Annotated in this window: 103 protein-coding genes, 3 tRNA genes and 1 riboswitch (1 of these 107 running past the window's edge); of the genes, 44 read left to right on the forward strand and 62 right to left on the reverse strand. The window is 56.9% G+C overall.

All coding sequences use genetic code 11. The features are described 5' to 3' along the window. The 3 genes from ABD815_RS02800 to ABD815_RS02810 form a co-directional block, all read left to right on the forward strand. The coding region (locus tag ABD815_RS02800) for an SDR family NAD(P)-dependent oxidoreductase (RefSeq protein ID WP_344843167.1) at positions 1-671 on the forward strand (671 nt) is incomplete at its 5' end. A 12-nt stretch (positions 672-683) separates the two neighbouring features. Continuing rightward, positions 684-1,607, forward strand: a complete 924-nt coding sequence (locus ABD815_RS02805) for a sugar kinase (RefSeq protein ID WP_344843169.1) — start codon at positions 684-686, stop codon at positions 1,605-1,607. An 11-nt stretch (positions 1,608-1,618) separates the two neighbouring features. Continuing rightward, positions 1,619-2,362, forward strand: a complete 744-nt coding sequence (locus ABD815_RS02810) for a ribonuclease activity regulator RraA (RefSeq protein ID WP_344843171.1) — start codon at positions 1,619-1,621, stop codon at positions 2,360-2,362. A 122-nt stretch (positions 2,363-2,484) separates the two neighbouring features. Here ABD815_RS02810 and ABD815_RS02815 read toward each other — a convergent pair whose 3' ends face one another. Then, the gene (locus tag ABD815_RS02815; protein ID WP_344843173.1) at positions 2,485-3,579 is read right to left on the reverse strand and encodes a tyrosine-type recombinase/integrase; all 1,095 of its coding nucleotides are present in this window, start codon (positions 3,577-3,579) and stop codon (positions 2,485-2,487) included. Positions 3,580-3,944: 365 nt separating this feature from the next. On the opposite strand from ABD815_RS02815, the gene ABD815_RS02820 reads away from it, so the two are divergent. The 3 genes from ABD815_RS02820 (at position 3,945) to ABD815_RS02825 (ending at position 7,699) form a co-directional block, all read left to right on the forward strand. After that, positions 3,945-4,367: a helix-turn-helix domain-containing protein gene (locus ABD815_RS02820; RefSeq protein WP_344843176.1), complete on the forward strand. Its 423-nt coding sequence runs from the start codon at positions 3,945-3,947 to the stop codon at positions 4,365-4,367. Between the two features lie 729 nt (positions 4,368-5,096). Next, positions 5,097-5,786 (forward strand): SH3 domain-containing protein, encoded by a 690-nt coding sequence (locus ABD815_RS15105; protein WP_425549840.1) that lies wholly within the window; start codon positions 5,097-5,099, stop codon positions 5,784-5,786. A 710-nt stretch (positions 5,787-6,496) separates the two neighbouring features. Beyond that, on the forward strand, positions 6,497-7,699 hold the full coding sequence (locus ABD815_RS02825; protein WP_344843178.1) for an SIR2 family protein: 1,203 nt from the start codon (positions 6,497-6,499) through the stop codon (positions 7,697-7,699). Between the two features lie 280 nt (positions 7,700-7,979). Here ABD815_RS02825 and ABD815_RS02830 read toward each other — a convergent pair whose 3' ends face one another. The 3 genes from ABD815_RS02830 to ABD815_RS02840 form a co-directional block, all read right to left on the reverse strand. Further along, entirely contained in the window at positions 7,980-9,362 is a 1,383-nt protein-coding gene (locus ABD815_RS02830) for a hypothetical protein (RefSeq protein ID WP_344843180.1), read from the reverse strand. Positions 9,363-9,599: 237 nt separating this feature from the next. Then, complete coding sequence (locus tag ABD815_RS02835) at positions 9,600-10,784, reverse strand: hypothetical protein (protein WP_344843182.1); 1,185 nt, start codon at positions 10,782-10,784, stop codon at positions 9,600-9,602. Positions 10,785-10,804: 20 nt separating this feature from the next. Continuing rightward, entirely contained in the window at positions 10,805-14,602 is a 3,798-nt protein-coding gene (locus ABD815_RS02840) for a hypothetical protein (protein WP_344843185.1), read from the reverse strand. A gap of 282 nt (positions 14,603-14,884) precedes the next feature. Here ABD815_RS02840 and ABD815_RS02845 point away from each other — a divergent pair, with 282 nt between their 5' ends. Beyond that, the gene (locus ABD815_RS02845) at positions 14,885-16,858 is read left to right on the forward strand and encodes a DUF2075 domain-containing protein (RefSeq protein ID WP_344843188.1); all 1,974 of its coding nucleotides are present in this window, start codon (positions 14,885-14,887) and stop codon (positions 16,856-16,858) included. Here ABD815_RS02845 and ABD815_RS02850 read toward each other — a convergent pair. The 5 genes from ABD815_RS02850 to ABD815_RS02870 form a co-directional block, all read right to left on the reverse strand. After that, entirely contained in the window at positions 16,851-17,186 is a 336-nt protein-coding gene (locus ABD815_RS02850; RefSeq protein WP_344843191.1) for a hypothetical protein, read from the reverse strand. The genes ABD815_RS02845 and ABD815_RS02850 overlap by 8 nt on opposite strands. Next, positions 17,183-18,751 (reverse strand): relaxase family protein, encoded by a 1,569-nt coding sequence (locus ABD815_RS02855; protein WP_344843194.1) that lies wholly within the window; start codon positions 18,749-18,751, stop codon positions 17,183-17,185. Before ABD815_RS02855 ends, ABD815_RS02850 begins: the two co-directional genes overlap by 4 nt. Next, on the reverse strand, positions 18,748-19,218 hold the full coding sequence (locus ABD815_RS02860; RefSeq protein WP_344843196.1) for a plasmid mobilization protein: 471 nt from the start codon (positions 19,216-19,218) through the stop codon (positions 18,748-18,750). Before ABD815_RS02860 ends, ABD815_RS02855 begins: the two co-directional genes overlap by 4 nt. Continuing rightward, positions 19,215-20,072 (reverse strand): hypothetical protein, encoded by an 858-nt coding sequence (locus ABD815_RS02865; protein ID WP_344843199.1) that lies wholly within the window; start codon positions 20,070-20,072, stop codon positions 19,215-19,217. Before ABD815_RS02865 ends, ABD815_RS02860 begins: the two co-directional genes overlap by 4 nt. A 155-nt stretch (positions 20,073-20,227) precedes the next feature. Continuing rightward, a tRNA-Arg gene (locus ABD815_RS02870) sits at positions 20,228-20,304 on the reverse strand. Between the two features lie 291 nt (positions 20,305-20,595). Between ABD815_RS02870 and ABD815_RS02875 the strand changes: the two genes are divergently transcribed. Then, positions 20,596-21,651: a LacI family DNA-binding transcriptional regulator gene (locus ABD815_RS02875; RefSeq protein ID WP_344843203.1), complete on the forward strand. Its 1,056-nt coding sequence runs from the start codon at positions 20,596-20,598 to the stop codon at positions 21,649-21,651. A gap of 103 nt (positions 21,652-21,754) precedes the next feature. After that, a complete protein-coding gene (gene ilvD, locus ABD815_RS02880; protein WP_344843206.1) occupies positions 21,755-23,593 on the forward strand; it encodes a dihydroxy-acid dehydratase in 1,839 nt (612 codons plus the stop codon). A 147-nt stretch (positions 23,594-23,740) separates the two neighbouring features. On the opposite strand, the gene ABD815_RS02885 is transcribed toward ilvD, so the two are convergent. Then, positions 23,741-23,816 (reverse strand) — tRNA-Lys (locus tag ABD815_RS02885). A gap of 103 nt (positions 23,817-23,919) precedes the next feature. On the opposite strand from ABD815_RS02885, the gene dapF reads away from it, so the two are divergent. From dapF to ABD815_RS02910, 5 genes are all read left to right on the forward strand, one after another. Continuing rightward, positions 23,920-24,753, forward strand: a complete 834-nt coding sequence (gene dapF, locus ABD815_RS02890) for a diaminopimelate epimerase (RefSeq protein ID WP_344843209.1) — start codon at positions 23,920-23,922, stop codon at positions 24,751-24,753. Then, the gene (gene mtaB / locus ABD815_RS02895; protein WP_344843211.1) at positions 24,753-26,012 is read left to right on the forward strand and encodes a tRNA (N(6)-L-threonylcarbamoyladenosine(37)-C(2))-methylthiotransferase MtaB; all 1,260 of its coding nucleotides are present in this window, start codon (positions 24,753-24,755) and stop codon (positions 26,010-26,012) included. The genes dapF and mtaB overlap by 1 nt, the downstream gene beginning before the upstream one ends. Before the next feature lie 185 nt (positions 26,013-26,197). Further along, positions 26,198-26,761 (forward strand): ubiquinol-cytochrome c reductase iron-sulfur subunit, encoded by a 564-nt coding sequence (gene petA, locus ABD815_RS02900; RefSeq protein ID WP_344843214.1) that lies wholly within the window; start codon positions 26,198-26,200, stop codon positions 26,759-26,761. A gap of 10 nt (positions 26,762-26,771) precedes the next feature. Next, on the forward strand, positions 26,772-28,097 hold the full coding sequence (gene petB, locus ABD815_RS02905) for a cytochrome b (protein ID WP_344843217.1): 1,326 nt from the start codon (positions 26,772-26,774) through the stop codon (positions 28,095-28,097). 17 nt (positions 28,098-28,114) lie between these two features. Next, positions 28,115-28,933 (forward strand): cytochrome c1, encoded by an 819-nt coding sequence (locus tag ABD815_RS02910; protein ID WP_344843219.1) that lies wholly within the window; start codon positions 28,115-28,117, stop codon positions 28,931-28,933. 60 nt (positions 28,934-28,993) lie between these two features. Here the strand turns inward: ABD815_RS02910 and ABD815_RS02915 are convergent, their stop codons facing one another. From ABD815_RS02915 to ABD815_RS02925, 3 genes are read right to left on the reverse strand one after another with little or no spacing between them, the layout of a single operon-like run. Beyond that, on the reverse strand, positions 28,994-29,695 hold the full coding sequence (locus tag ABD815_RS02915; RefSeq protein ID WP_344843221.1) for a thiamine ABC transporter ATP-binding protein: 702 nt from the start codon (positions 29,693-29,695) through the stop codon (positions 28,994-28,996). Further along, a complete protein-coding gene (locus ABD815_RS02920; RefSeq protein WP_344843223.1) occupies positions 29,688-31,232 on the reverse strand; it encodes a thiamine/thiamine pyrophosphate ABC transporter permease ThiP in 1,545 nt (514 codons plus the stop codon). Before ABD815_RS02920 ends, ABD815_RS02915 begins: the two co-directional genes overlap by 8 nt. Continuing rightward, entirely contained in the window at positions 31,208-32,182 is a 975-nt protein-coding gene (locus ABD815_RS02925; RefSeq protein WP_344843226.1) for a thiamine ABC transporter substrate-binding protein, read from the reverse strand. The genes ABD815_RS02920 and ABD815_RS02925 overlap by 25 nt, the downstream gene beginning before the upstream one ends. A 40-nt stretch (positions 32,183-32,222) precedes the next feature. After that, positions 32,223-32,324, reverse strand: a riboswitch (TPP riboswitch). A 112-nt stretch (positions 32,325-32,436) separates the two neighbouring features. Between ABD815_RS02925 and aroC the strand changes: the two genes are divergently transcribed. Then, positions 32,437-33,537 carry a chorismate synthase gene (aroC, locus tag ABD815_RS02930; RefSeq protein ID WP_344843229.1) on the forward strand — a complete coding sequence of 367 codons (1,101 nt, stop codon included), beginning with the start codon at positions 32,437-32,439 and terminating at the stop codon, positions 33,535-33,537. Here the strand turns inward: aroC and ABD815_RS02935 are convergent. From ABD815_RS02935 to ABD815_RS02945, 3 genes are all read right to left on the reverse strand, one after another. After that, positions 33,534-34,394: a DMT family transporter gene (locus ABD815_RS02935; RefSeq protein WP_344843232.1), complete on the reverse strand. Its 861-nt coding sequence runs from the start codon at positions 34,392-34,394 to the stop codon at positions 33,534-33,536. The two genes, aroC and ABD815_RS02935, sit on opposite strands and share 4 nt — an antisense overlap. A gap of 78 nt (positions 34,395-34,472) precedes the next feature. Then, the gene (locus tag ABD815_RS02940; protein ID WP_344843235.1) at positions 34,473-34,760 is read right to left on the reverse strand and encodes an HU family DNA-binding protein; all 288 of its coding nucleotides are present in this window, start codon (positions 34,758-34,760) and stop codon (positions 34,473-34,475) included. Between the two features lie 129 nt (positions 34,761-34,889). Continuing rightward, positions 34,890-36,353 (reverse strand): AMP nucleosidase, encoded by a 1,464-nt coding sequence (locus ABD815_RS02945; RefSeq protein ID WP_425549841.1) that lies wholly within the window; start codon positions 36,351-36,353, stop codon positions 34,890-34,892. Between the two features lie 146 nt (positions 36,354-36,499). Between ABD815_RS02945 and ABD815_RS02950 the strand changes: the two genes are divergently transcribed. Both ABD815_RS02950 and ABD815_RS02955 read left to right on the forward strand, forming a co-directional pair. Beyond that, the gene (locus ABD815_RS02950; protein ID WP_344843239.1) at positions 36,500-37,363 is read left to right on the forward strand and encodes an SDR family oxidoreductase; all 864 of its coding nucleotides are present in this window, start codon (positions 36,500-36,502) and stop codon (positions 37,361-37,363) included. Between the two features lie 50 nt (positions 37,364-37,413). Then, positions 37,414-38,004, forward strand: a complete 591-nt coding sequence (locus tag ABD815_RS02955; RefSeq protein WP_344843241.1) for an exopolysaccharide biosynthesis protein — start codon at positions 37,414-37,416, stop codon at positions 38,002-38,004. Here ABD815_RS02955 and dxs read toward each other — a convergent pair. The 5 genes from dxs to ABD815_RS02980 all read right to left on the reverse strand — a co-directional run bounded on the left by dxs (position 38,001) and on the right by ABD815_RS02980 (position 42,332). Further along, positions 38,001-39,929, reverse strand: a complete 1,929-nt coding sequence (gene dxs / locus ABD815_RS02960; protein WP_344843243.1) for a 1-deoxy-D-xylulose-5-phosphate synthase — start codon at positions 39,927-39,929, stop codon at positions 38,001-38,003. The genes ABD815_RS02955 and dxs overlap by 4 nt on opposite strands. A gap of 14 nt (positions 39,930-39,943) precedes the next feature. Further along, positions 39,944-40,810, reverse strand: coding sequence for a polyprenyl synthetase family protein (locus tag ABD815_RS02965; RefSeq protein ID WP_344843245.1), 867 nt, complete (start codon positions 40,808-40,810; stop codon positions 39,944-39,946). Further along, positions 40,810-41,052: an exodeoxyribonuclease VII small subunit gene (locus tag ABD815_RS02970; RefSeq protein WP_344843247.1), complete on the reverse strand. Its 243-nt coding sequence runs from the start codon at positions 41,050-41,052 to the stop codon at positions 40,810-40,812. The genes ABD815_RS02965 and ABD815_RS02970 overlap by 1 nt, the downstream gene beginning before the upstream one ends. A gap of 72 nt (positions 41,053-41,124) precedes the next feature. After that, the gene (locus ABD815_RS02975; protein WP_344843250.1) at positions 41,125-41,823 is read right to left on the reverse strand and encodes a response regulator; all 699 of its coding nucleotides are present in this window, start codon (positions 41,821-41,823) and stop codon (positions 41,125-41,127) included. After that, complete coding sequence (locus tag ABD815_RS02980; RefSeq protein ID WP_344844242.1) at positions 41,820-42,332, reverse strand: MarR family winged helix-turn-helix transcriptional regulator; 513 nt, start codon at positions 42,330-42,332, stop codon at positions 41,820-41,822. Before ABD815_RS02980 ends, ABD815_RS02975 begins: the two co-directional genes overlap by 4 nt. Positions 42,333-42,485: 153 nt before the next feature. Here ABD815_RS02980 and ABD815_RS02985 point away from each other — a divergent pair, with 153 nt between their 5' ends. Both ABD815_RS02985 and ABD815_RS02990 read left to right on the forward strand, forming a co-directional pair. Further along, positions 42,486-43,355, forward strand: coding sequence for a branched-chain amino acid aminotransferase (locus ABD815_RS02985; protein WP_344843253.1), 870 nt, complete (start codon positions 42,486-42,488; stop codon positions 43,353-43,355). Positions 43,356-43,417: 62 nt separating this feature from the next. Then, positions 43,418-43,909, forward strand: coding sequence for a hypothetical protein (locus ABD815_RS02990; protein ID WP_344843256.1), 492 nt, complete (start codon positions 43,418-43,420; stop codon positions 43,907-43,909). On the opposite strand, the gene ABD815_RS02995 is transcribed toward ABD815_RS02990, so the two are convergent. The 6 genes from ABD815_RS02995 to ABD815_RS03020 all read right to left on the reverse strand — a co-directional run bounded on the left by ABD815_RS02995 (position 43,910) and on the right by ABD815_RS03020 (position 53,565). Then, complete coding sequence (locus ABD815_RS02995) at positions 43,910-44,821, reverse strand: DMT family transporter (RefSeq protein ID WP_344843258.1); 912 nt, start codon at positions 44,819-44,821, stop codon at positions 43,910-43,912. Between the two features lie 14 nt (positions 44,822-44,835). Further along, positions 44,836-45,885, reverse strand: coding sequence for a tRNA epoxyqueuosine(34) reductase QueG (gene queG, locus ABD815_RS03000; protein WP_344843261.1), 1,050 nt, complete (start codon positions 45,883-45,885; stop codon positions 44,836-44,838). 63 nt (positions 45,886-45,948) lie between these two features. After that, positions 45,949-46,614 carry an FtsZ-binding protein FzlA gene (gene fzlA / locus ABD815_RS03005; RefSeq protein ID WP_344843264.1) on the reverse strand — a complete coding sequence of 222 codons (666 nt, stop codon included), beginning with the start codon at positions 46,612-46,614 and terminating at the stop codon, positions 45,949-45,951. Between the two features lie 44 nt (positions 46,615-46,658). Further along, entirely contained in the window at positions 46,659-47,384 is a 726-nt protein-coding gene (gene mtgA / locus ABD815_RS03010; protein WP_344843266.1) for a monofunctional biosynthetic peptidoglycan transglycosylase, read from the reverse strand. A 102-nt stretch (positions 47,385-47,486) separates the two neighbouring features. Next, complete coding sequence (gene gltB, locus ABD815_RS03015; RefSeq protein ID WP_344843269.1) at positions 47,487-52,022, reverse strand: glutamate synthase large subunit; 4,536 nt, start codon at positions 52,020-52,022, stop codon at positions 47,487-47,489. A gap of 109 nt (positions 52,023-52,131) precedes the next feature. Continuing rightward, positions 52,132-53,565: an NAD(P)-dependent oxidoreductase gene (locus tag ABD815_RS03020; RefSeq protein ID WP_344843271.1), complete on the reverse strand. Its 1,434-nt coding sequence runs from the start codon at positions 53,563-53,565 to the stop codon at positions 52,132-52,134. Between the two features lie 234 nt (positions 53,566-53,799). Between ABD815_RS03020 and ABD815_RS03025 the strand changes: the two genes are divergently transcribed. Then, complete coding sequence (locus tag ABD815_RS03025) at positions 53,800-54,606, forward strand: undecaprenyl-diphosphate phosphatase (protein WP_344843274.1); 807 nt, start codon at positions 53,800-53,802, stop codon at positions 54,604-54,606. A gap of 45 nt (positions 54,607-54,651) precedes the next feature. Here ABD815_RS03025 and ABD815_RS03030 read toward each other — a convergent pair whose 3' ends face one another. Beyond that, complete coding sequence (locus ABD815_RS03030) at positions 54,652-55,638, reverse strand: complex I NDUFA9 subunit family protein (RefSeq protein ID WP_344843276.1); 987 nt, start codon at positions 55,636-55,638, stop codon at positions 54,652-54,654. A gap of 142 nt (positions 55,639-55,780) precedes the next feature. Here ABD815_RS03030 and ABD815_RS03035 point away from each other — a divergent pair. The 8 genes from ABD815_RS03035 to ABD815_RS03070 all read left to right on the forward strand — a co-directional run bounded on the left by ABD815_RS03035 (position 55,781) and on the right by ABD815_RS03070 (position 60,729). Further along, positions 55,781-55,867, forward strand: a tRNA-Leu gene (locus tag ABD815_RS03035). Positions 55,868-55,958: 91 nt separating this feature from the next. Further along, positions 55,959-56,570, forward strand: coding sequence for a ribonuclease D (locus ABD815_RS03040; RefSeq protein ID WP_344843278.1), 612 nt, complete (start codon positions 55,959-55,961; stop codon positions 56,568-56,570). A 7-nt stretch (positions 56,571-56,577) separates the two neighbouring features. Next, a complete protein-coding gene (locus ABD815_RS03045) occupies positions 56,578-57,540 on the forward strand; it encodes a KpsF/GutQ family sugar-phosphate isomerase (protein ID WP_344843281.1) in 963 nt (320 codons plus the stop codon). Positions 57,541-57,549: 9 nt separating this feature from the next. Then, a complete protein-coding gene (gene lptC, locus ABD815_RS03050; RefSeq protein ID WP_344843282.1) occupies positions 57,550-58,149 on the forward strand; it encodes an LPS export ABC transporter periplasmic protein LptC in 600 nt (199 codons plus the stop codon). A 17-nt stretch (positions 58,150-58,166) separates the two neighbouring features. Then, positions 58,167-58,667 (forward strand): lipopolysaccharide transport periplasmic protein LptA, encoded by a 501-nt coding sequence (lptA, locus tag ABD815_RS03055; RefSeq protein ID WP_344843284.1) that lies wholly within the window; start codon positions 58,167-58,169, stop codon positions 58,665-58,667. Then, positions 58,658-59,398, forward strand: a complete 741-nt coding sequence (lptB, locus tag ABD815_RS03060) for an LPS export ABC transporter ATP-binding protein (protein ID WP_425549842.1) — start codon at positions 58,658-58,660, stop codon at positions 59,396-59,398. The genes lptA and lptB overlap by 10 nt, the downstream gene beginning before the upstream one ends. A gap of 242 nt (positions 59,399-59,640) precedes the next feature. Further along, positions 59,641-60,216 carry a ribosome hibernation-promoting factor, HPF/YfiA family gene (hpf, locus tag ABD815_RS03065; protein ID WP_344843289.1) on the forward strand — a complete coding sequence of 192 codons (576 nt, stop codon included), beginning with the start codon at positions 59,641-59,643 and terminating at the stop codon, positions 60,214-60,216. A gap of 48 nt (positions 60,217-60,264) precedes the next feature. After that, positions 60,265-60,729: a PTS sugar transporter subunit IIA gene (locus tag ABD815_RS03070; protein WP_344843292.1), complete on the forward strand. Its 465-nt coding sequence runs from the start codon at positions 60,265-60,267 to the stop codon at positions 60,727-60,729. 10 nt (positions 60,730-60,739) lie between these two features. On the opposite strand, the gene ABD815_RS03075 is transcribed toward ABD815_RS03070, so the two are convergent. The 8 genes from ABD815_RS03075 to cysQ form a co-directional block, all read right to left on the reverse strand. Continuing rightward, positions 60,740-62,164, reverse strand: coding sequence for a nodulation protein NodH (locus ABD815_RS03075; RefSeq protein ID WP_344843295.1), 1,425 nt, complete (start codon positions 62,162-62,164; stop codon positions 60,740-60,742). A 3-nt stretch (positions 62,165-62,167) separates the two neighbouring features. Continuing rightward, positions 62,168-63,865, reverse strand: a complete 1,698-nt coding sequence (locus ABD815_RS03080; RefSeq protein WP_344843297.1) for a DUF5927 domain-containing protein — start codon at positions 63,863-63,865, stop codon at positions 62,168-62,170. Then, positions 63,862-64,893 carry a glycosyltransferase family 2 protein gene (locus ABD815_RS03085; RefSeq protein WP_425549833.1) on the reverse strand — a complete coding sequence of 344 codons (1,032 nt, stop codon included), beginning with the start codon at positions 64,891-64,893 and terminating at the stop codon, positions 63,862-63,864. Before ABD815_RS03085 ends, ABD815_RS03080 begins: the two co-directional genes overlap by 4 nt. A 119-nt stretch (positions 64,894-65,012) precedes the next feature. After that, positions 65,013-65,933: a glycosyltransferase family 2 protein gene (locus ABD815_RS03090; RefSeq protein ID WP_344843303.1), complete on the reverse strand. Its 921-nt coding sequence runs from the start codon at positions 65,931-65,933 to the stop codon at positions 65,013-65,015. 117 nt (positions 65,934-66,050) lie between these two features. Then, complete coding sequence (gene galE / locus ABD815_RS03095; protein ID WP_344843305.1) at positions 66,051-67,037, reverse strand: UDP-glucose 4-epimerase GalE; 987 nt, start codon at positions 67,035-67,037, stop codon at positions 66,051-66,053. Between the two features lie 6 nt (positions 67,038-67,043). Then, positions 67,044-67,943 carry a UTP--glucose-1-phosphate uridylyltransferase gene (locus ABD815_RS03100; RefSeq protein WP_344843306.1) on the reverse strand — a complete coding sequence of 300 codons (900 nt, stop codon included), beginning with the start codon at positions 67,941-67,943 and terminating at the stop codon, positions 67,044-67,046. Between the two features lie 182 nt (positions 67,944-68,125). Next, entirely contained in the window at positions 68,126-68,926 is an 801-nt protein-coding gene (locus ABD815_RS03105; protein ID WP_344843309.1) for a 3-deoxy-manno-octulosonate cytidylyltransferase, read from the reverse strand. Further along, positions 68,926-69,723, reverse strand: a complete 798-nt coding sequence (gene cysQ / locus ABD815_RS03110; protein ID WP_344843312.1) for a 3'(2'),5'-bisphosphate nucleotidase CysQ — start codon at positions 69,721-69,723, stop codon at positions 68,926-68,928. The genes ABD815_RS03105 and cysQ overlap by 1 nt, the downstream gene beginning before the upstream one ends. Before the next feature lie 129 nt (positions 69,724-69,852). Here cysQ and ABD815_RS03115 point away from each other — a divergent pair, with 129 nt between their 5' ends. Next, a complete protein-coding gene (locus tag ABD815_RS03115) occupies positions 69,853-70,671 on the forward strand; it encodes an ABC transporter permease (protein WP_344843315.1) in 819 nt (272 codons plus the stop codon). Between the two features lie 3 nt (positions 70,672-70,674). Here ABD815_RS03115 and ABD815_RS03120 read toward each other — a convergent pair whose 3' ends face one another. After that, complete coding sequence (locus ABD815_RS03120) at positions 70,675-71,253, reverse strand: alpha-ketoglutarate-dependent dioxygenase AlkB family protein (RefSeq protein WP_344844245.1); 579 nt, start codon at positions 71,251-71,253, stop codon at positions 70,675-70,677. A 240-nt stretch (positions 71,254-71,493) separates the two neighbouring features. Between ABD815_RS03120 and dnaK the strand changes: the two genes are divergently transcribed. The 3 genes from dnaK to radC all read left to right on the forward strand — a co-directional run bounded on the left by dnaK (position 71,494) and on the right by radC (position 75,464). Next, positions 71,494-73,413, forward strand: a complete 1,920-nt coding sequence (gene dnaK / locus ABD815_RS03125; protein ID WP_344843316.1) for a molecular chaperone DnaK — start codon at positions 71,494-71,496, stop codon at positions 73,411-73,413. Between the two features lie 73 nt (positions 73,414-73,486). Continuing rightward, complete coding sequence (gene dnaJ, locus ABD815_RS03130; protein WP_344843318.1) at positions 73,487-74,632, forward strand: molecular chaperone DnaJ; 1,146 nt, start codon at positions 73,487-73,489, stop codon at positions 74,630-74,632. Positions 74,633-74,696: 64 nt separating this feature from the next. Beyond that, the gene (gene radC, locus ABD815_RS03135; protein WP_344843321.1) at positions 74,697-75,464 is read left to right on the forward strand and encodes a RadC family protein; all 768 of its coding nucleotides are present in this window, start codon (positions 74,697-74,699) and stop codon (positions 75,462-75,464) included. On the opposite strand, the gene ABD815_RS03140 is transcribed toward radC, so the two are convergent. The 3 genes from ABD815_RS03140 to secA form a co-directional block, all read right to left on the reverse strand. Then, the gene (locus ABD815_RS03140) at positions 75,461-77,014 is read right to left on the reverse strand and encodes a phosphate ABC transporter substrate-binding/OmpA family protein (RefSeq protein ID WP_344843324.1); all 1,554 of its coding nucleotides are present in this window, start codon (positions 77,012-77,014) and stop codon (positions 75,461-75,463) included. The two genes, radC and ABD815_RS03140, sit on opposite strands and share 4 nt — an antisense overlap. A gap of 33 nt (positions 77,015-77,047) precedes the next feature. Further along, positions 77,048-78,013 (reverse strand): hypothetical protein, encoded by a 966-nt coding sequence (locus ABD815_RS03145; protein WP_344843326.1) that lies wholly within the window; start codon positions 78,011-78,013, stop codon positions 77,048-77,050. A gap of 138 nt (positions 78,014-78,151) precedes the next feature. Further along, on the reverse strand, positions 78,152-80,845 hold the full coding sequence (gene secA, locus ABD815_RS03150) for a preprotein translocase subunit SecA (protein ID WP_344843329.1): 2,694 nt from the start codon (positions 80,843-80,845) through the stop codon (positions 78,152-78,154). Positions 80,846-81,024: 179 nt separating this feature from the next. Here secA and ABD815_RS03155 point away from each other — a divergent pair, with 179 nt between their 5' ends. From ABD815_RS03155 to mutT, 3 genes are read left to right on the forward strand one after another with little or no spacing between them, the layout of a single operon-like run. Further along, on the forward strand, positions 81,025-81,876 hold the full coding sequence (locus tag ABD815_RS03155) for a peptidylprolyl isomerase (RefSeq protein ID WP_344843332.1): 852 nt from the start codon (positions 81,025-81,027) through the stop codon (positions 81,874-81,876). Between the two features lie 17 nt (positions 81,877-81,893). Beyond that, positions 81,894-83,138 (forward strand): bifunctional glutamate N-acetyltransferase/amino-acid acetyltransferase ArgJ, encoded by a 1,245-nt coding sequence (gene argJ, locus ABD815_RS03160; RefSeq protein ID WP_344843335.1) that lies wholly within the window; start codon positions 81,894-81,896, stop codon positions 83,136-83,138. Beyond that, positions 83,135-83,533: an 8-oxo-dGTP diphosphatase MutT gene (gene mutT, locus ABD815_RS03165; RefSeq protein ID WP_344843338.1), complete on the forward strand. Its 399-nt coding sequence runs from the start codon at positions 83,135-83,137 to the stop codon at positions 83,531-83,533. Before argJ ends, mutT begins: the two co-directional genes overlap by 4 nt. A 377-nt stretch (positions 83,534-83,910) precedes the next feature. Here mutT and infB read toward each other — a convergent pair whose 3' ends face one another. From infB to pip, 5 genes are all read right to left on the reverse strand, one after another. After that, positions 83,911-86,427 carry a translation initiation factor IF-2 gene (infB, locus tag ABD815_RS03170; protein WP_344843340.1) on the reverse strand — a complete coding sequence of 839 codons (2,517 nt, stop codon included), beginning with the start codon at positions 86,425-86,427 and terminating at the stop codon, positions 83,911-83,913. Further along, positions 86,424-87,056 (reverse strand): RNA-binding protein, encoded by a 633-nt coding sequence (locus ABD815_RS03175; RefSeq protein WP_344843344.1) that lies wholly within the window; start codon positions 87,054-87,056, stop codon positions 86,424-86,426. Before ABD815_RS03175 ends, infB begins: the two co-directional genes overlap by 4 nt. Positions 87,057-87,082: 26 nt before the next feature. Beyond that, on the reverse strand, positions 87,083-88,696 hold the full coding sequence (gene nusA / locus ABD815_RS03180) for a transcription termination factor NusA (protein ID WP_344843347.1): 1,614 nt from the start codon (positions 88,694-88,696) through the stop codon (positions 87,083-87,085). A gap of 13 nt (positions 88,697-88,709) precedes the next feature. After that, positions 88,710-89,297, reverse strand: a complete 588-nt coding sequence (rimP, locus tag ABD815_RS03185; RefSeq protein ID WP_344843350.1) for a ribosome maturation factor RimP — start codon at positions 89,295-89,297, stop codon at positions 88,710-88,712. 126 nt (positions 89,298-89,423) lie between these two features. Next, entirely contained in the window at positions 89,424-90,401 is a 978-nt protein-coding gene (pip, locus tag ABD815_RS03190; RefSeq protein WP_344843353.1) for a prolyl aminopeptidase, read from the reverse strand. A gap of 70 nt (positions 90,402-90,471) precedes the next feature. On the opposite strand from pip, the gene ubiG reads away from it, so the two are divergent. Then, positions 90,472-91,218: a bifunctional 2-polyprenyl-6-hydroxyphenol methylase/3-demethylubiquinol 3-O-methyltransferase UbiG gene (gene ubiG / locus ABD815_RS03195; RefSeq protein WP_344843355.1), complete on the forward strand. Its 747-nt coding sequence runs from the start codon at positions 90,472-90,474 to the stop codon at positions 91,216-91,218. 2 nt (positions 91,219-91,220) lie between these two features. On the opposite strand, the gene ABD815_RS03200 is transcribed toward ubiG, so the two are convergent. The 4 genes from ABD815_RS03200 to ABD815_RS03215 are packed head-to-tail and all read right to left on the reverse strand — an operon-like array spanning position 91,221 to position 93,515. Then, positions 91,221-91,670: a MarR family winged helix-turn-helix transcriptional regulator gene (locus ABD815_RS03200; protein WP_344843358.1), complete on the reverse strand. Its 450-nt coding sequence runs from the start codon at positions 91,668-91,670 to the stop codon at positions 91,221-91,223. Next, on the reverse strand, positions 91,663-92,505 hold the full coding sequence (locus ABD815_RS03205) for a carbon-nitrogen hydrolase family protein (RefSeq protein WP_344843361.1): 843 nt from the start codon (positions 92,503-92,505) through the stop codon (positions 91,663-91,665). Before ABD815_RS03205 ends, ABD815_RS03200 begins: the two co-directional genes overlap by 8 nt. Before the next feature lie 3 nt (positions 92,506-92,508). After that, positions 92,509-92,766 carry a glutaredoxin 3 gene (gene grxC / locus ABD815_RS03210; RefSeq protein ID WP_344843362.1) on the reverse strand — a complete coding sequence of 86 codons (258 nt, stop codon included), beginning with the start codon at positions 92,764-92,766 and terminating at the stop codon, positions 92,509-92,511. Between the two features lie 35 nt (positions 92,767-92,801). After that, complete coding sequence (locus tag ABD815_RS03215; RefSeq protein ID WP_344843365.1) at positions 92,802-93,515, reverse strand: ComF family protein; 714 nt, start codon at positions 93,513-93,515, stop codon at positions 92,802-92,804. Between the two features lie 47 nt (positions 93,516-93,562). Here ABD815_RS03215 and ABD815_RS03220 point away from each other — a divergent pair, with 47 nt between their 5' ends. Together ABD815_RS03220 and hemH are read left to right on the forward strand one after the other, a co-directional pair. Continuing rightward, complete coding sequence (locus ABD815_RS03220; RefSeq protein ID WP_344843368.1) at positions 93,563-94,387, forward strand: class I SAM-dependent methyltransferase; 825 nt, start codon at positions 93,563-93,565, stop codon at positions 94,385-94,387. 73 nt (positions 94,388-94,460) lie between these two features. Then, a complete protein-coding gene (gene hemH / locus ABD815_RS03225; RefSeq protein ID WP_344843371.1) occupies positions 94,461-95,537 on the forward strand; it encodes a ferrochelatase in 1,077 nt (358 codons plus the stop codon). Between the two features lie 53 nt (positions 95,538-95,590). Here the strand turns inward: hemH and ABD815_RS03230 are convergent, their stop codons facing one another. Beyond that, positions 95,591-96,184: a L,D-transpeptidase gene (locus ABD815_RS03230; protein WP_344843374.1), complete on the reverse strand. Its 594-nt coding sequence runs from the start codon at positions 96,182-96,184 to the stop codon at positions 95,591-95,593. A 164-nt stretch (positions 96,185-96,348) separates the two neighbouring features. Between ABD815_RS03230 and dalA the strand changes: the two genes are divergently transcribed. Further along, a complete protein-coding gene (gene dalA / locus ABD815_RS03235; protein ID WP_344843376.1) occupies positions 96,349-96,885 on the forward strand; it encodes a divisome-associated lipoprotein DalA in 537 nt (178 codons plus the stop codon). A 16-nt stretch (positions 96,886-96,901) separates the two neighbouring features. On the opposite strand, the gene ABD815_RS03240 is transcribed toward dalA, so the two are convergent. From ABD815_RS03240 to hslO, 5 genes are all read right to left on the reverse strand, one after another. Next, positions 96,902-97,402, reverse strand: a complete 501-nt coding sequence (locus tag ABD815_RS03240) for a L,D-transpeptidase family protein (RefSeq protein WP_344843379.1) — start codon at positions 97,400-97,402, stop codon at positions 96,902-96,904. Positions 97,403-97,479: 77 nt separating this feature from the next. Then, positions 97,480-98,694: a class I SAM-dependent RNA methyltransferase gene (locus tag ABD815_RS03245; RefSeq protein WP_344843382.1), complete on the reverse strand. Its 1,215-nt coding sequence runs from the start codon at positions 98,692-98,694 to the stop codon at positions 97,480-97,482. Then, positions 98,691-99,857 carry a CCA tRNA nucleotidyltransferase gene (locus ABD815_RS03250; RefSeq protein WP_344843385.1) on the reverse strand — a complete coding sequence of 389 codons (1,167 nt, stop codon included), beginning with the start codon at positions 99,855-99,857 and terminating at the stop codon, positions 98,691-98,693. The genes ABD815_RS03245 and ABD815_RS03250 overlap by 4 nt, the downstream gene beginning before the upstream one ends. After that, on the reverse strand, positions 99,854-100,462 hold the full coding sequence (locus tag ABD815_RS03255) for a CoA pyrophosphatase (protein ID WP_344843387.1): 609 nt from the start codon (positions 100,460-100,462) through the stop codon (positions 99,854-99,856). Before ABD815_RS03255 ends, ABD815_RS03250 begins: the two co-directional genes overlap by 4 nt. Beyond that, positions 100,446-101,441 carry an Hsp33 family molecular chaperone HslO gene (gene hslO / locus ABD815_RS03260; RefSeq protein WP_425549834.1) on the reverse strand — a complete coding sequence of 332 codons (996 nt, stop codon included), beginning with the start codon at positions 101,439-101,441 and terminating at the stop codon, positions 100,446-100,448. The genes ABD815_RS03255 and hslO overlap by 17 nt, the downstream gene beginning before the upstream one ends. A gap of 79 nt (positions 101,442-101,520) precedes the next feature. Between hslO and ABD815_RS03265 the strand changes: the two genes are divergently transcribed. Further along, positions 101,521-102,000 carry an NUDIX domain-containing protein gene (locus ABD815_RS03265; RefSeq protein ID WP_344843394.1) on the forward strand — a complete coding sequence of 160 codons (480 nt, stop codon included), beginning with the start codon at positions 101,521-101,523 and terminating at the stop codon, positions 101,998-102,000. On the opposite strand, the gene ABD815_RS03270 is transcribed toward ABD815_RS03265, so the two are convergent. After that, positions 101,937-103,253 carry a PP2C family protein-serine/threonine phosphatase gene (locus ABD815_RS03270; protein WP_344843397.1) on the reverse strand — a complete coding sequence of 439 codons (1,317 nt, stop codon included), beginning with the start codon at positions 103,251-103,253 and terminating at the stop codon, positions 101,937-101,939. The genes ABD815_RS03265 and ABD815_RS03270 overlap by 64 nt on opposite strands. A gap of 111 nt (positions 103,254-103,364) precedes the next feature. Here ABD815_RS03270 and ABD815_RS03275 point away from each other — a divergent pair, with 111 nt between their 5' ends. Further along, the gene (locus ABD815_RS03275; protein ID WP_344843399.1) at positions 103,365-103,691 is read left to right on the forward strand and encodes an Hpt domain-containing protein; all 327 of its coding nucleotides are present in this window, start codon (positions 103,365-103,367) and stop codon (positions 103,689-103,691) included. On the opposite strand, the gene ilvA is transcribed toward ABD815_RS03275, so the two are convergent. Together ilvA and ABD815_RS03285 are read right to left on the reverse strand one after the other, a co-directional pair. Next, a complete protein-coding gene (ilvA, locus tag ABD815_RS03280) occupies positions 103,692-104,942 on the reverse strand; it encodes a threonine ammonia-lyase IlvA (protein WP_344843403.1) in 1,251 nt (416 codons plus the stop codon). Beyond that, positions 104,942-105,685 (reverse strand): hypothetical protein, encoded by a 744-nt coding sequence (locus ABD815_RS03285; RefSeq protein ID WP_344843407.1) that lies wholly within the window; start codon positions 105,683-105,685, stop codon positions 104,942-104,944. Before ABD815_RS03285 ends, ilvA begins: the two co-directional genes overlap by 1 nt. 131 nt (positions 105,686-105,816) lie before the next feature. Between ABD815_RS03285 and ABD815_RS03290 the strand changes: the two genes are divergently transcribed. Continuing rightward, positions 105,817-107,040 carry an argininosuccinate synthase gene (locus ABD815_RS03290; RefSeq protein ID WP_344843410.1) on the forward strand — a complete coding sequence of 408 codons (1,224 nt, stop codon included), beginning with the start codon at positions 105,817-105,819 and terminating at the stop codon, positions 107,038-107,040. 43 nt (positions 107,041-107,083) lie between these two features. On the opposite strand, the gene ABD815_RS03295 is transcribed toward ABD815_RS03290, so the two are convergent. Together ABD815_RS03295 and ABD815_RS03300 are read right to left on the reverse strand one after the other, a co-directional pair. Further along, positions 107,084-107,959 (reverse strand): ribokinase, encoded by an 876-nt coding sequence (locus ABD815_RS03295; protein ID WP_344843413.1) that lies wholly within the window; start codon positions 107,957-107,959, stop codon positions 107,084-107,086. A gap of 12 nt (positions 107,960-107,971) precedes the next feature. Further along, a complete protein-coding gene (locus ABD815_RS03300; protein ID WP_344843416.1) occupies positions 107,972-110,236 on the reverse strand; it encodes an NADP-dependent malic enzyme in 2,265 nt (754 codons plus the stop codon). 168 nt (positions 110,237-110,404) lie between these two features. Here ABD815_RS03300 and mutS point away from each other — a divergent pair, with 168 nt between their 5' ends. Continuing rightward, the gene (gene mutS / locus ABD815_RS03305) at positions 110,405-113,029 is read left to right on the forward strand and encodes a DNA mismatch repair protein MutS (RefSeq protein WP_344844247.1); all 2,625 of its coding nucleotides are present in this window, start codon (positions 110,405-110,407) and stop codon (positions 113,027-113,029) included. A 3-nt stretch (positions 113,030-113,032) separates the two neighbouring features. On the opposite strand, the gene ABD815_RS03310 is transcribed toward mutS, so the two are convergent. Both ABD815_RS03310 and hrcA read right to left on the reverse strand, forming a co-directional pair. Continuing rightward, a complete protein-coding gene (locus tag ABD815_RS03310; protein WP_425549843.1) occupies positions 113,033-113,542 on the reverse strand; it encodes a nucleotide exchange factor GrpE in 510 nt (169 codons plus the stop codon). 61 nt (positions 113,543-113,603) lie between these two features. Next, on the reverse strand, positions 113,604-114,668 hold the full coding sequence (gene hrcA, locus ABD815_RS03315) for a heat-inducible transcriptional repressor HrcA (protein ID WP_344843421.1): 1,065 nt from the start codon (positions 114,666-114,668) through the stop codon (positions 113,604-113,606). A gap of 121 nt (positions 114,669-114,789) precedes the next feature. On the opposite strand from hrcA, the gene rph reads away from it, so the two are divergent. Further along, positions 114,790-115,343: the 5' portion of a ribonuclease PH gene (gene rph / locus ABD815_RS03320; RefSeq protein WP_344843423.1), read on the forward strand. It continues 160 nt past the right edge of the window; the window shows 554 of its 714 coding nt (coding positions 1-554); its start codon is at positions 114,790-114,792; the stop codon falls past the right edge of the window.

Here is a 115,343-nt window from a genome sequence, read left to right on the forward strand (position 1 = left end):
TCGCGTCCGAGGGGGCGAGTGTCGCCATCAGCTACTTTGAAAGCTCGAAAGGTGCCGACGCGGTCGTGGCCGAAATCGAAAGCGCAGGCGGCAAAGCCATTGCGGTGCAGGCTGACCTCAACACCCAGGCGGGTGTGGACAAACTGGTAGGCGCTGCGGTCGATACCTTTGGTGGTGTGGATGTTCTCGTGAACAATGCAGGCGGTCTGATCGCGCGAAAAACTATCGCCGAGATGGAGCTGTCCCACTGGGAAGCCGTCATGACCCTGAATGTCACGTCGACTTTCATGATGACCAAGGCCTGCCTTGCCCACATGAAAAGCGGAACAATCGTGAACCTCGCAAGCCAGGCAGGACGTGATGGTGGCGGTGCCGGTGCCGTGGCCTACGCGACCTCCAAAGGGGCCGTGATGACCATGACGCGCGGTCTGGCCAAGGAAGTCGGTCCTGACATCCGTGTGAATGCCCTCTGCCCCGGTATGATCGATACGGATTTCCACAACATCCACACACCTGATGCGGGCCGTAGAGGTTATGAAGCGAGCGCTCCCCTGAAACGTCAGGGCCACGTCGACGACGTCGCGAACCTTGTGCTGTTCCTCGCCTGTGACGACAGCGCGTTTCTGACGGGCACCAATATCGACATCAACGGCGGCATGCTGTTCTCATAGAAAGCCGATACTATGCGCGTTCTTGCGATTGGTGAGTGTATGGCCGAAATGGCCCCCACCGACACTGATGGTGATTACCGGTTGGGGTTTGCGGGCGATACGTTCAACACGGCGTGGTATCTGGCCCGCTGTGCGCCCGGGGTCGGTGTTTCCTACCTGACCGCCGTGGGTGACGACGCGATTTCGCAGAAGTTGACGACCTTCATACGCGAAAGCGGGATCGACGGTTCCCATGTTCGGGTCGCACCGAACAAGACCGTCGGTCTTTACCTCATCTCTCTTGATCAGGGCGAGCGGAGCTTTTCGTACTGGCGAGGCCAATCAGCAGCGCGCGCATTGGCCGACGATCCGGCTTTGCTCGACGCAGCGATGGCCGATGTCGATCTCATCTATTTCTCGGGAATCACACTCGCGATCCTGCCTCCCGAAGGTCGCACACGCCTGTTGAACGCTTTACGAAAGGCCCGAGCCGCCGGAAAGGCAATCGCCTTTGATCCAAACCTGCGGCCCAGGCTATGGGAATCTACCGAGACAATGAAGAAAGTCATCATGGCCGGCGCCGCTGTTAGCGATCTGGCATTGCCCTCTTTCGAAGACGAAGCGGATTGGTTCAAAGACGCGAACCCGACCGCCACGGCAGAGCGCTATCTGGGCGCGGGCGCTTACACGGTTATCGTAAAAAACGGGGCCGATCCTGTGCTCTATGCCGATGGTAACTCGCGCGGCGAAGTGGCTGTGATCCCTCTGGACACCCTCGTCGATACGACCGCAGCGGGTGACAGTTTTAACGCAGGCGTGATTGCGCGCCATGCCGCTGGTGACACCATCACGAACGGCATCGCCTACGCGTGTGCCCTATCAAGAGCCGTGGTGCAGAAACGCGGGGCGCTCGTCCCGATTGATCCGGCCACCCTGCCCACACCGGACGCAAATTAGAGAGGCACCATATGCCCAACCCTCAACCTGCCGACACCATCGAGCTGTCTCCAGATACCTTGGACCAACTGTCACGGGCCAGCACGGCGAGCGTGGCAACCCTGCTGTTCAAACGCGGCTACCACAACGCCTATGTCCAAGGCGCGATGCCATTGAGCGCCGATGTCATCACCATGGTCGGGCCCGCCTACACCCTCCGCTACATCCCGACCCGCCCCGATACTGATCCGTTGGACGCGTTCCGCGAACCCGACCACCCCCAACGCGTTGCGGTCGAGGAATGTCCCTCAGGCGCAGTGTTGGTCATGGACTGTCGGCAGGACGCCTCGGCTGCTTCTGCGGGATCCATCCTGCTGACCCGTTGCCAGATGCGCGGGGTTGCGGGTGTGGTCAGTGACGGCGGCATTCGTGACGCGAAAGGTGCCGCGGAATTGGACATGCCGGTTTTTGCGGCAAAACCATCGGCTCCGACGAACCTGACCAAACACCACGCTGTGGACATTGGCCTACCAATCGCCTGCGGCGGCGTCGCGATTTACCCCGGAGATATCGTGATGGGCGACAGCGACGGCGTCATGGTGATCCCGCGCCATCTGGCCGACGAGATTGCAAATGAAACCGTCGAGATGGAAGTGTTCGAGTCATTCGTACTCGAACAAGTCAAAGGTGGCGCCACAATTCGCGGCCTCTATCCGCCGACCGATCCGGATACTCTAACCCGTTATGCCAAATGGAAAGCCGATAGGGATGCGTGAGGGCTGCCCGACGCCCTGCGCAGGTGAAGGTATCGGCGAAAGACCATTGCTCAATAGATCATGGTGACCCCGGCAGGATTCGAACATGCAACCTGCCCCTTAGGAGGGATGCGTTCATAGCGCTATTCCTTTCGTGATTTCTTACTGTTGGGTGTTTGTACAGCGTCATCTTGTACGTGGTTTGTACGAAAACGGGCCCTGATGTCGGCCTCATCGGTCTCTGCGTGGGCATAGATGCGCATGGGCAAATTGGGGTCTGACCAGCGTCCAGCTTTAGCCGCCGTCACGGGATCGACGCCCTGACGGACAACAAGCTCCGTGAAAAAGCCGTGCCGCCCAGCGGGGTGGGCTGAAAGGTAAGGGATGCCTGCGCGCTTGCAGATTGTCTTCCAGCGCGTGTTGTAGCCTGTCGAGCTGCCATAGCCGAAAACACGGGCTTTCATGAACTTGCCGGTCTTGCGGTTCTTGGGCCGTTTGGCTGGCAGTGCGAGAAGCTCGTCCATCATCTGAGGCGAGACGGTGATCCAACTTTCCGGATGACCCTTTTGCGCCTTCACGCGGACTTTGTTCTCGTGCGGCCGAAGATCATCCGGCTCCAATGATACGGCCTGATCAATTCGCGCGGCCGTCTCAAACATGAAACGAACCAGCGCGGCATTGTATGGATCGGCAGCACGGCAAAATGCCTCGATCCATTCCTTATCAGCTGGAGTGCGTTCGACGCGGCTGAGCTTGCCTCGCCGCTTGTCCTGCGCGATCCGCTCGAACTTGTCGTAGGGCTTCACGCGGATCAGAGGCGTTCCTTCCAACTCATGCGCGTTGTTGATCACCGCACTCGCGGGCGTCACGATTTCGCGCCACCAAGTATCGGTCGACGCTTTGGGTTTCAGTTTCGGCCCAAGACTCTTCAATAGCGCGCCAGATATCGCGCTCAGCGACAGGTCGCCGATTGCTTCAACGATCGGGATCAACTGCTTGGCCGCCTTGGGAGACGCGTTGTAGAGCATGATTGCATCAGAGAAAGTTTTGCTCGGTTCGTCGCCCACGACATAGCGACGGATCTGACGTTCGGTCTCATGGTTTATCCAGTCCCGTGCGCCCTCTTCTGAAGATGCCTTAGTGCTTCGCCGGTATGGGCCGGCGATTGGTCTGCCGTTGTATTCAATCCACCCCTTGGCCCAGTAAACCCGGCCCCTCTTGTAGATTTGGAGCGGCATGACTGGCCTCCTTCAAAAATCGTATCAATCTGCGCGGGGGTGATCAGCATGGTTCGCCCAAGGCGATAAAATGCACCCGACTCATTTGCTCGCTCGCGTAACGTGCGCTCCGAAATATCGATTCCCATCCCGGCCATGACTTCGACCCACTGCGCGGGCGTTTTCCCAAGCCCCAAGATCTGAGAGCTGTCTGAATAGTTGGTCTCTGCCATTTCAGTCGTCCTTGTCCGCATAAGTTGAATCGGCGACACGCATGGAATCGCTTGTTCTGCACCTTCTGACGTGGTCAGATGTGATTAATTGGAATTTTATGTCATTTTGTGCAGTTTCGCGCAATTTGACAGTTACGTCAATAGGAACCTTACATGGCGCGGGATTTGAAGGCTGTCTTCTCGGCAATGGGTGCGCGACTTGCGATCGCGCGCAACGAAGTCGGCTTGACGCAAACCGCAATGGCGGACGCGATCGGCGTCTCACACCGCGCCTATCACAGCTACGAAAAAGGCCAGCGCGGCCTACCCGTTGAAGCTTTGGTCGCGATTTCTGACAAATTTGATGTGGACGCAGCATGGATCCTATTGGGCACAAAATCTGTCAGAGCGGCTCATGACTTCGAGGCGCTAAAAAGGATCGAGATTTCGCTCGATCAGCACCTCACTGAAGAAAACATCAAAATTAAGAGCGAGAAACGCGGAGCAATCGTGGCTCGCTGGTATCAGTCACACGTCGAAGGCCGTGAAGTCAGTGACGACGATGTGCACACGTGGATTGAATTGGTAAGGGATTAAGATTGTGAAGCATGCGAGCAAAAATTGGCGCCAGGTCAGGCGTGTTACGTTGGAACGGACGCAAAGAAACATTGTCCACCCCTTGCTGTCTATCCAGACCGCCTTTTTGGTTGCTGTCTCAATCTATTTCGGCGGACTTATTCGCTTCTCAATCTTTTACACTGGCCCTTCCGAGTTCTTCTTGGTTGATGTTTTTCAGGCTGTCACTTTGGTGGCTGCTTCGATCGCAATCATGCTTTTGCTCGGGCCCGTCGTTATTCTGGGTATGCTATCTCGACGCTTTGAGAGCCTTCTTGGGGAACATTAGGATCCGTAAAAAGCAAGTCTCAGATGCCATTTTCAAAAGAGCGAACAGAACTCATACTGTCCCGCATTGGGGGCAAGCTAGACTCAAATTCAGTAAATGATTGGGAACGATCATTCCTTCAAAACATGGAAGCGTTGTTCTTGCGGCATGGACCCAAGACCAGTCTTAGCAAGGCGCAGTACTCGAAACTCCACAAAATTCTGAAGCTCGAGCGCCCAAAGAGCGACGACAAATCCATTGCTGTAGCGCCTCAACAGGTTGGGATACCAAACCCCTCTTCGGCGCAAAGGCCCGCCGTTAGAACCGTGCAGCAACGATCTCGGCCTCAGAAACGGACTGCGTCACCGGCCCAAATCATCTATGCGCCCAAACGGGCAATTCGTAGAGCCCAACGAAAGCTGTTTTTTCCCATCATCCTCGTTATGGGGATTTTGGGCCTGCTGAGCGCTTTGTTTGATGGTGGGTCATCCAGCGTTCAAACTCGCCCAGTCGATAGTTCGACACACGCGATTGTAACCGGGAGCAGCGTTAATCAACGTGAAGGCCCTTCAACCAACAATCGGGTGATGGGCCAGCTGGCAGAGGGCACAAGAGTAAGTGTTCTCACCGTTCAGAATGGTTGGTCGCAGATCGCCTCTCCACTCGGGACGGGCTGGATGTCATCCAACTACCTAGCCGCATCAAGAGGAAGTGTTCCCACGCCAACAAATAATATTCCAAGCAGTAGAACGGTCAGCGCATCTGAAGTTCGCGTCATTGATGGCGATACCGTAGCAATAAGGGGTCAGCAGGCAAACGTTCGGTTGGTTGGGTTTAATGCGCCAGAAACCGGCTCCCCTGCATGCAACGCTGAGCTCCAGCGCGGGCTACAAGCAACCAATCGTTTGCGAATTCTTTTGCGTGAAGCTGGATCGATTCAGTTTCAAAGGGTGGCTTGTTCTTGCCGCCCTGGAACCGAAGGAACACGCCAGTGCAACTATGGGAGGCAATGTGGTTTGCTTTCCGTTGATGGCAGGGATGTGGGAAGAATTCTGATTGGTGAAGGCCTAGCTGTCCCTTACCGTTGTGGTGCTACGAGCTGCCCGCCACGGCCAGGAAACTGGTGTCGATGAAGCTAAAATTCATTGCCTAAAGCGAAGATTTTGGCGTCATCGTTTTGTCTGCACTTCTACCGGCCACGCGTGGGCGGCCCTAACCGGACATTGATCAATGGCTTGAAATCCTCTTTGCGCTAAGATGCATTGACGGAACAACGCAGAAGATGGCGCTTGTGTAAGGAGTAAAGACGGCGGTGAATCGGATTGAAAAGATTGAGGATGGCACAGTAACAAAAACTGCAGAGAGATATCCCCGCGACGGAGGACATTTCTCTGAATGCTTCGAGCCAGGTCAAACAATGAACCCGGTCCGGTTAAACTCTCTGGACGATGTGGCGGATTTCCTTCGTACGGTGCCGAACCGACGCGTGCGGATGGAACCTGGTGCGGCCATGACATCGAGGCATATTTTCATTGACGGAGAACCGATCTGATATCCCGGCCCAAAGCCGCCATCGGGTTGGGATTAAATTGGGTTGGGATTAAACTGAGGTCCGGTTCGCTCCATGAGGATTGGCGGAAACCCTCCTTCCAGATCGTGGCAATACCTACGATCCCCAGAATCCCATCAGCTGGCATCAGTCTCCACGTCATCCTCGGTGTCTTCAGTCTCGCGACTTTCGCCTATGGCATGCGGCCAGCAAATGGATTCCCAACCATTGGTTCCTGGGTGCACTTTTGATAACAGGTCTTCTTGATTGACGTCAAAATAATGAGGCTAATGAATGCGAGTCGTTTTGCTGGGAGCTGGTGCATCGAAGAGTTATGGCGCTTCGCCGACCGGACAAAGGATGCCAATCGCCAACGACTTTTTCCCTACCTTCTTCAAATTGGACGCAGCGGCCAACCCTTGGGTTCTGCGTGACGGGCTAATTCACTACCTTCAGTCGCAGAAAGGTATCACGGACACAGATGCCTATCTCGCAGCAGGTGTAGATATAGAAGAGATACATAGCGAGATTGCTGCCAGGCTGGCGAGTGTTGAAACAGAAGAAGGGGGTTTTGATCGCATAGTTCTTTCAAAGCCCTACAACCAATTGATATTTCTTTTTGCGACGACACTGAATGAGATCGCCAACGGACCAGTATCGCAAAGTCACATCGATCTTGCGAATTCGCTTCGACCAGAAGATGTCATCCTGACTTTTAACTGGGACACTCTTATGGATCGCGCGCTGATGAAGGCTACTGACTGGGTGCCTGATAGTGGGTACGGAATTACGCCACATCGACTATTCCGCGATGGTTGGGTCGGTCCAGAAGAAAAGTCTTCGTCCAACAAACTAATAAAATTACATGGCTCGGTGAACTGGCTGACCGCTCACCCGATATACGAGGGTGAGGAACTGGTTCTGACGCATGCGCTTCCGGCGGACTCATTATTCGTCTATGAACATGCTACGCGTCCCTACGCGACACATGCAGGCAGATATGCAAGCGGCTATGCCCCAATGACTTACGGCTATTACCCACCTAATTTGACTGATGTTCCAGGTCGCTCGGCTCCGGACGGCTACGTTATTGTTAAGGTTCAGCCTAAAATGCCTTGGATGCCAGAAGGACAAGCAGGGACGCAGGGTCTTGCTTCGATGCCGTTGATCATCCCACCGGTAAAGGAGAAAAGCTACCAGTTCTTCGGCAGCTTGTTTGAGGAACTTTGGCGCAAGGCAAGCGACGCTCTGGAAGTTTGCGACGAGGTGCTCGTGATTGGCTATTCATTTCCTAAGACTGACCTAAAAAGCCTCGACCTATTTAGGGACGCCTTTCTTCGGCGTGGATCTGTCCCTCGCGTCACGATAATTGACCCCAACCCAACGCGCCCGAAAGAGGTTTTTCAACTGGAACTTGGCATCCCTGAAAGTCATTTGACAGTGGTAGAAAGTCCTTTTCTGGGTGCGGAAACGATTGGCCCCGTTTTTGGGAACTGATGACGCGGCGGATGCGGCGCTCAGTCATAGACATTGAAATGGAACGCCACTCGAAGGTCCGCTTCGGCGACCTCCGACGTTGACCATGCCGCAATGCGGAAAGTCCGCTCTCCACGCCTCGAGCAGGCGAACGGTGCCTCGGTAGTGCTCTGCCCATACCGGACCTTGGCCCGATCCAACCTATGCTGCGCTTGCAGCCCGCATTGCGGACATTGGAAACGTACTCAATATCTGGAGTTGCGCGAACTGGCGGTCTGCAGACATTCGCTGATTTGCAAAATTAGTCACGCGTTCCATCATCACTCAGAATCATTTTGAAGAGTGCCTGCTGGGTCAGATTGAAGCCGCTAATAAATGCGCTTTGGCGGCCTTCTAAATGGCGTTTACGCCTCGCGTCGGTTGCGCCATGCACGATCGCTGAGCGGACGTCATAGACCTGCTTGATCGCAGCTCTAATTTCGTCCTTGTGCTTTTCGTCGACACCCAGCAATTCAGCCATCCCATCCTGGAGCTGTCGACTGATCCCACCGCCACTAGGTCTAAACATCAATTCCAACGATTGCGAAATGTCCAGAATTCGGTCGTTGGCACCAAAGCGCCCCAAGCGCGCCAAAGATTCTGAGAGCCGATGAATAGTCGGCGCAAAGCGCTCAAATTCCTCACCTTTTCGTTTACCGTAGGCTTGTTTGGCCAGATCGATCGAGCTTTTCTGGAGCCGTGGAGGGGCTCGAAAAGGATCGTGCCGACGCCCGACTTGACGTATCGGTTGGAAACCACCTTGACTGTGGGCCAAGCCCAGCAAGCCGTGCGCGGATCGGTGCAGACATCCATGCATCAACATGAAAGGTATGACAGGTGTTTGGTTCGCAACTGACAGAAATTCCAAGAATGTAAGAGCGTCGTCCTCAAATCTTGGAGGCCACCTAGGCGGCTCATCGCGATAGTCAGTCTTCCGCCGAAACGCCGGTCGCCAATGGAACGGCCGCACTACAGCGCCAATTTGCCGCCAATCACGTCGGTCCATCTCCTCCGGCACAAAATCTCGGATCCATTCGCGATCCAGATAATCTGAAAGGTCGGCAGCTGGTTTGACGATCAAACCACCCTGAATCTCAAATTCGTTGCGAATTTCGGGACCATGGAACAGCATTAGATCGTAGCCCAGATCAAGCCCGTTCGGGACATCATTTCCTAAGGTCGTCGAACTCAGATCAAGGACCGATCCAAGTTCGTTCGCAGCTCTTGCAAAACCGCCGTCGCCATCTTCATGGGCGCGTTCCAACAAACCGGCCACGATTTGCGTCAGCCAGGTGAGCGATGTCCCGTTTAAGATTCTGACGTGAAATTCTTCGTTTCCGATACCAGTCCCAAGCGCTCTGGCGAGTGTTGGGTGTGACCTCAGGATACCTCTCACCGGGTCAAGCGCTTCGCGAAGTGGCTTGTAGTATTCCTTCTCAACAGATCGTGAGGCAGAGCGCGCGAGATCAAAGAGATGAGCCATGTCGTCCTTTGGAAAGGGTGTTTCATCTTTTCCGTTGAATGACACGTGTGTCGGGTAAGAGCTCGCCTGCCAATAGGCCGCAAGAAATGGTTCTTGAACTTTGGCGAGATGGCTCAGTGACGGCGCCAGGCGGGCGCACCATGAATTCAAAGAGTATGTCATCAGGTTCACTTAGCTGAAAATGGGGGAGATGACATCGGCCCGTTGCTGCCATTCACGTCTCGTGTTGGATACTGCGGCGCGGCCCGCCAAACCGGACCTTGGTCATTGGCGCAGAATTTTCAAAATGTGCATGGCGGCAGCGAGGACGCAGCTGCAGTGGAACAGCGGGGGATGTGTATTCAGAATGTTTGGATGAGCTAACGACCGCCTAAAATTTGGTTCTTATCGAAGAAATTCCTAAGAGGGTCGACCTTTCAGTGTCGCCTCCATTACGGTCAATGTTTCATGTAGGGCTTCCCGGAGCTTTTCATAAATCTCTGGGAATGTTGCTTTATCGTCCATGCCCAATCGAGCAGACACGGAGTTAACCTTCTCACGTCTGGAATCGGTTGACATAAGATGGGATTGAGAAACTCGCAAATCATAGATCAGATAGAACGGCTTCATCAGTTCTCGAAGATTTTCTGAGCCTCCCAAAGTGATCATCAGTTGCTTTAGAAGTTTTATTCCCTTGATGTTTGAAACGTCTACACCCTGTGCCTTTAGATGTTTCTTTAGCTGAACTGCTTCTAAGGACTCCACATACACATCGTTCAACGCCTGAGCGACTTGAGCACGCGAAGTCTTTGTGTCGAAGATGGGGTCGCGAACCAGGATAGCACTGTCGAGGATTTCGCTGGACACCTGAAAAATCGGAAATCCGAGTGAGCTCCGCGACGCTTCATTCAACTCTGAGCGCAACCGAAAAAGTCTGTTTTCCGGAGCTTCTTCAGTGAACTTGACCTCAATTTGCCCCTCATAGAACTCGCTTCCGATGTGGTGATCCGATGGCACATTCTCGGAGCGAAGATAGTATTGCTCTGTCTCCGGAAGCTTTGCGATGTCCCCTAGCCACACGACTAATAGGCTGTTCTCGTTGATGCCGAATGAAATGTAAAAAGCAGGTTCCGAGGAGTAAATCGTCCCGTATGTCGCAGACGCGAATTTGACCTCATAGTTTGGGTGGTGCTCAAATTTCAATAGTGCGTCGCGTCTGAAAAAGACTGGTGTTAGGAATCCTTCATCCCAAGGGCGTGTAAGCCCAGGGATGTTCTCATAGTCATCTGAGTCGTACTCGAAGGGCACTTTTGAGAAGGCATATTTTTTGTTTGGTTTTCTGCGCGTTGAGGTGACACGATCAGTTCCCTCTTCCATCGCCTTTCGATGAAGATCGATTATTGCGAACTTTGATCGATCTGGCCATTCGAGATTTCCGCAGCTGCATCGCAACGCAGGTATTCCCTCAATGTCAAACTGAACACCTGTTATGCGCTCCTGCAAGTGTACGAAGTCGAGGTGCATCAGTCTTTCACAACGGCCACAATAGAGCCGTTGAGGCCGGTCAACGCTACCGAAGTAGTCCTGAATAGATTTTTCGGTCATACATTTACTCACTATGCACCTTAGGGTTTCAAAGTCAGGGTATCTATCTCATCGAAAAGCAACATGTTTGCCTTGCTGCGTATTCCCTCCTTAGCGTAACCCATGGGGACCTGACCGCTAAACACGAGGCAATCCTCCAAAATAGGATCGGATATCCCCGTAAATTTCCTTAGTTGATCTAGGTTTGCGCGCAGGGCGGATGCTCGGTTGAGATGCTTGAGCAAGAGGTCTGGTTTGCCTTTCGCGTCCAATTCACCCCGAAAACTTGACAACTGTTCGGCAATTTCTCCAGCCGTCTTTCGGTACATAAGATCCTTGCACTCAATAGCAATTACACGGCGGGTTTGTTCGTCCCACGCAAGAACATCGACATCACCTAGTCTTTTGATGTTGCCGAGCTTTTCATCCTCCGAACGACCCAAAATCTGTGTAAGGCCAACATCTGACTTTGCTGTCCAACCCAATTCACGGAGCCTTCCAGCCACTTGATCGTTGAAGCTACTTTTATCCTTCACTGAGCCATTCCAACGCAGCATTTCCTTCGTGCGAATTTGAATTTCGCGAAATTCGGCTTCCCAGTACCGAACGAAAGTATACTCACCCCCATCACCGACCATCCCTGGCCAAAGATAGATTTCAGGATCTTCTGCGTCGTCAAGTTGGATTAAAGGTCGCCGAAGGACACTCAGCAAACGACGGAACTTCCAAGGTTGGCGATCCAGATCAGTAAATCCTTCAGGAACGACCCTCCAGTCTGATCTTGGGGGCAGAGAAAGCTCATGAAGGATTTTATCTAAATGCGGCTCCAGTTCCGGCTTCAGGTCCAGAACCTTCCGCGTAAGCTCCGACTTTCGAACCACAAAACACGCGTTCTCCTCGGCCAGCCCCACCTCTTCACAAGCAACTAGAAAAGCTCCATGTGCTTCAATAGGGAAGCCAAGCTCGCATTCCCACGCCTTTGAAAATTGTTCTTTTTCGGCCAAAAACCTCTTGTCCAGCTCGCCAGTCCTCTCCTTAGGTGCCGAGAAGTGATCCCCATAACCTTGAATACTTCGCTCAACTTTGGATTTCATGCCAGCTTGACCGAACGGAACGACAATCTCCTCGAAAAAGTCATGGTTTGCGAGCACATCGCCTAGCGCCGCCACGATAAGTGTTGGTTCCATCGCACCGTAGTGAATTGCGTCAGACCATCCCCCAAATTCAATTATCTCAATCATCATCGCCATGGACTTTGCGAGATCAAACTCACCAAATGCATCGCCTTCGTCGAGACTGCAAACGCAGTTGGCAACTTCGACTAGAACACGCGATGACTGAAAAACTGCGTTAAGCTTCGACTGGTGCTTGAGTATTTCCTCCAATGCGCGTCCTTTGTCTTCGTGCAAAGCACTGACAGCAGCGGCGGTTCTTTTCCAAGTCTCTTGGTCGCACATTGCAGCTTCATGGTTAGTGATAAGCCTTTGCAAAACAGATTTCTTTTCAAACTTTCTTAAGAAATCGATCAGCTTATTTTCAAGGTATTCAACTAGTCGGCGCAGATAGGCCGTACACTCCGCTTTTCCTTGCAGGGTTCCGCCCAGTTTGCGGTCATGGACCTTCCAACCAAGGAAAAGCTTAAGTGTGCTCGTGTCGGCATCGTTTATGAATACTGGTTTTCGTGGAAGTTTGTGATGAACAAAATCGCGAAAACTGACCGCTGGGAAGGCATGTGTTTGCCGCACACGATTGTTTGGAACAATCGAGATTATCAGATCCTCAAACTGCTCTGCGGGCAACGGCTCAGCTGCTAGTTGTGAAACTCCGAGGCAAACTGCCCTCACCCACTCTCTTTCGGCAACATTATCTTCATTGAAGAAAGCATCTTCAAATCTGCGATTGGCTTTGACAATTACCACCGCTTCGTCGATCCGAGCACTTATTGAAAGAGTTTCCCTCAGCTCATTCTCTGAGAACGGCTTAGGCTGCTCTGCCAGGCCAGCCATTGCACCATCAAAGGTTGCATTGATTTGCAATCGATTTGGCGGTTTGTGCTGTTCTTCAAGTGCACCAAATGCTTGGGAAATTCGAGGCAACCATGTAGACAGCATCCTCCACCGTTCGAAAATCGCATCTCTCGGACTACCCTCAACACCACTTACCTGAGTCCACCATTCGGTGCCCCGATCCTCGAACAGCAAAGCCGGAAGGCTCTCGTTGCTTAGCATGTCTGCATATAGAGAAATGGATCGATCTTCTTCGCTCAACGAGCTGGACGTGCGTCTGACCAAAGTCCAACTGCCATCAAGCTTGCAGGCGGAATGAACATCGGCCTCTTGTTGCGATTGATGTCGCAATGTGCGCAACGCGTTCTGATCGACCATGATCAAACCGGCACCTCCATCTCCGAAGGCATCTGGAACCTGATTGTGCGGTACCAAGTGGCCGCCAAGTTGCTCTCGCCACGCAATCAAATTGAGCAGTCCATTGATGTTGACGAGTTCAATTCCAGCTTCCGAGACCTGCCGTTCAGCATCCTTCAGCCGCCATAGTGAAATCGGCGCAAAGCTATTCTTGTTCGAAAGGACCTCAAAGTCGTGCACAGAGAGAAAGTCTACGTCCCAGTCTTCAAGTTCTAAGACGCTGACATCATGCATGATGCCTCGTCCGATGCCACAGCCTACTACTAGGCTTATGCCAGATTTAAAGTCATCGCTTTCTTCGGCTTTCGCTTTGGCCAGCTTAATGTGATCGAGGATTGCAGTGGATGTAGAGGGCTGGTTCTTGTCCCATCCGCCAAACCCTGTTTCTTCGAAGCCCTGCAGATTGTCCATGAAGAACAGAATGTGAAGCGCTCTACCGTCGTCCACCCAGCGAAACACACTTGCCATGAGAGTGTCACCGGCGGGCGTAAATTCTAGCTGAACTCGACCAAATTCCCCGAGAAAAGGTATCAAGTTCAGTCGCTTTGAGTATTCATGAGCTAGAGCCTTCAAGAAGGTGTCCAACCCATAGGCTTTGACAACCATCTCGAAAACAAAACGACGAATGCCGCCGCTAACTGCAGTCGGAAGCAGAAGGAAAGTCTTGCCGTCCTTATGGCATACCGGGCAACGTTCGAGGTCGTTGTGAAGTAGGTTCTGTTTGAGGATTTTTGCTCTTGCTGATGGATCAAATCCAAAGTCGCCAAAGTCGTCGAGCTTTATACCCAGATCATCAAGATCAGCCGAGCTGAACGTAAGACACTTTCTCAGCTCCGCTATTCGTTCAGCGTCTTGTGGATTGAGCTTTGCCTGGGGTATCTCGTTTCCCAGCTGGTTTCTGGACAAACCTGCGCGTTTGCAGGCTTCATCTGACAAGGTCAATAGTGCATGGACCGGATCCCTGATCACGTCGTAGCTATCGTTCTTAGGAAGACTGTCGACCATCTGCATGATAACCTGCAGGAAGTATCCAGCGCCTTCACTTAGCCCCTCAAGTACGAGGAAATTGCCACGCATAGTGCTGATGTTGCTTACGAGCACATCTTCAGCTGGATCTTCTTGTCTTGCGACGATGCCCTTTTCCATGTCCCCATAAAGCCTGCGGAAATCCTTCTGTTTGAGCCTGTTTTTGTCGCGGCCAAGCGCCAAAGCCAAATTGACCAACGTCTCGATCCGATAGGTCGAACTTTGGAGGTTTTCATTCAGCAAAAGAGCGGCGAAGGAAAGTGCAGTAGCGAGCGGGTCCGAACCTTCCAAAACGGCAAAGGTACTTTTGTACTGCTTTCTTAAATCTTCAAACGCTCCAGTGTTTTGGTTCTCTTCAAGTTTTTTGGGCATTGGCGATAAAGGAATCATAAAATCTACCGTTGAAATGAAATACCCCCCACAACTAACACATGAGCATCGTCAGATGTCTAAGAACCAATCCCTTGTTTCCACTAATTTGGATGGCGCACCATCAAGGAATTGTGAACGTCTGCTTTGGGATAGCGTACATTTTCCGTTGCGCGCTGCAGCGAATGACCGCAATCCGGCACACTCAGCACTCCAACGGTGGCGTTTGCCTGTAACTTGGGTGGACCTTCAGTGACAGGAGGCCCAAGGTCACCAACAGGGTTTCGACAAGGTTAAGAGAAATTGAGCAAAGCGTATTATCAAGCACCAGTAGGCGACTTCTGCGTTGAAGACGGATCTTCCATTTTGGGAAAACTCACAACTCATCACCGGCATGAATTGGAACATTTGCAGCGTAATGCATGGATAGACCAAATTCGATACCTTCAGCTTTCACTGGCATCTACTTCTTCAGGGACGCTCTTTTTTGAATTCATCATACCTCGTATGGGCAAGCGCGCCGATTGCATTCTTGTTACAGAAGGGATCGTCTTTGTCATTGAATTCAAAGTCGGCTCGTCGGCCTTCGATCGACATGCCATCGAACAGGTGTACGACTACTCGCTGGATCTCAAGAACTTTCACGAAGGAAGCCACGCTGCCACAATTGTTCCGGTGTTGATTGCTACGAACGCCAATCAGGTTGATTTCGATCTGGAGCTCGGTGCGGATGGGGTAGCTGCTCCGATCTGTATCGGACGGTCTGGCCTCGGCGACCTTGTCGCTCAAGCTGCGGGGATACCACGTGAGCAATCCGTTTCATCACCCGATTGGGAGGCGTCCGGATACAAACCGACACCGACCATCATCGAGGCCGCACAGGCTCTTTACAAATCGCACGATGTCACCGAAATTTCCCGTTCAGATGCGAGCGCTAAGAACCTGAGGGCGACCTCTGACCGTATTGCTGAGATCATCGGAACTTCCAAACGCGACTACAAGAAATCAATTTGCTTCGTAACCGGTGTACCAGGCGCCGGCAAAACGCTTGCGGGGCTGAACATCGCGGCAAGTCGTGCTGAAAGGCATGAGAACGAAAACGCAGTTTTCCTATCTGGCAACGGTCCTTTGGTCACCGTATTGCGAGAAGCTTTGGCTCGGGACAAGGTTGAGCAAGGAAAGATTGGCGGTGAAAAGATCTCTAAGAAGGATGCTGAGCGGGAAGTAAGCCTCTTTGTTCAGAACATTCATCACTTCAGAGACCACTATCTGAGCGATCCGAATGAGCCTTTTGAGCATGTGGTCGTTTTTGATGAAGCCCAACGCGCATGGACAACAGATCAAGCCTCCAAATTCATGCAAGCAAAGCGGGGGTTGGCCGACTTCGATCAATCTGAGCCAGAATTCTTGATTGGAGTCATGGATCGCCACTCCGAATGGTGCACGATCGTTTGCCTTATCGGTGGTGGCCAGGAGATCAATACTGGCGAAGCAGGCCTTGGAGAATGGTTGAGAGCGGTCGAGAACCGCTTCTCTGATTGGGAAGTGCATGCGTCAACTCTTCTGGAAGATCCGCACTATACGGTTTCTCAGGACGCCGTAGAGCTTCTACGTTCGCCTAAGATCACAAAGCACGAAGATCTCCATTTGTCGGTTTCGATGAGATCCTTTCGCGCGGAAAAGCTCTCTTCCTTTGTGTCATCTGTATTGGATGGCGATGTATCGTCGGCCTCGTACGCTCTGGCTAGCTTGGGCGACAGATACCCGATACTTCTTACGCGTGACCTCGCCTCTGCCAAGAATTGGTTGAACGGCAGGGCGCGTGGTAGTGAACGGACAGGCCTGGTGGCATCTTCAGGCGCCCATCGTTTGCGCCCCGAAGGCATACACATCAAGTCTGCGATTGATCCCAAAAGCTGGTTCCTGAATGACAGCCAAGACGTGAGATCCTCTTACTACCTGGAAGATGTCGCAACAGAATTTGACATCCAAGGCCTTGAGCTGGATTGGGCAGGCATGTGCTGGGATGCAGATCTCAGAATGGTGGATGGCTCCTGGCAATTCAATGCATTCAAAGGAAGCAAGTGGCAGTCTGTAAAGTCTTCAACGCGGCAGGTGTATTTGCTCAATGCTTACCGGGTTCTTCTGACAAGAGCCCGTCAAGGCATGATCATTTTTGTCCCGAATGGCGATGACAAGGATCCAACTCGCCCACCGGCTTTTTATGATCAAACCTATGATTTCTTGCGTGGGTGTGGAATTCCTGAACTCAAGTAGAATGACAGTCTTTAAGCACGACAAGCACCTGCCCGACCTGCAACTCATTTGCGTTCCAATCTAGCTCACGGATCACATACCGGCCGGCACGGCCTGTAATGTGGCGGCGGTAGGTTTGACCATCCTGATCAATGAACAGACAGCGTATGTCGCTGTAGTCGCCCCAGACACCTGCGATGGCCATTAGCGGGATGCCTTCGGGCAACCGGTCGACTTTTTCATAGTCGCGATAGTCGATGCCGTATTCTAAGGCTTGCCGGAAACCGAGCGTAAATTGGGTGTGGTCGAATTGCATGTGGTGCCTTTCTGCGACTTCGAGATTCGTCAAAGCGAGTGTCCCGCGCTGCGGTGATTCTCACGGGCATCTAACTCTCGTTCAGCCGCTTCTCGGCGTCTTTCGCTAGTTTCCAGCTGGTCTCTAATCCCGCCTGAAGCCTCGCGTAATTCTGCTCCTCGCGCAGCAAGTCGGCCAATGTGGTGACGGACGTGAGATGTGATTTCATCAATAGCGCCACGCAATGCGCCAAGCCATTCACCTCGCTTTCGATCCTGCTGGTCGAGCGTTTCTCCAAGGCGTGCAATTCCTTGGCTGAGCTCTCGCAGGCCGTCACCAACCGTTCGACGGATGCGAGCAATTCGCGCTCCAAAGCTGTCAGGGGGGTTGTCGGTGGATTGGTCATCTAAGGCTCCTTGATCTCGATACAGATGATGGGCGTTCGCGCCATCGTGCAGGTCTTCAGTTCTGTCCGGTTCGGGTCCAGCGTCACCCATGTCTGCCTGGACTGTTCGATCGCGGTTAGACCCAGTTCCTTCAACTCCGAGCGCGTCATCAAACCCGTCCAAAACCAACTCGCGATCAGAACCGTCACGATCCAGGCCGAGACCATCGCCACGATCACCCAAGGGGAGATCGTCAGCCAGCGCCTGATCGTCTCGCTCCGCCTCTCCAACTCGCTCTTGCTGTCGCTGAGAAAGAGCCTGATATCGGTCTCGATTGTATGCAGCGCGCTGGTCGCGATGCCGCTGAAATCGCTCCTGAAGATCTCTAGCTGAGATGCCATCAAGGCGGCGTGGTCGCTGCGTACTGTCTCCAGGTCCGCGTTCAATTTCTCGGCGAGGCGGTTCGGCTTGCCAGTCGTCATGAAAAATCTCTCCTTTCAAACGCCAGCGCTCGCCGGTGTCGGGGTCTTGGGCGGTGATGTAGTTCTTGCTGGCGCGGGGGATCTCGAAGCCCGCATCGGCCAAAGCGTCGACCATGCTGGCGCGGTCGGTAATGATGCCGACGCTGATCTGATCGAGGATCCAATCATGCAGCGCTTCGCGACCTTGCGCGCGGGTCGGCGCTTCAATCGTCGCCCTCACTTCACGGGCGCGTTCTGGGTCCAAAGGGTCTGCCCAACCGTGCGTTTTGTTCAACAGATCGCGCAGGCTGGAAAAGGCGGTCTCATGTCCTGGCGGCGCGATGTTCAGGGACTTGCCAGCGTTGAGCTCAAGGCGTGGCGTGCAGAAGTGCAGCTCGACGTTGCCCTCGTGTGTATGGCGCACCCAGAGGCAATCGTATTGATCCCTGTCCAGCCCAGCAAAGGCCAGAGCCTCAAATAGCTCAATGGCCTCTTGCTGTGCGTCAGGACTGGGATCATCGCTCTCGGCAAAGCTGATGACACCCGCCGTGTAGCTCCACTTGTTGGGGCTTGCATCGATCAGGTCGCGGGTCTGGCTTGGGTTTCCGTGCAGCACCTCGGGCAGCGGGTCGCGGATCTTGGTTTGCGGTTCATCGCTGTCATCGCGGATCAGATTGCGGTTCTCGTCATAGGCCAGAACTTCGCGAGCTGTCAGGTAATCCACGGGAACTGCACCGCCACCAGTGCCGGTGGAGAAGAACAAGATGATCATTCGCCGCCGCCTGTGTGCGCCGCCACGATCTGCCCCATCTGCCGCTCGATGACCACCAGTTGCGTCGCGACCTTGAGCGCATCGATCTGGCTTGCACGACCAGATTTGACCGCGCCGTTGATCCAGCGGGAAAGCTGGTTGAGGTTGCCGCCGACACGGGCAATCGCAAAGGTCAGCTTCGGATCAACACGCGGGACGGGCTTGCGCCGACGTGCTTCGGTAAGCCCCAAGGCCTCGCGCATCAGCGTGGCATTGGGCAAGCCAGCCGCACGCGCCTTGGCCACAAGCGCTGCCTTTTCCGACGGTGTGCATCGAAAGATCACGCTCTCGGAAAGGCTCTCTTTGACGCCGCCTGCGTGCGTCTGGTTGGGGTTTGAAGGGGAGGCTTGCCGCCCCTCACAAGTCCCGCCGATGTAATCGGTGGGTAACCTTGCTCTCTGCTCATTGTGAAGATCGGTCGCACTCATGATCTGAGCCCCGCCGCTTCGATTTCAGCACGGCTGACCAGGCTTGCGGCCAGTAAAGCGGTCACTTGGCCGGGTGTGATGTGGCGGCACAGTGGATGTTTGTCTGTGACCCAGTCGGCCAAACCTTTCAGCAATTCCACCTCTTTGGCTTTGCCCGCTTCTCGCGCCTCCTCGGCGTCGTGAAGGTATTTCAGCCAACGGCCAGACGTGAACCAGTTGTCGGAGAAGCACACCTTGGATCGGGTGAAGCCTTCACTCTCGCTCGCATAGGCCCGAACGGCGTCCTCGAGGTCCTTGGCGTCCACTCCGTCGGCCAGCGCTTGGCGGATTTGCGCGAGACAAACCGCTTTGCCGCGAATGCGATCCTCGGGATAGGCTGACAATATCTTTTCAGAAACTTCATCCTTTACCGCCGCCTTCGCGTGCGAAGGATTTGGTTTTTGATATGGTTTATATCTGTTCTTATAGGATTTGCCCTCTGGGGCAGATGGCTTGCCCTCAGGGGCAAATGCATCATTTTCCTTTTCGGTCGGATCGATTTGCCCATTTGGGCAAATGGAGTTGCCCAAAGCATACCAGCAAGTCCGGTCATAGCGATCATCGCTAAAATTGCCCTTGATGATCAGCTCTGCGCTGACCAGCTTTTCGAGCGCCGTGCGGATCTGCTTCTCGCTCAGATAGGGGAACAATTCACCAAAGGCCGAGATCGAATTGTAGGTCCAATATCGCCCGTCGCGAAGATTACGGCGGTTGGCTTGGTTCTTCTCGATCCAAAAGGCGATGTTCTGGAAAATCACCGCTGCATTGAGACCGACACGTCCGGCGATTTCGGGATCAAAGCTATGGCGGCTCATTCTTGACCCCCGAAATACGCACAAACGTGCGAATTTTGTACAGGTTTTGTACGAGAAGTCCGCCGTTTTAGCTGATTACGCCGTGAAAACTCACGGGACTTGTCGCAGGCTTCCGCACAACGTCCTGTAAATAAGCCATATTTTTCAGGTGGTTTTGGTGACCCCGGCAGGATTCGAACCTGCAACCTGCCCCTTAGGAGGGGGCTGCTCTATCCAGTTGAGCCACGGGACCACGGGCATGTTTCTAGCCGCTGAATGCACGATGGCACAAGACGGTCGGGACAGGTGTTGAAATGTCGTATGGTAGGGTGTCGTAAAGGGGGAGCGTTGTTGGCCCACCACTCCCCCTTTGATCCGAATCCGTACTGAGACTAGAGAGCTTGCAGGACGGTCTCGAATCTTCTGTGCGCAGACGCGTAGCCACACGCAGTGTTAGCGTTAACATAAAGCAATTGCGTCGCATGGACAAGAGTGCTTTATCATATAAAGTAGGTTCATCGGAATTTAGGGAGGCTCGAATTCCATGCCAAATGGCCACGATACCATTCCCGCAAAACGACCGCTTACCCTTCGCGACGTGTCCGAAGCATCCGGTGTATCCGAAATGACCGTTAGCCGCGTTCTGCGCAATCGGGGCGATGTCTCGGAGGCGACCCGAAACAAGGTCCTCGAAGCCGCGCGTGAGCTTGGGTATGTGCCCAACAAAATCGCGGGCGCTCTCGCATCTTCGCGTGTGAACCTCGTGGCAGTGATCATCCCGTCGATGTCGAACATGGTCTTTCCAGAAGTGATGACGGGTATCAACGAAGTGTTGGAGAACACAGAGTTGCAGCCGGTTGTCGGCATCACAAATTACAAACCCGAACGCGAAGAAGCCGTGCTCTACCAGATGCTTTCATGGCGCCCGTCCGGTGTGATCATTGCAGGGCTCGAACATACTGAGGCCGCATCGGCGATGATGGCCGCAGCGGGCATTCCGGTGGTCGAAATCATGGATACCGACGGTGATCCTATTGATAGCGCGGTGGGGATTTCCCATCGCCGCGCGGGCCGCGCCATGGCGCAGGCAATCATCGATGCGGGATACAAACGGATCGGGTTCCTTGGGACCAAAATGCCGCTCGATCATCGCGCGCGCAAACGGTTCGAAGGGTTCACCGAAGTTCTCGCCAAGAACGGGTTGGAGATTGTGGACCGTGAATTCTACTCTGGTGGTTCTGCCCTGACCAAAGGTCGCGAGATGACGGAGACGATCCTCAAACGCAACGAGGACGAGCCGCTCGATTTCCTCTACTTCTCGAACGATATGATCGGTGCAGGCGGACTCCTGTATTGCATGGAAAAAGGCATCGATGTGCCCGGTCAATTGGGACTTGCCGGTTTCAACGGAATCGAATTCCTCGATGGCCTTCCCATCAAGCTCGCAACGATGGATGCAATGCGTCTGGAGATCGGGCGAACCGCAGCGGAAATCATCGCCAAACGGGTGAATGACCCTCAGGGCGCGGGCGAAACAGTCACCCTCACACCCGAGTTGGCGCTTGGCCAAACGCTCAAGAAGGTGAAGAAGCCGCTCTAACGCTTCACAATTTGCGTGAAACGCTGGAAATCACGGGTCGATCCGCGTAAACGGACGATCGATCCGCGCAGAGCGCGTGCATGACCAAAACAGGAATTCCACGATGCCCCATTACCGTTCCCGACGTTCCACCCATGGTCGCAACATGGCCGGTGCCCGTGGCCTTTGGCGCGCCACCGGCATGACGGATAGTGATTTTGGCAAACCGATTATCGCGGTGGTCAACTCTTTCACGCAGTTCGTGCCCGGTCACGTTCACCTCAAAGACCTCGGTCAGATGGTTGCGCGCGAGATTGAAAAAGCGGGCGGCGTGGCGAAGGAATTCAACACTATTGCTGTCGATGACGGCATCGCAATGGGCCATGACGGGATGCTCTATTCCCTGCCTTCGCGTGAAATCATCGCGGATTCGGTGGAATACATGGTCAACGCCCATTGCGCGGATGCGATGGTCTGTATCTCCAACTGCGATAAAATCACGCCCGGCATGATGATGGCAGCGATGCGCCTCAATATTCCGGTCATCTTCGTTTCCGGCGGGCCGATGGAGGCAGGCAAAGTCACGATCGACGATATCGAGCGCGCCGTGGACCTTGTCGATGCGATGGTTGTGGCCGCCGACGACAGCTACACCGACGCACAGGTCGCCGAGTTCGAACAGAACGCCTGCCCGACCTGCGGGTCCTGCTCGGGCATGTTCACCGCGAACTCCATGAACTGTCTTGCCGAGGCACTAGGTCTCGCGCTGCCGGGCAACGGATCGACATTGGCGACGCACGCGGATCGCCGGCACCTGTTCCTGGAGGCCGGTCGTCGGATCGTGGAAATCACCAAAGCACATTACGAAGACGAGCAGCCCGGCTACCTGCCGCGCGAAATCGCCACGTTTGAGGCCTTTGAGAATGCTATGAGCCTCGACATTGCGATGGGCGGATCGACCAATACGGTGCTGCACCTGTTGGCGATTGCCTATGAGGGCAAAGTCAATTTCACCATGGACGACATCGACCGGCTTAGCCGCAAAGTGCCGGTTCTGTGCAAAGTTGCGCCCGCAAAGGCCGATGTACACATGGAAGACGTGCACCGCGCAGGCGGCATCTTCTCGATCCTCGGCGAAATGCATCGCGGCGGGTTGCTGCATGGCGATGTGAGCACGATCCACTCCGACACGATGGCCGCTGCAATTGCCAAATGGGACATCAAAATCGCCAACAACCCGGAGGCCGAGCAGTTGTTCAAAGCCGCCCCGGGTGGCGTGCGCACGACACAGGCGTTCTCGACCGAGAACCGCTACAAGGAACTCGACCTCGACCGTACAGGCGGCGTTATCCGCTCGGTTGAGCACGCATTTTCCAAAGACGGTGGTCTGGCGGTCCTGTTCGGCAATATCGCCGAGCGCGGGTGCATTGTGAAAACCGCGGGTGTGGATGACAGCATTCTGAAATTCACCGGCAACGCGCGTGTGTTTGATTCACAGGATGATTCTGTTGAGGCAATTCTGACCCGCAAGGTCGGCGCAGGCGACATCGTTGTGATCCGCTATGAGGGACCACAGGGCGGTCCGGGGATGCAGGAAATGCTCTATCCAACGAGCTACCTGAAATCCAAAGGTCTGGGCAAAAAATGCGCGCTTTTGACCGACGGGCGATTCTCTGGCGGGACCTCCGGTCTGTCGATTGGCCATGTGTCCCCTGAGGCGGCTGAAGGGGGCATGATCGCGTTGGTAGAAAATGGCGACACGATCGAGATCGACATCCCGAATCGCTCTATTCAGTTGATGGTGGATGACGCCGAACTGGCCCGCCGCCGCGAAGCCAAAGGCCCGCTGCCGTGGCTCCCTGCCAAGGAACGCCCCCGCGCCGTGTCCACAGCTCTCAAGGCCTATGCCCTGCTGGCGTCGGCCGCGGATAAGGGTGCAGTGCGCATTTTGCCGGAAAAATAGGGCTCTGTTCCCGCCCAACCGACCTAAAAACGAAAGCCATCCTTCGGGGTGGCTTTTGCGTGTTTCGATATGACCGCAACAAACACTATGCACGCCATGCGCCGCAGAGGAACTAAACGAGATGTTGTATTTTGATCTGGGAAGAAGTGGTGAGCCGTGATGGGTTCGAACCATCGACCTACTGATTAAAAGTCAGTTGCTCTACCAGCTGAGCTAACGGCCCACTTCGTTGTGGTGCGGGGGAACTACAATCGCAGTGCAGGAGCGTCAAGCGGAAATCAGAGAATTCCTTGGAAAACCCTTCGCCAAGGTTTATATGCCCGCCCATGCAACAGACTGCCGCACCTTCCGGCCTGCCCTTTCTGAAAATGCACGGGCTAGGCAATGACTTCGTGATCCTTGATTCACGGGGCCGCCCCGCTGTGACCACGCCAGAACTTGCGCGCGCGGTAGGTGATCGAAATCGCGGTGTGGGCTTTGACCAACTGGCCGAAATCCGGTCATCCGACGTGGCCGACATTGATCTCGATTTCTGGAACAATGACGGCAGCCGTGCGGGCGCTTGTGGCAATGCCACACGGTGCGTGGCGCGGTTGATCATGGATGAGACGGGGCAGGACCGCGTCACCATCCGCACAGAGCGCGGCACACTCGTCGCTGTGCGGGCCAGTGATGAGGTGTCGGTCAATATGGGCCATCCTGTCCGCGATTGGGATCAGGTGCCTCTGGCGCAGGACGTAGACGTTGATCATTTGCCGATGGAAGGCGATCCGGTCGCGGTCGGCATGGGCAACCCGCATGCGGTGTTCTTTGTGGCCGACTCGGGGGCCGTTGATGTTGCCGGTTGGGGCGCGCAGGTTGAACATGACCCGTTGTTCCCCGCACGCACCAACGTTGAATTCGCCGAAGTTCGCGCCCGTGACGAGATCCGGATGCGGGTATGGGAGCGCGGCACAGGGATCACCTTGGCCTGTGGGTCGGGCGCCTGCGCCACGGTCGTTGCGGCGGCCACACGTGGCCTGACGGACCGCAAAGTCCGCATGGAGGTCGATGGTGGCTGGCTCACGCTCGATTGGCGCGAGGACGGTGTGTGGATGACGGGGCCGACGGCGCTGGTCTACCGCGCGGAATTGACACCCGAATTTCTGGACGCGCTCTGATGTCCGCCAATCCGCCCGTCTTTGCGACACTGGGCTGTCGCCTTAACGCCTATGAAACCGAAGCAATGAAGGACCTCGCCGCGCAAGCAGGTGTGTCCGATGCGGTAGTGGTCAACACCTGCGCCGTGACCGCAGAGGCCGTGCGAAAGGCGCGTCAGGAAATCCGCAAACTGCGCCGCGAAAATCCGGACGCGAAGATCATCGTGACCGGATGTGCGGCACAAACCGAGCCCGAAACATTCTCAAACATGGCCGAAGTCGACATCGTGATTGGCAATTCCGAAAAGATGCAGCCGGAGACGTGGAACCGGATGGGCCCCGATTTCATCGGAAACACCGAACGCGTTCAGGTCGATGACATCATGTCGGTTACAGAGACCGCGGGCCACCTGATCGACGGGTTCGGCACCCGCAGTCGTGCCTATGTTCAGGTTCAAAACGGCTGTGATCACCGCTGCACGTTTTGCATCATCCCGTACGGTCGCGGCAATTCACGCTCGGTTCCCGCAGGCGTTGTAGTCGATCAGATCAAGCGTTTGGTGGATCGCGGCTACAACGAGGTCGTCCTGACCGGCGTGGACCTTACGAGTTGGGGTGCGGACCTGCCTGCCGAGCCGCATCTGGGCGATCTGGTGATGCGCATTCTAAAACTCGTACCCGATTTGCCACGCCTTCGGATCAGTTCGATTGATTCGATTGAGGCTGATGATGCGCTGATGAGGGCGATTGCCACCGAACCCCGTCTCATGCCGCATCTACACCTCAGTTTGCAGGCCGGTGACGACATGATTCTCAAACGGATGAAGCGGCGCCATTTGCGCGATGACGCGATCCGGTTTTGTGAGGAAGCCAAACGCCTGCGCCCCGATATGACATTTGGCGCCGACATCATCGCCGGTTTCCCGACTGAAACCGAGGCGATGTTTGAAAACTCTCTGCGTCTTGTGGAGGAATGCGACCTGACCTGGCTGCATGTATTCCCTTATTCGGTTCGCGAAGGCACGCCAGCCGCGAAAATGCCCCAAGTTGGCGGCAAAGCGATCAAAGAACGCGCCGCGAGACTTCGCGCAGCGGGAGATTTGCGCGTCGATACCCATTTGCGCACCCAGATCGGGCGCACCCATCACATTCTGATGGAAAACCCGCACATGGGTCGGACCGAGCAGTTTACCGAAGTGTCCTTTGCGACACCCCAGACTGAGGGTGAAATCGTCACCGCAACCATTTCCGGCACCAAGAATGGCCAGTTGACCGTTTAAGCGTCAAAAATCACTCCAAACCTGTTGCATTGGGACATTGCGACAACGCGACCCGCCTGTGCACCCCATTGTATGCTGGACGCGGGCGATGTGCCTCGCTAAAAGCGCCGCTGAAAGGCTGCGGGTAACCGTGGCCTGTCACGCATTGGCCGGCGTGCCCGGCAAGAGACAATGGAGAAAAGCCCGTGTCCCACGTAGAAGAACACGACGCCACCCGTCGGGATTTCCTGTATTACGCCACCGGCGGTGCTGGTGCGATTGCAACCGGTGCAGCCGTCTGGCCCCTCGTCAACCAGATGAACCCCTCCGCGGACGTGCAGGCTCTGTCCTCGATCCGTGTGGATGTTTCCGGTGTTGAAGTTGGGACACAGCTGACTGTGAAATGGCTCGGCAAGCCCGTGTTCATTCGCCGTCGCACGCAAGACGAAATTGACGCAGCGCGCGCAACGCCTCTCGCCGAACTGGCCGACCAAGGCGCCGAGAACGCAAACATTGCCGCCGGTGCGGACGCATCCGATGAAAACCGCACACTCGACGAAGCCGGTGAATGGCTGGTCATGATGGGCGTCTGTACCCACCTCGGCTGTGTGCCTTTGGGTGATGGCGCAGGTGACTTTGGTGGTTGGTTCTGCCCATGTCACGGGTCGCACTACGACACCGCCGGTCGAATTCGCAAAGGCCCTGCGCCGCGCAACCTTCCGGTTCCGGTAGCCGCCTTTGAAGGCGACACAGAAATCGTGCTGGGATAAGGAGAAACACATGTCTGGTATTCCTCACGACCATTATGAACCCAAAGGCGCCTTTACCAAAGGTGTGGAGAATCGTCTCCCGATCATCGGCCTGATCTACGGCACGCTGATGATCCCGACGCCGAAAAACCTTAACTGGATGTGGATCTGGGGCATTGTATTGGCATTCTGCCTCGCGATGCAGATCGTCACCGGCATTATTCTGGTGATGCACTATACGCCGCATGCCGACATGGCCTTTGCCTCTGTCGAGCACATCATGCGCGACGTGAACGGTGGGCACATGCTGCGCTACCTGCACGCCAACGGCGCATCACTGTTCTTTATCGCCGTGTATCTGCACATTTTCCGCGGTCTCTACTATGGCTCCTACAAAGCGCCGCGCGAAATCACATGGATCGTCGGCATGCTCATCTATCTCCTGATGATGGCGACCGGTTTCCTTGGCTATGTTTTGCCTTGGGGTCAGATGTCCTTCTGGGGCGCGACCGTGATCACCGGTCTGTTCGGGGCAATCCCGCTCATCGGTGAACCGATCCAGACGTGGCTCCTCGGTGGACCAGCAGTTGATAACGCGACGCTGAACCGCTTCTTCTCGCTGCACTATCTGTTGCCGTTCGTCATTGCCGGTCTCGTGATCGTCCACATCTGGGCCTTCCACACCACCGGCAACAACAACCCGACAGGTGTTGAAGTGCGCCGCGGCTCCAAAGAGGAAGCCAAAAAAGACACGCTGCCATTCTGGCCATACTTCGTGATCAAGGACCTCTTTGCCCTCGGCGTCGTCCTGATCGCGTTCTTTGCCGTCGTCGGATTTATGCCGAACTACCTCGGCCACCCCGATAACTACATCGAAGCGAACCCGCTCGCGACACCTGCGCACATCGTCCCCGAATGGTACTACCTGCCGTTCTACGCGATCCTGCGGGCCTTCACGGCGGACGTTTGGGTCGTGCAAATCGCCTCCTTCGTCACCGGCGGCATCATCGACGCAAAGTTCTTTGGTGTGTTGGCAATGTTCGGCGCGATCGCGGTCATGGCACTGGTGCCATGGCTCGACACCTCCTCCGTTCGCTCGGGCCGCTATCGTCCGACGTTCAAATGGTGGTTCTGGCTCCTCGCGATCGACTTCGTCGTCCTGATGTGGGCTGGCGCGATGCCGGCGGAACCGCCCTATTCGACCATCTCGCTCATCGGCGCGACCTATTGGTTCGCCTACTTCCTCGTGATCCTGCCGCTACTTGGCGTGCTGGAGAAACCGACGACCCCGCCGGCATCGATCGAAGAAGACTTCAACCATCACTACCCCGACGCGCCCAAGGCGCCGGCCGAGTGAGAAAGGAACCAGGGAAAATGATCAAGAAACTCACCCTCTCCGCACTCGCCGCGCTCACCCTGAGCGTATCGTCAGCTTTCGCAGCCGGCGACGCGGGCCACACCCACGACGTCGATTTCTCGTTCGAAGGTCCGTTTGGCACCTACGACCAGATGCAGCTTCAGCGTGGCCTCAAGGTCTACACCGAAGTCTGTTCGAGCTGTCATGGTCTGAAATTCGTGCCCATTCGCACACTCGCGGATGAAGGCGGTCCAGCGCTCCCCGAAGATCAGGTTCGCGCTTTTGCGGCTGAATTTCCGGTGAATGACGAAGCCGCCAACATGGGTCTTTATGATTTCGACGAAGGTGCTGCACGCGCGCTCACGGCGAATGACAACTTCCCCGCGAACGAATCGCAGGCGGCCCCTGACCTGTCGCTGATGGCGAAATCGCGGGCAGGCTTCCATGGTCCCTACGGCACAGGCATCAACCAGTTCCTGAAAGGCATTGGTGGACCTGAATACATCGTCTCGCTTCTCACCGGCTACACCGGCGAAGAGAAAGTCGAAGCTGGCACGACCTTCTACGAAAACACTGCCTTCCCGGGCGGTTGGATCGCGATGGCGCCGCCGCTCTATGGTGAGGACGTCGAATTCGACGACGGCCACTCCAATGAACTGCACCATGAAGCCGAAGATATCGCGGCCTTCCTGATGTGGTCGGCAGAGCCAAAAATGGCGGACCGCAAAAAGGCCGGCTTCCTTGCCGTGTCTTTCCTCGTGGTTCTGACGTCGCTTCTCTACCTGACAAACAAAAAACTGTGGGCGCCGCATAAGGGCAAAGAGTTCGATCTCTGATCCTAGGCTGATCACACAGTAACGATCAAAGCGCTCCCTCGGGGGCGCTTTTTTCATGCTCTATCGCGGTAGACCCGCATAGCGCACAAAACCTTCCGGCGGATCGGCGAGAAACGCGTCCAAAGCGCGCGGCGCGTGACAAACACCATCCTCGACCCAGATTACGCCATCTGCGAACCCTGCCACGTCTTCCAAATTATGGCTCACCATCAACATGGTTGCCCCGAGCCGTGCACCAACCTCGCGGGACAGTGCGATCATTTCGGTTCGCATTGCAGGCCCCAGGGCTCCAAACGGCTCATCCAGAAGCACCACAGGTGCGGCCTGCACCAGAATACGGGCCAATGCTACGCGCGCGCGCTGCCCACCCGACAGCGACGCAGGTTTGCGGTCACTCAACCCGTCCAGCCCCACGGCAATGAGCGCCTCTGCCACGCGATCCTTGTCAGATCGCGTCAGCCGCAGATCGGGCCGAATACCGAGGCCCACATTGCGTGCGATATCCATGTGGGGAAACAGGTTGTTGTCCTGAAACAGAAACGAAATCGGCCGCGCGCCGGGGGCAAGGTGATCAAGCAGCTGGTCGCGCCATACAACCGACCCCTGATAGGGTTCGACGAACCCTCCAGCAATGGCCAGCAGCGTGCTCTTCCCCGCGCCAGACGGGCCCACAACAGCCAGTTTTGCGCCGGATTCGACACTAAAATCAGCCGCGAGGCGAAATGAGCCGAGTTGGACTTTGATATCGCGGAACTCAAGCATTTGAACGCCCCCAGCGGTCGAAGATATAAAAAATCACCAAAGCGAGCGCCAAAAGCAATAACGCCGCGCCGGAGGCTTGTTCCATCCGATATGACCCCATCAGGCGGTAAATCTGCAAAGGCAATGTCGCCCCGTCCGGCGGAGCAAATAGGGTAATCACCCCGAGATCACCCATGGAAAGCGCCGCAGATAACCCCGCAGAAAACCCCAACGGGCCCCGAATGCGGGGAAGAACAAAGAACCTCAGACGCGCCCATCCATGCATGTTCAACCCGTCCGCCAACCGACCAAAATCTGCCTCAGCGGTGCGGATAGCAGGTACAAGCGCACGCAGACAGAACGGCAGCGCCATGATCGCGTTGACCAAAGCGGTGACTGGCAATGCAACATTGGAAATGTTCACGACGGGAAACAGGATCAAAAAGAGTCCCGTCCCGATTACGAGGGGCGAGGCGGCTATCGAAAGAGTGCCGATACCCTCAAAAGCGCGGTGACGTTGCGCGGCGAGCGCCAATGTGACGGCCAACACGATCGCAATCGTTGCAGATCCGAAGGCGGTGAGGACGGAGCGTCCCGCTGCCAGCCATACTGACGCCGGTAGGCTCGGCACTGCGCCCATCCCTTTGGCAAAGAGCGCGGTCAGCGGCGCGATAAGAAAGAGCGCGGCAAGAACAATCCAGAACCCGTCGAGAGCCCGTGCTCCCGCGCCAGCGGCATCAAAGCGACGCACGATGCGATCTTGGCGGTCCTGCCCAACGGGCGGCAGCGTAATGCGCAAAGACACGATCACCGCCGTCCCGCAAATCAGGAACTGAACCACCGATAGGAGAGCCGCGCGACCAAGGTCGAAGTCGTAGCGAAACGCCTCGTAAATCGCGAGCTCCACAGTCGTTGCATTTGGCCCGCCTCCGAAGGTCAGAGCGACGGCAAAACTGGTCGTGCAAATCAGAAAGATGACTGCAAAGGCACCTGGCACCACAGCGCGCAGCATTGGCCATTCGATATGGCGAAACACATCCCGGGATCGAAACCGCAACGACGCTGCCAGTCGGAAATTTTCAGCCGGAACATTCGCCCAGCCTTGTAGCAAAAGTCGCGTTGCCAAGGGCAGGTTGAAAAACACATGTGCGAGGATCACGCCATGGAAGCCGTAGATGGAAAGAGGCTCGAACCCAGCCCAAATCAGCATCCCCGACACCCATCCATTGCGCCCGAAAACGGCAGTCAGACCCAAAATGGCAACGATCACCGGTAGGATAAATGGCGCGCCGAGCAAGGTGACCAAAACACCGCGTCCGAAAAACCGCCGGCGCGCCAAAGCCCGCGCGACGGGAATCGCGAATAACACCGACAGAAAGCCGGAAAGCGCGGCCTGAACCAGCGTGAAATGGATTGCACGCCAATCATACCGCGTGAGGGCCGAGACACCGTCCGCGCGCATCGCAACGGCGGCGAGTGTGCCGAGGCACACCGCCAGAACGAGGGCGGCTGCAGCCACCCCCGTCGCGTTGTTTATTGGGAAAATCCGGCGCGCCATGCGTCAATCGCCGCATCACGCAGGTCATCTGCCTGTGTGTCGTTCAGGAAGATCGATTTTTGTGGATAGTTGAGGGCGGAGAAGGCCTCGGGCCATTCGCTCTGTGGCAGAGCCGCAGGATAGGACCAGTTGGCGGTCGGGATAATCCGCTGGAACGTGTCGGTCAGGATGAATGCCATAAACGCGTCAGCCAAATCGGGCTGATCCGTAGTTGTCAATTTGGCCGCGCTCTCAGCAAGGAAATAGTGGCCTTCCTCGAAGATCGCCGCAGATTTGGTCAGATCCTCTTCGGCGATGATGTGGTAGGCAGGCGAAGTTGTATAGGACAGGACCATGTCGACTTCACCATCGGTGAAAAGCCCGTACGACTCCGACCACCCCTTGGTCACCGTGGTGATTTTTGGCGCGAGCTTGGCCCATGCCGCCTCTGTGTCTTCCCCGAACACTTCCTGTGCCCAAAGCACCAAAGCAAGTCCCGACACAGACGCGCGCGGGTCCTGAATCGCAATGGACCAATCTTCCTCACTGTTCACCAATTCGGCAAAGCTGGCCGGCGGTGTCGTGATCTTGGTGTTGTCATAGATGAAGGCGGTATAGGACCAGTTGAAGGGCAGAAACACCTCGTCGGTCCAATCCACCGGCAGCGTCAATAGAGACAAATCCAGCCCATGTGGCGCAAATAGCCCTGTTTCGCGGGCCCGTGTTGTTATGTCCGAAGAAAAGCCGATCGCCACGTCGGCGTCGGTCTTTGTGCCTTCCAACTGCAATCGCTGCATCAGGTCACCGGTGACATAGGTCATTTCGCAATCGCAGGACGCTTCGAAAGCTTCCTTGATCGCGGGCCCCGGACCCCATTCAGAGGCAAAGTAATCGGGGGCATAGACCATCAGCGGCTCGGCGCTAACGCTACCTGCCACCAACAGACTGGCAAAAGTGATCGTAAATTTCATGGCTCGCTCCATATAGAATGGGCGAAGTAAAGGTGTGCAAACATGTTGCCGATACCTTCCCTCCGCCGGTTTTAGCCGGTTCAGGTTCAACGGGTCCGCATCACGCATCTCAGCCGCTTTCGCAGCTCCCCGAGGTATGGGTGAACTTAGCGTCCCGCGCGCGGAGTGCAAGCACGCCCTTTTCGAGCGCGCGCATAGCCGTTAAACGGGTGCGAACGTGACGGCGTCCTCAGGCGCGGTTCAGGAGAGCAGACATGAGCATGAATACTTTCGGGCACCTCTTTCGCTTCACCACCTGGGGTGAAAGCCACGGTCCAGCGCTCGGCGCGACGGTGGACGGCTGCCCTCCCGGAATCCCGCTGAGCGAGGAGATGATTCAGGTCTGGCTCAATAAACGCAAACCGGGCACATCGAAGTACACAACGCAGCGACGCGAGGCCGATCAGGTAGAAATCCAGTCTGGCGTCTTTGAGGGCATCACCACGGGCACGCCGATCCAACTCATGATCCGAAACACTGACCAGCGGTCAAAAGACTATGGCGATATCGCCGAAAAATTCCGCCCCGGTCATGCCGATATCACCTACTGGCAGAAATACGGCATTCGCGACTATCGCGGTGGCGGACGATCGAGCGCACGCGAAACCGCAGCGCGGGTTGCCGCCGGGGGCGTTGCGCGGGCGGTTTTGGCCCATTTGGTGCCTGATCTGCAGATCAAAGGTTACATGACCCAGATCGGCCCGCACGGTATAGACGGCCAACATGACTGGTCCGAGATCGACAACAATCCGTTCTGGGTCCCGAATGCGGAAACCGCCGCTAAGTGGGCGACCTACCTCGACGGCATCCGCAAAAGCGGCTCCTCTGTAGGTGCGGTTGTCGAAATCGTTGCCAAAGGCGCCCCTGCAGGCCTGGGCGCGCCAATTTATGCCAAAATCGACACCGATCTGGCCGCCGCAATGATGTCCATAAATGCGGTTAAGGGCGTGGAAATTGGCGAAGGCATGAACGCGGCCACTCTGACCGGCGAAGAAAACGCAGACGAAATGCGGATGGGGCCAGAGGGTCCGATCTTTTCGTCCAATCACGCGGGCGGCGTGCTCGGCGGGATTTCAACGGGGCAGGACTTGGTCGTGCGTTTTGCCGTCAAACCGACATCTTCGATCCTAACCCCGCGCAAAACGGTCACTAAATCAGGCGAAGACGCAAACCTGATAACCAAAGGACGCCATGATCCCTGCGTTGGCATCCGCGCAGTGCCTGTTGGCGAGGCGATGATGGCCTGTGTTGTTCTCGATCACATCCTTTTGCACCGTGGTCAGGTGGGCGAAGGGCTGCGCGGCAAAATCGGCTAGGCTTTCGATAGCTGAACGGCAAGGATTCCCGCCATAATCGTGGCCACACCGACGACATCCCAGACACCGATTTTTTCGCCCAGCAGAACGGCGGCGATTGCGACTCCAAAGAACGGGTTAAGGAAATGGAAAGCGGCGGCTTTGACTGTGCCGATCCGCTCGACAAGCTTGAACCAGATCCATGTCGCCATGAGGCCGGGAACGAAAGTGGTGTATAGCATCGCCACAGCCAACTCCGTGGTCATGTTGACGACATAGGTATCAACGAACGGCGAGGCGATCGTCAGGGCAGCGGCGCCGATCAAGCTTTGCAAGCCGACGACCATCAGTACATTTTTGCCCGCACCCAACGAGCGAACCGTGAGCGTCGCCACGGCCAAAGCAACAGTCCCGACGACGCACATGAGAAGACCCCATCCATCCGATCCCGCCGACAGGCGTGTGCCCATGATGACAAGGACGCCGACAAATCCGATGACCAATCCGCCAATGGCCAGCGGTCGCAGGCTTTCACGCAGGATTAGGATCGAAATCGCCCCGACAACCAGCGGCATGGACGAAGCGAGCACGGAGGCCAAAGATGCCTCGACGGTTCGCATGGCGAGAAAATAGAGACCGAGATAGGCGGCGTTCTGACACAATCCGAAAATCACGATCCCACGCCATTGCGCACGCGTGAACTGCCACGATTGACCGAATGCCCGTGCGATCAAAATGCCGACGATTCCGGACATAAGGAAGCGTAGAGACAGGGCGGCTAATGCTGGGGCATCTGCAACGATGATGCGTGCGGAAGTGAACGCCGAAGACCACATAATGACAAAGGCGAGCCCCATGCCGATCGCTCTCACGTCCATTGTGTATCCTTAAATCATGCGCCCAAAAGAAAAGGGCCGCGCCCAGCGCGACCCTCCCAAATCAAAGGCAATGTAGCCTTAGCCGTTCACGCTGTCTTTGAGCGCTTTTGCAATGGTCATTTTCACAACCTTGTCGGCTTCTTTTTTCATCTGCTCGCCGGTCTGCGGGTTGCGGACCATACGCTCAGGGCGTTCGCGGCAGTAAATTTTGCCCACACCGGGGAGGGTAACGGCACCACCGGCTGCAACTTCGCGGGTGATGATGCTAACAACGGCGTCCAGAGCGGAGCCTGCAGCTTTTTTATCGGAACCCATTTCTTCCGCGAGTGCGGCAACGAGCTGGGTCTTTGTCATCGGTTTCGACATGTCTGTATCTCCTCGAACCTCCCCCTCTATTGGGGGTTATTGCGTATTTTTACGCGAATATAGTGGTGCGACACAACGATTAGTGTAGCGAATACGCGCATTTTCATGATTTTGAGCGACTTTTGGCCCTCAAAGAAAGGCAGTTTCCTCGAACGAGCGAAGTTTCCGGCTATGAATCCGCTCAATCGGCAGTTCGCGCAGGTTCTCCATGGCGCGGATTCCGATCAGCAAATGTCGTGCCACCTGCGATTTGTAGAAATCCGAAGCCATGCCCGGAAGCTTCAATTCGCCATGAAGTGGTTTATCGGAAACGCACAGCAGAGTTCCATAGGGCACTCGAAACCGGAACCCGTTCGCAGCAATCGTGGCGCTTTCCATATCGAGCGCGATGGCACGCGATTGCGAAAGGCGTTGAACCGGGCCGGATTGGTCCCGCAATTCCCAGTTCCTGTTGTCGATGGTCGCGACTGTACCGGTTCGCATGATCCGCTTTAGCTCGTAACCCTCCAACTGCGTGACCTCTTCGACCGCATCCTCCAGGGACGTCTGGATTTCGGCCAGAGCAGGGATCGGCACCCAGACGGGCAGGTCATCGTCGAGCACGTGGTCTTCACGCAGATACGCATGCGCGAGAACAAAATCGCCCAAACGCTGAGAGTTCCGCAGCCCCGCACAGTGCCCAACCATCAACCAGGCGTGTGGGCGCAACACCGCGATATGGTCGGTTGCCGTTTTCGCATTCGACGGACCAACACCGATGTTCACCAATGTGACCCCGCTACCATCAGCACGCTTGAGGTGGTAGGTCGGCATCTGCGGCGTCTTGGTCGTGGGCGCAATTTCGGCCTCCGGATCCGTGATTTCCACGTTTCCGGTACTCACAAAACTCGTATAGCCGCTTTTCGGATCACTAAGCTGTTGACGCGCATAGGCTTCGAATTCCGAGACATAGAATTGGTAGTTGGTGAAAAGGACGTGGTTCTGAAAATGACTCGGATCGGTTGCCGTGTAATGTGACAACCGCGCCAGAGAGTAATCCACCCGTTGCGCTGTAAAGGGCGCAAGCGGGGATGATCCATCATCATGCACATAGCCTAGCCCATTGACGATATCGTCATGCGTCGTTGTCAGATCAGGCACGTCGAAATAGTCGCGCAACGGGTAATCCATCGCACCCTCTTGGGGCACCGTGATTGTCTCGTCGTTCGCAACTGCGAAATGCACCGGCATCGGCGTCGTCGAAGGGCCAACTTCGACACGAACCCTGTGGTTTTTGATGACCTGCTCTAGCTGCTGTACGAGGTAATTATGAAACAGGTCGGGTCGCGTAATGGTCGTCGAATAGACACCCGGTTTCGCTACGTGACCGAACGACAGGCGACTATCCATAGTTGCAAAGGATGTCGTGCGCACACGAATCTCGGGGTAAAACGCCCTATAACGGGCATCAGGCTTTTGGCCCGTTGCCGCATTGGAGAAATGCAGGGTCAGAAATGCCGTCGCCTCATCATACAATGTTTCAAGATACGCCACGGCCTCTTTGGAATCCGAAAACAACTTCGGTTCAAAGGCGTGCGGGGTCTCGATCCTCAGGCTTTTTGATGTCGTCGTCACGATCATTCCTCTCGTCGCAGCACTGCTGGTCCGTGAAAATCGGCCCTAGGCAGGGTCCGCTAATTGTCACTATGAAAGGCGCAGGCGCAAGGCCACGCGCCGCGACGTAAGAGGATTTCATCAATATGTCACCTCCCCACCTGCTCTCGCTCGGGCATGGATACTCCGCACAGGCGCTCTCGCGTCATCTGATTCCGGCCGGTTGGAAGGTGACGGGGACCACGCGCCGCGATGACAAAGCGGCGCGCCTTATGGACGAAGGTGTTTCGCCGATTCTTTTGCCACGCGACGCGTTGGGCAATTTTGATCCACCGGTGACACATCTTTTGATCTCTGCCGGTCCCGATGAGTACGGCGATCCGATGCTGCGTGATTTCAACGAAGAGATTGCCGGCCTTGCGCCCAATCTGGTTTGGATGGGGTATCTATCGACCACCGGTGTCTACGGGGATCATGGCGGCGGTTGGGTCGATGAAACCACCCCGTTGACGCCTGCAACACAACGCGGTTTGGCGCGCGTATCTGCAGAGAACGAGTGGCAGACATTCGCCTCCAAACATGACCTCCCACTGGCCATATTCCGGCTGGCCGGCATTTACGGACCGGGACGTGGTCCATTTGCCAAAGTTCGCAATGGAACCGCGCGACGGATCATCAAAGCCGGTCAGGTGTTTTCGCGCATTCACGTCGAGGACATTGCGAACACGTTACTGGCGTCAATAAATCGACCCCAATCCACCGGACTATTCAATGTATGTGACGATGACCCCGCGCCACCTCAGGACGTCATTTCCTATGCAGCAATGCTCCTTAACCTGCCTGAACCGGCCGCTGTTGATTTTGAAACGGCCGATATGACCCCGATGGCACGTAGCTTTTATGCGGAGAGCAAAAAAGTGAGCAACGCGCGCATTAAAACAGAGCTGGGCGTGCAGCTTCGCTATCCCGACTTCAAAACCGGGCTTCGCGCGCTGCTGGATCAGGAATGAACCAATCCGCGTGCGGCGCGTTGGGCATGTGAACGGTAGGGAAAAGCTAAATGGACGAACCAAGATCTCTGGGCGATATCCTGACCGCGCTTCGCAACGCCTGCCACAGCGACAGCGTGTCTATCGGGGATGTACTGGACGAAATCGGCCATCGCTCCTTTGCGCCCACATTGCTGGTTCCCGCCCTAATCCTCGTATCCCCTGTCTCAGGCATACCCGGCGCGCCCACACTGGGCTCGATCCTCATTGCCGTCATCGCAATCAACGCACTAGTCGGCGCCGACCACCTCTGGGTGCCGCAATTCATTCAAAGATGGCATATGCCGCAAAAAAGGCTCGCGCAGGCGGTCAAATGGCTCGAAAAACCCGCGGCCTGGGTCGATGCGCGCACGGAACAGCGTATTACAATGTTGGCCAAACGCCCTTTGCGCAGCATCGCATTTATCGTGACCCTTGCCGTGGCCTGCATCATGCCGTTTCTCGAAGTGCTACCGCTCGTCACATCCGTGGCGTGCTTTGGGATTTCCCTGCTTGCGCTCGGAATCATGGTGCGCGACGGATTTTTAATGCTGGCCGGTTATGCGATGATCTCGGCCTTCGCCGTCGCAATCGTCATGTTTGTCGGTCAGGTGAGCGGTTAAGCGCGCTTTGCTGCCAAGTCGGTGATACCCAAAACCTGCAGCACCTTCGCCTCGATATCTTCCGCGCTCAGGCCCGCAATATGGTACATCGCCTCTGGGCTCGCCTGGTCGATAAAGGTATCGGGCAGCACCATCGAGCGGAATTTCAGGCCTGTATCGAACCGACCGTCCTCGGCCAGAAACTGCGCCACGTGCGATCCAAAGCCGCCGATGGCACCTTCTTCGACAGTGATCAAAACCTCATGCTCTTCAGCGAGGTCGCGGATAAGCGCTTCGTCGAGGGGCTTTGCGAACCGGGCATCGGCCACTGTGGTCGAGATTCCGCGTGTTTGTAGTGCTTCGGCAGCCTTCAGGCTGGGTTCGAGACGGGTTCCAAAGGACAGCAGCGCAACGCGCGTGCCTTCGCGCAGGATGCGACCTTTGCCAATTTCAATCGGGACACCACGTTCAGGCAGTTCCACGCCTACACCGGACCCGCGCGGATACCGGAACGCCGACGGCCCCTCGTCATAGGCCGCTGCAGTGGCCACCATGTGGACCAACTCGGCCTCGTCGGCCGCCGCCATCACCACAAATCCTGGCAGGTTCGACAGAAACGCCGTGTCAAACGATCCCGCGTGTGTTGCCCCATCGGCGCCCACCAATCCGGCGCGATCGATAGCGAAGCGCACGGGAAGACGCTGGATCGCCACATCATGGACGATCTGGTCGTAGCCGCGCTGCAGGAACGTGGAATAGATCGCGCAAAACGGCTTCATCCCACCTGCGGCGAGACCGGCAGAAAAAGTGACCGCGTGCTGCTCTGCGATACCAACATCGAAACACCGGTTTGGAAACCGTTCGGCGAACAGGTTTAACCCGGTGCCGTCAGGCATCGCCGCCGTGACGGCGCAGATTTTGTCGTCCTGTCCAGCCTCGGCAACCAAGGATTTGGCAAAGACAGACGTATAGCTCGGCGCATTCGATACCGATTTCGTCTGTTTACCCGTAAGCACGTCAAATTTCGCGGTCGCATGACCTTTATCAATTGCTGCTTCGGCAGGGGCATAACCTTTGCCCTTGCGCGTGATGGCGTGGATGAGGACCGGTCCAGCCGCACGCGCTTTGACGGTGCGCAGGACCGAGAGCAAAGTATCCATATCGTGACCGTCCACAGGGCCAACATAGGAAAATCCGAGCTCTTCGAACAAAGTGCCGCCGACGGTCATGCCCTTGAGCATTTCCTTTGCCCGTCGTGCGCCTTCCTGAAAAGGATGCGGCAGCAGGGAGACGGCACCCTTGGCAGCGGCTTTGAGTTCCTGAAATGGTGCGCCGGCATAGAGGCGCGTCAAATAGGTCGACAAAGCACCGGTTGGCTCAGCAATCGACATTTCATTGTCATTGAGGATGACGATAAGGCGTTTGCCCAAATGGCCTGCGTTGTTCATGGCCTCGAACGCCATGCCGGCGGACATCGATCCGTCACCGATCACTGCGATGGCATCACCGATGCCACTTTCGGGCTGCCCGCCCATTTCGCGCGCCATGGCAAAACCGAGCGCAGCCGAGATCGAGGTCGAACTATGCGCCGCGCCAAAGGGATCGTAGGGGCTTTCAGAACGCTTGGTGAAACCGGACAATCCGCCCTGTTGGCGCAATGTGCGAATGCGGTCGCGACGGCCGGTCAGGATTTTATGCGGATAGCACTGGTGGGACACATCCCAGATCAATTTGTCACGCGGCGTGTCAAACACCGCGTGCAATGCCACGGTTAGCTCCACCACACCCAGTCCCGCACCGAGATGCCCGCCGGTTTCGGAGACCGCTGAAATCGTCTCTGCGCGCACTTCATCGGCAAGTTTACGTAACTCGACGTCCGACAGCCCCTTCATATCGGCAGGGGCCGTGATCCGGTCGAGAAGGGGCGTGTTTGGGCGGTCCGACATGGTGCTCGCTTTTATCAGGTGTCTCGCGAAATAACGAAAGCAGCGAGGTCTCGCAAGGGACCCGCTGTCTCACCATAGGGCTCAAGCGCGTCTTTCGCCTCCTCTACGAGGCTGGCTGCGCGGGATTTCGCGCCTGCGAGGCCGAGCAGGGACACAAACGTCGCCTTACCCGCATCCGCATCTTTGCCGACGGCTTTTCCGATTTTGGAAACATCGCCCTCAACGTCGAGAATGTCGTCCTGAATCTGAAACGCGAGGCCAAGTGCCCGGGCAAAATTCCCCAGATGCGTCGTGTCCCTTCCTGCCATCACTGCACCGGCCTGCGCGGACCATTCAATCAGGGCGCCGGTCTTGTTACGCTGCAGCGCTGTAATTTCGGTCAAGGTCAGAGGACGCTCAGCGGTTTCTGCCGCGATGTCCTGGGCCTGCCCGAGGACCATGCCCTGCACACCAGAAGCCTGCGCTAGCGATCTCAACAAGGCGATGCGGGCCTGATCGGAAACATCAAACTCGGGCCGAGTCAGCAGGTCAAAAGACAGGGTTTGGAGCGCATCACCGACCAGAATAGCGGTCGCTTCGTCCCACTTTCGGTGGACCGTTGGCTGTCCACGTCGCAGATCGTCGTCATCCATCGCAGGCAAATCGTCATGGACGAGACTATAGGCATGCATCGCCTCGATGGACGCCGCTGCCCACACAGAGGTCGCATCCGCAATGCCATGCAAAGCTGCACTCTCCATGACCAAATAGGCCCGCAATCGCTTGCCGCCCTGCGTCGCGTACCGCATTCCATCCGCGACTGAATTCGACCCGAATTCATCCAAAACTGTGTCGAGGCAGGCAGAAACGGCCTGTTTGCAGCGCGAAAGCTCTTGGTCCATCAGATGCCGTCGACCTTTTCGGTCTTTGTTGCCGCGCCGTCGGGTCCGGTGGTGATCTTTTCCACTTTCTCCTCGGCTTCCTTCAGCTTGGCTTCGCAATGCGATTTGAGGGCCGCGCCACGTTGATAGAGCGCAATGCTTTCATCCAGCGGCACCTCGCCACGATCAAGCTTGCCCACCACCGCGTCAAGCTCGGCCATCGCCTCTTCGAAACTCATTTCGGACACGGATTTTTCTGTCATGTGATCGCTCCCTATCGCTTTGGGGCTCACTATACGCTCCGCCCTGCCCTTGGCCAGAGTGGATCATCAGGTTCATTCAGGTGTCAGCATATACCCTGCGCCGCGCACGGTTTGAAGGTAGCGTGGCTGGCGCGGATCATTCTCCAATTTCCGGCGCAGGCGGGTGATCTGAACATCAACCGCACGCTCCTGCGCCTGCCCCCCATCGCGACCCAATCGCTCCACCAGATCGGTTCGCGTGACCGGCTCCCCCGGCGTCGCGGAGAAAATCCGCATGAGCTGTGATTCAGTCGCCGTGAGGCGGATCACCTGATCCCCGTCCCAAAGCTCGCCACGCTCTGCATCGTAGCGAAATCGACCCAAATGCAGGTATTTTGGCAGGGCTGGCGTTTCAACCACCGCAGGCATACGCCGCAAAACCGCGTTGATCCGCAAAAGGAGCTCTTTGGGCTCGAACGGTTTGGCGAGGTAATCATCCGCTCCGGCTTCGAGGCCCTTAATTCGATCCGCTGTCTCGCTTTTGGCAGTGAGCAAAAGGATCGGCGTGGAAATGGTGTCCCGCAGAGCGCGCGTCAATGAAATCCCGTCTTCGCCCGGCATCATGACATCAAGAACGATCAGATCAAATTCTAGTCCGACCAGCAAACGACGCGCATGTGCAGCGTCGCGTGCTGCTGTGACGCAAAAACCGTTCCGGATCAGAAACTTTTGAAGCAGAGTCCGAATGCGTTCATCATCATCAACGATCAATAGATGAATATCGCCACTCAAACGTCTTCCTCCTTCAAGGCATTAAAATGCACGCGCTGCTCAGGGTCCATCATCGCCTCGAGTACCTGACGGAACCCGGTCACCGCTTCGTGCCCGGCCTCGCGGAACGCCGCCCTCATTCGGGCACGCTGTGCCTCTGACAACTCAGCTTCCAGCGTCTTGCCGGTTGATGTCAAATGCAAATGACGTTCGCGCTTGTCCATCTTACCCACGCGGCTATCGACCAGACCATCCGCAATCAATGCCCGCAACACCCGGTTTAGAGACTGTTTTGTGACGCCAAGCACGTTCAAAAGGTTGTTCACGGTCGTACCGGGAGAGCGATTTATAAAGTGGATCGCGCGGTGATGCGCGCGCCCGTAACCGTGTTGCTCAAGAATACGGTCGGGATCAGCCGTGAAGCCACGATAGGCAAAGAACATGGCCTCAATGCCTTTGCGCAGCTGTTCGTCGGTCAGAAATAGGAGCGACTCGCTACCACCTGCGCTGCCGGATTTACCGTCTACCATGATACTCATGCCTCATTGGTCGAATTCTCGACACTTTAAGTCAGCCTTATTGACATTCCAAGGTTGAATTGATAGCGAACGCGGGATTTAGCGCAATAATCCATGCATTATTTGCCGGATTCGAGCAACTTTCTAACCAGCTGGAGTAGCCAAATGGCCGGTTCATACGACGATCGCGACGGAAAAATCTGGATGGACGGCTCGCTCGTCGATTGGCGGGAGGCGAATGTTCACATCCTGACGCATGCAATGCACTACGCTTCCTCGGTGTTCGAGGGTGAACGCTGCTACAACGGCAAGATCTTCAAGTCCGCCGAACATTCCGCCCGTCTGCTGAAATCGGGCGAACTTCTCGACATGCCGATCCCCTACTCGGTCGAAGAGATTGAAAAGGCGAAGTACGATGTGCTCGCGGCCAATGGATGGACCGACGCCTATGTCCGCGTAATCGCATGGCGCGGCGCGGGCGAAGATATGGGTGTCGCCTCCAATCGCAATCCGGTTCGAATGGCCGTCGCGGCGTGGGAATGGGGCGCCTATTACGGCGACGCGAAAATGAAGGGTGCAAAGCTCGACATCGCGAAATGGAAACGCCCGTCGCCCGAAACCATCCCGACCGCGGCCAAAGCGGCAGGTCTCTACATGATCTGCACGATGTCCAAACACGCCGCCGAATTGAAAGGCTGCTCTGACGCGCTCTTCATGGACTACCGCGGCTACGTGGCTGAGGCGACCGGCGCGAACATCTTTTTCGTGAAGGACGGCGAAGTGCACACGCCCGATCCAGATGCGATCCTTAACGGCATCACCCGCCAAACCGTCATCTCGATGCTCGAAGAGCGCGGAATCAAGGTTCACGTACGCCGCATCATGCCAGAGGAACTCGAAGGGTTCGAGCAATGCTGGCTGACCGGAACCGCCGCAGAAGTGACCCCGGTGGGCCAGATTGGTGACTATTCTTTCGAAGTTGGCAAGCTGACCCGCGATATCGCCGAAGCCTACGAAAAGCTGGTGCGCGCATAAGTTAACGGTCCCGAAAGCCTCATGTGACATGCTTCGTTTAGGAGATATCCGGAGGCTTCACTATGAAACGGGACACGTTGACCCTAGTCCTAGTTGGCCTGTTCATCGTCGGGCCAGCGATCCTTGCACTTTCCGCCTACATGGTAACGCAGAACCCTGCGTTGAGACCGCTTGGCATTACGTTTGAAAAACTGGTCGAGGCAGGCCAGATTTCAGACAAGTCGATGATCCTCGCAGTCATCGATATCGGGACTGACGCCCCCGGAAAGGCGTCGGAAACGGACTATGTCGACGCGTTGCAGTCGGCCTTTTCGCGTTACGATGTCGAGGCGCAGGTGAGGTTTCGCACGGTGCCGGGCGGGCGGGACGTCTTCGTGACCTATCTCGTCGGCCAAAGCCGCATCGGACCCTATCCTGTCTCGCGCGCGGCAGAAGGGATCAGACCAGCTGCAGAAGCGGAACGAATGCTTGTTGCGCAACGCACCGCTGTGGCGCGCGAAGCCGCGCGTCGTGCGGCTCTGGAGCCGTCTTTCTGGGATCGAATCTTCAACTGATTACATCTGTGTCGGCTTGCGAAGACGGCTCTCTGCGAGACCTAGTTTTCGCTCGCGCCAGATAATTGCGAGGCCCGCGACTATGATTATCGACGCCCCGAGCATCGTCGCTTTCGTCGGAAATTCCGCGAAAAACACGATACCCGCGATTAGGGCGAGGACCATCGAACTATACTCGAACGGGGCCAAAACCGCCGGACTCGCGTACCGATAGGACGCCGTTAGAAACACTTGCCCCAATCCTCCGCATAATCCCGCGCCGACGAGCGCGATAAAGGCCGCCGGTGCTGGCATGACCCACCCAAAGGGCAGTGTCGCAAGCGTCATGAGCGTTGATGTCACCGAGAACCAGAATACAATTGATGTCGTACTCTCCGTGCGGACAAGTTTGCGCATATAGAGCTGCACCAATGCGGCAATCCCCGCGCCACCAAGCGCCGCGACCGCTCCGAGCAGTTCACGTTCGCTGGGCTCCCCATTCATAAGCGTCAGCTTTGGTGCCAAGACAATCAGGACACCCAAAAGACCTGCGAAAACTGCCGTAAACCGGAAAACCCTCACCGGCTCATCCAGAAACATCGCCGAAAAAATCACGACGAGCAGAGGTGCGGCATACCCGATCGCCGTCGCATCCGGCAGCGGCAACAATGCCAGCGCCGCAAAGCCCAACATCATACCAAAAGACCCGACCAGCCCGCGCCAAACATGGGCCTGCACCGAATTGACCCGCACACCGGCGCGCAATCGACCAGTTACCGCGAGATATCCGCCAACCACCGGAATCGCAAAAAGTGACCGGAAAAATGCGGCCTCGAATGGCGGCACTGTCGCGCTGGCAAATTTCACCAAAACCGCCATGGACACGAAGACAGTGATGGACGCCAGTTTGAGCGCAATACCCCGCATCACCATTGGTCGTCTCCCCGCTAGCTTTCCTCCGCAGCACGCAATCGCACCGCCGCCCACCGCGCCGCATCGGCTACAGTGGTATCGGGATCATCCACCAGTGCCTGCGCAGATGGCAACAATTCGGGCTGCGCCGAATTGCCGATGGCGTAGAGCACGTTTCGCACAAAGCGGTCCCTTCCGATCCGTTTGATCGGTGATCCGGAAAACCGCGCCCGAAAACCCACGTCATCAAGCGCGGCCAATTCCGAAAGCGGCGGTGCTATCAAGTCGTCGCGGGCGGCATATTTTGCCTCGCTCGCTTTAACCGCAAACTTGTTCCAAGGACACGCCGCCAAACAGTCGTCGCAGCCATAGATGCGGTTGCCCATTTTGGCGCGTAAGTCTTCGTCGATCGGCCCGTGATGTTCGATCGTGAGGTAGGAAATGCACCGGCGTGCGTCGAGCTTGAATGGCGCCGGAAACGCATCCGTTGGGCACACATCCAGACAGGCACGACAGGACCCACAATGTTCGATTTCCGCCGGATCAGGGTCGATTTCGAGCGTTGTGAAAATCGAACCGAGGAAGAACCAGTTCCCCAGATCACGGCCCAGAAGGTTGGTGTGTTTGCCCTGCCAGCCAAGTCCCGCCTTCGCCGCCAAAGGTTTTTCCATCACTGGCGCGGTATCGACGAAAACCTTGATCTCCGTGTCCGCACCCGCCGCCTCAATGAGCCAGCGGCCCAGCCGTTTGAGCCGTTTTTTGACCACGTCATGATAGTCGCGCCCCTGCGCGTAGACAGAGATCGCACCTGTTTCGGGTCGCTCCAGAAATTCCATCGGATCGTGTTCGGGCGTATAGACCTCGGCCAGCATGATCACCGTGCGCGCCTGCGGCCAAAGCGCAGTTGGATCGCCGCGCCAAGCCATTCGCTCGGCCATCCATCCCATCTGTCCATGGTATCCTGCGTCGACAAAGGCATCCAGTCGGGCCCGCGCATCCGGCATGTCGGGCCGTGCAAAGCCAACCTTGGAAAACCCTTCTTCCAAGGCGCGCTGACGAATGGATTCTTTGTCTAATCCGGCCAAAAAGGCCCCCTTTTCTGACCAACCCCATATCCGGAACCGGTCGGCGTCAGCGGCCCGATCTGTTTAAAAATCGAGGTCCGCATAATGCGCGGGCGGTGGAAATCCAGCGACCTGATCGGCTAGGAGCGACCGGAACGCAGGACGCGATTTGATCTTTGCGTACCAATCCTTCACCCCCGGCTGGCGGTTCCAATCGACATCGGAAATATAGTCGAGCGATGACAAATGGGCCGCGGCCGCAAAGTCGGCCAACGTCATTTCATTCCCCGCCAACCACCGACGACGATCCAGAAGCCACGCCATGTAATCAAGGTGATACTTGATCGCTTTCGCGCCGGCTTTGACGTTGCCCGAATCCGGATACCCGGCCTTTTGAATTTTCCGGTTCACCCGCTCGTAAAGCAGGTTCGAGGTCACTTCATCATGGAATTTGTCGTCAAACCACGACACCAGACGGCGAACTTCGAACCGTTCCTGTGGATCGCGCGGCATCAACGACGGAGTTGGATGAATTTCTTCAAGGTACTCGCAGATTGCTGAACTCTCGGTGAGAATCATGTCGTCAATCCGCAGAACCGGCACTTTTCCGGCGGGGTTGCGGCGCAGAAAATCTGCATCCTTTTCCCAATACCGCTCTTCCACTAGCTCAACTTCGAGCTTTTTTTCGGCAAGACACAACCGCACCTTCCGACAGAAGGGCGACAAAGGTACATGGAACAATCTGATCATCATCTCACCTGTTTTCACCTACTTGCCGCGAAAGCCGCGCGGTTTCAATCCTCGAAACAGGACGCACGACCGTCCCGCGCAATTGTCGCCGCGCCATCTACGATTTGCGCGCTTCGCCGCTGAACGAAGGCACCCGCTTTTGCAGCATTGCGGTCCTTTGGCGCGGGCAGGACAGCGGCCAAACGACCGGCCTGCGTCGCGCTGAGCGCCTCGGGTCCGACCCCGAAATAGTGGCGTGATGCTGCCTCGACGCCAAATACACCGCGATCAAATTCCGCGATGTTCAAGTAAACTTCAAGAATGCGCCTCTTTGTCCATACGGCCTCGACAGCCGGTGTCAGCAAAGCCTCTAACGCTTTTCGCGGCCAACTCCGTCCATGCCAAAGAAAGGCATTTTTCGCCACTTGCTGAGTAATTGTCGACGCGCCGCGTTCGCCGCCGGCTTCGATAACCGACCGGATCGCATCGAGGTCGAACCCCCAATGTTGGCAAAAATTCGCGTCCTCCGCCGCCACAACCGCGCGCAGCATCACCGGCGCAACTTCGTCTACAGAGATCCATTGATAATCGACGCCGCCTTCACGCCGACTTTCGGCAATCATGTAAGGCGTCGTCGGCACAGGTAGAAAGCTATACGCAATCACCCAAACCATGCCCAGCACAGCAATTCCCAAAAGTCCGCGCAAGACCGTTCGGCGGACGCGTCGAATGCCCTGCGCGAGCCGGTTCTGCGGTTTGGATTTCGCCTTGGTTCTGGTTTTACGCGCCATATACGTGAAGTGTCACTGACCCGCCCCAAAGGTCAAGAGCCCAGCCCATCGATGCAAAAAGCCCCCGCAAAGGGGGGCTTTTCGACACAGCTTATTTCGACCCTATTCTGCGGGAATAGCGCCTTTTTCGATCGAGAGTGGCACAGGCAGATGTACCAACATCTCTTTCGGGCAAATCTGGACGAAATTGCCAATTTCCGATTCCCAATCAGACAAGATATCGCGTCCGCGGCGTGAGTTGGTTTCAGCCACATGGCGTTCGATAAGGTCACGCAATTGGGTTTCCCAATGATCCACGGTCACCGGGCAAGTCACCAGCGTTTCCATGTTCATCAGATCGAGCACCGTGCCTTCGGGATCGTACAGATAGGCCATTCCGCCAGTCATCCCTGCACCAAAGTTCGCGCCAATGGATCCAAGGATAACCGCAACACCGCCGGTCATGTATTCGCACCCGTTGGAGCCGCAGCCTTCGATCACGGCTTTGGCGCCGGAGTTACGCACCGCGAACCGTTCGCCTGCACGACCGGCAGCGAAGAGATAGCCATCCGTCGCACCGTAGAGAACAGTGTTCCCGATGATCGTGTTGCGTGCCGCCACCAGAGGTGAATGCATGGGCGGGCGAACGACAACAATCCCACCTGACAGGCCCTTGCCGACATAGTCATTGGCATCGCCCGACACTTCAATCTTAAGTCCCGGTGCGGCGAAGGCACCGAGCGATTGACCCGCCGAACCTGTGAGTTTCACGGTGAGATGGTCGTGCTGCAGGTTATTGCGCATCCCGAATTTCGACACGATGTGGCTCGAAGTTCGCGTCCCGATGGTGCGCAAAGTGTTTTGCACCGCGTAGGAAAGCTGCATTTTTTCGCCGTCGTTGAGAAAGCGCGCCGCGTCCGACACGATTTGTGCGTCGAGCGTATCGGGCACCGCGTTGCGCGGCTTGGAGCGGTCGTAGACGATCTTGTCCGCCCCATCTACCGTGATGAGAAGCGGGTTGAGGTCGAGATCGTCGAGATGCGCAGAGCCACGCGACACCTGCGTTAGCAGATCCGCACGTCCGATGACCTCGTCGAGGCTGCGGGCTCCAAGTTCGGCCAGCACTTCGCGCACTTCTTGAGCGTAGAAGGTGATGAGGTTCACGACCTTATCGGCATTACCGGTGAACTTTTCGCGCAGGCGATCATCCTGCGTGCACACACCAACAGGACATGTGTTCGACTGGCACTGACGCACCATGATACAGCCCATCGCGATGAGCGCAGCAGTGCCGATCCCGTATTCCTCGGCACCCATCATCGCGGCCATGACAATGTCACGACCCGTGCGCAGACCACCGTCGGTGCGCAGAGTTACGCGTTCACGCAGGTTGTTCATCGCGAGAACCTGATGCGCCTCGGTCAGACCCATTTCCCACGGCAAACCGGCGAACTTGATCGACGTCGCCGGAGACGCGCCTGTGCCACCGTTGTGACCCGAAATCAGGATGATATCCGCCTTCGCCTTTGCCACACCGGCCGCAATCGTGCCGACACCGGAGGACGCAACAAGTTTCACCGTCACTTTACAGCGCGGGTTGATCTGTTTGAGATCGTAGATCAGCTGCGCGAGGTCTTCGATCGAGTAGATGTCGTGGTGTGGCGGCGGCGAAATGAGCGTCACGCCCTTCGTCGAATGCCGCAACTTTGCGATCAGGTCCGTGACCTTCATACCAGGAAGCTGACCACCTTCACCGGGCTTGGCACCCTGCGCGACTTTGATCTCCAACTCTTCGCAGTGGATCAGATACTCCGCTGTGACGCCGAAACGTCCCGATGCGACCTGTTTGATCTTTGCGGATGCGTTGTCGCCATTGGGTTCCGGTGTGAAATCATCCGGGCTCTCGCCGCCTTCACCGGAATCCGACTTTGCGCCGATCCGGTTCATCGCAATCGACAAGGTGCGGTGCGCCTCAGGGGACAATGCGCCCAGCGACATGCCTGGCGTCACGAAACGTTTGCGAATCGAGGTAATCGACTCGACCTCTTCGATTGGCACAGGCTTTCCGATGGCTTTAAAATCCAATAGATCGCGCAGGTGGATTGGCGGGTTCGACCGCATCTTGGCCGAATACTGTTTCCACATCTCATATGACGCACGGTCACAGGCCGATTGCAGCATGTGCATCGACGTAGCTTCCCAAGCATGGGTTTCACCCGTCTTGCGCGCTTTGTAAAATCCGCCGATCGGCAGTGTATTGCCCCCGAGCCAGCCCTGTTTGTGCACGCCTTCCATTTTCTTCTGGATACCGCCGACACCGATGCCGGAAATGCGGCTGTGCATGCCGGGCAGGAACTCCGCGACCATTGCACGCGACAGACCGACCGCCTCAAAGTTCATGCCGCCGCGATAGGAGGAAATCACCGAAATCCCCATCTTCGCCATGATCTTCAACAGACCCTGATCCACAGCATCGCGATACTTTGCGACCGCATCGGTGAGCGACATATCCAAAAGCCCACGCTCGATACGGTCGGCCAGACTGTCTTCTGCCAGATAGGCGTTCACAATCGTCGCGCCACAGCCAATCAGCACAGCAAAGTAGTGCGGATCGATACATTCGGCCGAGCGCACTCCGATCGAACAGAATGTCCGCAACCCTTTGCGCGTCAGCCACGAATGTACCGCAGAGGTCGCCAAGATCATCGGCATAGCGACGCGATCCGGCCCTTGATGCTGGTCGGTGAGGACAATGTGCCCGCCGCCGGAACGCACGGCCTCTTCGGCCTCCGCACGGACACGGTCGAGGCCCTTGCGCAATGCTTCGGGACCCGCATTCACCGCAAAGGTACAATCGATCTCTTTCATGGGCGCGTTGAAATGGGTCTTGAGCGCGTCGAACTGTGCGTTGCCCACGAACGGGCTTTCGAGCACGAGAATCTCGGTCTGGCTCGAATCCTCGTCCAACACGTTCTTGAGGTTACCGAACCGCGTCTTGAGGCTCATCACGCGGAATTCGCGCAAACTGTCGATCGGCGGGTTTGTCACCTGCGAAAAGTTCTGCCGGAAGAAATGCGACAACGGGCGATACTTGGTCGACAGAACCGCCGATGGCGTGTCGTCGCCCATAGACGCCAGCGCCTCTTTGCCATCCTCGGCCATCGGGGCCAGCACCTGTTCGAGCTCTTCAATTGTGTAACCGGCCGCGATCTGACGTTTTTTCAGTTCGGCACCGGTAAAGAGAGCCGTTTCGGCGATGCCGCTCAGCTCGTCTTCGAGATCGTTGATCTTGCCGACCCACTCACCAAACGGCTGGGCCTCTGCTAGGCGGTTCTTGATCTGCACGTCGTGGTAGAGTTTGCCCTCGGCCATATCGATGGCGAGCATCTGACCAGGTCCGAGTGCACCTTTTTCCACAACGGTCGATTCATCTGTGGGCACCATGCCAACCTCAGAACCGGCAATAACCAATCCGTCACCGGTGACGACATAGCGCATCGGGCGCAAACCATTCCGGTCAAGCCCCGCACAAACCCAGCGACCATCGGTCATGGCGAGCGCGGCAGGTCCGTCCCATGGCTCCATCACGGAGTTCACATAGGAATACATGTCACGCCATGACTGGGGCAGTTCCTCGGCCGTTTTTGACCAGGATTCGGGCACCAGCATCGTCTTGGCCATAGGCGCGGAACGACCCGCGCGCACCAGAACCTCAAACACCGCATCAAGTGCTGCGGAATCCGACGACCCCTGCGGGCAGATCGGTTTGATATCCTCCGCCATCTCGCCAAAGGTAGACGAGGCCATGCGGATTTCGTGGCTCTTCATCCAGTTCAGGTTGCCCTTGATCGTGTTGATCTCGCCGTTATGCGCGAGCATCCGGAACGGTTGGGCCAACCACCACTGCGGGAAAGTGTTGGTCGAATAACGCTGGTGATAGATTGCAAAGGCGCTCTCGAACCGATCGTCGAGCAGGTCAGGATAGAACTCGGCAACCTGTTCGGCCAACATCATGCCTTTGTAGATGATCGAGCGGCACGATAAGCTACAGATATAGAGCGACTGCACACCGGCGGCGGCGGCGGCTTTTTCGATCCGGCGGCGAATGACGTACAACTCACGCTCGAATGTTTCCTCGTCCACGCCCTTGGAGTTGGAAATCAGGATCTGTTCGATCTCCGGACGGGTAGAATTGGCTTTTTCGCCCAGGCAATCGGTTTTCACCGGCACGTGGCGCCAACCATAGATGTAGTACCCCATGCGGAGCACTTCGCTCTCCACGATGGTCCGGCAGGTTTCCTGTGCGCCAAAATCAGTGCGCGGCAAGAACACCTGACCCACGGCCAGCAGTTCATTTTCGCGTGGTTTATGGCCGGTGCGCGTAACTTGGTCGTAGAAAAAGGGGACAGGGATCTGGACGTGGATACCTGCGCCGTCACCGGTTTTCCCGTCGGCGTCGACCGCACCGCGGTGCCAAATTGCCTTCAGCGCCGTGATGCCGTTCTCGACAACCTTACGCGACTTCGATCCGTCGACAGACACCACAAGACCCACGCCGCAGGAAGAGTGTTCATCCTCTTCGCGAAACAGCGCATTCTCGGTCATCCACTTGCGCTTCGCTTCTTCGCGGGCGGCCCAGTTTTCGTCGTATTTTGCCATGTTTTAACCCTTCCTCTTTGGTGGGTCAGGGCGAGTTGCCCTTTATTGAAAATTCATTCACCGGTGGTCGACTGTGATCGTCCGACACGCACCCGATGCGCCATTTTACCTACTGAGCCGCGATCGCCGTTGACTGGTCGATATACTCGAGCATCGCATCCGCGGCTTCGCGTCCATCGCGGATTGCCCAAACGACCAGACTTGCGCCGCGCTGGATGTCACCGCAGGCATAGACCCCATCGAGAGACGTCGCATGCGTGGTGAAATCAGCCATAACCGTGCCCCAACGAGTCACTTCGAGGCCCTCTGTTCCCCAAAGCTGTGGCAGGTCTTCGGGCGAGAACCCGAGTGCTTTGATGACCAAATCCGCCTCTTCGACGTAGTCCGCGCCTTCGATCACTTCGGGGCTTTGACGTCCCGAGGCATCCGGCGCGCCGAGGCGCATTTTCTGAACCATCACGCCCGAAACCGGATCGCCCGCGAACCCCTTGGGCGCAGCGAGCCAGACGAATTCCACGCCTTCTTCTTCGGCGTTCTGCGTTTCCCGCTGCGATCCCGGCATGTTGGCGCGGTCACGACGGTAGAGACATTTGACCGAGGTCGCGCCCTGGCGAACAGCTGTGCGCACACAATCCATGGCCGTGTCACCACCGCCGATCACGACGACATTCTTACCGGCCGCGTTCAGCTCGCCACTTTCATACTCTTCGACCGTATCGCCAAAGGAAACTTTGTTCGACGCAGTGAGGTAATCAATCGCACGAACGATGCCTTCTGCTCCGGATCCCGGACCAGCGAGATCGCGGGACTTGTAAACGCCCGTCGCGATCAGGACAGCATCGTGTTTGCCGCGAATAGCATCAAAGGAAATGTCTTCGCCGACTTCACAGTTGAGAATGAATTCAACGCCGCCATCCTCCAACTGCTTAACGCGCCGCATGACGATTTCTTTTTCGAGTTTAAAGCCCGGAATGCCATAGGTCATCAAACCGCCCGCGCGATCGGAGCGCTCATAGACAGTGACCTTCAAACCCGCACGTCGCAGGCGATCAGCGGCGGCCAAACCACCGGGTCCGGAGCCGATGATCCCGACACTTTCCTCGCGCTCAACAGCGGGCGAAATCGCCTGCACCCAGCCCTCTTCCCACGCTGTGTCGGTGATGTATTTTTCGACCGACCCGATAGTCACGGTGCCATGACCGGACTGTTCAATCACACAGTTACCTTCACACAAACGGTCCTGCGGGCAAATGCGGCCGCAAATCTCTGGAAAGGTGTTTGTCGCCTGCGAAAGCTCATATGCTTCCTGCAACCGGCCGGTCGCCGTGAGGCGCAGCCAGTCGGGGATGTTGTTGTGCAGCGGACAATGCGTCTGACAATAGGGCACACCACACTGCGAACAACGCGCGGCCTGCTCTTTCGCTTTGGTATCGGCGTATTCCGCGTAGATCTCGTGGAAATCCGATTTCCTGTCGTCTGCGTCCCGCTTGATCGGCATATCCCGATCCACAGTTACAAACTTCAGCATAGGCTCCTTCGCCATGTCGCAATTCTCCAAGCTGGTCGCAATTTCGCGTGTTCTACACGCAGTCAAAACGAAATAAAAGTCATAAACACTTCCCTATTTTTCGACTTTTTGCTCCCGACGCCCTATCCGCACGCCGCGTTTGCCGATTTTTAGGTCACTCATACTTACCTAACTTGCCTCTTCTCCTTTAGAATCAATGATTCTAACTTGGCGCGAAATTGAACCCAGCTCCTGAATTGGAATTCTTCCATGAGCCTCGCGTATCTCCTGATCGTCGCAATCATTCAGGGCCTCACAGAATTCCTGCCGGTTTCCTCGTCCGGACACCTGATTCTTTTGCCGATATTCATGGGCGTTCAGGATCAGGGCCAAGCGATCGACGTTGCGGTCCATGTGGGCACCCTCGGCGCGGTGGTTTCCTATTTTTGGCGGGACGTGAAAATGGCGCTCTTTGGCGTTCCGCGCCTCCTGACCGGACGGATTGATACCGCGGGTTCGCGCCTCGCCTTTCTATTGCTCATCGCAACTATCCCCGTGATCGTAGTCGGATTGCTGCTCAAGATCACCGGACTTTCGGACATGATGCGATCAATTGCGGTCATCGGTTGGGCGATGCTGATTTTCGGAATCGTGCTTTACTGGTTCGACCAGAAAGGGGCCGCAACCAAGGGGCAGGAAGAGTGGACGCTCCGCGACGCCATCATCCTTGGGCTGTGGCAAGCCGTCGCTCTCATTCCCGGCACTTCGCGCTCGGGAATCACGATTACCGGCGCACGCGCACTGGGCTATGCGCGCGAAGACGCAGCGCGCCTGTCGATGTTGATGTCCATTCCGACCATTATCGCGTCGGGCGCCTTGTTGGGTGCGGAAGTCGTCGGTGACGCTAACTGGCAACTCCTGCGTGACGCGGCAATCGGCGCGGCCTTCGCCTTTGGCGCGGCTCTATTCGCGTTGATTTTGATGATGAGACTGCTTCGCTCGGTTAGCTTCACGCCCTATGTAATTTACCGTGTCGCGCTCGGGACCATTTTGCTCATCATCGCCTACACGGCATAAAAAAGGCGCGCCTAAGAGCGCGCCTTTCCAAATTCTGATCACCCATCAGATGTCGCGAAGATTCTTCGCACTGTCGCGGATCGCATCGAACTGACCCGATGGGCGATACACCCAAAGGTATTCCTGCAAAACGGCCTCCATCGCCGTTGGCGCGATCCCAAGGTCGGAGAAACCTTTCGCGTCACTGGACACGACGTTGTCCAAGCGGAGGTTTTTCACCTGATCGCGCGTCAGGATTTTGTTGTGAAACAAACCCAATGTGATGAACTGCAGGACCGAAAACACCGAAGCCATGATGTTACCTACCCAGAAGGGCAGATTTAGCACGAGACGCTTGCGATGGATCTGACCCAACATATCGCCCATCAGGCCGGACAATGTATCGACGTCGGGCCCACCCAATTCATAGACGCCGCTCGCATCATCGGCCTCAATCGCCGCAACTGCGGCGCGGGCAACGTCATCGACATAAACGGGTTGGAATTTCGTGTCGCCGCCAACGATAGGCAGGACCGGACCCCAAAGCGCCATCTTTGCAAAACGGTTGAAGAATTCATCCTCGGTTCCGAAAATCACCGACGGACGCAGGATCGTCGCCCTCGGGAAAGCCGCGAGAACGCCGGCTTCGCCTTCGGCCTTGGACCGGGCGTATTCTGACTCCGCCTCGGCATCGGCACCAATCGCAGAGATATGCACCATCCGCGAAACGCCTTGGGCGGTCGCGATCCGCGCAATCCGCGCAGCGCCTTCCGCCTGAACAGCCTCAAACGAGTTTCTGCCCTTTTCCGTCAGAACGCCAACACAGTTAATGACGGCGTCGGCGCCGATCATCACCTCTTGGACAGATGCATCGTCGCGGATGTTGCAAAACACCGGCACAACCTGCCCGACCGCGCCATATGGTTTTACGTGGAGCGCCTCATTGGGATGGCGAACTGCCACGCGAACGCGCCAACCGGCCTTCGCCATGCGCCGTGCAATATAACGTCCGACAAAGCCGCTGCCGCCGTAGATGGTGACCAGTTTCGACATCTGCGTCTCCCCTATCAAAAGCCGCTTTTGGTTTAGCTTTTCGCGTCTCGCCGGACAAGTCGATAACGCATCCGTCGTAAACCATCCAAATCGACGTTGACAGTGCCCCCCCGCCTCTATAAATCGCGGCTTCACGACACCTGCCCAGGTGGCGGAATTGGTAGACGCGCTAGCTTCAGGTGCTAGTATTGGCAACGATGTGGAGGTTCGAGTCCTCTCCTGGGCACCATTTCCCCAAATATTTACCGCTCGCGCGGCGCTTGCCCAAGTGCCGCGTTCGTCATATGCACGGGTCGCAAACCCCAATGACGAGGCAGATTATGGCGAATTTTCACTATCACAACGATCTGCCCGACGGCCTTGATCTGGGCCCCGTGGTCGCTATCGATTGCGAAACGATGGGACTAAATCCGCACCGCGACCGTCTCTGCCTTGTGCAAATGTCCGGCGGTGACGGAAATGCGCATCTCGTCCAGATCGAAAAGGGTCAGTCCGATGCACCGAATCTCTGCCGGATGCTCGAAGATCAGAATGTGCTCAAACTCTTCCATTTCGGACGTTTCGACATCGCGGCGATGTATCATGCCTTTGGCGCGCTGGCTCAGCCGGTCTATTGCACCAAGATCGCGTCGAAACTCGTGCGCACCTATACGGATCGTCATGGGCTGAAGAATCTGCTCGATCAATTGCTGAAAACCGACATTTCGAAGTACCAGCAGATGAGCGACTGGGGTGCAAAGACTCTTACCGAAGCGCAACTCGACTATGCTGCCTCCGATGTTCTCTACCTCCACCAGCTCAAAGAAAAGCTCGACGAGATGCTGGTGCGTGAAGGTCGCGATGACCTCGCGCAATCCTGTTTTGATTTCTTGCCGACCCGAGCAAGGCTGGACCTCGAAGGCTGGCCCGAAATCGACATTTTCTCGCACTGAGGCTGGCATGACCGACACTTCCGCATTTATCAAAACCGGACAACGCGTCATCCGCCGTGAAGCCGAAGCGCTCGCCTTACTGGCGGAATCACTGGGCACGGACTTCACGACGGCCACGCAGGCCATTCTCGCTTCCAAAGGCCGCGTAATCGTCACGGGAATGGGTAAATCCGGCCACGTGGGACGCAAAATTGCCGCGACCCTCGCATCTACTGGGACGCCTGCCCATTTCGTTCACCCCGCCGAAGCCAGCCACGGCGATCTCGGAATGATCGGGCCCGATGATGTGGTTCTGGTGTTGTCGAACTCGGGGGAAACGCCCGAACTTGCAGACCTCATCGCCTACACGCGTCGCTTCGGGATCACTATGATCGGTATCGCATCCAAGCCTGATAGCGCGCTGATCAGAGCCTGTGATGTGGGTCTAATCCTGCCCAAAGTGGAAGAAGCCTGCGATCAGGGGATCGTGCCAACCACATCGACCACCATGACGCTGGCGCTTGGCGATGCCATCGCTATTGCCCTGATGGAAACACGCTCCTTCACCGCGGATAATTTCCGCCTGCTGCATCCGGGCGGAAAGCTTGGTGCACGCCTGACCAAGGTTCGCGACCTGATGCACACAGACATGCCATTGGTCAAAGCGGCCACTTCGATGCGTGCGGCGCTCGACGAAATTTCGGCCAAGGGATTCGGTGTCGTCGGCGTTCTCGACGATCAGGGCGGCCTCGCAGGGATCATCACCGATGGTGACCTGCGTCGCCACATTGACGGCCTACTGGACAAAACGGCCGGTGACATCATGACCGCCAACCCGCTCACGATCGCTGCAGACGCCGTTGCGGAAAAGGCAGTGGCGCGGATGGATGAACGCTCGATCACCTGCCTGTTTGTGCGGGATCCTGCCGATGACGGTCGCCCGTGCGGAATTTTGAAGATTCAGGACTGCTTGCGCGCGGGTGTCGTGTAGAACGTGGCCATGGCGCGCTACGACAACTCCCATTCCCGCTTTGTGGCCTACGCAAAGGTCATCCTTCCACTCGCAAGCCTTGCGATTCTGGCGACCCTATTCCTGTTCTCGCGCCGCCCCGACACGACAAGCACGATTCCCTATGCGCGGGTCGACATCGAAACGCTTGCACGTGAGCAGCGACTCGATGGCGCGTCCTTTGCAACCGTTCTCACCGATGGGGGAGAATTGTCCCTGAACGCGGACCGTGTGCGTCCCGATTTGTCGAATAACGACGTGATAAATGGCAGCACGATCTCGGGTGAACTTGCCCTTCCGGATGGAACGACTGTCACCCTCACGGCAAACGATGGCGTCATTGACGGACCAGGGCGGGTCGCAGAGCTTTCCGGTAGCGTTGTTGTACGCACCTCCAGCGCCTATTCGATCAAAACCGACAGGATCGCCGCCCTCCTGGATGCCTCGAAAATAGAAAGCCCCGGAGCCGTCGATGCAGAGGGGCCCGCAGGAACAATTCACGCGGGCAGCATGGAAATCTCGGAGGTCGGGGTCGACAAGCAGTACCAACTGGTTTTCAAGAACGGGGTTAGGCTGATATATCAGCCTTGAACATTCTGGGGGTTTACGTGTCCGAGTTTCGAAAATTGGCATTTGCTCTGGCCCTTGCCGGCCTATTGCCCCTCGCGTCAGGCGCAATTGCACAGGGCACGTCCGTTGCATTTGGCAGTTTCCAGCATGATAGCACGCTTCCAATAGAGGTCACTTCCGACCAGCTTTCCGTGGCGCAGGAAACGGGTAAGGCAATTTTTTCCGGCAATGTTCTTGTTGGACAGGGTGAATTGAAGCTCTCGGCTGGCACGGTCGAAGTTATCTATGCCGAAGACACCGAAGAAATCGCGCGCCTGATGGCGTCCGGCGGCGTGACCATGACGAACGGAAACGAGGCTGTGGAGGCGCAGTCCGCAGACTACGACCTCAAATCCGCAACAGTTACCCTTACCGGTGATGTGATTCTCACACAGGGCCCGAATGCGATTTCCGGTGAACGACTCGTGATTGATCTGGAAACCGGAAACGGCCAGATCGACGGACGTGTCCGCACAATTCTTCAGCCCGGATCAAAGTAGTGGAACCGGAACGCGGGCTCAGGGTCCGAAATCTGCGAAAGGGCTACAAGCGTCGCACGGTTATTCGCGATGTCACGCTCGATCTCGATCGAGGCGAGGTTGTCGCCCTGCTCGGACCGAACGGATCGGGCAAGACAACCTGCTTTTACTCAATTGCCGGCTTGGTAATGCCCGAAGCCGGTCAGGTCATTGTCGATGGCCGCGACATTACGCTGCTACCTATGTATCGCCGCGCAAAGCTTGGAATCGGCTATCTCCCTCAGGAAGCGTCGATTTTCCGCGGGCTCTGTGTCGAAGACAACATTCTCGCAATTCTGGAAGTCGCGGAAAAAGACCCGCTGGTGCGCCGCGAGCGGTTAGAGGATCTGTTGTCCGAGTTCTCAATCGCCCATTTGCGACGTGCGCCTGCATTGGCCCTTTCGGGTGGGGAACGGCGGCGCGTTGAGATCGCAAGATGCCTTGCCGCGAACCCTTCCTACGTGCTGCTCGACGAACCTTTCGCAGGCGTGGACCCGATCGCCGTCGCGGAAATCCGTGGGCTCGTTTCCGATCTCAAAAACCGCCAGATCGGCGTTCTGATCACAGACCATAACGTTCAGGAAACATTGGGAATTATCGACCGTGCATACATCCTGCATGATGGGCAGGTTCTTATGTCCGGCACACGCGATGAAATCGTGGCCGATGAAACGGTCAGACGGGTTTACCTAGGTGACAATTTCCGTATCTGACCCACCGGTTTCTATTGACTCTACCCCCCTAATTGCCGCCAAATACAGGTGATGCATAACCATCGTCCCAAGGCACGCGCCACATTGATCCTTCCGACCAAGGCGCTTTTGCACCGGTCCCCAAAAGACGCGGCGGCGAAGCTGGACATGGGCATCACATCCCGTACCGACGGAAAACCTTTGGCCTCAACGGAACACCCTCGTTCCGTGGATGAAGCCTGACACAAAGAAGGAGGTATCTCATGCGGTATCAGATCAGTGGTAAGCAAATCGACATTGGCGAAGCGCTTCAGACACACGTTCAAAACGAACTCTCCGAAGTGATCAAGAAATACGCCGAGCGCCCCACCGACGCGCACGTCGTCTTCTCGAAAAACGGCGCAGAGTTCAATTGCGAGGCGGTCGTCCACCTCTCCACCGGTCTAACGGCGCAAGCCAGCGCCCACGCCCATGAAATCTATGCTGCGTTCGAAGCATGTGCGGAGAAAATGGAGAAACAACTTAGACGGTACAAACGCCGCCTGAAAGACCACCATAAGGACCGTACGGAGCCTGTTGAAATCTTCGGAGCTTCACAGTATATCCTCGCCGCGTCCGAACACGAAGACGATCAAGAGCCCGATACACTGCAGCCAATGATCATCGCGGAGATGCAAACGCGTGTTCCTACACTCTCCGTTGGTGAAGCGGTGATGCAGATGGAACTCGCCGGCGCACCGGTTCTCGTGTTCAGGAACGAAGGAAAGACAGAAGTTAATGTCGTCTACCGACGCCCGGACGGGAACATCGGTTGGATTGACCCGAATAACGCAAGTTAGAAAGGCCCGTTTGCCGCCGCATATAGACGGAACGGGACCAGTACCTGAATGGACATAACGAAATTACTCGAACCGCAGGCCGTTAAGGTCGTCGGCAAGATGACCAGTAAAAAACGCCTGTTTCAGGATCTGGGTGACATTGCGGCGGCAGCCTATGGTCTGTCGGCGAATGATACCGTTGACGCCTTGCAGGAGCGCGAGAGCCTCGGCCCCACCGGTGTGGGGCACGGGGTCGCGCTCCCCCATGCACGCCTAGAAGGTCTCGACCGTATTGTCGGGGCCTTCGTCCGCCTCGAGAAAGCGATGGATTTCGACGCCGTAGACCGGCAGCCGGTTGATCTGGTCTTTGCTCTCTTTGCGCCTGCAGAGTCGGGCGTTGACCACCTAAAAGCACTGGCGCTCGTCTCGCGCACCATGCGTGACCCCGACATTTGTGCAAAGCTTCGTGCAAATGCCGACGCAGCAACGCTTCACGCGATCCTTGCCGCAGGTCCGGCGGTGAAAGCCGCCTAAGCACACCTGCTTATCGCCAAGGGCCGAACCCGAACATCATGTAATCTCGTTGATAGGCGGCTTTGACCGCCTCTTCGATTTGCGCATCGTAGAAATCCGCGAGGGCGTAAACGCCGTCGTCATCGGGTTGCGGCACGTCAATCGCGTTACAACCAACGCTTGCTGCGAGCGATGGCAATAGCTGCCCCATTTCGTCCTCACGGATTAGGTGATCGGGAAATCCGAATTCGCCGAACCCCTTGATAACCTCGGACTGGGTTGCCCACCCGCCATCAACGCGCACCGATGTCTGCCCCCCCAAGTTCCCGCGCACAAAGTCGGCGAATTTCAGAAACGCCTCACGGTGACGTTCCAATGTGTAATCCGCGTCAGGCGCACCTTCGCTCAGAGGTAGCTTATAGGTCGCTCGCAACACATTCCTGATCTCGGAAAAAGTGTCGGCAGAAAACGACGCGAAGTGCCGGCAGAAAACGCGGTGGAGTCGTTCAACTGGATGGGGCAGCACCACAAAACTCCGGTGGCCCTTATTCTTGCGTTTCCATTGGCGCAGCGACTTTTGAGTGAACCCGGCCTTCAATTGCTCTTTGTGCACCTCATCGAGTGCAGCAAGCCAGGCTGTAACGGCCTGATCCGGCCCGCCACGCATGGGCATGTAGAGAATCGGACTTTCCGCCGCCGCAACAAACGTCGGAACTGCAGGTCCACGGGCAGGTTCGAAGTTCGGGGTGTTCCCAAGGTTGAAGTGATCAATCGACCCCAAGGCTGCGACCATCTCGTCATAGTTTCGCACCTTGTCTTCGAGGCTCGCGGGGTTTTGCACCTTGGTCTTTTGCACTGTACGGCCACGAACCTCATCAACACCGAGATACCGCGCCATGCCGTTGATGACGTCTATGTCCTGAATGTCTTCGTAGTTCAGATAAAATCCGGTCTGACCCCGGGTCTGCAGAGCGCGCTGCAGGAAGAGTTGAAACCGCTTCACCTCGTCTAGAGTCCGCTCGAATTCATCCCGCTCAAAGGTGATCTGCGCGGTCTTCGCGTCCTTCAAGTCGCCCAACCGCCACTGACCGGTTTCAGTTGCAATTTTCCGCGACACATAGCTTTCGAGCGGGTTTCGGGTCAAAATCACCTTCGCACATCGGGGATCATCAATGATGTGCTGCAACACGCGCGGGTCATGGTTGTGAAAGAAACGAAACCCCGCCAAGCCATCGGTTTTTTCCCGCAGCCGGTTGAGGAGAACCAATGGATCTGCCTCCCGCTGAGGCAGGCTAACCCCTAAAAGCTCTTCCTTTTTAGCCTTTCCGATAAAATGCGGATTGAAGACTTCGCCCCAACATTTCAGGCCGAAATACGCGTTGATATTCTCTTCCAGAAAATTGGACCCTGTCCGCATCTCGGCGAAAATCACGAAGTAATCAAAGGTCTCGGACATGCGCTATTTCACCAGGTAAGGACGTTTCGGACGATCCGCGGGCGCGTCGACGGGACCATTAACAGGAAAATCGCCCATCAGATGCGGATTCATACCCTGATTTTTGAGATTTTGCAGGAACTGTCCAAACCCTGTGAGGTCACGAAGCTTCGGTAGGTCCGTAAGGCGGCGATGGTCACGTGGCCCGATCTCGTCGATGATCGCTTGTAATGGCTCCAATTGCGACTCAACAAAGTCGGCCATGGTCCATATCCGCACGCGCGCCTTAACGTGTTGCGTGCGCAGAATGCTAAGGTGTTCGGCCTCAATCTTCTGCAAACGCGCTGCCGTGCGACGAATTTCATCAAACGGCTTGTTCGCACGAAAAAGGGACACAGCCCAAGCTCCCGCAATGACGGAAATCTGCGCATTGGGATCCGTCGCGATCATCCAGTTGATTTCCTGGTTGTCGCGCGGCCCGAACATAAAACATTGCCGTTCACCGCGTGTGTTCCAGATCAGCGACGTTAGAAATCCACAGGGGTTATAGTCGCGCAACTTCGCGTGGTCGGTAAGGGCGCCAGAATAGGCCGTCTGCCCGCCTGCAAACTCGGCGCGCTCGGGTGCGTAGAGGTGCCCGTGGACGCGCGCGCCCGAAACCCGCACCAGCCAAGGCTCGAAGTCCTCGTATAAGTCCGCAAAACCTTCGAACACCGAATAGCCTGCGCTGGTTTTTCCATTGCCTTTACCATGACCCGGCATTCGGCTCTGCATGTAGAGACCTTCTCGCCCCATCACGCGGCGCTCCAACGCCTTTGCAAATATCCGGTCGATTTTTCCCGGGTTCGGTTCGGCGCCCGTCATCGGGTTGGATTTGCGGTCCAGAAAACTCTCGTAGAGACGATCCGCATGGGGCCAAATCTTTCGCGCGACAAAGCAATCCGAGCGGCGCAAAAGCTGCAAGTGATCGTCGTAGAAAACGTGCGGTTTGCCCTGATGATCAAACTTCGAAAGCGTCAACGTCCGACTCTCGACTTGGCTCGAATGCAGCCGAACCAGGGTCTGATAGTAGCTTTCGTCAGGGATCCACACGCGCTCGAAATATTTGTCGTAAACGGGCCGGTTTGGGTCTTCGAGAATTGCCGTGAGTGTCGCCCGCGTCAGGCACCACCATTGCGATCCCATATGGGGAACCAGTCCTGCCGGAATGCGGCGTTTGAACCCGAGCCTGCGTTGCAAAGCGACATATCGATCAAACAATCTGCGCCGACGTTTCCACGAGAACGGAAAGCGCAACGTAAACCGTTCGATATCGAGCCCGCCAACTGTCCAGACCACGTCCTCCGTCGTTACGCTTTCGATGAAATCCGTGTTGGGCCGCGCGGCAAGATAGGTCTGCAAATCACCGACAGGTCTGAGAGGAAGGCATGACCCCGACGCGAGGTAGACATGCTGCACCTCGGGAAACTTTTCGAGCATCAGGGTCGATGCATCCTGCGATGCCGCTACAAGGGACCACGTGCCCCATTCGCAGGCATGTCGTTTGGAGAACAAAACGTTCTCGAGATCGGCAAGCTTTTGTATGAACCGGCTCGAAATGTCTTTCGAAACCCTCTTGTCGATATGAATCACAACCGGACAGCCCTGCTCCGCCCAGTGCCGCGCGAGCTGTTCTGCGCGGTGAAGCTCGGCGTGGACCAACATGACAACGCCGACACTCATGCCCAGTTTCCCTTGGACATCAGGCCGAGAATCTCGAGTTGTCGCCAGTTGATGTATTTTTCAGACCAGTTGCACCAAAGATCCGGATCCTCGGACAGCCTGCTGTTGTAGGCGAGGTATTCCCGGCTACCCGCGTAATGCTCGCGGCGACGCAATTCTTCCTGCGTCTTCTCCACGAAGGTATCCAGAAACTTGGCGTGCAAAAGCGCGCCCGCCGCCATCTCGCCACCCTCGGTATCAAAAACCGCATTCAACCCGCGCGGCAAGAGCATGTGGGTTGACTGAACGTAGGTATAAGAGCGGTGCCATTTGACCAGCGGGATCTTGTTCAATGACGGCGCGTTGTAGGGATCTTCGTGGAAAAACACGCGCGCTCTGGGACCGCCCTGTATCCAGAGATTCCCATAGTCTTCATTCTTGCTGACCATGTAGTTGCCACTGTCGAACCACTGCGCGATCTCGAACGGGTTCTGGCCTTCGCGGTAAGGCTGCGCATCGATCCGGCCCTTGGGGTACATGTCAATCAACATGGCCGGAAATGACCGTCGACCTGAACTATCCAGCCAATCTGTCAACGCCTTCACCGGACGCGTGTCCGAGAACGGGAATATGAAGAACTCGTCCGGATCGACGGTCAGCGTCCAATGCCCATGACAGTGTTTTCGGGCAATCCAGTTCACCCAATGGACGCCAAAACGTGCCTTCTTGTAACTCGCGGTTGTGTGCCAGAGCGTGACATCCTGTTGGCCGGTCAGATATTCGCGGGACCCATCGTCGCTATCGTTGTCGATGAACAGGAAATGCGACACGCCGAGTTTGCGGTAATACGACATGAAATAGGGCAGGCGGATGCGCTCGTTTCGCAGGGTGCAGACCAGCAGTACGTCATCGGGCCGGATATGCGACAGGTTGTTTTGGACAAACCTCAACTCGCGGCTTTTTCGAAAGGCACGCCAAAGGCGTTGCTTGCGCCGCATTCTGAGACGATATCGAATGAAACGATTCAATGGTCCGCACGTTCCCCGCATTATACCTACGCAGATACGTCATCTGCCGAGGTCCGCGATGGCACATGATCCACCGCACTTTTTATTTATAACTAGGGCTATTCTTCCATTGGGTAAACAACCCATGATGTGGTGCCAGGTCAACGCCAATCGCCGCGACCCATCAGGCCCTCTGATTCTAGCGCCTCCCAACCCGCATAAGTCTTAGCATCTTCGTGCCAAAGGTCCGGATCATTTGCGAGCGCGCCATAGTAAGCGTCGTAATCCGTAGGATTCGTAAAATGCTCTTTTCGGATCGCCGCCGCGCGCGTTTTTGCCAAGGCGTCAGGCAGAAATTTAGCGTGCAATAGCGCGCCCGTGGGCATCTTGGATTGCATCGATTGTGAATTGAGACGGGTCGGCAGTGCGATATGGGTCGAGCTCGCGTAGGCATACCGCCAATGCCATTTGATCAACGGGGTCTTCTGCAAATGCGGCGATAGATCAGGGCGTTCTTGGAAAAAGACGCGCTCCCGCGGGCCGCCCCTGATTGAGGTGTTGCCATACACGGGGTGTGTTTCGCGCCGATATCCCGCGGCATCATAGTAGGGTAGCGCCTCCTCAAAGCGTTGCCCCGGCGTATAACTGACGTGGCTTATCGGCCCCTTCGCGTAGAGTTCGACCATGATCGTTTGCAGCGACAAGGCACCTCGTTCGTCAAGCCACGCGGTGAGATCATGCAAATCGCGCGCGCCTTGGTGGGGGATGACCAGCGCCTCATCGGCATCCAGCGTGAGACACCAATGCCCTGCGCCATAACGCATCAACAACCCGTTCAACCAATCCATTCCGAAACGGGCATCGCGATAACTTTGGGTCGTGGAGAACAGCGTCACATCGGGCTGCTTTGTGGCATATTCCGCGGTACCGTCGTCGCTACCATTGTCGACGATATAGAACTGATCGACCCCCATCGCGCGATGATGGTTCAAAAAATAGGGGAGCCGCTCAAGTTCGTTGCGCACGCAAACAAACCCGAGAATGTCATTGGCGGCGCGGGTTGGCTCGCCTGTCACCTGCACAAGTTGTCGCCGCCGCCGCAGGGCACGCGCCAGCAGATACCTCCGCTTCACTCGCAGTCGGTATTTCTGCAAATAACTGTTCACGAAAGCCGACCTCCGCCCGTCGGCCCATCCGGCCTATTTGTCGTAATGGCCAGTTTGGTGCCATTTCCACGCATCCGCAATCATCAACGGAAGAGTCGAACGTTCAGGCCGCCATCCCAATTCCGTCACCGCCCTCTCGGAGCCGGAAACGAGTTTGGTGCAATCTCCCGCACGGCGCGCGCCTTCGACGATTGGCACTTCCATATTCGTAACGGCCCGCGATTCATCGACGACCTCGCGCACAGAGAAACCGGACCCGGTACCTAGGTTGAATACTCGGCTACCTTTGTCGCCTTCGAGCCATTTTAGACCCAGAACATGCGCATCGACGAGATCGCAGACATGCACATAGTCCCGAATGCAGGTGCCGTCGGGGGTTTCATAGTCGGTGCCAAAAATCGTCAAAGCATCCCGTTTCCCCGCAATCGCGTCGAGCATCAGCGGGATAAGGTGCGTCTCAGGCTGGTGAAACTCGCCAACCTCGGCGTCCGGATCGCATCCGGCAACATTGAAGTAGCGGAAAATCACTGACTTCAGGCCGTAGGCCTGTTCGAAGTTCACGAGGATATCCTCGATCGCCTTCTTCGACGCGCCGTAGGAATTGATCGGAAACTGCGGAGTATTCTCGTCGAGAACTACGTTGTCCTGATCCCCATAGGTCGCGCATGTGGACGAAAAGACGAAGTTCAGACAACCCGCCGCCACCGCAGCCTCAACCAAGGTCAAAGAGCCGATAACGTTGTTGCGCCAGTATTTGCCGGGGTCCTGCATGCTTTCGCCGACCTGGCTGAAGGCCGCGAAATGCATAACCGCGACAGGGCGATGCTTTTGGAATACTTCATCCAGGCGCGCGCGATCGAGTAGATCTCCCTGTTCAAACGGACCGAATTTAACCGCGGCTTCCCACCCTGTGGACAGGTTATCAAATGTCACCGGCGTGTAGCCGGCAGACCTGAGCGCTTTGCAGGCATGCGACCCGATGTAGCCGGCGCCGCCTGTTACGAGAACTGTTTCAGACATACAGGTTTACTGGGCCGCAGTTCGAACAGCGCTGAGCGTGTCGAGGTATTCCTGCAGCTCATCGCGCAGATCATCACGCGACAACGCAAACGAAATCATCGCCTGCAGATACCCCGCCTTGGATCCGCAATCGAACCGCTGACCGCTAAAACGGAATCCGTGGACTGGGCGTTTTGCCTCGATTTCATCTGCAATCGCATCGGTAAGCTGGATTTCACCACCCGCACCCGATTTCATCTTGTTGAGATTGCGCATCACGTCAGGAGACAGGATGTAACGGCCGATCACGGCCAGATTCGATGGCTCTGTGCCCGGCGCGGGTTTTTCCACCATCGCCTTGACCGACACTGTGGACCCAAAGTCCTCGTTCACGTCGAGGACGCCGTAAGACGACACTTTGTCTGTGGGGACCTCCATCGCTGCGACCATGGAACCGCCGCCCATATCTTCGTAGGCTTCAACCATCTGTTGAAGGCATGGTTTATCAGCGGCGATGACATCGTCAGGTAGAATGACTGCAAAGCTTTCCTTCGGGTCGAGCAACCGACGCGCACACCACACCGCGTGACCGAGGCCCAGCGCTTTGTGTTGGCGAATATACGCGATGGCGCCGCTGTCCATATTCGTCGCTTTGAGCGTCTCCAGAAGTTCGCTTTTGCTCTTCTTGCGCAGCTCCTGTTCGAGAACCGGTGAATGGTCAAAGTAATCCTCAAGCGCGCTCTTGCCGCGCGAGGTTACGAAAATAAATTCTTTGATGCCTGCCGCACGCGCTTCATCGATCGCGTATTGAATCAATGGGCGGTCAACCAGCGTCATGATTTCCTTTGGAATGGACTTTGTCGCGGGAAGGAACCGAGTGCCCAAACCGGCCACGGGAAAAATCGCCTTCGTTACCTTACGTTTCATGTCGTCTCCTACTCCTCGGACCATATCGACCCGATTCTATGCAAACCGTAGTGGTAATGCGCCTCGGAATCATTTGGTTCACCTATGGAGCCGATTCATGGCAGGCAAATGGCACAGATTTGCAATTTTGCGACAACAATATGCATCAGCGCCCAACTGTTGACCAGTTGGCATATAATAACTCACGCAATACCCATCTGATTCATCATCGACTCGATGCGTGAAACATCCTGCGGATTGTTCAATTCCCAGAACTGACGCCCCCGCGCTTCGACTTCGACACAGAGCACTGAACGTTCCCGTTCGAGGAACCTGAGCTGTTCAAGACCCTCAAGACCCTCTAGCGGTCCGGCCTCCCATGTCGGATAGGATTTCAGGGCCGCCGGACGATAGGCATACACTCCCACATGGTGAAACACCGGGGTCGGTGCCGCATCTTCAAAGGTCTGCGCGCAAAACGGAATCACTTCCTTGGAGAAATACAGCGCTTTGTGGTCGGCCCCGAATACCGCAGTTGTCCCGCCAACACGCCCAGCGCGGCGATCGTCCAACAGGTCATTGAGCGCGCGCCCGTCACACCGCAGAACCGGCGTTGCCACTTCCGCGATTGGATCGTTTCGCAGACCGGACACCAGATCTTCGACAAACCACGCAGGCGTAAGAGGTGCGTCGCCCTGCAGATTGACGACGATGTCATAACCACCGCCGAGCGTTTCAATTACTTCGGCGCAGCGTTCGGTGCCATTTGCGCAGTCCGGCGATGTCATCACAACTTCTGCGCCGAACGCTTCGGCCGCGTCCTTGATACGGTCATCATCCGTCGCAACAACGACCCGATCCACGCCCTTAACCGCACATGCAGCATCATAGCTGCGCTGGATCAGGGTCTTTTTCTCGCCGGTCGCGCCAGTCAGTTCGACGAGCGGTTTACCGGGATAACGCGTGGAGGCGTAGCGCGCCGGAATGACGATGAGGACAGACATCAGGGCTTTTTCAACTCTACGCCGGGCGCATAGGCAATAAAGAACGGGTTGGCGTAATCTTCTTTGCCGTAGACCAGCGGGCTGTGGTCGTCAAAGCGCACAACGTGTCCACCTGCGCCACTCAGGACGGCGTGGCCGGCTGCCGTGTCCCACTCCATCGTGCGACCCACGCGGGGGTAGAGATCGGCCTCGCCCGTCGCAACGAGACAGAATTTCAGGGACGAGCCCGCCGACTTGCTGTCTTTGACGCTGTATTTGTTGATGTAGTCCTCGGTCGCCTGATCGCGGTGCGACTTGGACGCCACTATCATCAGAGCACCGTTGTCTGGTTCAGAAACCGAGATTTTGGTCATGTCGCCCGGCACGGCCGGATCAAAACTACCCGTTTCTTCATAACTCTGGCCCGTCGCATCAGTGATGAACAAACGGTCCTTCGCGGGCGCAAACACCACACCGCGGATCGGGACACCGTTTTCGACATAGGCGATGTTCACGGTAAAATCGCCGCGCCGCTTGATGAATTCTTTGGTGCCGTCGAGCGGATCGACGATCAAAAATGTTGTGGCCTTGAGGTCATGTGACGCAGATTGTTCCTCTGTAATCAGGGGCACATCCGGGAACGCCGCCCGCAATCCAGCGGAGATGAGCGCATCAGCGGCTTCGTCAGCGATGGTCACAGGGCTGTCATCGGACTTCGATTTCACTTCAAAGTCGTCGCTGTTGTAGATCTCGAGGATCTTTTCCCCCGCCTCAATGGCAAGTTGACGCATTACGGGTACTAATTTTTCGAAATCCAACGGAACCTCCTAAGACACGGGAACAGACCCGCATTGAGTGACATCATTCGGCTCCTTATGCTATCGTGTGAGTAGAACGGCAAGAAAACCATGCTATTTCTTGCAGGGCAGTCATAGAATCGGCGCTAAATGTTCCAATACACACGCAATAGCAGCGGCCTGAGTGCCGCTTTTCAAATTCTGCGCCTGATCTTCGTGAACACAGTCCGTCACGTGCGCAAATCCCATGGCAATCCGCTGATGGGGCTGATTATCAGCGTGCTACAAACGATGATTCTCGTCTCTGTGTTCGTTTTCATGTTCACGATCCTTGGTCTACGCGGCGCGGCCATTCGGGGCGACTTTATCCTCTACATTCTCTCGGGCATCTTCCTGTTCCTGACGCACAACAAAGCTCTCGCCGCCGTTGCGGGCGCCGAGAATGCGACATCCCCGATGATGCAACACGCGCCGATGAACACGATGATCGCCGTCGCCTCCGCCGCGCTATCCTCGCTCTACACACAGGTTCTGGCAGCTATCGTGATCCTTACGATTTACCGGCTTGGCTGGAATGGGGGCGAATTTCAAAACCCCGCCGGAGCCGCCGGAATGCTGTTGCTGGCATGGTTTTCAGGGGCGGCGATCGGCATGGTTTTCCTCGCGGCGAAGCCTTGGGCACCGCGCGGCGTAGGATTGGTGCAAACCTTTTACACCCGCGCCAATATGATCGCGTCCGGCAAGATGTTTGTGGCCAACCAAACACCAACCTTCATTCTGTCCATGTTCACGTGGAACCCGCTCTTTCACACCATCGATCAGGCACGCGGATACACCTTCGTCAATTATTCGCCGCACTACAGTTCGTTGATGTATCCCATCTATTTCTCTCTGACCTTCCTCACGATCGGGCTTTTGGCTGAATTCTTCACCCGCCGTCGCGCCTCGCTCAGCTGGTCGGCACGCTAGGTCCTAACTCACAACCCGTAGAGTCAGATTTATACGACCCGCGCTTTTAAGGAGTGTGGACGTGCCTTCGGCGATTCTGTCAACGCCGTGAAAAAGTAGGCGGGCCTCACCCCCCATCACGACAACATCGCCAGACCTGAGCCAGATGCTCTCGGTTTTTCCGCCCCGCGTGCGATTGCCGACTCGGAAAAGCGCATCATCCCCCAAAGACACCGAAACAACGGGTTGTGTGAAATCAGTTTCGTCACGGTCCTGATGCATGCCCATTTTTGCCTCTGGACCATAGAAATTGATCAGGCAGCATTCGGGTTCACGCGCCGTCCCGCTCACCGCGTCCCAGATATTGCGCACGCTTTGTGGAATCGCAGGCCAAGCCACACCATCGGGATGCGTCTCGCTGTAGCGATATCCCCGACTGTCGCTGACCCATCCGAAACGTCCCGCCGAAGTCATCCGAACCGACATCGCCTTGCCGGACGGCGTTACGGGCGAAAAAAGTGGCGCAGCCGCCGTTACGTCACGCAAATCCGCGACGACGCGCTCCTGCGCCTCTGCATCGAGAAGTCCGCCGAAAACACGCATCCCGCGCAGTTCGGAAGCCGCGAATCCGTTAATGTTTGGCAATCTCAACGGCATTTCTCCCAATTCTCTTCATTTTTGTTCTTTTCACGCACGCGGCGAAACTTGCAGGGCCTCAAAGGCCTCCTTATATACCCCCTGAAGCGTGAGATCGGGCCATCCGGTCTCTCTAAACAATGGGATCGACGGCGGGTGCCGAAACGGGCCCCTCGTTAACATATCGCCAAGAGAGGATATTCTAGCATGGCAAAAGTCATCGGTATCGACCTCGGGACTACAAACTCCTGCGTCGCCATCATGGACGGCGCGCAACCGCGCGTCATCGAAAACTCCGAAGGGGCGCGCACGACGCCTTCGATCGTTGGTTTCACCGACAGCGAACGTCTGGTCGGTCAAGCCGCCAAACGTCAGGCAGTGACCAACCCCGAGAACACCGTTTTCGCCGTTAAACGTCTCATCGGCCGCCGCATGGGCGACGCCGAAGTGGAAAAAGATAAAAACCTCGTTCCTTACGCCATCATCGATGGTGGCAATGGTGACGCATGGGTGGAAGTGAAGGGTGACAAATACTCCCCTTCGCAAATCTCCGCCTTCATTCTGGGCAAGATGAAAGAAACGGCTGAAAGCTACCTCGGCGAGGAAGTTACCCAGGCCGTGATCACCGTGCCCGCATACTTCAACGACGCTCAGCGTCAGGCCACCAAAGACGCAGGCAAAATTGCCGGTCTCGAAGTGCTACGTATCATCAACGAACCGACAGCTGCTGCTCTGGCCTATGGTCTCGACAAAGAAGAAACCAAAACCATCGCGGTCTATGACCTCGGCGGCGGTACCTTTGACGTAACCATTCTCGAACTCGGCGATGGCGTCTTCGAAGTTCAGGCCACAAACGGTGACACGTTCCTCGGTGGTGAAGACTTCGACATGCGTATCGTCGGCTACCTCGCTGACGAGTTCAAAAAAGAACACGGCGTCGACCTGACCAAAGACAAGATGGCGCTGCAGCGTCTGAAAGAAGCTGCCGAGAAAGCAAAGATCGAACTGTCCTCTTCGAGCCAGACGGAAATCAACCAGCCGTTCATCTCGATGGAGCCCAGCACAGGCCAGCCTTTGCACCTTGTGGTCAAACTGACCCGCGCAAAGCTCGAAAGCCTCGTGTCCGACCTCATCAAGCGCTCTATGGATCCGTGCAAAGCGGCTCTCAAAGACGCAGGCCTGTCCACCTCTGACATCGACGAAGTCGTTCTGGTCGGTGGTATGACACGCATGCCGCGGGTCATCGATGAGGTTACCAAGTTCTTCGGTAAAGAGCCGCACAAAGGTGTGAACCCTGACGAAGTGGTCGCCATGGGCGCCGCAATTCAGGCCGGCGTACTTCAGGGCGACGTCAAAGACGTGCTTCTGCTCGACGTGACACCTCTGTCGCTCGGCATCGAAACTCTCGGTGGTGTATTTACGCGCCTCATCGACCGCAACACGACGATCCCGACGAAAAAGTCGCAGATCTTCTCGACCGCAGAGGACAACCAGTCCGCTGTAACCCTGCGCGTTTTCCAGGGCGAACGTGAAATGGCGGCTGACAACAAGATGCTCGGCCAGTTCAACCTCGAAGGTATCCCGCCGGCACCGCGCGGCATGCCACAGATCGAAGTGACCTTTGACATCAACGCCGACGGTATCGTCGAAGTTGGCGCCAAGGATAAAGGCACGAACAAAGAGCACAAAATCACCATTCAGGCCTCGGGCGGTTTGTCCGACGAGGACATCGACAAAATGGTGAAAGACGCCGAAGCGAATGCCGAGTCCGATAAGGAACGCAAAGAGCTCGTCGAAGCCAAGAACCAGGCAGAGAGCCTCATCCATTCGACGGAGAAATCCATCGAAGAGCACAGCGACAAAGTTGACCCGACCACGGTCGAGGCAATCGAACTCGCAATCGCCGCGCTCAAGGATCAGCTCGAAACCAACGATGCGAGCAAAATCCGTTCTGGCGTTCAGAACGTGACCGAGGCCGCTATGAAACTTGGTGAAGCGATCTACAAAGCGGATCAAGCGAAAGCCGGAAACGGCGATGATATGGACGTCGAAGACGGTCCGTCTTCTGTCGATGACGACATCGTTGATGCCGACTTCGAAGACCTCGACGATAGCAAACGGTCGTAAATTGCGATTGGGGACGATTGGCCGGCCCTCTTACTGTGAGGGTCGGCCATCGCGTTCCCGGAGGATTTAATCCATGGCTAAACGCGACTATTACGAAGTTCTCGGCGTCGATCGCGGCGTTGATGATGGCACGCTAAAGAAAGCCTATCGCAAAAAAGCGATGGAATTTCACCCCGACCGCAACAAGGACAACCCTGAAGCGGAGGCCAAGTTCAAAGAGCTGAGCGAGGCCTACGACACACTCAAAGATCCCGAGAAAAAGGCCGCATACGACCGCTACGGTCATGCCGCTTTCGAACAGGGTGGAATGGGTGCGCGTGGCGGATTTGGCGGCCAACAGCACGGCGATTTCGCCTCGGCGTTCTCCGATGTGTTCGACGACCTTTTTGGCGACTTTATGGGCGGCCCTCGTGGCGGCGCGCGTTCGCGTGCGCAACGCGGCTCCGACCTGCGCTACGATATGCGCGTCACGCTCGAAGAGGCCTACAGCGGAACGCAGAAAACCGTCAACGTTCCGACGTCCGTCTCCTGTGGTTCATGCAGTGGCACAGGCGCAGCAGGCGGGTCAGAGCCGCAGACATGCCCCTCATGTTCGGGGATGGGTAAAGTGCGTGCACAGCAGGGCTTTTTCACGGTCGAGCGGACATGCCCGACCTGTGGGGGCCTTGGCCAGACAATCAAAGACCCCTGCACCGTTTGTCGCGGCGCAGGGCGGGTAGAGAAAGAGCGCGCTCTGTCGGTCAACATTCCTGCGGGCGTTGAAACCGGTACGCGAATCCGTCTCGCCGGTGAAGGCGAAGCGGGCCTGCGTGGCGGACCTACGGGCGATCTTTACATCTTTGTTGAGGTCCAACCTCACCCGATTTTTGAACGCGACGGCATCAATCTCCATTGCTCGGTCCCTGTATCCATGGGCACCGCTGCGTTGGGGGGTGATATCGAGGTTCCCACGATCGACGGCGGACGTTCGCGCGTGAAAATTCCACAGGGTAGCCAATCCGGCCGGCAAATGCGTCTGCGCGGGAAAGGCATGCCAATGCTGCGCGGACAGGGTCAGGGCGACATGATGATCGAACTGGCGGTCGAAACGCCAGTGAATCTGACCTCGCGCCAGAAAGAACTCCTTCGTGAGTTTGAAAAGCTCAGTGAAGACAACAATCCTGAAAGCTCTTCTTTCTTCAAGAAGGTCAAAAGCTTCTGGGATGGCGTCAAAGGGTGACATCGCTGTTCTCGGTTAATGCAGATTAACCGGATATTCAGCGAATCGGGACATGGATTGTGGCATGACACATCCGTCCCGCCCCTCTGAGTTTCGAGAAATGCCACAATGGTTGTTCGACCTCGATGAGGCGCGACCCGTTGCGATGCCGTCTCGTCCACCAAGCTACCTGCGCGATCATCGAAAACTGCTGGAGGAACGTTTCTTCTCCGGCGGCGCTCAGGCAATGCCGGACTTTGAATTGCTCGAACTGATCCTTTATCGCGCCTTGCCGCGCGCGGATGTCAAACCTATTGCCGCCGCATTGATCGCTGCATTCGGGGACTATAACAGGGTCATTTCTGCACCTCTCGCCCGACTGACAGAGGTGGAAGGCGTTGATCTTCCTGTCGCGCAGGAACTCAAAATTGTCGAAGCGGCCGCTCATCGACTTGCCCGCGCACGCGTCATGCAGCGGCCCGTAATCTCGAGTTGGCAGGCGGTTCTGGACTACTGCCACACGACGATGTCGCACCGTGAAACCGAAACATTCCGTGTGCTCTATCTCGACCGAAAGAACACGCTCATCGCCGACGAAGAACAGGGGAAAGGGACGGTCGATCATGTTCCCGTCTACCCGCGCGAGGTTGTTAAACGCGCACTCGAACTCAATGCCTCGGCCATCATTTTGGTCCACAATCACCCGTCGGGCGATCCAACCCCGTCCGAGGCGGATGTCACAATGACCAACCAAATTCGCGACGCTGCCGAGGCTTTGGATATCCAACTGCACGACCATCTCATTATCGGAAAATCGACCGAGCTGAGTTTTCGTGGTGCAGGCTATCTCTAGTCGCGTACCCAAACCTCCACGCGGCGGTTGAGCGACCTGCCCCATCCCACATCATCGCAGGCAAGCGGCATAACCTCTCCGTAGCCTTGCGCCTCAATCGTCACCCTTGTCGCATCAAACGTGTCGTTCACGGCGGCTAGGACGGTATCGCGCACAGCCTGCGCGCGCCGTGTCGAAAGCGTTTGGTTGACGGACGCGCTGCCGTTTCCATCCGAAAACCCGGCGAACAAAAGAGACCGCCCGTCATACACACCCGCTTCCAGCAACCCCGCCAACTGCAGCGCGTTCGAACGTGACGGCGCGTCTAGGCGGACAGAACCATCCTCAAAACGAAAACCCAATGTCAGGCGCTTTGCACCTTGCAGTGCGCCTGTGACGTTTTTGATATCGTCGAGGCTGACTTCTTCCCCCGATTGAGCAATGGCATTGGCAAACCGGCGACCCTGAACGCGAAACGACAGTTCCTCGACACCCTGATCCACAAAAGCGGTGCGCGCGATCACAATCTGGGCGGCAGGCGACACCACAAAGTCCAAAAAGTCGCGTGCCACTTTCGGCAACCGCCGCGCGGGTGTGTAAAAGAAAACCGGACGCGTCATCGGATAGTCCTCGGTCTTCACATCCATCGGCGCGGCATCCGCGAAGAACCCACACCCCCCACTCACCGACAGGGTGCCCACCTCTCCGCGCTGGGACAGCCGGCCAATTCCAATCGCGTAAGGGTCCGCCTCCACCGCGTCCGACAGGGTTTCGTAGGAGGTGTGCAGCACAACCTGCTCGGACAGCGGCTGGTCGTAGGGCGACATCACCAACCGCCAAAAGGGACCCCGACGCTCAACATCGTCCTGATGTAAATGCAACACGACGGGCGCATCGCGCTGCGAGATCTCGTTCCAATTCGTGACTTCTCCGGCAAACAAACGCGCGAGATCGCGAACCGATACGGCCCCGAGTGTATTGGACCGTGACACGATAGGGACAAGCGCATCCAGCGCAACGACACGGGCCCTGAAAGGATCGGTCAGATCACCAACCCCGGCCTGCCTCGCCATTTCATTTTCACGCTGCGTGATCTCACGCGTACTCGCCACGATATCACCGTTCTCGGTCAGAAGATCTGCAAAGCCTTCTGCGTTGGATGTCTGGGAAAGCGTGAAATTTGCGATACCGCCACCCGTTGTCTCATCAACAAGGGTGACTGTGTCACCTTCCTGCGCAGTTTTCAGACCTGCGCGTGAGGCAAATGACGACAACAGGGCCGGGACCACATTTCCGACCACACGAGGGTCACCGGAAATGCGAACTGTCGCAACATAATCAAGGATATCAGGGCAGGCAGGACCATCGCACCGCACACCAGCGCTATCGACGGTAAGCACGCCAACGTCGGTCTCTATCCGGTAAAACTCACCGTCAAAGCCGCGCAGGTGCCCATCAATTTCCATCGACCCGTCACGCGCGGTGAGCGTCACGTCCTGCGCACTGAGCGCGCCAGCGGGCAAATACAGAAACAGAAATGCGGCGAGAATCGCCGCACTTGATTTAAACATGTTTCCAAGCCTCGCTCCGCGACCGCTACGCGATCAATTTTGAGCGAGTTTCGGCTCTGTCGCGAAGTTTTTCAACTGGATAAAGCCGCCAACCGTATCGCACTCGGGCACGTTTACGGTGAAGAGCTCTTGGTGCAGCACACCGTTTGCTCCGGCCTCCAACATGCGACCCGTGATTTCACCACCGCATGTCTCCGGAAGAATCTCTGCTTCGACCATGAGCGCGATGTTTTTGCCCGAAAGGGCCGATTGGGTTGGGTAGCTGTAAACCAATGCGCGGGTTGCAGATGGATCATCGCCGAGAATGGACAAGTGCCCTTCAAGCTGACCGCTCATTTCAGATAGCGCCTGCCCTGAGGACCATACATGTCCGGGATCACCAAACTTGGCGCCGCCCTCAAAAGCATGAAGAGCCAGCCCGGTACGACCCGACCATTGAACGACAAATCGGGACGGGTGTGCGTCGCTGGCAAGATCGATGGCTGCATTTTCAACGAGACCGGAACGGAATTGCGCCTTGAACGTAGCGCGAGACGCGAGCGCGGGAACAACAACCTTGGCACTACCAAGGTCATCTGTGTGAATCGTGAATTCGAGACCAAGGTGAGAAATTTCGACCGCTTCATTGGGCAAACACGGCGCCGCGAGAGCCAGCTGAACAAAACCGGAGTCCAATGGCGTAATGTCCAAATCGGTGGAACACGTGATGGAGAACGGATCGTGGCTTTCATCCGTCAACTGAATGGTCACGTCGCCGCCTGTGTGCAGCGCGGCCAATGTTGAGTGTGCAGGGCCAAATGGTTCAGGAACAAGAAACGGCACAGATGATGCAATCACTGGTGCAGAGAAGTTCTCTGCGGTCATGGATTCTACGGGGGCGGGCTTGGCTGCATCGGATTCGACCCGCGCGGCAGTGGCGCCGCCGTTCTGCATGAAATGCCCAATCGCAAAAGCCGCGAAGAGAGATAGCGTCGCTGTGACGTATTTTCCCTTTTGCATGGTTTCCAATCTCCAATCCCTAACGTGTCAGGAATAAGAGCTAATTAGCTATTCCGGCGGCAATACGGACGATGCGTGTCGGAAAAGTGACCGTTTCTTGAATGGAAACGGTCACCCTAATCAAATGACGGGACGGGTTCAGACCGCTCCGTGACAATGTTTGAATTTCTTGCCGGACCCACATGGGCACGCATCGTTGCGGCCAGGGTTCCCCCAAGAAGACGGATCGCTTTCGTCAAACTCTGCAATGAGAGGTTCGGGAGCCGCCTCTGCGTCGCCCTGACCCGCAGCGGCGGCAATCGCCTGTTGCTGCGCCTGAACCTGTTGAACCATGGCGAGTCGCTCTTCTTCCGTCATCGGACGGACGCGCGACAGTTTGGATGTCACTTCGACGCGTAGACTGTCGAGCATGGTCTCAAAAAGCTGGAAGCTCTCGTTCTTATACTCGTTGAGCGGGTCGCGCTGCGCGTACCCACGGAACCCGATCACGCTACGCAAATGTTCAAGCGTCAAAAGATGCTCGCGCCACTTGCCGTCAATCGTGTTGAGCAGGAACTGCTTTTCAATCTGCTGCATCTGGTCGAGCCCGAAAGCTTCGGTCTTTTCGGCCATCATAGCATCCGACGCTTCGGAAATGCGTTCGACAATCACATCGTCGTCGACCCCCTCTTCGTCCGCCCATTCCTGAACCGGCAAATCCACGTTCATCGTCTCGCGCAGCGATTCTGCGAGTTTCTCGACATTCCACTGGTCGGGATATGAACGCGGCGGAATGGCTTCGGCAACGAGGTCTTCGATCACTTCGTGGCGCATGTCGGAGACGATTTCGCCAACGTTCTTGGATTCCATGATCTCACGACGCTGCGAGAAGACAACTTTCCGCTGGTCGTTCATGACATCGTCAAACTTCAAAAGCTGTTTGCGGATATCGAAGTTACGTCCTTCGACTTTCGCTTGGGCTTTTTCGAGTGATTTGTTCACCCATGGGTGAACGATGGCTTCGCCTTCTTCCATGCCCAGAGACGACAGCATTTTGTCCAAACGGTCGGAGCCAAATATGCGCATAAGATCGTCTTCGAGCGACAGGAAGAACAAGGACCGGCCAGGGTCGCCCTGACGTCCGGAACGACCGCGCAACTGGTTATCGATACGGCGGGATTCGTGACGTTCCGTGCCCAAAACATACAGACCACCCGCCTCGAGAACCTTCTTTTTCTCTTCGGCATGTTCGGCTTCGATCCGTTGACGCACCGCTTCGGGATCGGCCTCGGGGTCGGCGGCCAGAGCATCCATGACTTTCAGATCAACATTACCACCGAGCTGAATGTCGGTCCCGCGACCGGCCATGTTGGTCGCAATCGTGACGGCACCGAATTTACCGGCATCGGCCACGATTTGGGCTTCCTGTTCATGGTGGCGCGCGTTGAGAACGTTGTGTGGCAGATCCACGGATTTCAACAACTCGGAGAGCTCTTCCGATTTCTCGATCGACGTGGTGCCGACAAGAACCGGCTGACCCTTTGCATGCGCTTCTTTGATCGATTCAATGATCGCCGCGACCTTTTCGCGTTCCGTGCGGTAGACACGGTCGTGCTCATCCACACGTGCGATCGGGCGGTTTGTCGGGATTTCGACCACACCGAGTTTGTAGATTTCCATGAATTCTTCGGCCTCGGTCGCAGCCGTGCCGGTCATACCGGCCAGCTTTTCGTAAAGGCGGAAGTAGTTCTGGAACGTCACCGAAGCCATGGTGATGTTTTCGGGCTGAATTGCGACGCCCTCTTTCGCTTCGATGGCCTGGTGCAGGCCCTCGGACATCCGGCGACCAGACATCATACGTCCGGTGAATTCGTCGATCAGCATCACTTCGCCGTTGCGCACGATATAGTGCACGCCATTCTGGAACAGCTTGTGCGCGCGCAGACCCTGGTTCACGTGGTGAACGATGGTCGTGCTCTCGGGATCGTAGAGCGACTGGTTTTCCGACAATAGTCCGGCTGAAATCAGGCGCTTCTCGAGAAACTCGTTGCCTTCTTCGGTAAACGAAATCTGGCGCGTCTTCTCGTCGAGTTCGTAATGCTCATCCTGAAGTTCGGGAATGAGCATGTTCACCGATTGGTAAAGTTCCGAGCGGTCATCGGACGGTCCGGAAATAATCAGCGGCGTGCGCGCCTCATCAATAAGGATCGAGTCAACTTCATCGACGATGGCGAAGGAATGCGCGCGCTGAACCATCTGATCAAGCGACGAGCGCATGTTGTCGCGCAGGTAATCAAAGCCGAGTTCGTTGTTGGTGGCGTATGTGACGTCTGAGGCATAGGCAGCCCGCTTTTCGTCTTCGGGCTGCTGGCTGTAGATCGCGCCACAGGACATGCCCAGCGCTTCGAACACATTGCTCATCCAGTCGGCATCACGGCGGGCGAGGTATTCGTTGACCGTCACAACATGAACACCCTTACCGGTCAGCGCGTTCAGATATGTCGGGAAGGTCGCGACGAGCGTTTTACCTTCGCCGGTCTTCATCTCTGCGATGTTGCCCTGATGGAGGAAAATCCCGCCCATCAACTGGGTATCAAATGCGCGCAGGCCCAGCGCACGACGCGCGCCTTCGCGACAGTTCGCAAAGGCCTCGGGCAACAATGAATCCAGACTTTCACCCTTGGCGACACGGTCTTTGAATTCTTGCGTCTTCGCGATCAGTCCAGCGTCATCGAGTTTCTCGAACTCGGGTTCGAGTGCGTTTATCTGCGCGACCAGCGGACGGGTCGACTTGATCATGCGGTCATTCGGGGTTCCGAAGACCTTTTTCGCGAGTGTGCCGATGCCTAGCATAGTTTCTCCGCTCGATGCGCCCTGACAGGATCGTGTGTGAGGAGGGGATTGCCCCGCTGCGCGCCACCCCATAAAACACGGGCGAACGGCTCCTCATTGTGACCTATCGCGATGTAAGGGTCCGCCCCATAAGTGTCAACGCCGCGCCGGTTTAGACGGTCGGCAGGAAGGAATTTCCCATGTTTTCTCGCAAAACCGTGACCGCATTAGCGCTGACTGCCGCAATTGCTGTGGCCTTTTCAGCACGCGCACAAGAAACTGAGATGAGCGCGGACACCGTGATCGCGACCGTAAATGGAACCGAGATCACATTGGCCAATGTCATTGCGGCACGAATGGTCCTGCCGGAACAGTATCAAACCATGCCCGACGCACAGCTCTATGATGGGCTCGTCAATCAGCTGGTCCAACAGGAATTGCTTAAACAGACGATCTCCGAGCCTGATGAAAGCCTGCTCACCCAGCTCCAGAACCAGGAACGTGTGCTGATGGCTGGTGCAGCCCTCGAACGTATTGCGGACGAAGCTATTTCGGAAACCGACCTGCAGTCTGCCTATGACGCGCGGTTTGCAGAATTCGAACCGGGCCGTGAATATCACGCCGCCCATATCCTGCTCGAGTCCGAAGAAGACGCGATTGCAGTTATCGAAGAGCTCAAAGGCGGCGCAGATTTCGCAACGCTCGCGCGTGAGAAATCCACCGGACCTTCCGGCCCGAACGGCGGTGATCTTGGCTGGTTTGGGGCCGGCATGATGGTCGCACCGTTCGAGGAAGCCGTGGTTGCGATGGAGCCAAACACCTTCTCGCAGACCCCCGTGCAAACGCAGTTCGGTTTCCACGTCATCCAGCTCTCTGAAACCCGTTTGGCCGAGGCTCCGACGCTCGACGAAATGCGTGACGAACTGGCATCCGATCTTCAGGAGGCTGCCATCAGCAAAGCAATCGAAGATTTGGTTGCCAATGCTGACGTTTCGCTTTCGGAAGGTATTGACCCCGCTGCACTTCGCATGGACCAGTTGCTGAAGAATTGATTTCCAAGGACCGCCCTATGGCCAAGATTACCCACGTCTCACCACTTGCGCCAAAGGGCGGCTTTCCGTCACTGCCCATCATTGAAGGCGTCCGTTTTTCCAGCATCGAAGCCGGCGTTCGCTACAAAGGACGCAAAGACGTCACGTTGATCGAATTGGTCGACGGGACCGTCATGGCGGGCACATTCACGTCCTCAGCAACACGGTCGGCCGCGGTTCTCGACTGTCAGGACAAAATTGATGGCCCAACCGATGGCGGGGCCGCCATCGTGATCAACGCGGGCAATTCCAACGCCTTCACCGGCAAAAACGGGATGGAGGCGGTCGGGAAAATCACCGGCGCTGTGGCCGAAACGCTCGGTCTTTCGCCCCAACGGGTATTCTCCTCCTCCACGGGGGTGATCGGCGAGCCACTCAAATGGGAGCGGATCACCAATGTACTCGGCGAGTTGAAATCCGGCCTACGCGACGATGGTATCTCCGACGCCGCACGCGCAATCATGACAACCGACACATTTCCCAAAGGTGCCCAAGCGACCGTTTCGGGAACCGGTGGTGAGATAAAAATCGTCGGCATCGCCAAGGGTTCCGGCATGATCGCACCCGATATGGCGACCATGTTGGTCTACATGTTTACCGATGCGAAAATCTCACAACGCCTTTTGCAGGACCTCGTCACGCGCGCCACAAATGAAACCTTCAACTGCATTACCGTGGATAGCGACACGTCTACGTCCGATACGCTGTTAATGGCGGCAACGGGCACCTCTGCAGCCGACAGCATTCAGGGTGGCACTGCGGTTTGCGATGCCTTCTACGGTGCTCTTCGCGATGTCATGCTCGATCTTGCCCATCAGGTCGTACGCGACGGAGAAGGCGCGTCCAAATTCGTCGAAGTCCGCATCAGCGGCGCAGCCTCCAACAGCGATGCTCGCAAAGTAGCCCTCGCCATTGCGAACTCACCATTGGTGAAGACGGCCTTGGCAGGTGAGGACCCGAACTGGGGACGCATCGTCATGGCAGTTGGAAAGTCCGGCGCACAGGCCGATCGTGACCTGCTTTCAATTCGTTTCGGTGACGTCTTGGTCGCAGAAAACGGATGGGTGTCGCCAGATTATTCCGAGGACGCAGGGGCCGCACATATGAAGAACGAAGACATCCTGATCCGCGTGGATCTGGGTCTCGGTTCCGGCGAAGCTGTGATGTGGACTTGCGATTTGACCCACGGCTATATCGAAATCAACGCGGACTATCGGTCGTGAAAATCATATTGGTGTCGGCCGTGGCGCTCGTCGACACCGACGGGCGCATTCTTTTGGCCCAGCGTCCCGCAGGAAAGTCCATGGCAGGCCTTTGGGAGTTTCCGGGCGGGAAAGTTGAACCCGGCGAGACACCCGAAGCGGCCCTTGTGCGCGAGCTACATGAAGAGCTCGGGATTGAGACGTGGAATTCCTGTTTGTCGCCGCTCACTTTCGCGTCGCACGCCTACGCAGATTTTCATCTCTTGATGCCGCTTTTCGTTTGCCGGAAATGGAACGGCACACCCGTCCCCAAAGAGGGTCAGACGCTCGCTTGGGCGCGGGTTAACGAGCTTCGTGACTATGAAATGCCCCCTGCGGACATCCCACTGATTCCGATTCTGCGCGACGTTTTATAGTTTTCTGCAATGCAGAAACTCCAAACAGCGGCGAAAGTTGGTCGAAATGATTAACATTTGCGCGAAAAAACGCGAATTGTCTGAAATTTGTAAATGATATCTCCTTAAAATTGTCGTAAAATTTTCAAACAATCATAAACCCTCGGGGGGATACCGAACATGTTGCGTTCTATTTCGCTAGGTAAATATATTTCAGTGCAGGGCATGTTCGTCCGCGAAGAATCCAACGGAAACGTCGTTGTACGCGTTGGTGAGAAGACGTTTGAAGGCAAACCGATCTCTCGCACGACCAAGGTCGCTTGATCTAAGGTCACTTCGATCCAGAATCAAAAAAGGCGGGCTCTTCAGCCCGCCTTTTGCATTTCTATAGAACCTGATCAGGTAAGATTGCGCTCGATTTCTTCACGCTCGAAGATCTCGATTACATCGTCGGGACGGATGTCGTCATAGGCTTCAAACGCCATGCCACATTCCTGTCCGGACTGAACATCCTTCACTTCGTCTTTAAAGCGCTTGAGTGTTTTCAGCGTGCCTTCGTGGATCACAACATCGTCGCGAAGCAGACGGACACCGGCGGAGCGGCGCGCCACACCTTCGGTAACGATACAACCCGCAACTTTGCCGACACCGGACACCTTGAAGACCTCTTTGATCTTCGCGTAGCCGATGAAGTTCTCGCGGATTTCGGCAGACAGGAGACCAGAGGCCGCTGCTTTGACGTCGTCGACGAGATCGTAGATCACGCTGTAGTAGCGGATTTCCACGCCCTTCTGGTTCGCGGCATTCCGGGCCGGCGCGTTTGCACGCACGTTGAACCCGATGACCGGCGCACCAGACGCCTCGGCCAGACCGATATCGCTTTCGGTGATGGCGCCAACGCCGGAGTGAAGGACGCGAACGCGCACCTCATCGTTGCCGATTTTCTCCATTGCCTGAATGATCGCCTCGGCAGAACCCTGCACGTCGGCTTTCACGAGGATTGGCAACTCGGCCACGGTTTCATCTGCTTTCGCCTTGGCGAGAAGCTGATCGAGCGTGGTCGCGGCGCCAACTGCGGCGCGTTTGTCTTTTGCAGCCTGCTCGCGGTATTCCGCGATTTCACGGGCCTGTGCTTCGGTGTCCACAACGTTGAGCACATCACCGGCTTCCGGTGTGCCATTCAGGCCGAGAACCTCGACGGGCACAGACGGACCAGCTTCTTCAACGCGGTCGCCTTTGTCGTTCACCAGTGCGCGCACCTTGCCCCACTGTTCGCCCACGACGAAGATGTCGCCCTGACGCAGCGTGCCTTTTTGGACCAGAACCGTCGCAACGGGGCCACGACCTACATCCAGCTGAGCTTCGATGACAGCGCCTTCAGCGGCACGATCTGGGTTGGCTTTGAGTTCGAGAATCTCGGACTGCAGCGCAATCGCTTCCAACAGTTCATCGAGGCCCTGACCGCTGATCGCGGAGACCTCAACATCCTGAACTTCACCCGACATCGCTTCGACGACAACTTCGTGCTGCAGCAATTCGGTACGCACCTTGTTGGGGTCCGCATCCGGTTTGTCGCATTTGTTGATCGCCACGATCATCGGCACTTTGGCCGCTTTCGCGTGGTTGATGGCTTCGATCGTCTGCGGCATGACCGAGTCGTCGGCTGCAACCACAAGAACCACAATGTCGGTTACCTGCGCACCACGGGCCCGCATGGATGTGAACGCCGCGTGGCCGGGCGTGTCGAGGAACGACAAGACAGTGCCACCCTCTGTCGTCACCTGATAGGCGCCGATGTGCTGGGTGATCCCGCCAGCTTCGCCGGAGGTCACATGTGTTTTGCGGATCGCATCGAGCAGCGATGTCTTACCGTGGTCAACGTGACCCATGATGGTGATGACCGGCGGACGCGGTTTGAGAGACTCGTCTTCGTCCACGATCTGCAGGATGACATCTTCGACGTCGGCGTCAGAAACGCGCTGGAACCGGTGGCCGAATTCTTCAACGATCAATTCCGCTGTATCCGCATCGATCGGCTGGTTCTGGGTAACCATCATGCCCATATTCATGAGCGACTTCACCACATCCGCAGACCGTTCGGCCATACGGTTCGCCAATTCGGACACGAGAATCGTTTCCGGCACCTGAACGTCACGGACAACCTTTTCACGCGGCTCATTTCCGCCCATCGCCTTTTGGCGCATGCGTTCCTGTTTGCGCTTCATCGCAGCCATTGACCGCTGACGTCCGCCTTCGCGGCCATCAAGAGCCTGCTTGACGGTCAGCTTGCCAGAGCGACGGTTGTCGTCACCCTTGCCACGGTTATTGCGGGATTTGTCGTCACCATCGTGACCACGCGGCGGCACACCAGGTGCTGCGCGACCACCACGCTCGGCTTGTTTTTCTTTGTTCTGAAGAACGGCCTGTGCGGCTGCCGGATCATCGACTTCCTGCGGCTTGGCTGCGGGCTTGCGCGTTTTCGCAGCCTCTGCCTCACGTTTTGCGCGCGCCTCTTCTTCCTCTTTTGCTTTGAGGGCGGCTTCGCGCTCCGCGTCTTCACGGGCTTTATCTTCAATCTCGCGACGGCGACGCTCACGCTCTTCTTCGCGTGCCTTTTCGTCTTCAGCGCGTTGTTTGGCTTCGCCTGCTTCGGACGCTCTGGCCGCAGCCAGTGCCTTCATGCGGCGTTCCATTTCAGATTCGGAAATCCCGGCAGGGCGCTTGGATCCGCTTGCGGATGCCGCAGCGGCCGAATGCGCGGGCCGTGGTGCGGCACCAGCAGCTTTTGGCACGACAACCCGCTTACGCTTGGTCTCCACCACAACATTCTTCGTGCGCCCGTGGGAAAAGCTTTGTTTTACCGAACCAGGACCGCCGCGAAGGCCGAGTGTTTTTTTGCCGTCAGTATCGCTCATTTCGTCGTCTTACCCTTTCCGATGACGCCTTCGTCACCGATCATCTCGCGCACGCCCATCAGACGAGTAGCTTCCTCAACAACACGTGTTGCGAGGCCGCCACGTGCGAGCGCGCCATGTATCACACTTTCGCGCCCAAATGCCAAACCCAATTCAGCCGAGGTCAGATGGCCGAACCATCGTGCTCCTTCCGGCGTCCAAAGCTTACCTTTGCCGCGTGCAGACCCGTCTGAGGCCTGCAATAGAACTTTCACCGCGTCGTTCGAGAGCCAGCTTTTGACCTTCTCGAAACCGCACACCGCGTCGCCCGCTTTTCGGGCCAACGAGATGAGGTGCACAACGCGCTTTGCCAATGCCGCCTCCATGAGATCTGCGAGCCCGTCAGGGACCGCGACATCACTTCGCGCAGCTTTGGCGAATAGTTTTTTCGATACCGCCTCGTTCAATGCCGCGCGGTCTGAAGTGACCCAAATCCCGCGGCCCGGCAGCTTTTCCGACAAATCGGGAACCAGTTGCCCGTCGGGGCCGACAACAAAACGGATCAGGCCACTGCGCGGCGACGCTTCACGCGTCACAATGCAGCGACGTTCCAGATCCGTATCAGTTGTCGAGTGCCCACCACGGGTCATTCAAATTCCCTTCGAATCGAGGCCGATCAGGCCTCGTCTTCCATTTCTTCTTCAACAGGTTCTTCGCTCTCGGAGGCCAAATCCGACGGATCGACCCAGCCAAGCAGGACGCGGGCCGTCATCACGAGGTTTTGAGCCTCTTCGAGGGGCATGTCGAACTTTTCGAGAATGCCATCGTCCTTGACCCGCTCGCCGTTTACCGTGGTCCACCCACCGGCAAGCTCCCAGTCCGCACAGGTTGCAAAATCTTCGAGCGACTTCACGCCGTCTTCGGCCAATGCTTCGATCATCTGGGGTGTCAGGCCCTCAAAGTCAACTAGGCTGTCTTCGACACCCAGCTCGCGTGCGTGCTCCAGAGCCTTACGATTGGCCGCTTCGAGAACGTCACGCGCACGGGCCTGAAGCTCGGTTGCGGTTTCCTGATCCACGCCGTCGATCACGAGCAGTTCGTCAACTTCGACATAGGCGACTTCTTCGAGGTTGCTGAAACCCTCAGACACCAGAAGCTGGGCAAAGAACTCGTCCAGATCGAGGTTATCCATGAAGAGCTTCGTACGCTCGGCAAACTCGGCCTGACGACGCTCGGACTCTTCGGCCTCGGTGAGGATGTCGATGTCGAGGCCGGTCAGCTGCGATGCCAAACGGACGTTCTGACCGCGGCGACCAATCGCCAGCGACAGCTGCTCGTCGGGAACAACAACTTCAATTTTGCCTGCATCTTCGTCGAGAACCACTTTCGTGACTTCTGCCGGCTGCAATGCGTTCACGAGGAACGTCGGCTGATCGTCATTCCAAGGAATAATGTCGATCTTCTCGCCCTGAAGCTCGTTCACGACGGCCTGAACGCGCGAACCACGCATACCAACACAGGCACCGACAGGATCGATCGAGTTGTCATAGGAAATCACGGCGATCTTCGCGCGCGAACCCGGATCACGGGCAACAGCCTTGATCTCGATGATACCATCATAGATCTCGGGCACTTCCATTTTGAACAACTCGGCCATGAATTCGGGCGCTGTCCGCGACAGGAATACCTGCGGACCACGCACTTCGCGGCGCACATCCTTGATGAAGCAACGAATCCGGTCGTTGGGGCGATATGCCTCGCGACCGATCTTTTCGTTACGGCGCAGGATGCCTTCGCCACGGCCGATATCGACAATCACGTTGCCGTATTCTTCACGCTTCACGACACCGTTGATGATCGTGCCGGCGCGGTCTTTGAATTCTTCGAACTGGCGATCACGCTCGGCTTCGCGAACCTTCTGTAGGATCACCTGCTTGGCGGACTGCGCTGCAATCCGGCCCAACTCGACGGGCGGAACTTCTTCTGTGATCTCGTCACCGATTTGCGGATCAGCGAGGTATTCCTTCGCCTGCGCGACGGTCACTTCAGCCTGATAGTTTTCAAGCTCTTCTTCCTCAACAACGGTGCGAACACGGGTAAAGGTTGCCTTGCCGGTCTTGCGGTCAATCGAGACACGAATGTCCATCTCCGCGCCGTAACGCGACTTCGCTGCCCGCGCGAGGCTTTCTTCCATCGCTTCAACCACAAGATTGGGGTCGATCATCTTCTCGCGCGCTACTGCTTCTGCGGTCTGCAAAAGCTCTAGCTGGTTGGCGGAGGTGATTGCCATGTCGTGTCCTCTCTTACTCTTCTACCGAGTCGTCGTCGGTCTGGATTTCGTCAAACTGTGTTTCGTCAATCGCACCAGCAGCTTTCCTCTGGCGCAACATTTCGCGGATCAATTCGTCGGTCAGCACGAGCTTTGCGTCCGACAACCAATCGTAATTTAGCCCGATAGTGACCTCTTCGCCGTTCTCCTGAAGAGTGAGCAATACTTCGTCACCTTCAATTCCCGCCAACTGGCCTTTGAACCGACGGCGCCCGTCGATCATCTCGGTGGTCTCGATGCGGACCTCGTAGCCGTCAAAGGCCTCGAAATCCTTCATACGCGTCAACGGCCGGTCGATACCGGGACTGGACACTTCGAGAGTATATTCGTCGTCAATCGGATCCTCGACATCGAGAACCGCCGAAACCGCAGTCGAAATCTGCGCGCATTCGTCAACTTCGATACCGCCCGCAGGACGTTCCGCCATGATCTGGAGTGTCTTCGACTTGGTCGAGGACATCAGACGGACTCGAACGAGTTCAAATCCCATACCCTCGATAACGGGTTGGATGATTTCCGCCATACGACGGTCAATAGCAGTCTTCGCAATCAGATCGGACATGCGAGCCTTTCGGACACAAAAAAACGGGCGCGCGGCCCGTCGATATTTCCCGGTGGAGCTTCGACCTCAGGACGACGCGCCGCTGTTGAGAGGCCATATACGCCAGCAACCGTGAGTCTGCAAGGTCTATCGGAACCGCATCGCAACGAAGTCCATTGTGTCGACCAGGGCTTTTGTAATCCCGGGCTCCGACAGGGCATGCCCCGCGTCCTTCACAAAATGGAGCCGCGACACAGACCACGCCTTGTTCAGGTCATAGGCGGATCGGGGCGGACAGATCATATCATAGCGACCCTGCACAATTGTGCCGGGGATTTTTGCCAACCGATCGGCGTTCTTCAAAAGCTGCCCGTCGGTCTCAAAGAAACACCCGTTCACGAAGTAATGGTTCTCCAGACGCGCAAATGCACGGGCGTAATCCGCAGACGGGTCCCCCGCATGCCCCTGTGAAGACATTGAAGCCAACGCGTTTTCCCATCGCGCCCAGATAATCCCGAACTTCGTTTCTTCTTCCCGATTTCCGCTGAATAGCCGTCGATTATAGGCCGCAACCAAATCGTCGCGTTCGTCTTCGGGAATGGCATTTACGAATTGCGACCACTGTTCGGGCCAAAACGCGCCCGCGCCGCCCTGGTAGAACCAATCCACCTCGGATTTCTGCCCCAAAAAGACACCGCGTAGTGCGAGGTAACGCACACGCTCAGGGTGGGACTGCGCATACGCCAGCGCAAGCGTCGCCCCCCAGCTACCTCCAAAAACCGCCCAGTTATCGACGTTCAGGGCTTCGCGAATACGCTCGATATCCGCGACGAGATCCCACGTCGAATTGGAATCCACACTGGCAAACGGACGTGACCGACCACAGCCACGCTGGTCAAACAGGATGATTCGAAAGAGAGCGGGATCGAAATAGCGCCGCATATACGGGCTACACCCACCACCGGGGCCACCGTGCAGAACGATGACAGGAATCCCTTCAGGGTTCCCGCTTTCCTCGACATACAACTCATGACCATTGCCGACGGGCAACATCATGTGGTGCCCCGCCGCAATTTGGGGGTAAAGAAACGCAAACGCGCTCTTATGTCCGGCGACCTTGTCCATGCTTGTCCTATATAGAGCGAAGCGCGGGCCAATAAATGGCTGATACAAGTTGAACATGAAGGAGAGGATCATGCAAACGCATCCGTCCACGATTGACGACAGCGAAGTTGCGAAATTCGAAGCCATGGCTGCCGAATGGTGGGATCCTAACGGCAAATTCAAACCGTTGCACATGCTCAACCCTTGCCGCCTCGACTACATCACCTCCCAGATTGCGGTCGAATTCGGGCGCGATTTGTCTGAGGAATCACCGTTTGCTGGCCTGCGGATTCTCGACATCGGTTGTGGTGGGGGCCTTTTGTCCGAACCCATGGCCCGCCTCGGCGCAACTGTCGTGGGCGCGGATGCGGCAGCGGGCAACATCCCCGTGGCTCAGGTCCATGCACAGCAATCGGGCCTCGACATCGACTATCGGCACACCACTGCCGAAGCGATTGCTGAAAAAGGCGAGACGTTCGATGTGATTTTGAACATGGAAGTCGTCGAACACGTCGCAGACCCGCTCGAATTCCTCACCGCCTGCGAGTCGCTCCTCGAACCCGGCGGCGTGATGATCACCTCGACGATCAACCGGAACGCCAAAAGCTATGTGATGGCAATCTTCGGGGCAGAAGTGGTGATGCGTTGGCTCCCACGCGGCACGCATGACTGGAACAAATTCATAACGCCTGACGAGTTGTTCGATCTCTTGTCGAAATCCGGCCTCGATCCTGTCGACCGCAAAGGGTTCGTGTTTAACCCTGTGCTCTGGACATGGTCCCTCTCGGATCGCGATTTGTCGGTGAACTATGTCACAACATCGACCAAACCGACCTGATCCTACTGGCCTGAATTCTCGAAAATGATACGCATCTCGCGCAACACAGGGATCGCGGCGCGGACACGGTCGGCGCCGATGGTATCCAGTATCTCGTTCAGGATCGGCGTAATCGCGGCAAGCGCCGCATCGCGCGCGGTTCGCCCGGCCGGTGAAATCGACACAAACTTGCGCCGCGCATCGTCCCAATCGGGCCGAATATGCACATAACCCGCCCACTCGAGCTTGTTCAGCGTATTGGTCATCGCCCCGCGCGTGACGTGAAAAGCACGGGCGAGCTGTGCAGGCGAGCGTTCATCATTTGCGCGCGCAAGCAGGTTGAGAACCGAAAAATGGCTAATCTCCATACCCTTGGGCAAGGCGCGCGATAGCCGGTTGCGCGCCAACTGGTCGGCCATGAAAACTTCGGAAAACAGCGCAACCGCTAAAGGATCACTATCTGAGTCACTCATGTGCCGTCCCTTCATAGGATCTGTCGTGGGCAAGAGATGGAATGCGGCTTCGCGCGTCTTTGGCTGCATTCGGGTCTATTTCAACGATCCCGTAACCAACATCCTCACCACCATCGTACATCACGTCGCCCCATGGCGAGACGGCCAGTGAATGCCCATAGGTGCGCCGTTTGCCGCCCGCGGCCTCCGCATGCAGACCAGTTTGCGCCGGAGCGAGAATGTAGGATCCCGTTTCGATTGCCCGCGCGCGCAAAAGAACGTGCCAATGCGCCTGCCCCGTGGTCTCGGAAAAAGCCGACGGCACAGTAAGAACTTCCGCCCCCGCCTGCGCCAGATCGCGATACAGGTAGGGAAATCTCAGATCGTAGCAGATCGTCATACCAATCCGCCCAAAGGGCCCATCCGCGACAACCGCCTTGTCCCCCGGTCGATACCCTGCCGACTCCCGATAGCTTTCGCTCTGCGACACGGTCACATCAAACATGTGGATCTTGTCGTACTTCGCGACAATTTTGCCTGCAGGATCGATCAAAAACGACCTGTTCGCAAAACGCCCGTCGGCGTCATCAGTTTTAAGGGCGAGCGACCCAATCAATAACCAAACCCGGTGGCGCGCAGCCGTTTCACGCAGCCCGCGCAGGGTCGGATCGGTGCCTTGTGTGCACAAAACCGCTTCCTGATGGGCAAGTGACGTCGACACGCAATTGGTGACTTCCGGCGTCAAAACAAACGTCGCCCCACGCCCGACCGCCGCATCGATCAAATCCGTCGTCATTGCGAGATTCGCAACCGGATCGTCGCTGGAATTCAGGGTGATGAGAGCGGCCTTTGTCACACGCTATCCGTCCAGAAGGGCATCGAGTTTCCCCGCGCGCTCGAGAGCGTGAAGCTCGTCCGAGCCGCCTACATGAACCTCGCCAATGAAAATCTGCGGCACAGTATGGCGCCCATGCGCCCGCGACATCATTTCCTGCCGTTTGGAGGGATCAGACATGACGTCAAAATCGGTGTAGGTGACGCCCTTCTTGTCGAGCAACCGCTTGGCGGCGATGCAATAGGGACAAATCGGGGTGGTATATAGTTCGACGGGCTGCATTCGATATCCTCATGGTTCGGGGTGACTATAAGGATTTAGGTCTCTCCTGCAACGCGGGCGAGGATTGCGATCGAAACATCTGCGGCACCAGCGGATTTGCACAATGTCGCACATTCTTCGAGCGTAGCACCCGTCGTCATGACATCATCGATGAGCAAAACATGGCGACCTTCAACTGCCAGTGTACGCTTTGGATTCACACGGATCGCCCCCGACACGGTTTCTCGGCGATGTTCGCGCGAAAGCCCGTCGAGGCTACGTGTCGCGCTCGACCGGATCAGCAGGTCCGCACAATATTCCAGCCCGAGAACCGAGGCGACACGATCCGCCAAAAGCGCCGACTGGTTGTACTTTCGTTTGAGCATGCGCAGCCAATGCAAAGGCACAGGAGCCACGATGGGATTGCTCTGCGCAAGATCGCGCGACGCCTGCGCGAGCCAATCCCCCGCCACCCGCGCCAAGTCCGTCCGATCCCCGTGTTTGAGCTTCAACACAATCGACCGCCCGTTGCCTTCGTACAATAGCGCCGCACGACCACGGGACCACGGCCGCGGCGTCGCGTAACAATCATTGCAAAGATCGCCCGCCTCGGCATCCCCGACAAGCGGGCGACCGCAGGCCTCGCAAGGCGGATCGACGATAAACGGCGTCTGCGCCCAACAGGTGGGACAAAGTCCGCGCGCCGCTTCGATCATTTCCTCACATGACAAACAATGTGGCGGAAAGAGTATGTCGGCCAGCCTTTGCATTCCCTGTCCCGAAATCTAAAGTGCGCCCAAACGCGGAGACCCACCACATGTCCAACCCGACCCCATTGGTCGACCGAGATCGGCTAACCCGACAACGCACGCGCGCATCGCGTCGCGGGGGCGATTTTTTTCTCCACGCCGAAGCGCGTTTCGAAATCGATGATCGCCTCGAATTGGTTAACAGATCGTTTCAAAGGGTCGCGATCGTCACAGGATTTCCCGATATCTGGCGCGAATGGTACCCCGATGCGACGGTCGTCCCCGACGATGAAATCCTGAACCTCGAAGAACGCGCCTATGATCTGGTGATCCACGCAATGGCGCTCCACTGCGCGAACGATCCTGTCGGACAGATGATTCAATGCAACCGCGCGCTGGTACCGGACGGATTATTCCTCGCGGTGTTTTTTGGCGACAACACTCTCACCGAACTGCGCGCCTGTCTCGCCGAGGCGGAGATCGCTCTGACGGGCGGATTGTCGCCCCGTGTTCTGCCCATGGGCGAGCTGAGCACTGTCGGCGCCCTCCTCCAACGCGCGTCTTTCGCGCTTCCTGTGGCGGACAAATCGTCGCGACAGGTGACCTATGCCTCACTCGATCGGCTGGTGTCCGATCTGCGCGATATGGGCGAAACCGCCGCCATGAGCCACCGTGGCACACCCGCGACACGAACCCTCATGGCGCAAACTGCCGCGCTCTATTCGACACATTTCGGGGAAAATGACCGACTTAGAGCCACTTTTGACCTCATTTGCCTCACAGGCTGGGCGCCCGATGCCAGCCAACCCAAACCATTGATGCCCGGCTCTGCCACCACCCGACTGGCGGACGCCCTCAAAACACGAGAGATTGTCATTCCCGAAACGGAATAGTGGGGCATTGACCCTCCGCGACATCGCTCTAAGCCTAACCTTCGAGAATAAGACAGGACGAAAAATGGGACGAATGAAACCAACACGCCTCGATACGAAGGCCGCAGACGCCACCTGCCCTGCCCACGCACAGGCTGACCACCCGAAGATTCCGAAAGAGAAAATTGGTGTTCTGCTCGCCAACCTCGGGACGCCGGATGGAACCGACTACTGGTCGATGCGTCGCTACCTCAATGAATTCCTGTCGGACAAACGGGTCATCGACTACCCGCGCTGGCAATGGCAGCCGATCCTGCAGGGCATCGTTCTCTCCGTCCGCCCATCCAAATCCGGCGCCGCTTACCGATCCATCTGGAACGAGGAAGCGGATGAAAGCCCGCTCATGACCATCACCAAAGATCAGGTCGCAGCGATCAAATCGCGCATCTCTGCCGTCTATGGCGACGAGGTGGTGGTGGATTTCTGCATGCGCTACGGCAACCCATCGACAAAATCCAAAGTCGCGGCCCTCACGGCGCAGGGATGCACCAAAATCCTGTTCTTCCCGCTCTACCCGCAGTACGCAGGCGCCACGACAGCGACGGCAAACGACCAATTCTTCCGCGCTTTGATGGAAGAAAACTGGCAACCCGCATCGCGCACCGTCCCACCCTATTTTGAAGACCCCACTTATATCGATGCCCTCGCGCAATCGGTCGAGAATGCATACGAGGGCGCGGACAAAAAACCTGATATCCTGATCTGCTCCTACCACGGCCTGCCGGAACGCTACCTGAAGGTCGGCGGTGATCCCTACCATTGCCAGTGCCGCAAAACGACGCGACTCCTCAAAGAGCGGCTCGGCTGGAACGACACGCAGATCATGACAACCTTCCAGTCCAAATTCGGACCCGAAGAGTGGCTCCAACCCTACACCGTGGAAGAGGTCGCTCGTCAGGCCGAGGCGGGGCGCAAATCCATCGCGGTCTGCGCGCCTGCGTTTTCCGCCGACTGCATTGAAACACTCGAAGAGATCAATGAAGAAATCCGCGAAAGCTTCGAACACGCTGGTGGAGAGGATTTCCTCTACATCCCCTGCCTCAACGATGAACCGGCGCATATCGATGCGCTTGTCGGGGTGATTGAACGAAACCTGCAAGGCTGGGTTTGACACGAAAAAGGGCGGCCCAATGGCCGCCCGGTTATTCTGCATTTCCCAGGTCGTCAGATCAGCAAAACCTGCGTGCCGACCTTGGCGAGGCTGAATAGCTCGGCGATGTGTTCGTTGTAGAGACCGATGCAGCCGTTCGACGACCGCCGACCGATCTTTCGCGTGTCATGCGTTCCGTGGATCCGGTAATACTGCCACGACAGATACAGCGCGTGCGTGCCCAGCGGGTTGTCAGGCCCGGCGCCGACAAAATCAGGCCACTCGGGATTGCGTATCTTCATCGCAGGCGTTGGCGACCATGTCGGCCCTTCAACTTTGCGAATGATAGACGTGCGCCCCAAACGCGTGAGATCCTCCGTCAGAGGAACCGACGTCGGATAGAGTTTGTACAGCGTCTGCGCCGCATCCCAATAATGCAGGGCGCGCGATGTGGTATCGACCAGAATTGCGCCGTTGTTGAGATTGTCGAAATAGGGACGCCAATCAAGCGACCGGAAAGACGAGATGTTACGGCGAACAACTGGGGAAAGATCGTTTTCGATTTCCGTGGTGTTCGACGTCTGGGCAACAGCAGGCAACGCAACCGCCGTCGCACAGCCCGCGACAAAGCCGCGGCGGCTAAGGGTCTTGGTGGGGTTATGAGCCATGTTACGGGTTCTTTTCACTGAATTAGGTTAGGTAGCGGTATATTGTGGTCGGTGTCTTATCGCAAATCAAACAATCGTGGCTGGCGAAAAGTTGCGAAGAAGATTTGATCATTCCCACATTTAGCTTTAGTTCATGATCGCATTGTCCAATGGAGTGTCCTTTTATGGTCCGTATTTTTGCGATGTTTTTGGTGCTCGTCGTCACCCTTGCCGGTTGTACAACTGAGCCACAGCGCCTCGCCGCTGACGGCAAACCTTTGCCCAAACTGTATCGCATCCGCAGTGCGGATGATGCCCGCGTGCAGTACAGCATGCTTGATTCCGTAAACGCCCTTCGCGCAGCTGCCGGTGCCGCGCCGGTGACCTTTGATGCGCGCCTGAATGCCGCCGCCGCGACCCATTCGCGCGACATGCAAAACCAGAATCGCCCATGGCACTTTGGCTCGGATGGATCTTCCCCGATCGACCGCGTTGCCCGCGCGGGCTATCCCGGCATGATGCTCGGTGAAAACATTTCCGAAACCTACGAAACAGAACTCGAAACCCTGAGCGCATGGATGGAGCAACCCGACACGCGGGCCATCATCCTCGATCGCCGCGCGACCGACCTCGGATTTGCGTGGTATCAGGAAGAGAACGGAAAACTATGGTGGACCCTGCTCATGGGTGCACGCTCCACCGCCTTGGCATCCGCCCAATAATCGCCCGCACCTACCCTCAGGGGTAGATGTGAATGAACGTTCCGTCGCGGACCATCATATAGATTTTTTCGATGTGGTGATCCGCGACAGCGATGCATCCCGCCGTCCAGTCACGCCCTTTGCCCTGGTTTTTGCCCGCTCGTCCGTGGATGAAAATGTCACCCCCCGGATTCTTTCCCTGCGCGCGAGCATAGGCCACGTCACGCACACTCGGATACGAAATCCCGAGGGAAAGGTGGAACTGTGAATTCGGGTTACGGCGGTTGATCACATAGCTGCCTTCGGGCGTCTTACCGTCGCCTTGAAACTGCTTTGGGCCCGCGGGATTGTTGCCCAACTCGATCTTGTACGTCTCGATGATTTCATCGCCGCTCAGCAGATACATCTTGCGACGTTTTTTGTAGATGATCACCGACGTGACCTCTGGCCCCTCATAGGGCTCAAGGCGGCGCGCCAATGCGGTGTGCGGCACGGCCATGGCGGCAAAACTCGCCGATAGAAAAACTCGTCTGTCCATTGTTCGCTCAACTGCCTCGTTTTTTTGGATTTTTTATACCCAAACGGGCCAATCAGGCAAGTGCGCCGTGACAACGGTTATCGGCTGAGTCCGGCCGAAATCTCGACATGGGTCGACCATCTGAACTGGTCCACAACTTCGACCCAATCCAGATTAAAACCGCCTTCGACAAGGATTGCGATGTCGCGCGCGAAGGTGACAGGGTTACACGACACCATACCAACACGTCCGACCGAACTCCCCGCCAGTTCGATGCACTGTGCTTCGGCACCCGGGCGTGGGGGGTCGAGAACGACCGCGTCATAGGCCTTCAACTCATCGGCCATCAGGGGGCGTCGGAACAGGTCACGTTTCTCGGTCGACACGCGATGCAAACCCGCACTCCCGCGCCACCCGCCGTCGAGCGCGACCAACATATCCGCCTCGCTTTCGACCCCGTGAACCTCCGCCGTTTCGGCCAGAGGCAATGCAAAGGTCCCACAGCCGCAAAACAGATCCGCGATCCGGTCTGCACCCTCCGTCGCACGACGCATCGCAGAAACGAGCGCCGCCTCGCCTTCGCGCGTCGCTTGCAGGAAAGCACCCGCCGGAGTCACCACAGCGGCACGACCCATCGCCATCGCGGGCTGCTCGGACATCGCGATGACCTCGTCGTCATAACTGACACGCAAAAACATCCCCTCAACCAATGCGCCAGACAACGATTGCCGCAAAGCGAGGTCGAGAGGATGCCCCCCCGAAATCGCAAGATCGAGCCCCTTGCCCGTATCAATCACGGCGAGACTCATCGTCCCGCGCCGCGACCCTGCACAGTCCACAATCCGCTCCAGCGCGGGCAGACAGGCGAGAATTCTTGGCGTCAACAAAAGGCAATTCGGGACAGCCACCAATTGATCCGACTGGCGTGCAAAAAACCCGACCTGCGGGCCGGACTTGAACCGTCTGCCATGCAAAACCGCGCGACGCCGTGTCTGCGCGGGTGAGGTATGAATCGTCTCTAATTCGGCGGAAATGCCCCTATTTTCCAAAGCCGTGCGCACGAGGTCCAACTTCCACGACGACACGAATTCGTCCGTCGCGTGTTGCAGCGCGCATCCCCCGCAAGACCCATAATGAACGCAGGGCGCCTTGCGACGGTGTTCGCTCGGCTTCACAATTTTCGGGGCACGTATCCGGTGGCCGTCAACTTCACCGGCAACGATTTCACCGGGCAGCGTGCGCGGGGCGAAGATGGGACCATCTGCAATCCCGTCCCCATGATGGCCGAGCCGTTCAATGCGATACTCGCTCACTCGGCACCTCCGCTAATTCGGGACAAAAGCGACGGCTTATCGGCCTCAAAATCGCTCTCGATCCATATTTTTTCGAGCCGCTTGAGAGCCGCGCCCAGCGCCGGTCCCTCAAAAGCAGGCATAATATCACGCGCGCTCACCGGAAACGTCGCCCCTGCGCCCTTGGCGATTTCAGTATCCAGTTCGTCCGAATAGGCCTGCTCGAACAAGGCACTTCTGAGACGTAGCGCGGCTTGGCCATCGGTTTCACCGAGCCGATACCCGACCTCACCCGCGCCCCACGTCGACTCGGCCGCTTCGCGAAGGCTCATGATCCGCTTCGTCTGCGCATTTGAAAGCCGTAACAACTCGCCAATCTCGGACCACGATGCACCGGCCATCGCCGCCAGACGCGCAATCGGGTCGCACCCGCGCTCGTCGTGCATAAATAGAAACAGGGTTTTGCTATCAGGCGCGGGAATGAGGTGGCTCAAAATGCCTGTCGATTCCATCGCTCCGATCGCTGGCGCAGGATCAGCGGCTGACAGTAGTTTCACCACCTCCGAACCGAGCCGCTCTTTGGAAATCACGTCCAGCCCACCCGCCAGAGACGCACATGCGGCCAACGCTTCAGGATCGGGACCCTCTGAGGGGTCGCCATACCAAGCGTAGAACCGGAAAAACCTCAAAATTCGCAGATAATCTTCACGAATACGCATTTCAGGATCATCAATAAACCGGACCTTACGAGCGCGCAGATCCTGCAATCCACCCAAAGGATCAACAACCTGCCCCTCGGCATCGGCGTAAATCGCATTCATCGTGAAATCGCGGCGGCGGGCGTCATCTTCCAACCTGTCGGAAAACGCAACTACGGCGCGTCGACCATCGGTTTCGACATCTTTGCGAAACGTCGTAATTTCGAAGGGCGTGCGATCTACAATCACCGTAACCGTGCCGTGGGATGTTCCGGTCTGCACAACCTGTAGACCAGCGCGCTCGGCGATCTCGGTCACCACCTCTGGGCGGGCCGCCGTCGAAATATCAATGTCGCTGGCCGAGGCCCCGATCAACGCGTTACGCACACAGCCACCGACGAAATAGGCCTCAATCCCCGCATTCGCGAAGACATCCATGACCTGCCGGGTCGACGGCAATGACAACCATTCTGCGCTGAGTTTCATACCACCTCTTGCCACGCTTGGGCCATCGCCCGAAGAACGCGCGCGGTGGCGCCCCAAATGTAATATGGGCCGTAGGGCACGGTAAAGAACCGACGATCCTGCCCTTTCCAATGGCGCGACTGGATCGAATACCGCGCCGGATCGAGGACATGCTGCATCGGAACCGCGAAGATCTCCCCGACTTCGCCCGGCTCGGCAACCGCATCGAAATCGTCTCTAATCCAGCCCAAAACAGGGTGCATTTCATAGCTTGTGACCGTCTCATGTGTCGGCAACAGACCAATCACATCAACCAATTTCGGGTCGAGAGCGATTTCTTCGTGGGCTTCTCGCAGCGCCGCATCGGTTACGGTTTCATCGCCCTCATCCATTCGACCACCCGGAAACGCAATCTGTCCCGGGTGGTGGCGCAAATGCGATGCGCGCTTGGTCAGCACAAGCATCGCCTGACCGTCACGCTCAATAACCGGAACGAGAACGCCCGCCTTTCGCAGCGGCGCACCACGCGGCGGCGCGATATCGGCGTTCAGGTCAAAATCAGACGTAGCCCCACGGCTCGCGGTGACGAGCTGCGCAAGGCTATGTCGATCAATCCTGCGCGCCATCGTCGTCCGCCTCAAACCCAACGGTGGACGGGTCCAGTTCGTAACGGGCGCCACAGAACTGGCAATCCGCCACAACCTGACCCTCATCCGTGGTCATATGCGCTATGTCGCGGCTCGAATAAATCGACAGGCTTTGACGAACGCGGTCTTCCGAACAGTTACACCCAAAGGCAACTTGCTGCGGATCGAACACACGCGGCTGATCTTCGTGGAACAACCGCACCAAAAGCTCGGTTGCCTGAATGCGCGGCCCAATCAACTCCATATCATCGACCGTATCGAGGTGGAAATTAGCCCGATTCCAACTATCGATCTCGTCCTCTGTCAGAATGTCATTTGCCCGCACGAGACCATCTTCGTCTCCACCTTCGGCGTTGAGAACCGACGGCGACGCTTTTGGCATCTTTTGCAACATGATCCCGCCGCCGCGCCACGTCTCCGCTTCGCCCGCCAACGTGGACTTCCCGAAAGCGACCCGAAACCGCGTTGGAAGCTGCTCTGATTGCGCGAAATAGGTCTCCGCACAGGCCGCAAGCGACCCGCCGGCAATCGGCGTAATGCCCTGATAGGGCACATTCCCTTGCCCTTGATCGATCAGGATCGCGAAATAGCCGCGCCCGATTTGCGTAAAGGGATCAACACCTTGCTCCAACCGCTCCGCATCATAGGAGGCGTATCCCCTGATTTGGGCAGGCTCGCCATCGGCCGTCGGTGCGTAATAATCCGTCGCGATAAGTCGCGCAGGCCCGTCACCGCGGATCTGAATGGATAGCTTCCAACGCAACTTGATCGTCTGACCGATCATCGCAGTCAGCAAAGCCGCCTCGGCAACCAGCGCCTCGATTTCCGGCGGGTAATTGTGCTTGGACAGCACCTCATCCAAAACACCGTCCAGACGCGCAACGCGACCCCGGATGTCTGAGGCATCAAGTTGAAACGGAAGGACAGTGTCATCCCACGCGATTTTCGATCCAAGCATAGTCATTTTCCCGATTGTGCTGCCGTGGCATAACTTTTTACCAAGGTGGCGACAACCTTTGCCAAATCAAGGAGCGCGCATGAGACGGTTCGGAAAATCCCGCCAAAATGGCATCACCTATCGCGCGCGTCCGGGCGCATATGCGATCCTTCCCGCCAATGGGCAGCTCCTCCTAACCCATCAGGGCGGCATCCATAACGAATTCCAACTCCCCGGCGGCGGTATAGACCCGGGCGAGTCGCCGATTGCCGCGCTCCATCGGGAAGTCTTCGAGGAAACCGGATGGCGAATCGGAGCAATCCGCCGGCTTTGGGCCTTCCGGCGCTACGTCTTCATGCCTGAATACGACATGCACGCGGAGAAACTCTGCCACATCTTTCTGGCGCGCCCGATCCGCAAATTGTCTTTACCTTCGGAAGCTGGCCATACGGCAGTCTGGACCTCACACGCCTTCGCAATGCAAAATGTCGCCAACCCTGGCGACCGTTTCGTGCTTCAAACCCTCTTTTCGCCGTCGAATTCCAACAAGATTGCAGAGACGTCGTCGTCGAAGCCCTGATCCTTGTTATAGCTGGCAAGTGTCCACAAAAACGTATCGAGGAACTCTTTGCCCGACCGACCCGAGATCGCTGTGAACTGATCGATCAAACCGTCTTCCCCGAGCATCTTTCCCTCCGGATCGGGACATTCCGTGACGCCGTCAGAATAGAAAAGCACACGGTCGCCGGCGCCCAGATCGACCCGAATGTCCTCGAACTGCGCCTCAGCAAAGAGCCCAATTGGCATTCCGCCGGCACCAAGAAAATCCGTGCCGCCGTCCGCGCGCTGAAGCAGCGGATGGGGGTGCCCGCATTGCACAAAATCGAGAACGCCCGAGGCCGTGTTAAAGTGACCCAGAAGCATGGTGAAATAGAGGTCCGTCTCCATCTCTTCGAGCATGAGCCGGTTGAGTTTTTCGGCGACGAGCGACGGACGCATCCCGACCAGCACCCCATCATCGCCCCGTTCAATGGCGATATTTTGCTCCGGCGTGCTCCCCGTCAGATAGGCCGCCAACCGCGCCGTCATCAATGCAGAGGCAATACCGTGACCGGACACATCGAGCGAAAACACCCCAAAACTGTCGTCACCAATCGGGAAAAACCCGACGAGATCGCCACCAACATGGCCACACGGGTGCAAAATAAGTGACAGCTGCGCTGTACCGAAGTCCCGAAACCTTTCGCGCACCAATGACTGCTGGAGTTTACGTGCCTCGACCAAATCCCTATCGACAGAATCGTACAGGTCCGAAATCTCTTGAAGCGTTGTGCTGATCAAACGGTTTTTCTCGGTCAACTCGCGCTCGACCCTCAAAATCCGCTCACCCGCACGAATCCGCGCGAGCAATTCATCGCCCGCTACTGGTTTGGTGAGAAAATCATCCGCTCCGACATCCAGGCCTCTCGCAACTTCTGCCTTGTCGGATTTGGACGTCAGCAAAATGAAGTACCCGTAGTGGGTCCGGTCGAGATTACGAAACGCTTCGCAAAACTCCAAACCCGTCATGCCCGGCATCATCCAATCCGAAACAACAAGGTCAATGTTCTCCGTCGCGCAGATTTTGAGCGCCTCGTCGCCCGACCCCGCCTCATGCACCAAATACCCCCACCGGCTAAGGTACGAAGACAGAATCCGACGCTGCGCCCGGGAGTCGTCGACAACCAACACGGAATGGACGACGCCGTTCTCCGGCACGGGACTGGGCTGTTTGATGTGATTATGCGCGACTGCCACTCGGGTCTCTCGATCTAGCTCTATCCATTCGATCATGCCGGCGCGCCTTTTAACGCAGGCTTAATGTGAGAGTTTTATTGAATAAATTTCTTACCTTCGCGGTTTAGTAACCCGCCGGAGGCATCATTCCCTCAAAAGGAGTTCACCATGATCGACTGGGACCGAATCGACATACTGCGGAGTGAAGTCGGCCCTGAGGATTTCGGGGAGGTTGTTGAGCTATTTCTCGAAGAGGTGGATGAAGTGATCGCTGCCATGCGGGACAAAACCAACACGATGACGCTCGCCGAAACGATGCACTTTCTCAAAGGTAGTTCGCTAAATCTCGGCTTCGCAACTTTTTCGAGCCTCTGCCGCGGCGCTGAAATCATGCTTGCGGCGGGGCAGGCCGACGAAATCGATATGGATGAAATAATCGATTGCTACGATGCGTCGCGCCAAACCTTTCTGGAACACGTCGAACGGGCCGCTTGATCAGATCAGGAATTCGGACAACGCCTTATCTTCGGTGATGTCGCGATAGGTGAGGCCCGCCACATCCATTTTCCCGAACAGCACTTTGAAGTTTTCGGGCGCTTCCGTTTCGATCCCGATCAGAACCGACCCGAAATTTCGCGCTGACTTCTTCAAATACTCAAAGCGCGCGATGTCGTCATTTGGCCCCAACATTTCGAGAAACTCGCGCAGCGCACCCGGCCTCTGCGGCATCCTGAGAATGAAATACTTTTTCAGTCCCTGATATTTCTGCGCCCGTTCTTTGACCTCGGGCAGGCGTTCGAAATCGAAATTGCCGCCCGTGGTGACACAAAGCACGCGCTTGCCGGCAATCCGGTCGCGCAAATCCTCAAGCACATCAACAGATAGCGCGCCGGCAGGCTCCAAAACGATCCCTTCGACGTTCAAGAGTTCCAATATCGTCGCGCAAACGCGATCCTCGGACACCGCAAAAACGTTGTCGCGCGGCGTGTCGGACAACATCGAAAACGGTAGCGCACCGATCCGCGCAACCGCCGCCCCATCCACAAAACTGTCAACCTGCTCAAGCGTCACCGGCCCGCCATTCGCCAACGCGGCCCAAAAACTACGCCCGCCTCTTGGCTCAACCAAAATAAACTCTGCATCGGGTGATCTTTCACGAAAGTAGGAAACCATGCCCGCAGACAATCCACCGCCGCCGATCGGTACGATGACGATGTCGGGCGCACCCATTTGGCGCAACGCCTCGACCGCTACGGTGGCCTGCCCTTCGATCACATCCACGTCGTCAAATGGCGCGAGAAAATGCCCCCCCGCCTGCGCGCAATGTGCCTGAGCCGCCGCGAGCGTGTCGTCGAAATAGTCCCCAACCAACTGGATATCGATCCAATCCCCGCCGAATATCCGGGTTTTCTGGATTTTCTGCTGTGGCGTTGTTACGGGCATAAAGATCACGCCCCGCACCCCGAGTTGGCGACACGCATAGGCCACACCCTGCGCGTGATTACCCGCAGAAGCGCACACAAACAGGTTCTGGTCAGGATCCTGCGCGCGCACTTTGTTCATCGCATTCCACGCACCACGCAATTTGTAGGACCGCACAGGCGTCAGGTCTTCGCGTTTAAGCCAGATATCGGCACCAAACCGGTGCGAGAGGTGGTCATTGCGCGCGCAGGGTGTCGTCTCGAACAACTCCCGAATGCGCGTTTCGGCAGCTTCCGCACGCTGCGCAAATCCGGCGTTATCCATCACATGTCTCCCGCGCTGACCGCTTCGTAGATGGATGACAGCAGGCTGACACCAACCATCAGGATCACCCACCCCGCCGCCAGTTCGTAAAGAAGACCGATAATGCCATCACCCAAAACAACCGCGGGCACCTGCAACAACAGGATACCCATCAGGCCCAATATCGCCGCCTGAAAAATCGCGCCGCTGATTTTGGAGGTCATTGCCCACGCCGCCCCCAACCCGAGATTTTCGCCCAGCGCCGCGGCCGGCAAAATTGGCGACACGCGGTAAAATCCGTAAATGGCAGGCAGTCCGACGAGCGCGGCGATCACAATCACCCCCACACTCTGAATTGCGCTCCCCAACAACATGGACATCACCCCCGACGCCAAGGCCCCGAACAGAATGACGAGAATCCCGATCTTGATGGTGTTGATCGCATAGGCCCAAATCGGCCCGCCCTGCCATTGTGGAAGCACCGATGTCGGACGTTCTCCGCTCAGAACAAAACGATGCCATGCAACCGCGATCCAACAGGACGCCAAAGCGACCGAAAGAGAGACCAACAAAACGATCAAGGCAATCGACAACGGCACCTGCGCGGCGGCCCCTTCGCCGATCAAATTGTTCGCGACAACTTCCGCGCTAATGATCTGGATCGCGATCATCCCGATCCAAATGAGCCCCGAAACCGCAAGGGCTTCGTTAAAGTTATTGGCCACGCGTCGCACGGAATAGCGAAAAAGCTCGAATCCTGTCATGCAAATCTTCCCGGTTTTGATCCCACTCGTCTAAAGTTTTTGTGCGGCGAACTAAAGCCTTGGCGTGAGGAAACCTTGCCCTTCCGGCGAAAACCCGATAATCGCCCGTGCGACATCCGAAAGGGAATTCCATGACCGCGCCAAAGAAAGTCGTGCTTGCCTACTCAGGCGGCCTCGATACCTCGATCATCCTTAAATGGCTTCAAACGGAATACGGCTGCGAGGTTGTTACCTTCACCGCAGACCTCGGCCAGGGTGAAGAACTCGAACCCGCCCGTGCCAAGGCCGAACTTCTCGGCATCCCGTCGGAAAACATCTACATCGAAGACCTGCGCGAAGAATTCGTGCGCGACTTCGTTTTCCCGATGTTCCGCGCCAATGCGCTGTACGAAGGCCTCTATCTCCTCGGCACGTCGATTGCCCGCCCGCTGATCTCCAAACGTCTGGTCGAAATCGCGCAGGAAACCGGCGCCGACGCTGTGGCCCATGGCGCGACCGGCAAAGGCAACGATCAGGTGCGCTTCGAATTGTCCGCCTATGCGCTGAACCCGGAAATCAAAGTGATCGCCCCATGGCGTGAATGGGACCTGTCGTCGCGCACAAAACTGCTCGAATTCGCAGAACAACACCAGATCCCCGTGGCCAAAGACAAACGTGGCGAAGCCCCGTTCTCCGTCGACGCCAACCTGCTGCACACCTCTTCCGAGGGCAAAGTCCTCGAAGACCCCGCAGATATGGCGCCGGACTACGTTTTCCAGCGTTCGGTCGCACCCGAGGATGCGCCCGATGCGCCCGAATTCATCGAAGTGACCTTTGAAAAAGGCGATGCGGTCGCGATCAACGGCGAAGCCATGAGCCCCGCCACAATCCTCACCGCCCTGAACGAATACGGCCGCAAACACGGCATCGGCCGTCTCGACTTTGTCGAAAACCGTTTTGTCGGCATGAAATCCCGCGGCATCTACGAAACGCCCGGCGGCACGATCCTGCTGGAAGCGCACCGCGGCATCGAACAGATCACCCTCGACAGCGGCGCAGGCCACCTCAAGGATTCGATCATGCCGCGCTATGCGGAACTGATCTACAACGGCTTCTGGTTCTCGCCGGAACGCGAAATGCTTCAGGCATTGATCGACAAATCGCAGGAACACGTTACCGGCACGGTCCGCGTGCGCCTGTACAAAGGCGCTGCGTTCACCGTCGGTCGCTGGTCGGATCACTCGCTCTATTCCGAGGCCCATGTGACCTTCGAAGACGACGCTGGCGCATACGACCAAAAAGACGCGGCAGGCTTCATTCAGCTGAACGCACTGCGCCTGAAACTGCTCGCCGCACGTAACCGTCGGTTCAAATAATCGCTGATTGTTATGAATTTAGGGCGCCTTCGGGTGCCCTTTTTCATGCCGGATCGAAACGCGCAACCTCATCGGCGGACGGAATAGCATCCGCCGTCCCGTGGCGCGTAACTTTGAGGGCCGCCGCCTTCGCCGCCCACTCCATCGCCTCCGAAACCGATTTGCCGAGATCGAGCCCCGCCGCAACATACCCGATATAGGTATCCCCTGCCGCCGTCGTATCCACGGCATCTACACGCGGAGCCGCCACAACATGGCTTTCACCGGTCTCGTTTGACCGCCACTTCGCGCCCTTCGACCCCAAGGTTACGATGACCTCGGGAACAGGAATGGTTTCCACCGTGACGCCCAGCGCGGAACAAAGCTGTTCCGCCTCAACCTCATTCATCACCAACATCGTGACACTCGGCAAAACCGCGCGAACCGCATCTACCGAAAACGGGGCCGCCGAATAGATCACGCGTATCCCCGCCTTGCTCGCCTGCTCTGCCGCCTGCGCCTGCAACGTTGTCTCGTTCTGGATCATCAACGTGTCACTGGGCGTTGCCTGCGCCAGAGCCTGCTCCACAGCGCCCGCATCCAACTGCCAATTCGCCCCCGGATCGAGCACGATGACGTTTTCGCCATGATCGTCGACATAGATGATCGCATGGCCGGTATCCGTGTCTAATCCGGCCAAAAACCGGCAATCGACACCATATCCTTCGATCCGTTCACGCACCCAGGTGTCACCGGACCCAATGGCCCCGATGTGGCTGACATGCGCGCCCGCCTTGGCCGCGGCGACGGATTGGTTCGTGCCCTTTCCGCCCAAACCGATGCTATGCGATCTGGCCTGCAACGTCTCACCGGGCTGCGGCAAATGCGGCACCGCATAGAAGTGATCGATGTTCACTGAACCCAGATTATAGACCGCCACCTGCGACCTCCCTTATTCCGACTGCCCGATCCGGCACGCGGCCATGATCGCCATGTTCAGGATATCGTTCACCGTCGAGACCGTCGAACAAATCTGCACCGGCTTGTCGACGCCGGTCAGGATCGGCCCGATCAGGGTCGCCCCCGCCAACTCCTGCAACAACTTCGTCGAAATCGACGCCGAATGGCGCGCAGGCACAACGAGGATATTTGCCGGACCCGTCAAACGACAAAAGGGATAGGCCTTCATGGCTTCCGGATTAAGGGCGACATCAACCGTCATCTCGCCCTCATACTCGAAATCCACCCCCCGCTCGTCGAGAACCTTCGGCGCGAGATGCATTTTGCTGGCCCGCTCGGAAACCGGATAGCCAAAGGTAGAGAAGGACGCGAAAGCCACACGCGGCTCGATCCCCATACCCCGCGCGACACGCACCGCAGCCTCTGCAATGTCCGCCAAATCGTTCTGGTCGGGCCATTCGTGCACCAAGGTATCGGTGATGAAAATGATCCGGCCTTTGTGCAGAACCGCCGTCACGCCCACCGCGCCATCTTCCGCATGCGCATCAAACACGGAATTGATCCGGTCGAGCACATGCGCGGACTTGCGCGTCACACCCGTCACCAAACCGTCCGCATGCCCATGCGCCAACATCAGCGCAGAAAACACGTGGCGATCGCGCGCGGCGAGACGGTGAATATCTTTCTGGTCGAACCCGTCACGCTGAAGGCGCTCGTAGAGAAAGTTTTTGTAGTCATCGAGATGCTCGGTATTCGCCGCGTTCACGATTTCCAATTCGCTCGCCGCTTCCAACAACCCCTCGGACTTCAGCTTTGCCTCGACATCGTCTTGACGACCGACCACCAAAGCACGCCCGTATCCACCACGTTGATAGGCCACGGCCGCACGCAACACGCGGGAATCGTCCCCTTCGGCGAAAACCATCGTCGCCTGCGCCTGACGTGCGCGGGCATAAAGGCCCTGCAAAATCTGCGCCGTCGGATCCATCCGCGCCTTTAGATCATGAATGTAGCCATCCATATCGACGATCGGGCGACGCGCCACACCGGTGTCCATCCCCGCCTTCGCGACCGCTGGCGGGATCATGTAAATCAGGCGCGGATCAAACGGCGTCGGAATAATATAATCCCGCCCGAACGACAGCTTGCGCCCATAGGCCAAGGCAACCTCATCAGGCACATCGGCCCGCGCCAGCTCGGCAAGCGCACGGGCACAGGCGATTTTCATATCGTCGTTGATCGCACGCGCATGAATGTCGAGCGCCCCGCGGAAGAGATAGGGAAATCCGAGGACGTTATTGACCTGATTGGGATAATCGGAACGTCCCGTGGCCACGATCACATCGTCACGCACCGCATGCGCGTCTTCCGGCGTGATCTCCGGATCGGGGTTCGCCATCGCGAAAATCACCGCATTCGGCGCCATCGAGGCAACCATATCCTGCGTCACAGCACCCTTGACCGACACGCCGAGGAACACATCCGCGCCCTTCATGGCCTCTTCGAGTGTGCGGTGATCGGTCTTTGCCGCATGCGCCGATTTCCATTGGTTCATGCCCTCGGTGCGACCCTGATAAATCACGCCCTTGGTGTCGCACATGATGCAATTGTCGTGCTTTGCACCCATCGATTTGATCAGTTCGAGACAGGCAATCCCCGCCGCCCCCGCACCGTTGAGAACGATTTTGCACTCCGACAGCTTCTTGCCCGAAATATGCAGCGCATTGATCAGACCGGCCGCGCAAATCACCGCCGTGCCGTGCTGGTCGTCATGGAAAACCGGAATATCCATGGTCTCTTTGAGCCGCTGCTCGATGATAAAACACTCGGGCGCTTTGATATCTTCGAGATTGATCCCGCCAAAGGTCGGCCCCATCAGACGCACCGCCTGAATGATCTCTTCGGGATCCTCTGTGTCCAATTCGATGTCGATGGAGTTCACATCGGCAAAGCGTTTGAACAAAACCGCCTTCCCCTCCATCACCGGCTTGGACGCCAAAGCCCCCAGATTGCCCAACCCCAACACAGCTGTGCCATTGGAAATCACCGCAACGAGGTTGCCCTTGTTGGTGTAGTCATAGGCCGTTTCCGGCAGTCGCGCGATTTCTTCGCAGGGCACCGCAACACCGGGCGAATAGGCCAACGACAGATCGCGCTGCGTCGACATCGCCACACTCGGCGTGATGTCAAATTTACCTGGACGGGGTTCGAGATGGAATCTGAGCGCCTCTTCACGAGACAGTTTTGCCTTGGGCATTTGAGTGGGCCTCCTCCTTGCCGGTTCTCTTTCTTATCCACATGACCCTTCACTCTCAACAAAGATTACTTGCGGCCCTTTACCCTGCACGCCTGACCGCTAAATTGGCACAGCTTCGACCATGCCCCGGGGGACATCGTGACTGCGGAAAAACCAGCCGCCACGCCAATGATGGCGCAATATCTCGACATCAAGATGCGCCATCGCGATGCGCTCCTGTTTTATCGGATGGGGGATTTTTACGAGCTGTTCTTTGACGACGCGATTGCGGCGTCGGCGGCGCTCGATATTGCGCTGACCAAACGTGGAAAACACGCAGGCGACGATATCCCGATGTGCGGCGTGCCGGTCCACGCGGCGGAAAACTACCTGCACATGCTGATCGCCAAAGGGTTCCGCGTCGCCGTCTGTGAACAACTCGAAAGCCCCGCCGAGGCCAAAAAGCGCGGCTCCAAATCCGTGGTCAAACGCGATGTCGTCCGCCTCGTCACACCCGGCACATTGACCGAAGACAGCCTGCTCGACGCGCGCCGCCACAACTACCTCGCAGCCTACGCCGAAGTTCGCGACAAAGGCGCGATTGCCTGGGTGGATGTCTCGACAGGCGACTTCCACGTCATGCCCTGCACGCCCGTTCAATTGGGTATCGAACTCGCCGCACTGGACCCGTCCGAAATTGTCGTCTCCGAGACAATATTGCCTGAATTGGCTGGATTAGTGTCTGATTTCGAACCGCGCATGACCCCTTTGTCGCGCTCTTCCTTCGACAGCACGGCTAACGAGAAAAAGCTATGCGACCTCTTCGGCGTGGCGACCCTTGATGCCTTTGGCACCTTCGATCTACCCGAAGTCTCCGCCATGGGCGCCATCGTCGATTACCTCGATATCACCCAAAAAGGACGCCTCCCTCTGGTGCGCCGCCCCGTGCGCGAAGCGATTTCAAACTCTGTGCGCATTGATGCCGCGACCCGCCGAAACCTCGAAATCTCGCAATCGCTCTCCGGCCATCGCGACGGCTCGCTCCTCTCGGTCATGGATCGAACGGTCACGGCCGCGGGTGGTCGCCTACTGGATCGCCGCCTCTCGTCCCCCTCCTGCGACGTCGCCCTCATCAACGCGCGCCTCGATTGCATCGATTTTGCCTTGGCCAACACCGGCCTCGCCAACTCACTGCGCGATGCCCTGCGCGCGGTTCCGGATATGGAGCGTAGCCTGTCCCGCCTCGGCTTGGATCGCGGCGGCCCGCGTGATCTCTCCGCCATTCGCAACGGACTGACTCAGGCCATGGCGATCAACGGCGAATTGCAGGGCCTGAACCTGCCGCCCCTGTTGTCCCAACAGGTCACCGGCCTCGGCGGACACGAAACTCTGGTCGACCTGCTCGACGCCGCGCTGGTCGCAGAACCGCCCCTTCTCACCCGCGACGGCGGTTTCGTCGCGCCCGGATATGACGACGATCTCGACGAAGCCCGCACCCTGCGCGACGAAGGCCGCGGCGTGATCGCCGGCCTTCAGGTGGACTATGCCAATCAAACCGGCATCACCTCGCTGAAAATCAAACACAACAACGTGCTGGGCTACTTCATCGAAACCACGTCGACCCATGCCCAGAAAATGCTGTCGCCGCCGCTGTGCGAAGTCTTCATCCACCGCCAGACCACCGCGAACCAGGTTCGCTTTACCACCGTTGATCTGAGCGAAATGGAGACCAAAATCCACAACGCGGGCGGCCGCGCTCTCGAAATTGAAAAACGCATCTTCGAAACCCTGACCACCGCCGTTCTGGAGGCCGCCGCACAGGTGCGCGACGCCGCGCAGGCGCTCGCGGAGATCGATGTCACAACCGCCCTCGCCGATCTCGCAAATTCAGAGGATTGGAGCCGTCCTGAGGTGGATTCGGGTCGAAACTTCGACATTACGGGCGGCCGTCATCCGGTTGTCGAACGCGCCTTGCGCAGGCAGGGCGGCGAAAGCTTCGTTGCGAACGACTGCACACTATCGGCCGGTAAAGATGCAGCCTCTATTTGGCTCCTGACCGGTCCGAACATGTCGGGTAAATCCACATTCCTGCGCCAAAATGCGCTCATGGCGCTAATTGCCCAATGCGGATCCTACGTTCCCGCGAAATCCGCCCATATCGGTGTCGTGTCCCAGCTCTATTCCCGCGTCGGTGCCTCCGACGATCTCGCGCGCGGACGCTCAACTTTCATGGTCGAAATGGTAGAAACCGCCGCGATCCTCAATCAGGCCGACGACCGCGCGCTCGTCATTCTCGACGAAATCGGACGCGGCACCGCGACCTATGACGGCCTGTCGATCGCCTGGGCGACGCTCGAACATCTGCACGACATCAATCGGTGCCGCGCGCTATTTGCGACGCATTACCACGAAATGACCGCGCTCTCCGACAAACTCACCGGCGTCGAAAACGCGACCGTGCGCGTGAAGGAATGGGAAGGCGACGTCATTTTCCTGCATGAAGTCGTCAAAGGCAAAGCCGACAGATCATACGGTGTGCAGGTCGCGCGCCTCGCCGGTCTGCCCGATCTGGTGATCTCTCGCGCCACGACTGTTCTTGCCGCGCTCGAAAAAGGCCAGATGGAGAGCGCCGCAAACCCCAAAGCCGTCATCGACGACCTCCCGCTTTTCGCCACGACCCCGCCACCCGCGCCAAAAGCAGCGCCAAAAGAAAGCGTGGTCGAAAAAAAGCTCGCCGAGGTTATCCCCGACGAGCTGTCTCCGCGTGATGCGCTCCAAATCCTCTACGATCTGAAGGCGCTTCTAGCCGAATAATGTTTAACCGGGGGTCGAACTAACGCCGACCTGCGCAGGACGCAAAAGCCGGTCGTGGATCATGAACCCGACATTCATCACCTGAATGATGTCGCCCGCTTTGGTGTTTGGAACCGGCGCTTCGAACATCGCCTCATGCTCCTGCGGATCAAAACGGTCGCCGATTTCGGGGGCGATGATTTCGATGCCATGTCTACCGAATACAGACGCCAGCTCGCGCATGGTCAACTCGATGCCTTCGATCAACGCCGCCTGCGCTTCACGCTGCTCGTCGGTGATCGCATCAATCGCCCGCTTCAGGTTGTCGAAAACCGGCAACATGTCCCGCGCCAACTTCGACCCACCGTAGTTCTCGGCTTCGCGACGATCACGTTCGGCACGTTTGCGCGAGTTTTCGGCATCGGCAACGGCACGCATGAAACGATCGCGGAATTCATCCCGCTCGGCGCGCAACTCTTCGAGTTCATCGACAACATCATCGCCACCGACGAATTCTTCCGCATCGAAATCCATTTCGGTTTCAGCACCGGTGTCTTCGGTCAGGTTCTTTTCGGTATCAGCCATTTCTTCCCTCTCACGACTTACTGGACAACACCCGTCCAACAAGCTGGGCCGTGTAATCAACAATCGGAACGATGCGCCCATAATTGAGCCGCGTGGGCCCGATCACACCCACTGCACCTATGATCTTTCGGTCAGCGTTCATATATGGAGAAACCACCAAAGAGGAACCCGAAAGCGAAAAAAGTTTGTTCTCAGAGCCGATAAAAACACGCACACCGTCACCTTCCTCGGTCAACTCGAGGTACTCGGCAATATCCCGCTTTCTTTCGAGGTCATCAAAGAGCGATCTGATGCGCTCCAGCTCCTCGGTTTCCGTTGATCCTTCGAGCAAATTGGCGCGCCCCCGCACGATCAACCGCTCGTAACGCGACCCTTCGCTCTCCCAGAACGCATCCCCACTGCGGATCAATTCCGCGGCGAGCGAATCGAGGTCACGCCGGTTCTTTTTGATCTCGACCTCCACAACGCTGCGCAAATCCGCCAAAGTGCGACCCGCGGCGAGGGAATTGAGGAAATTCGTGGCCTCCCGCAGAGACGACGCGGTCTGTCCCGGCGGCGGGGTAAAGATTCGATTCTCCACATGCCCGTCTTCAAACACCAAAATGACCAAGGCCCGATCGGGCGCGAGACTCACAAATTCCACGTGTTTGACCGGCGCTTCCTGCTTGGGCGCGAGAACCAGACTGGCCCCATGCGTCAGCCCCGACAGGGTCGATCCCACACGATCCAGCATCGACGTTACATCGCCGGATTCCTTGCCGAGCGAGCCGTCAATCGTATTGCGCACCTCGTCGGTAACCGTCCCAACCTCCAGCAATCCATCAACAAATAGCCGCAGCCCGAGTTGCGTAGGAATGCGCCCCGCCGAAATATGCGGGCTATCCAACAGGCCGAGATACTCGAGATCCTGCATCACATTGCGGATCGTCGCGGCAGACACCTGCTCGCTCATCGACCGCGTCAACGTGCGCGACCCCACCGGATCACCACTCTCGAGATAGCCCTCAACAACGCGGCGAAACACTTCGCGCGATCTATTGTTCATTTCGGAGATCAGATTGGTTTTTTCTGTCATGTCATTCGAGCTGTTCAATGCCTAACGCACTAAATCGGCAAGGGGCGGGAGGGTCAATCGGACTTGCACCCCCACCGTCGCGATGGCTATGACACTGCGAACCCGTACAAAAGGATTTTCCATGCGACCCTCCGGTAGAAAACTAGACGAAATGCGCCCGATTTCAATCGACGTCGGGGTGACCAAACACGCCGAAGGCTCCTGCATGATCCGCTGTGGCGACACGCATGTTCTGTGCACCGCGACCATCGAAGACCGCCTTCCCCCCTTCCTGCGCAACAGCGGTCAGGGATGGGTCACCGCCGAATACGGCATGCTGCCCCGCTCGACCTCCTCGCGGATGCGCCGCGAAGCAACCGCCGGCAAACAGGGTGGCCGCACCGTCGAAATCCAACGCCTCATCGGGCGCTCCCTTCGCGCAGGCGTGGATCGCGTCGCGCTCGGCGAACGCCAGATCACCGTGGATTGCGACGTGATTCAGGCCGATGGCGGCACACGTTGCGCCTCGATCACCGGCGGCTGGGTCGCGCTGCGCCTCGCCGTGAACAAATTGATGAAGGCCGGCGATGTCATCACCGATCCGCTGATCTCCAACGTCGCCGCGATCTCCTGCGGGATTTACGCAGGTCAGCCCGTGCTCGATCTCGACTACCCCGAGGACAGCGAAGCCGGCGT

The sequence above is a fragment of the Celeribacter arenosi genome, assembly GCF_039539485.1.
Classification (GTDB): domain Bacteria; phylum Pseudomonadota; class Alphaproteobacteria; order Rhodobacterales; family Rhodobacteraceae; genus Celeribacter; species Celeribacter arenosi.

Bases quoted from the DNA above. Each gene is read 5' to 3' on its own strand.
- ABD815_RS02805 (WP_344843169.1), top strand. From the start codon at position 684: ATGCGCGTTCTTGCGATTGGTGAGTGTATGGCCGAAATGGCCCCCACC.
- ABD815_RS02810 (WP_344843171.1), top strand. From the start codon at position 1,619: ATGCCCAACCCTCAACCTGCCGACACCATCGAGCTGTCTCCAGATACC.
- ABD815_RS02815 (WP_344843173.1), bottom strand. From the start codon at position 3,579: ATGCCGCTCCAAATCTACAAGAGGGGCCGGGTTTACTGGGCCAAGGGG.
- ABD815_RS02820 (WP_344843176.1), top strand. From the start codon at position 3,945: ATGGCGCGGGATTTGAAGGCTGTCTTCTCGGCAATGGGTGCGCGACTT.
- ABD815_RS15105 (WP_425549840.1), top strand. From the start codon at position 5,097: ATGGGGATTTTGGGCCTGCTGAGCGCTTTGTTTGATGGTGGGTCATCC.
- ABD815_RS02825 (WP_344843178.1), top strand. From the start codon at position 6,497: ATGCGAGTCGTTTTGCTGGGAGCTGGTGCATCGAAGAGTTATGGCGCT.
- ABD815_RS02830 (WP_344843180.1), bottom strand. From the start codon at position 9,362: ATGACATACTCTTTGAATTCATGGTGCGCCCGCCTGGCGCCGTCACTG.
- ABD815_RS02835 (WP_344843182.1), bottom strand. From the start codon at position 10,784: ATGACCGAAAAATCTATTCAGGACTACTTCGGTAGCGTTGACCGGCCT.
- ABD815_RS02840 (WP_344843185.1), bottom strand. From the start codon at position 14,602: ATGATTCCTTTATCGCCAATGCCCAAAAAACTTGAAGAGAACCAAAAC.
- ABD815_RS02855 (WP_344843194.1), bottom strand. From the start codon at position 18,751: ATGATCATCTTGTTCTTCTCCACCGGCACTGGTGGCGGTGCAGTTCCC.
- ABD815_RS02860 (WP_344843196.1), bottom strand. From the start codon at position 19,218: ATGAGTGCGACCGATCTTCACAATGAGCAGAGAGCAAGGTTACCCACC.
- ABD815_RS02865 (WP_344843199.1), bottom strand. From the start codon at position 20,072: ATGAGCCGCCATAGCTTTGATCCCGAAATCGCCGGACGTGTCGGTCTC.
- ABD815_RS02875 (WP_344843203.1), top strand. From the start codon at position 20,596: ATGCCAAATGGCCACGATACCATTCCCGCAAAACGACCGCTTACCCTT.
- ilvD (WP_344843206.1), top strand. From the start codon at position 21,755: ATGCCCCATTACCGTTCCCGACGTTCCACCCATGGTCGCAACATGGCC.
- dapF (WP_344843209.1), top strand. From the start codon at position 23,920: ATGCAACAGACTGCCGCACCTTCCGGCCTGCCCTTTCTGAAAATGCAC.
- mtaB (WP_344843211.1), top strand. From the start codon at position 24,753: ATGTCCGCCAATCCGCCCGTCTTTGCGACACTGGGCTGTCGCCTTAAC.
- petB (WP_344843217.1), top strand. From the start codon at position 26,772: ATGTCTGGTATTCCTCACGACCATTATGAACCCAAAGGCGCCTTTACC.
- ABD815_RS02910 (WP_344843219.1), top strand. From the start codon at position 28,115: ATGATCAAGAAACTCACCCTCTCCGCACTCGCCGCGCTCACCCTGAGC.
- ABD815_RS02915 (WP_344843221.1), bottom strand. From the start codon at position 29,695: ATGCTTGAGTTCCGCGATATCAAAGTCCAACTCGGCTCATTTCGCCTC.
- ABD815_RS02920 (WP_344843223.1), bottom strand. From the start codon at position 31,232: ATGGCGCGCCGGATTTTCCCAATAAACAACGCGACGGGGGTGGCTGCA.
- ABD815_RS02925 (WP_344843226.1), bottom strand. From the start codon at position 32,182: ATGAAATTTACGATCACTTTTGCCAGTCTGTTGGTGGCAGGTAGCGTT.
- aroC (WP_344843229.1), top strand. From the start codon at position 32,437: ATGAGCATGAATACTTTCGGGCACCTCTTTCGCTTCACCACCTGGGGT.
- ABD815_RS02935 (WP_344843232.1), bottom strand. From the start codon at position 34,394: ATGGACGTGAGAGCGATCGGCATGGGGCTCGCCTTTGTCATTATGTGG.
- ABD815_RS02940 (WP_344843235.1), bottom strand. From the start codon at position 34,760: ATGTCGAAACCGATGACAAAGACCCAGCTCGTTGCCGCACTCGCGGAA.
- ABD815_RS02950 (WP_344843239.1), top strand. From the start codon at position 36,500: ATGTCACCTCCCCACCTGCTCTCGCTCGGGCATGGATACTCCGCACAG.
- ABD815_RS02955 (WP_344843241.1), top strand. From the start codon at position 37,414: ATGGACGAACCAAGATCTCTGGGCGATATCCTGACCGCGCTTCGCAAC.
- dxs (WP_344843243.1), bottom strand. From the start codon at position 39,929: ATGTCGGACCGCCCAAACACGCCCCTTCTCGACCGGATCACGGCCCCT.
- ABD815_RS02965 (WP_344843245.1), bottom strand. From the start codon at position 40,810: ATGGACCAAGAGCTTTCGCGCTGCAAACAGGCCGTTTCTGCCTGCCTC.
- ABD815_RS02970 (WP_344843247.1), bottom strand. From the start codon at position 41,052: ATGACAGAAAAATCCGTGTCCGAAATGAGTTTCGAAGAGGCGATGGCC.
- ABD815_RS02980 (WP_344844242.1), bottom strand. From the start codon at position 42,332: ATGGTAGACGGTAAATCCGGCAGCGCAGGTGGTAGCGAGTCGCTCCTA.
- ABD815_RS02985 (WP_344843253.1), top strand. From the start codon at position 42,486: ATGGCCGGTTCATACGACGATCGCGACGGAAAAATCTGGATGGACGGC.
- ABD815_RS02990 (WP_344843256.1), top strand. From the start codon at position 43,418: ATGAAACGGGACACGTTGACCCTAGTCCTAGTTGGCCTGTTCATCGTC.
- ABD815_RS02995 (WP_344843258.1), bottom strand. From the start codon at position 44,821: ATGGTGATGCGGGGTATTGCGCTCAAACTGGCGTCCATCACTGTCTTC.
- fzlA (WP_344843264.1), bottom strand. From the start codon at position 46,614: ATGATCAGATTGTTCCATGTACCTTTGTCGCCCTTCTGTCGGAAGGTG.
- mtgA (WP_344843266.1), bottom strand. From the start codon at position 47,384: ATGGCGCGTAAAACCAGAACCAAGGCGAAATCCAAACCGCAGAACCGG.
- gltB (WP_344843269.1), bottom strand. From the start codon at position 52,022: ATGGCAAAATACGACGAAAACTGGGCCGCCCGCGAAGAAGCGAAGCGC.
- ABD815_RS03020 (WP_344843271.1), bottom strand. From the start codon at position 53,565: ATGGCGAAGGAGCCTATGCTGAAGTTTGTAACTGTGGATCGGGATATG.
- ABD815_RS03025 (WP_344843274.1), top strand. From the start codon at position 53,800: ATGAGCCTCGCGTATCTCCTGATCGTCGCAATCATTCAGGGCCTCACA.
- ABD815_RS03030 (WP_344843276.1), bottom strand. From the start codon at position 55,638: ATGTCGAAACTGGTCACCATCTACGGCGGCAGCGGCTTTGTCGGACGT.
- ABD815_RS03040 (WP_344843278.1), top strand. From the start codon at position 55,959: ATGGCGAATTTTCACTATCACAACGATCTGCCCGACGGCCTTGATCTG.
- ABD815_RS03045 (WP_344843281.1), top strand. From the start codon at position 56,578: ATGACCGACACTTCCGCATTTATCAAAACCGGACAACGCGTCATCCGC.
- lptC (WP_344843282.1), top strand. From the start codon at position 57,550: ATGGCGCGCTACGACAACTCCCATTCCCGCTTTGTGGCCTACGCAAAG.
- hpf (WP_344843289.1), top strand. From the start codon at position 59,641: ATGCGGTATCAGATCAGTGGTAAGCAAATCGACATTGGCGAAGCGCTT.
- ABD815_RS03070 (WP_344843292.1), top strand. From the start codon at position 60,265: ATGGACATAACGAAATTACTCGAACCGCAGGCCGTTAAGGTCGTCGGC.
- ABD815_RS03075 (WP_344843295.1), bottom strand. From the start codon at position 62,164: ATGTCCGAGACCTTTGATTACTTCGTGATTTTCGCCGAGATGCGGACA.
- ABD815_RS03080 (WP_344843297.1), bottom strand. From the start codon at position 63,865: ATGAGTGTCGGCGTTGTCATGTTGGTCCACGCCGAGCTTCACCGCGCA.
- ABD815_RS03085 (WP_425549833.1), bottom strand. From the start codon at position 64,893: ATGCGGGGAACGTGCGGACCATTGAATCGTTTCATTCGATATCGTCTC.
- galE (WP_344843305.1), bottom strand. From the start codon at position 67,037: ATGTCTGAAACAGTTCTCGTAACAGGCGGCGCCGGCTACATCGGGTCG.
- ABD815_RS03100 (WP_344843306.1), bottom strand. From the start codon at position 67,943: ATGAAACGTAAGGTAACGAAGGCGATTTTTCCCGTGGCCGGTTTGGGC.
- ABD815_RS03105 (WP_344843309.1), bottom strand. From the start codon at position 68,926: ATGTCTGTCCTCATCGTCATTCCGGCGCGCTACGCCTCCACGCGTTAT.
- ABD815_RS03115 (WP_344843315.1), top strand. From the start codon at position 69,853: ATGTTCCAATACACACGCAATAGCAGCGGCCTGAGTGCCGCTTTTCAA.
- ABD815_RS03120 (WP_344844245.1), bottom strand. From the start codon at position 71,253: ATGCGTGTTTTCGGCGGACTTCTCGATGCAGAGGCGCAGGAGCGCGTC.
- dnaK (WP_344843316.1), top strand. From the start codon at position 71,494: ATGGCAAAAGTCATCGGTATCGACCTCGGGACTACAAACTCCTGCGTC.
- dnaJ (WP_344843318.1), top strand. From the start codon at position 73,487: ATGGCTAAACGCGACTATTACGAAGTTCTCGGCGTCGATCGCGGCGTT.
- radC (WP_344843321.1), top strand. From the start codon at position 74,697: ATGACACATCCGTCCCGCCCCTCTGAGTTTCGAGAAATGCCACAATGG.
- ABD815_RS03140 (WP_344843324.1), bottom strand. From the start codon at position 77,014: ATGTTTAAATCAAGTGCGGCGATTCTCGCCGCATTTCTGTTTCTGTAT.
- ABD815_RS03145 (WP_344843326.1), bottom strand. From the start codon at position 78,013: ATGCAAAAGGGAAAATACGTCACAGCGACGCTATCTCTCTTCGCGGCT.
- secA (WP_344843329.1), bottom strand. From the start codon at position 80,845: ATGCTAGGCATCGGCACACTCGCGAAAAAGGTCTTCGGAACCCCGAAT.
- ABD815_RS03155 (WP_344843332.1), top strand. From the start codon at position 81,025: ATGTTTTCTCGCAAAACCGTGACCGCATTAGCGCTGACTGCCGCAATT.
- argJ (WP_344843335.1), top strand. From the start codon at position 81,894: ATGGCCAAGATTACCCACGTCTCACCACTTGCGCCAAAGGGCGGCTTT.
- infB (WP_344843340.1), bottom strand. From the start codon at position 86,427: ATGAGCGATACTGACGGCAAAAAAACACTCGGCCTTCGCGGCGGTCCT.
- ABD815_RS03175 (WP_344843344.1), bottom strand. From the start codon at position 87,056: ATGACCCGTGGTGGGCACTCGACAACTGATACGGATCTGGAACGTCGC.
- nusA (WP_344843347.1), bottom strand. From the start codon at position 88,696: ATGGCAATCACCTCCGCCAACCAGCTAGAGCTTTTGCAGACCGCAGAA.
- rimP (WP_344843350.1), bottom strand. From the start codon at position 89,297: ATGTCCGATCTGATTGCGAAGACTGCTATTGACCGTCGTATGGCGGAA.
- pip (WP_344843353.1), bottom strand. From the start codon at position 90,401: ATGGACAAGGTCGCCGGACATAAGAGCGCGTTTGCGTTTCTTTACCCC.
- ubiG (WP_344843355.1), top strand. From the start codon at position 90,472: ATGCAAACGCATCCGTCCACGATTGACGACAGCGAAGTTGCGAAATTC.
- ABD815_RS03200 (WP_344843358.1), bottom strand. From the start codon at position 91,670: ATGAGTGACTCAGATAGTGATCCTTTAGCGGTTGCGCTGTTTTCCGAA.
- grxC (WP_344843362.1), bottom strand. From the start codon at position 92,766: ATGCAGCCCGTCGAACTATATACCACCCCGATTTGTCCCTATTGCATC.
- ABD815_RS03215 (WP_344843365.1), bottom strand. From the start codon at position 93,515: ATGCAAAGGCTGGCCGACATACTCTTTCCGCCACATTGTTTGTCATGT.
- ABD815_RS03220 (WP_344843368.1), top strand. From the start codon at position 93,563: ATGTCCAACCCGACCCCATTGGTCGACCGAGATCGGCTAACCCGACAA.
- hemH (WP_344843371.1), top strand. From the start codon at position 94,461: ATGAAACCAACACGCCTCGATACGAAGGCCGCAGACGCCACCTGCCCT.
- ABD815_RS03230 (WP_344843374.1), bottom strand. From the start codon at position 96,184: ATGGCTCATAACCCCACCAAGACCCTTAGCCGCCGCGGCTTTGTCGCG.
- dalA (WP_344843376.1), top strand. From the start codon at position 96,349: ATGGTCCGTATTTTTGCGATGTTTTTGGTGCTCGTCGTCACCCTTGCC.
- ABD815_RS03240 (WP_344843379.1), bottom strand. From the start codon at position 97,402: ATGGACAGACGAGTTTTTCTATCGGCGAGTTTTGCCGCCATGGCCGTG.
- ABD815_RS03250 (WP_344843385.1), bottom strand. From the start codon at position 99,857: ATGAAACTCAGCGCAGAATGGTTGTCATTGCCGTCGACCCGGCAGGTC.
- ABD815_RS03255 (WP_344843387.1), bottom strand. From the start codon at position 100,462: ATGGCGCGCAGGATTGATCGACATAGCCTTGCGCAGCTCGTCACCGCG.
- hslO (WP_425549834.1), bottom strand. From the start codon at position 101,441: ATGCTTGGATCGAAAATCGCGTGGGATGACACTGTCCTTCCGTTTCAA.
- ABD815_RS03265 (WP_344843394.1), top strand. From the start codon at position 101,521: ATGAGACGGTTCGGAAAATCCCGCCAAAATGGCATCACCTATCGCGCG.
- ABD815_RS03270 (WP_344843397.1), bottom strand. From the start codon at position 103,253: ATGATCGAATGGATAGAGCTAGATCGAGAGACCCGAGTGGCAGTCGCG.
- ABD815_RS03275 (WP_344843399.1), top strand. From the start codon at position 103,365: ATGATCGACTGGGACCGAATCGACATACTGCGGAGTGAAGTCGGCCCT.
- ilvA (WP_344843403.1), bottom strand. From the start codon at position 104,942: ATGGATAACGCCGGATTTGCGCAGCGTGCGGAAGCTGCCGAAACGCGC.
- ABD815_RS03285 (WP_344843407.1), bottom strand. From the start codon at position 105,685: ATGACAGGATTCGAGCTTTTTCGCTATTCCGTGCGACGCGTGGCCAAT.
- ABD815_RS03290 (WP_344843410.1), top strand. From the start codon at position 105,817: ATGACCGCGCCAAAGAAAGTCGTGCTTGCCTACTCAGGCGGCCTCGAT.
- ABD815_RS03300 (WP_344843416.1), bottom strand. From the start codon at position 110,236: ATGCCCAAGGCAAAACTGTCTCGTGAAGAGGCGCTCAGATTCCATCTC.
- mutS (WP_344844247.1), top strand. From the start codon at position 110,405: ATGATGGCGCAATATCTCGACATCAAGATGCGCCATCGCGATGCGCTC.
- ABD815_RS03310 (WP_425549843.1), bottom strand. From the start codon at position 113,542: ATGGATTTCGATGCGGAAGAATTCGTCGGTGGCGATGATGTTGTCGAT.
- hrcA (WP_344843421.1), bottom strand. From the start codon at position 114,668: ATGACAGAAAAAACCAATCTGATCTCCGAAATGAACAATAGATCGCGC.